120 protein-coding genes (1 of these 120 cut by a window edge) are annotated in these 110,074 nt (G+C 65.9%); 51 read left to right on the top strand and 69 right to left on the bottom strand.

What is annotated here, in order from left to right; genetic code table 11:
• Together Q8Q53_RS13330 and Q8Q53_RS13325 are read right to left on the bottom strand one after the other, a co-directional pair.
• Positions 1-235 carry the beginning of a GNAT family N-acetyltransferase gene (locus Q8Q53_RS13330; RefSeq protein ID WP_305702266.1) on the bottom strand. Its footprint begins 353 nt before the window's first position, so only the first 235 of its 588 coding nucleotides appear in the window; it begins with the start codon at positions 233-235; its stop codon lies beyond the left edge, outside the window.
• Positions 232-642 (bottom strand): ketosteroid isomerase-related protein, encoded by a 411-nt coding sequence (locus Q8Q53_RS13325; protein WP_305702265.1) that lies wholly within the window; start codon positions 640-642, stop codon positions 232-234. Before Q8Q53_RS13325 ends, Q8Q53_RS13330 begins: the two co-directional genes overlap by 4 nt.
• 132 nt (positions 643-774) lie before the next feature.
• Between Q8Q53_RS13325 and Q8Q53_RS13320 the strand changes: the two genes are divergently transcribed.
• The 5 genes from Q8Q53_RS13320 (at position 775) to Q8Q53_RS13300 (ending at position 5,834) form a co-directional block, all read left to right on the top strand.
• The gene (locus Q8Q53_RS13320; protein ID WP_305702264.1) at positions 775-2,709 is read left to right on the top strand and encodes a prolyl oligopeptidase family serine peptidase; all 1,935 of its coding nucleotides are present in this window, start codon (positions 775-777) and stop codon (positions 2,707-2,709) included.
• Between the two features lie 62 nt (positions 2,710-2,771).
• The gene (gene ybeY / locus Q8Q53_RS13315) at positions 2,772-3,260 is read left to right on the top strand and encodes an rRNA maturation RNase YbeY (RefSeq protein ID WP_305702263.1); all 489 of its coding nucleotides are present in this window, start codon (positions 2,772-2,774) and stop codon (positions 3,258-3,260) included.
• 75 nt (positions 3,261-3,335) lie between these two features.
• On the top strand, positions 3,336-4,187 hold the full coding sequence (locus Q8Q53_RS13310; RefSeq protein WP_305702262.1) for a hemolysin family protein: 852 nt from the start codon (positions 3,336-3,338) through the stop codon (positions 4,185-4,187).
• A 5-nt stretch (positions 4,188-4,192) separates the two neighbouring features.
• A complete protein-coding gene (locus Q8Q53_RS13305) occupies positions 4,193-5,077 on the top strand; it encodes a LysR substrate-binding domain-containing protein (protein WP_305702261.1) in 885 nt (294 codons plus the stop codon).
• A gap of 64 nt (positions 5,078-5,141) precedes the next feature.
• Positions 5,142-5,834, top strand: coding sequence for a peptidylprolyl isomerase (locus Q8Q53_RS13300; protein WP_305702260.1), 693 nt, complete (start codon positions 5,142-5,144; stop codon positions 5,832-5,834).
• A 43-nt stretch (positions 5,835-5,877) separates the two neighbouring features.
• Here Q8Q53_RS13300 and Q8Q53_RS13295 read toward each other — a convergent pair whose 3' ends face one another.
• The gene (locus tag Q8Q53_RS13295; protein WP_305702259.1) at positions 5,878-6,330 is read right to left on the bottom strand and encodes a peptidylprolyl isomerase; all 453 of its coding nucleotides are present in this window, start codon (positions 6,328-6,330) and stop codon (positions 5,878-5,880) included.
• A gap of 111 nt (positions 6,331-6,441) precedes the next feature.
• Between Q8Q53_RS13295 and mgtE the strand changes: the two genes are divergently transcribed.
• Together mgtE and Q8Q53_RS13285 are read left to right on the top strand one after the other, a co-directional pair.
• Positions 6,442-7,875 carry a magnesium transporter gene (mgtE, locus tag Q8Q53_RS13290; protein WP_305702258.1) on the top strand — a complete coding sequence of 478 codons (1,434 nt, stop codon included), beginning with the start codon at positions 6,442-6,444 and terminating at the stop codon, positions 7,873-7,875.
• Between the two features lie 7 nt (positions 7,876-7,882).
• Positions 7,883-8,296: a DUF1489 family protein gene (locus Q8Q53_RS13285; protein ID WP_305702257.1), complete on the top strand. Its 414-nt coding sequence runs from the start codon at positions 7,883-7,885 to the stop codon at positions 8,294-8,296.
• On the opposite strand, the gene Q8Q53_RS13280 is transcribed toward Q8Q53_RS13285, so the two are convergent.
• The 6 genes from Q8Q53_RS13280 to Q8Q53_RS13255 all read right to left on the bottom strand — a co-directional run bounded on the left by Q8Q53_RS13280 (position 8,293) and on the right by Q8Q53_RS13255 (position 13,208).
• The gene (locus Q8Q53_RS13280) at positions 8,293-8,673 is read right to left on the bottom strand and encodes a diguanylate cyclase (protein ID WP_305702256.1); all 381 of its coding nucleotides are present in this window, start codon (positions 8,671-8,673) and stop codon (positions 8,293-8,295) included. The genes Q8Q53_RS13285 and Q8Q53_RS13280 overlap by 4 nt on opposite strands.
• A gap of 123 nt (positions 8,674-8,796) precedes the next feature.
• Positions 8,797-9,174, bottom strand: a complete 378-nt coding sequence (locus tag Q8Q53_RS13275) for a hypothetical protein (RefSeq protein ID WP_305702255.1) — start codon at positions 9,172-9,174, stop codon at positions 8,797-8,799.
• 108 nt (positions 9,175-9,282) lie between these two features.
• Entirely contained in the window at positions 9,283-9,963 is a 681-nt protein-coding gene (locus tag Q8Q53_RS13270) for a DsbA family oxidoreductase (RefSeq protein WP_305702254.1), read from the bottom strand.
• Complete coding sequence (gene nudC / locus Q8Q53_RS13265; protein ID WP_305702253.1) at positions 9,960-10,838, bottom strand: NAD(+) diphosphatase; 879 nt, start codon at positions 10,836-10,838, stop codon at positions 9,960-9,962. The genes Q8Q53_RS13270 and nudC overlap by 4 nt, the downstream gene beginning before the upstream one ends.
• A complete protein-coding gene (locus Q8Q53_RS13260; RefSeq protein WP_305702252.1) occupies positions 10,838-12,145 on the bottom strand; it encodes a serine hydrolase in 1,308 nt (435 codons plus the stop codon). Before Q8Q53_RS13260 ends, nudC begins: the two co-directional genes overlap by 1 nt.
• Complete coding sequence (locus Q8Q53_RS13255) at positions 12,135-13,208, bottom strand: A/G-specific adenine glycosylase (RefSeq protein WP_305702251.1); 1,074 nt, start codon at positions 13,206-13,208, stop codon at positions 12,135-12,137. Before Q8Q53_RS13255 ends, Q8Q53_RS13260 begins: the two co-directional genes overlap by 11 nt.
• A 43-nt stretch (positions 13,209-13,251) precedes the next feature.
• Here Q8Q53_RS13255 and Q8Q53_RS13250 point away from each other — a divergent pair, with 43 nt between their 5' ends.
• The 4 genes from Q8Q53_RS13250 (at position 13,252) to smc (ending at position 18,848) form a co-directional block, all read left to right on the top strand.
• A complete protein-coding gene (locus Q8Q53_RS13250; RefSeq protein ID WP_305702250.1) occupies positions 13,252-13,794 on the top strand; it encodes a DUF721 domain-containing protein in 543 nt (180 codons plus the stop codon).
• Positions 13,794-14,504 (top strand): thioredoxin domain-containing protein, encoded by a 711-nt coding sequence (locus tag Q8Q53_RS13245; protein ID WP_305702249.1) that lies wholly within the window; start codon positions 13,794-13,796, stop codon positions 14,502-14,504. Before Q8Q53_RS13250 ends, Q8Q53_RS13245 begins: the two co-directional genes overlap by 1 nt.
• Before the next feature lie 133 nt (positions 14,505-14,637).
• The gene (locus Q8Q53_RS13240; RefSeq protein ID WP_305702248.1) at positions 14,638-15,390 is read left to right on the top strand and encodes a thioredoxin domain-containing protein; all 753 of its coding nucleotides are present in this window, start codon (positions 14,638-14,640) and stop codon (positions 15,388-15,390) included.
• Positions 15,391-15,422: 32 nt separating this feature from the next.
• Positions 15,423-18,848, top strand: coding sequence for a chromosome segregation protein SMC (gene smc / locus Q8Q53_RS13235; RefSeq protein ID WP_305702247.1), 3,426 nt, complete (start codon positions 15,423-15,425; stop codon positions 18,846-18,848).
• Between the two features lie 7 nt (positions 18,849-18,855).
• Here the strand turns inward: smc and ubiA are convergent, their stop codons facing one another.
• On the bottom strand, positions 18,856-19,758 hold the full coding sequence (ubiA, locus tag Q8Q53_RS13230) for a 4-hydroxybenzoate octaprenyltransferase (protein WP_305702246.1): 903 nt from the start codon (positions 19,756-19,758) through the stop codon (positions 18,856-18,858).
• 44 nt (positions 19,759-19,802) lie between these two features.
• Between ubiA and Q8Q53_RS13225 the strand changes: the two genes are divergently transcribed.
• The 3 genes from Q8Q53_RS13225 to Q8Q53_RS13215 are packed head-to-tail and all read left to right on the top strand — an operon-like array spanning position 19,803 to position 22,272.
• Positions 19,803-20,546: a 16S rRNA (uracil(1498)-N(3))-methyltransferase gene (locus Q8Q53_RS13225; RefSeq protein WP_305702245.1), complete on the top strand. Its 744-nt coding sequence runs from the start codon at positions 19,803-19,805 to the stop codon at positions 20,544-20,546.
• Positions 20,547-20,599: 53 nt separating this feature from the next.
• Positions 20,600-21,970: a glutamate--cysteine ligase gene (locus Q8Q53_RS13220; protein ID WP_305702244.1), complete on the top strand. Its 1,371-nt coding sequence runs from the start codon at positions 20,600-20,602 to the stop codon at positions 21,968-21,970.
• The gene (locus tag Q8Q53_RS13215; protein WP_305702243.1) at positions 21,970-22,272 is read left to right on the top strand and encodes a putative quinol monooxygenase; all 303 of its coding nucleotides are present in this window, start codon (positions 21,970-21,972) and stop codon (positions 22,270-22,272) included. The genes Q8Q53_RS13220 and Q8Q53_RS13215 overlap by 1 nt, the downstream gene beginning before the upstream one ends.
• A gap of 343 nt (positions 22,273-22,615) precedes the next feature.
• Here the strand turns inward: Q8Q53_RS13215 and Q8Q53_RS13210 are convergent, their stop codons facing one another.
• From Q8Q53_RS13210 to Q8Q53_RS13190, 5 genes are all read right to left on the bottom strand, one after another.
• Entirely contained in the window at positions 22,616-23,965 is a 1,350-nt protein-coding gene (locus Q8Q53_RS13210; RefSeq protein ID WP_305702242.1) for an isoprenylcysteine carboxylmethyltransferase family protein, read from the bottom strand.
• A gap of 200 nt (positions 23,966-24,165) precedes the next feature.
• Complete coding sequence (locus tag Q8Q53_RS13205) at positions 24,166-25,509, bottom strand: PQQ-binding-like beta-propeller repeat protein (RefSeq protein ID WP_371136560.1); 1,344 nt, start codon at positions 25,507-25,509, stop codon at positions 24,166-24,168.
• Between the two features lie 23 nt (positions 25,510-25,532).
• Positions 25,533-26,291, bottom strand: a complete 759-nt coding sequence (locus tag Q8Q53_RS13200; RefSeq protein ID WP_305702240.1) for a tetratricopeptide repeat protein — start codon at positions 26,289-26,291, stop codon at positions 25,533-25,535.
• Positions 26,292-26,413: 122 nt separating this feature from the next.
• On the bottom strand, positions 26,414-27,568 hold the full coding sequence (locus tag Q8Q53_RS13195; RefSeq protein WP_305702239.1) for a glycosyltransferase family 4 protein: 1,155 nt from the start codon (positions 27,566-27,568) through the stop codon (positions 26,414-26,416).
• The gene (locus Q8Q53_RS13190) at positions 27,565-28,425 is read right to left on the bottom strand and encodes an alpha/beta fold hydrolase (protein WP_305702238.1); all 861 of its coding nucleotides are present in this window, start codon (positions 28,423-28,425) and stop codon (positions 27,565-27,567) included. The genes Q8Q53_RS13195 and Q8Q53_RS13190 overlap by 4 nt, the downstream gene beginning before the upstream one ends.
• Positions 28,426-28,490: 65 nt before the next feature.
• On the opposite strand from Q8Q53_RS13190, the gene Q8Q53_RS13185 reads away from it, so the two are divergent.
• Together Q8Q53_RS13185 and astD are read left to right on the top strand one after the other, a co-directional pair.
• Positions 28,491-29,873 carry a protein adenylyltransferase SelO family protein gene (locus tag Q8Q53_RS13185; protein ID WP_305702237.1) on the top strand — a complete coding sequence of 461 codons (1,383 nt, stop codon included), beginning with the start codon at positions 28,491-28,493 and terminating at the stop codon, positions 29,871-29,873.
• A 149-nt stretch (positions 29,874-30,022) separates the two neighbouring features.
• The gene (gene astD, locus Q8Q53_RS13180; RefSeq protein ID WP_305702236.1) at positions 30,023-31,438 is read left to right on the top strand and encodes a succinylglutamate-semialdehyde dehydrogenase; all 1,416 of its coding nucleotides are present in this window, start codon (positions 30,023-30,025) and stop codon (positions 31,436-31,438) included.
• 167 nt (positions 31,439-31,605) lie between these two features.
• Here astD and Q8Q53_RS13175 read toward each other — a convergent pair whose 3' ends face one another.
• Together Q8Q53_RS13175 and Q8Q53_RS13170 are read right to left on the bottom strand one after the other, a co-directional pair.
• Positions 31,606-32,313, bottom strand: a complete 708-nt coding sequence (locus tag Q8Q53_RS13175) for a hypothetical protein (RefSeq protein WP_305702235.1) — start codon at positions 32,311-32,313, stop codon at positions 31,606-31,608.
• Between the two features lie 118 nt (positions 32,314-32,431).
• Positions 32,432-32,938 (bottom strand): glycine zipper 2TM domain-containing protein, encoded by a 507-nt coding sequence (locus Q8Q53_RS13170; RefSeq protein ID WP_305702234.1) that lies wholly within the window; start codon positions 32,936-32,938, stop codon positions 32,432-32,434.
• Positions 32,939-33,062: 124 nt separating this feature from the next.
• Here Q8Q53_RS13170 and rarD point away from each other — a divergent pair, with 124 nt between their 5' ends.
• The gene (gene rarD, locus Q8Q53_RS13165) at positions 33,063-33,965 is read left to right on the top strand and encodes an EamA family transporter RarD (RefSeq protein ID WP_305702233.1); all 903 of its coding nucleotides are present in this window, start codon (positions 33,063-33,065) and stop codon (positions 33,963-33,965) included.
• Here the strand turns inward: rarD and pyrC are convergent.
• A complete protein-coding gene (gene pyrC, locus Q8Q53_RS13160) occupies positions 33,962-35,008 on the bottom strand; it encodes a dihydroorotase (protein ID WP_305702232.1) in 1,047 nt (348 codons plus the stop codon). The genes rarD and pyrC overlap by 4 nt on opposite strands.
• 38 nt (positions 35,009-35,046) lie before the next feature.
• Between pyrC and Q8Q53_RS13155 the strand changes: the two genes are divergently transcribed.
• Positions 35,047-35,757 (top strand): folate-binding protein YgfZ, encoded by a 711-nt coding sequence (locus Q8Q53_RS13155; protein WP_305702231.1) that lies wholly within the window; start codon positions 35,047-35,049, stop codon positions 35,755-35,757.
• A gap of 10 nt (positions 35,758-35,767) precedes the next feature.
• Here the strand turns inward: Q8Q53_RS13155 and Q8Q53_RS13150 are convergent, their stop codons facing one another.
• Positions 35,768-36,364 (bottom strand): TetR/AcrR family transcriptional regulator, encoded by a 597-nt coding sequence (locus Q8Q53_RS13150; protein WP_305702230.1) that lies wholly within the window; start codon positions 36,362-36,364, stop codon positions 35,768-35,770.
• A gap of 28 nt (positions 36,365-36,392) precedes the next feature.
• On the opposite strand from Q8Q53_RS13150, the gene Q8Q53_RS13145 reads away from it, so the two are divergent.
• The gene (locus Q8Q53_RS13145; protein ID WP_305702229.1) at positions 36,393-37,322 is read left to right on the top strand and encodes a metal-dependent hydrolase; all 930 of its coding nucleotides are present in this window, start codon (positions 36,393-36,395) and stop codon (positions 37,320-37,322) included.
• Positions 37,323-37,383: 61 nt separating this feature from the next.
• On the opposite strand, the gene Q8Q53_RS13140 is transcribed toward Q8Q53_RS13145, so the two are convergent.
• The 3 genes from Q8Q53_RS13140 to rplU all read right to left on the bottom strand — a co-directional run bounded on the left by Q8Q53_RS13140 (position 37,384) and on the right by rplU (position 38,818).
• The gene (locus Q8Q53_RS13140) at positions 37,384-37,950 is read right to left on the bottom strand and encodes a GNAT family N-acetyltransferase (protein WP_305702228.1); all 567 of its coding nucleotides are present in this window, start codon (positions 37,948-37,950) and stop codon (positions 37,384-37,386) included.
• A 217-nt stretch (positions 37,951-38,167) separates the two neighbouring features.
• Complete coding sequence (gene rpmA, locus Q8Q53_RS13135; protein WP_305702227.1) at positions 38,168-38,434, bottom strand: 50S ribosomal protein L27; 267 nt, start codon at positions 38,432-38,434, stop codon at positions 38,168-38,170.
• An 18-nt stretch (positions 38,435-38,452) separates the two neighbouring features.
• Positions 38,453-38,818, bottom strand: a complete 366-nt coding sequence (rplU, locus tag Q8Q53_RS13130) for a 50S ribosomal protein L21 (RefSeq protein WP_305702226.1) — start codon at positions 38,816-38,818, stop codon at positions 38,453-38,455.
• A gap of 190 nt (positions 38,819-39,008) precedes the next feature.
• Here rplU and Q8Q53_RS13125 point away from each other — a divergent pair, with 190 nt between their 5' ends.
• Complete coding sequence (locus tag Q8Q53_RS13125; RefSeq protein ID WP_305702225.1) at positions 39,009-39,518, top strand: hypothetical protein; 510 nt, start codon at positions 39,009-39,011, stop codon at positions 39,516-39,518.
• Here the strand turns inward: Q8Q53_RS13125 and Q8Q53_RS13120 are convergent.
• The 16 genes from Q8Q53_RS13120 to coxB form a co-directional block, all read right to left on the bottom strand.
• Complete coding sequence (locus tag Q8Q53_RS13120; protein WP_371136559.1) at positions 39,515-40,000, bottom strand: molybdenum cofactor biosynthesis protein MoaE; 486 nt, start codon at positions 39,998-40,000, stop codon at positions 39,515-39,517. The genes Q8Q53_RS13125 and Q8Q53_RS13120 overlap by 4 nt on opposite strands.
• Entirely contained in the window at positions 39,963-40,196 is a 234-nt protein-coding gene (locus Q8Q53_RS13115) for a MoaD/ThiS family protein (protein WP_305702223.1), read from the bottom strand. The genes Q8Q53_RS13120 and Q8Q53_RS13115 overlap by 38 nt, the downstream gene beginning before the upstream one ends.
• 4 nt (positions 40,197-40,200) lie before the next feature.
• Positions 40,201-41,205: a GTP 3',8-cyclase MoaA gene (gene moaA, locus Q8Q53_RS13110; protein ID WP_305702222.1), complete on the bottom strand. Its 1,005-nt coding sequence runs from the start codon at positions 41,203-41,205 to the stop codon at positions 40,201-40,203.
• Positions 41,202-41,531 carry a Rossmann fold domain-containing protein gene (locus Q8Q53_RS13105; protein ID WP_305702221.1) on the bottom strand — a complete coding sequence of 110 codons (330 nt, stop codon included), beginning with the start codon at positions 41,529-41,531 and terminating at the stop codon, positions 41,202-41,204. Before Q8Q53_RS13105 ends, moaA begins: the two co-directional genes overlap by 4 nt.
• A complete protein-coding gene (locus Q8Q53_RS13100) occupies positions 41,531-41,902 on the bottom strand; it encodes a dihydroneopterin aldolase (protein WP_305702220.1) in 372 nt (123 codons plus the stop codon). Before Q8Q53_RS13100 ends, Q8Q53_RS13105 begins: the two co-directional genes overlap by 1 nt.
• Positions 41,903-41,937: 35 nt before the next feature.
• Positions 41,938-42,849, bottom strand: coding sequence for a class I SAM-dependent methyltransferase (locus tag Q8Q53_RS13095; RefSeq protein ID WP_305702219.1), 912 nt, complete (start codon positions 42,847-42,849; stop codon positions 41,938-41,940).
• On the bottom strand, positions 42,849-44,249 hold the full coding sequence (gene thrC / locus Q8Q53_RS13090; protein WP_305702218.1) for a threonine synthase: 1,401 nt from the start codon (positions 44,247-44,249) through the stop codon (positions 42,849-42,851). The genes Q8Q53_RS13095 and thrC overlap by 1 nt, the downstream gene beginning before the upstream one ends.
• 41 nt (positions 44,250-44,290) lie before the next feature.
• The gene (locus tag Q8Q53_RS13085) at positions 44,291-44,866 is read right to left on the bottom strand and encodes an SURF1 family cytochrome oxidase biogenesis protein (RefSeq protein ID WP_305702217.1); all 576 of its coding nucleotides are present in this window, start codon (positions 44,864-44,866) and stop codon (positions 44,291-44,293) included.
• On the bottom strand, positions 44,863-45,252 hold the full coding sequence (locus Q8Q53_RS13080; RefSeq protein WP_305702216.1) for a DUF983 domain-containing protein: 390 nt from the start codon (positions 45,250-45,252) through the stop codon (positions 44,863-44,865). The genes Q8Q53_RS13085 and Q8Q53_RS13080 overlap by 4 nt, the downstream gene beginning before the upstream one ends.
• A complete protein-coding gene (locus Q8Q53_RS13075; RefSeq protein WP_305702215.1) occupies positions 45,252-46,073 on the bottom strand; it encodes a cytochrome c oxidase subunit 3 in 822 nt (273 codons plus the stop codon). The genes Q8Q53_RS13080 and Q8Q53_RS13075 overlap by 1 nt, the downstream gene beginning before the upstream one ends.
• 104 nt (positions 46,074-46,177) lie before the next feature.
• Entirely contained in the window at positions 46,178-46,729 is a 552-nt protein-coding gene (locus Q8Q53_RS13070; RefSeq protein WP_305702214.1) for a cytochrome c oxidase assembly protein, read from the bottom strand.
• Positions 46,719-46,865 carry a hypothetical protein gene (locus Q8Q53_RS13065; RefSeq protein WP_305702213.1) on the bottom strand — a complete coding sequence of 49 codons (147 nt, stop codon included), beginning with the start codon at positions 46,863-46,865 and terminating at the stop codon, positions 46,719-46,721. The genes Q8Q53_RS13070 and Q8Q53_RS13065 overlap by 11 nt, the downstream gene beginning before the upstream one ends.
• A 4-nt stretch (positions 46,866-46,869) precedes the next feature.
• A complete protein-coding gene (locus Q8Q53_RS13060; protein WP_305702212.1) occupies positions 46,870-47,784 on the bottom strand; it encodes a heme o synthase in 915 nt (304 codons plus the stop codon).
• A gap of 48 nt (positions 47,785-47,832) precedes the next feature.
• On the bottom strand, positions 47,833-48,816 hold the full coding sequence (locus Q8Q53_RS13055; protein WP_305702211.1) for an alpha/beta fold hydrolase: 984 nt from the start codon (positions 48,814-48,816) through the stop codon (positions 47,833-47,835).
• Positions 48,817-49,055: 239 nt separating this feature from the next.
• Positions 49,056-50,744, bottom strand: a complete 1,689-nt coding sequence (gene ctaD, locus Q8Q53_RS13050; RefSeq protein ID WP_305702210.1) for a cytochrome c oxidase subunit I — start codon at positions 50,742-50,744, stop codon at positions 49,056-49,058.
• A gap of 29 nt (positions 50,745-50,773) precedes the next feature.
• On the bottom strand, positions 50,774-51,859 hold the full coding sequence (coxB, locus tag Q8Q53_RS13045; protein WP_305702209.1) for a cytochrome c oxidase subunit II: 1,086 nt from the start codon (positions 51,857-51,859) through the stop codon (positions 50,774-50,776).
• A gap of 194 nt (positions 51,860-52,053) precedes the next feature.
• Between coxB and pyrE the strand changes: the two genes are divergently transcribed.
• The 7 genes from pyrE (at position 52,054) to ruvX (ending at position 57,463) form a co-directional block, all read left to right on the top strand.
• Positions 52,054-52,638 carry an orotate phosphoribosyltransferase gene (pyrE, locus tag Q8Q53_RS13040; protein WP_305702208.1) on the top strand — a complete coding sequence of 195 codons (585 nt, stop codon included), beginning with the start codon at positions 52,054-52,056 and terminating at the stop codon, positions 52,636-52,638.
• A 15-nt stretch (positions 52,639-52,653) separates the two neighbouring features.
• Positions 52,654-53,385, top strand: coding sequence for a pyridoxine 5'-phosphate synthase (locus Q8Q53_RS13035; protein WP_305702207.1), 732 nt, complete (start codon positions 52,654-52,656; stop codon positions 53,383-53,385).
• A gap of 127 nt (positions 53,386-53,512) precedes the next feature.
• Positions 53,513-53,932 (top strand): holo-ACP synthase, encoded by a 420-nt coding sequence (gene acpS, locus Q8Q53_RS13030; protein WP_305702206.1) that lies wholly within the window; start codon positions 53,513-53,515, stop codon positions 53,930-53,932.
• A complete protein-coding gene (lepB, locus tag Q8Q53_RS13025) occupies positions 53,929-54,831 on the top strand; it encodes a signal peptidase I (RefSeq protein ID WP_305702205.1) in 903 nt (300 codons plus the stop codon). Before acpS ends, lepB begins: the two co-directional genes overlap by 4 nt.
• Positions 54,831-55,874, top strand: coding sequence for an AI-2E family transporter (locus Q8Q53_RS13020; protein WP_305702204.1), 1,044 nt, complete (start codon positions 54,831-54,833; stop codon positions 55,872-55,874). Before lepB ends, Q8Q53_RS13020 begins: the two co-directional genes overlap by 1 nt.
• A 3-nt stretch (positions 55,875-55,877) precedes the next feature.
• On the top strand, positions 55,878-56,987 hold the full coding sequence (locus tag Q8Q53_RS13015) for a DUF3089 domain-containing protein (RefSeq protein WP_305702203.1): 1,110 nt from the start codon (positions 55,878-55,880) through the stop codon (positions 56,985-56,987).
• An 8-nt stretch (positions 56,988-56,995) separates the two neighbouring features.
• Complete coding sequence (gene ruvX, locus Q8Q53_RS13010) at positions 56,996-57,463, top strand: Holliday junction resolvase RuvX (protein ID WP_305702202.1); 468 nt, start codon at positions 56,996-56,998, stop codon at positions 57,461-57,463.
• Here ruvX and Q8Q53_RS13005 read toward each other — a convergent pair.
• The 3 genes from Q8Q53_RS13005 to Q8Q53_RS12995 are packed head-to-tail and all read right to left on the bottom strand — an operon-like array spanning position 57,460 to position 59,498.
• Positions 57,460-58,365 carry a transposase gene (locus Q8Q53_RS13005; protein WP_305702201.1) on the bottom strand — a complete coding sequence of 302 codons (906 nt, stop codon included), beginning with the start codon at positions 58,363-58,365 and terminating at the stop codon, positions 57,460-57,462. The genes ruvX and Q8Q53_RS13005 overlap by 4 nt on opposite strands.
• A complete protein-coding gene (locus tag Q8Q53_RS13000; protein WP_305702200.1) occupies positions 58,353-59,330 on the bottom strand; it encodes a hypothetical protein in 978 nt (325 codons plus the stop codon). The genes Q8Q53_RS13005 and Q8Q53_RS13000 overlap by 13 nt, the downstream gene beginning before the upstream one ends.
• Positions 59,331-59,345: 15 nt before the next feature.
• The gene (locus Q8Q53_RS12995) at positions 59,346-59,498 is read right to left on the bottom strand and encodes a hypothetical protein (protein WP_305702199.1); all 153 of its coding nucleotides are present in this window, start codon (positions 59,496-59,498) and stop codon (positions 59,346-59,348) included.
• Positions 59,499-59,614: 116 nt separating this feature from the next.
• On the opposite strand from Q8Q53_RS12995, the gene Q8Q53_RS12990 reads away from it, so the two are divergent.
• Both Q8Q53_RS12990 and Q8Q53_RS12985 read left to right on the top strand, forming a co-directional pair.
• The gene (locus Q8Q53_RS12990; RefSeq protein WP_371136558.1) at positions 59,615-60,091 is read left to right on the top strand and encodes a PaaI family thioesterase; all 477 of its coding nucleotides are present in this window, start codon (positions 59,615-59,617) and stop codon (positions 60,089-60,091) included.
• Positions 60,088-60,498, top strand: coding sequence for a PaaI family thioesterase (locus Q8Q53_RS12985; protein ID WP_305702198.1), 411 nt, complete (start codon positions 60,088-60,090; stop codon positions 60,496-60,498). The genes Q8Q53_RS12990 and Q8Q53_RS12985 overlap by 4 nt, the downstream gene beginning before the upstream one ends.
• On the opposite strand, the gene Q8Q53_RS12980 is transcribed toward Q8Q53_RS12985, so the two are convergent.
• The 4 genes from Q8Q53_RS12980 to argH are packed head-to-tail and all read right to left on the bottom strand — an operon-like array spanning position 60,476 to position 64,154.
• A complete protein-coding gene (locus Q8Q53_RS12980) occupies positions 60,476-61,255 on the bottom strand; it encodes a bifunctional precorrin-2 dehydrogenase/sirohydrochlorin ferrochelatase (protein ID WP_305702197.1) in 780 nt (259 codons plus the stop codon). The two genes, Q8Q53_RS12985 and Q8Q53_RS12980, sit on opposite strands and share 23 nt — an antisense overlap.
• A gap of 5 nt (positions 61,256-61,260) precedes the next feature.
• On the bottom strand, positions 61,261-62,523 hold the full coding sequence (lysA, locus tag Q8Q53_RS12975) for a diaminopimelate decarboxylase (protein WP_305702196.1): 1,263 nt from the start codon (positions 62,521-62,523) through the stop codon (positions 61,261-61,263).
• A 9-nt stretch (positions 62,524-62,532) separates the two neighbouring features.
• A complete protein-coding gene (locus Q8Q53_RS12970; protein WP_305702195.1) occupies positions 62,533-62,775 on the bottom strand; it encodes a hypothetical protein in 243 nt (80 codons plus the stop codon).
• A 5-nt stretch (positions 62,776-62,780) separates the two neighbouring features.
• On the bottom strand, positions 62,781-64,154 hold the full coding sequence (gene argH, locus Q8Q53_RS12965) for an argininosuccinate lyase (RefSeq protein ID WP_305702281.1): 1,374 nt from the start codon (positions 64,152-64,154) through the stop codon (positions 62,781-62,783).
• 16 nt (positions 64,155-64,170) lie between these two features.
• On the opposite strand from argH, the gene Q8Q53_RS12960 reads away from it, so the two are divergent.
• The 8 genes from Q8Q53_RS12960 (at position 64,171) to Q8Q53_RS12925 (ending at position 71,066) form a co-directional block, all read left to right on the top strand.
• Positions 64,171-64,752 (top strand): TlpA disulfide reductase family protein, encoded by a 582-nt coding sequence (locus Q8Q53_RS12960; RefSeq protein WP_305702194.1) that lies wholly within the window; start codon positions 64,171-64,173, stop codon positions 64,750-64,752.
• A gap of 49 nt (positions 64,753-64,801) precedes the next feature.
• A complete protein-coding gene (locus Q8Q53_RS12955; RefSeq protein ID WP_305702193.1) occupies positions 64,802-65,347 on the top strand; it encodes a hypothetical protein in 546 nt (181 codons plus the stop codon).
• A gap of 68 nt (positions 65,348-65,415) precedes the next feature.
• Positions 65,416-65,751 (top strand): SH3 domain-containing protein, encoded by a 336-nt coding sequence (locus Q8Q53_RS12950; RefSeq protein WP_305702192.1) that lies wholly within the window; start codon positions 65,416-65,418, stop codon positions 65,749-65,751.
• On the top strand, positions 65,748-66,671 hold the full coding sequence (argC, locus tag Q8Q53_RS12945; RefSeq protein WP_305702191.1) for an N-acetyl-gamma-glutamyl-phosphate reductase: 924 nt from the start codon (positions 65,748-65,750) through the stop codon (positions 66,669-66,671). The genes Q8Q53_RS12950 and argC overlap by 4 nt, the downstream gene beginning before the upstream one ends.
• Positions 66,672-66,942: 271 nt before the next feature.
• Entirely contained in the window at positions 66,943-67,281 is a 339-nt protein-coding gene (locus tag Q8Q53_RS12940; protein WP_305702190.1) for a P-II family nitrogen regulator, read from the top strand.
• Between the two features lie 69 nt (positions 67,282-67,350).
• Positions 67,351-68,760 carry a type I glutamate--ammonia ligase gene (gene glnA / locus Q8Q53_RS12935; RefSeq protein ID WP_305702189.1) on the top strand — a complete coding sequence of 470 codons (1,410 nt, stop codon included), beginning with the start codon at positions 67,351-67,353 and terminating at the stop codon, positions 68,758-68,760.
• Positions 68,761-68,925: 165 nt separating this feature from the next.
• Positions 68,926-69,558, top strand: coding sequence for a lysozyme (locus Q8Q53_RS12930; protein WP_305702188.1), 633 nt, complete (start codon positions 68,926-68,928; stop codon positions 69,556-69,558).
• 83 nt (positions 69,559-69,641) lie between these two features.
• Positions 69,642-71,066, top strand: coding sequence for an aldehyde dehydrogenase family protein (locus tag Q8Q53_RS12925; protein WP_305702187.1), 1,425 nt, complete (start codon positions 69,642-69,644; stop codon positions 71,064-71,066).
• Positions 71,067-71,191: 125 nt separating this feature from the next.
• Here Q8Q53_RS12925 and Q8Q53_RS12920 read toward each other — a convergent pair whose 3' ends face one another.
• Complete coding sequence (locus Q8Q53_RS12920) at positions 71,192-72,046, bottom strand: arginyltransferase (RefSeq protein WP_305702186.1); 855 nt, start codon at positions 72,044-72,046, stop codon at positions 71,192-71,194.
• Between the two features lie 165 nt (positions 72,047-72,211).
• Positions 72,212-73,462 (bottom strand): threonine ammonia-lyase, encoded by a 1,251-nt coding sequence (locus tag Q8Q53_RS12915; RefSeq protein ID WP_305702185.1) that lies wholly within the window; start codon positions 73,460-73,462, stop codon positions 72,212-72,214.
• Positions 73,463-73,659: 197 nt separating this feature from the next.
• Between Q8Q53_RS12915 and Q8Q53_RS12910 the strand changes: the two genes are divergently transcribed.
• The 3 genes from Q8Q53_RS12910 to Q8Q53_RS12900 all read left to right on the top strand — a co-directional run bounded on the left by Q8Q53_RS12910 (position 73,660) and on the right by Q8Q53_RS12900 (position 76,945).
• Positions 73,660-74,175 carry a DUF4402 domain-containing protein gene (locus Q8Q53_RS12910; protein ID WP_305702184.1) on the top strand — a complete coding sequence of 172 codons (516 nt, stop codon included), beginning with the start codon at positions 73,660-73,662 and terminating at the stop codon, positions 74,173-74,175.
• Between the two features lie 74 nt (positions 74,176-74,249).
• A complete protein-coding gene (locus tag Q8Q53_RS12905) occupies positions 74,250-75,146 on the top strand; it encodes an NAD(P)-dependent oxidoreductase (protein ID WP_305702183.1) in 897 nt (298 codons plus the stop codon).
• A 122-nt stretch (positions 75,147-75,268) separates the two neighbouring features.
• Positions 75,269-76,945 carry an amidohydrolase gene (locus Q8Q53_RS12900; protein ID WP_305702280.1) on the top strand — a complete coding sequence of 559 codons (1,677 nt, stop codon included), beginning with the start codon at positions 75,269-75,271 and terminating at the stop codon, positions 76,943-76,945.
• A 105-nt stretch (positions 76,946-77,050) separates the two neighbouring features.
• On the opposite strand, the gene tatC is transcribed toward Q8Q53_RS12900, so the two are convergent.
• The 9 genes from tatC to Q8Q53_RS12855 all read right to left on the bottom strand — a co-directional run bounded on the left by tatC (position 77,051) and on the right by Q8Q53_RS12855 (position 84,296).
• On the bottom strand, positions 77,051-77,848 hold the full coding sequence (gene tatC, locus Q8Q53_RS12895) for a twin-arginine translocase subunit TatC (RefSeq protein WP_305702182.1): 798 nt from the start codon (positions 77,846-77,848) through the stop codon (positions 77,051-77,053).
• A gap of 9 nt (positions 77,849-77,857) precedes the next feature.
• On the bottom strand, positions 77,858-78,220 hold the full coding sequence (gene tatB, locus Q8Q53_RS12890; RefSeq protein WP_305702181.1) for a Sec-independent protein translocase protein TatB: 363 nt from the start codon (positions 78,218-78,220) through the stop codon (positions 77,858-77,860).
• A gap of 27 nt (positions 78,221-78,247) precedes the next feature.
• Positions 78,248-78,502, bottom strand: coding sequence for a twin-arginine translocase TatA/TatE family subunit (tatA, locus tag Q8Q53_RS12885; protein ID WP_305702180.1), 255 nt, complete (start codon positions 78,500-78,502; stop codon positions 78,248-78,250).
• Positions 78,503-78,599: 97 nt separating this feature from the next.
• Positions 78,600-79,205, bottom strand: coding sequence for an SMC-Scp complex subunit ScpB (scpB, locus tag Q8Q53_RS12880; protein WP_305702179.1), 606 nt, complete (start codon positions 79,203-79,205; stop codon positions 78,600-78,602).
• The gene (locus Q8Q53_RS12875; protein ID WP_305702279.1) at positions 79,202-79,939 is read right to left on the bottom strand and encodes a ScpA family protein; all 738 of its coding nucleotides are present in this window, start codon (positions 79,937-79,939) and stop codon (positions 79,202-79,204) included. The genes scpB and Q8Q53_RS12875 overlap by 4 nt, the downstream gene beginning before the upstream one ends.
• A 56-nt stretch (positions 79,940-79,995) precedes the next feature.
• The gene (nagZ, locus tag Q8Q53_RS12870; protein ID WP_305702178.1) at positions 79,996-81,015 is read right to left on the bottom strand and encodes a beta-N-acetylhexosaminidase; all 1,020 of its coding nucleotides are present in this window, start codon (positions 81,013-81,015) and stop codon (positions 79,996-79,998) included.
• 82 nt (positions 81,016-81,097) lie between these two features.
• On the bottom strand, positions 81,098-81,841 hold the full coding sequence (locus Q8Q53_RS12865; RefSeq protein WP_305702177.1) for an SPOR domain-containing protein: 744 nt from the start codon (positions 81,839-81,841) through the stop codon (positions 81,098-81,100).
• Positions 81,842-81,843: 2 nt separating this feature from the next.
• On the bottom strand, positions 81,844-83,589 hold the full coding sequence (gene argS / locus Q8Q53_RS12860) for an arginine--tRNA ligase (RefSeq protein ID WP_305702176.1): 1,746 nt from the start codon (positions 83,587-83,589) through the stop codon (positions 81,844-81,846).
• Positions 83,590-83,645: 56 nt separating this feature from the next.
• Positions 83,646-84,296, bottom strand: coding sequence for a hypothetical protein (locus Q8Q53_RS12855; protein WP_305702175.1), 651 nt, complete (start codon positions 84,294-84,296; stop codon positions 83,646-83,648).
• Positions 84,297-84,368: 72 nt separating this feature from the next.
• Here Q8Q53_RS12855 and ispH point away from each other — a divergent pair, with 72 nt between their 5' ends.
• The 3 genes from ispH to rnhA are packed head-to-tail and all read left to right on the top strand — an operon-like array spanning position 84,369 to position 86,774.
• On the top strand, positions 84,369-85,331 hold the full coding sequence (ispH, locus tag Q8Q53_RS12850) for a 4-hydroxy-3-methylbut-2-enyl diphosphate reductase (protein WP_305702174.1): 963 nt from the start codon (positions 84,369-84,371) through the stop codon (positions 85,329-85,331).
• 7 nt (positions 85,332-85,338) lie between these two features.
• Positions 85,339-86,322 carry a homoserine kinase gene (gene thrB, locus Q8Q53_RS12845; RefSeq protein WP_305702173.1) on the top strand — a complete coding sequence of 328 codons (984 nt, stop codon included), beginning with the start codon at positions 85,339-85,341 and terminating at the stop codon, positions 86,320-86,322.
• 14 nt (positions 86,323-86,336) lie between these two features.
• The gene (gene rnhA, locus Q8Q53_RS12840) at positions 86,337-86,774 is read left to right on the top strand and encodes a ribonuclease HI (RefSeq protein WP_305702278.1); all 438 of its coding nucleotides are present in this window, start codon (positions 86,337-86,339) and stop codon (positions 86,772-86,774) included.
• A 257-nt stretch (positions 86,775-87,031) separates the two neighbouring features.
• Here rnhA and Q8Q53_RS12835 read toward each other — a convergent pair whose 3' ends face one another.
• Genes Q8Q53_RS12835 through Q8Q53_RS12825 form a run of 3 tightly spaced genes read right to left on the bottom strand, consistent with a single transcriptional unit; the run spans position 87,032 to position 89,312 of the window.
• On the bottom strand, positions 87,032-87,214 hold the full coding sequence (locus tag Q8Q53_RS12835) for a DUF1508 domain-containing protein (RefSeq protein WP_305702172.1): 183 nt from the start codon (positions 87,212-87,214) through the stop codon (positions 87,032-87,034).
• Between the two features lie 50 nt (positions 87,215-87,264).
• Entirely contained in the window at positions 87,265-88,350 is a 1,086-nt protein-coding gene (locus Q8Q53_RS12830) for an FAD-binding oxidoreductase (RefSeq protein WP_305702171.1), read from the bottom strand.
• Between the two features lie 5 nt (positions 88,351-88,355).
• Entirely contained in the window at positions 88,356-89,312 is a 957-nt protein-coding gene (locus Q8Q53_RS12825; protein ID WP_305702170.1) for an alpha/beta fold hydrolase, read from the bottom strand.
• Positions 89,313-89,397: 85 nt separating this feature from the next.
• On the opposite strand from Q8Q53_RS12825, the gene Q8Q53_RS12820 reads away from it, so the two are divergent.
• The 7 genes from Q8Q53_RS12820 to Q8Q53_RS12790 all read left to right on the top strand — a co-directional run bounded on the left by Q8Q53_RS12820 (position 89,398) and on the right by Q8Q53_RS12790 (position 96,704).
• Positions 89,398-89,898 carry a prepilin peptidase gene (locus Q8Q53_RS12820; RefSeq protein ID WP_305702169.1) on the top strand — a complete coding sequence of 167 codons (501 nt, stop codon included), beginning with the start codon at positions 89,398-89,400 and terminating at the stop codon, positions 89,896-89,898.
• Between the two features lie 71 nt (positions 89,899-89,969).
• On the top strand, positions 89,970-91,007 hold the full coding sequence (gene cpaB / locus Q8Q53_RS12815) for a Flp pilus assembly protein CpaB (protein WP_305702168.1): 1,038 nt from the start codon (positions 89,970-89,972) through the stop codon (positions 91,005-91,007).
• Position 91,008: 1 nt separating this feature from the next.
• A complete protein-coding gene (locus Q8Q53_RS12810; protein ID WP_305702167.1) occupies positions 91,009-92,688 on the top strand; it encodes a type II and III secretion system protein family protein in 1,680 nt (559 codons plus the stop codon).
• 11 nt (positions 92,689-92,699) lie between these two features.
• Entirely contained in the window at positions 92,700-93,347 is a 648-nt protein-coding gene (locus tag Q8Q53_RS12805) for a CpaD family pilus assembly protein (protein ID WP_371136557.1), read from the top strand.
• 3 nt (positions 93,348-93,350) lie between these two features.
• The gene (locus Q8Q53_RS12800; RefSeq protein WP_305702166.1) at positions 93,351-94,640 is read left to right on the top strand and encodes a pilus assembly protein CpaE; all 1,290 of its coding nucleotides are present in this window, start codon (positions 93,351-93,353) and stop codon (positions 94,638-94,640) included.
• A gap of 74 nt (positions 94,641-94,714) precedes the next feature.
• Positions 94,715-95,686 (top strand): type II secretion system F family protein, encoded by a 972-nt coding sequence (locus Q8Q53_RS12795; RefSeq protein WP_305702165.1) that lies wholly within the window; start codon positions 94,715-94,717, stop codon positions 95,684-95,686.
• A gap of 22 nt (positions 95,687-95,708) precedes the next feature.
• Complete coding sequence (locus Q8Q53_RS12790; protein ID WP_305702164.1) at positions 95,709-96,704, top strand: type II secretion system F family protein; 996 nt, start codon at positions 95,709-95,711, stop codon at positions 96,702-96,704.
• 116 nt (positions 96,705-96,820) lie between these two features.
• Here the strand turns inward: Q8Q53_RS12790 and Q8Q53_RS12785 are convergent, their stop codons facing one another.
• From Q8Q53_RS12785 to Q8Q53_RS12750, 8 genes are all read right to left on the bottom strand, one after another.
• Complete coding sequence (locus tag Q8Q53_RS12785; protein ID WP_305702163.1) at positions 96,821-97,840, bottom strand: fumarylacetoacetate hydrolase family protein; 1,020 nt, start codon at positions 97,838-97,840, stop codon at positions 96,821-96,823.
• A 3-nt stretch (positions 97,841-97,843) separates the two neighbouring features.
• Entirely contained in the window at positions 97,844-98,326 is a 483-nt protein-coding gene (locus tag Q8Q53_RS12780) for a MarR family winged helix-turn-helix transcriptional regulator (protein ID WP_305702162.1), read from the bottom strand.
• Positions 98,327-98,398: 72 nt separating this feature from the next.
• Entirely contained in the window at positions 98,399-99,037 is a 639-nt protein-coding gene (gene maiA / locus Q8Q53_RS12775; RefSeq protein ID WP_305702161.1) for a maleylacetoacetate isomerase, read from the bottom strand.
• Positions 99,034-99,897, bottom strand: coding sequence for an S-methyl-5'-thioadenosine phosphorylase (gene mtnP, locus Q8Q53_RS12770; RefSeq protein ID WP_305702160.1), 864 nt, complete (start codon positions 99,895-99,897; stop codon positions 99,034-99,036). The genes maiA and mtnP overlap by 4 nt, the downstream gene beginning before the upstream one ends.
• Positions 99,894-100,532, bottom strand: coding sequence for a TetR family transcriptional regulator (locus Q8Q53_RS12765; RefSeq protein ID WP_305702159.1), 639 nt, complete (start codon positions 100,530-100,532; stop codon positions 99,894-99,896). Before Q8Q53_RS12765 ends, mtnP begins: the two co-directional genes overlap by 4 nt.
• Entirely contained in the window at positions 100,529-101,401 is an 873-nt protein-coding gene (locus Q8Q53_RS12760) for a crotonase/enoyl-CoA hydratase family protein (protein ID WP_305702158.1), read from the bottom strand. Before Q8Q53_RS12760 ends, Q8Q53_RS12765 begins: the two co-directional genes overlap by 4 nt.
• 138 nt (positions 101,402-101,539) lie before the next feature.
• Positions 101,540-102,322: an SDR family NAD(P)-dependent oxidoreductase gene (locus tag Q8Q53_RS12755; protein ID WP_305702157.1), complete on the bottom strand. Its 783-nt coding sequence runs from the start codon at positions 102,320-102,322 to the stop codon at positions 101,540-101,542.
• A gap of 65 nt (positions 102,323-102,387) precedes the next feature.
• A complete protein-coding gene (locus Q8Q53_RS12750) occupies positions 102,388-103,560 on the bottom strand; it encodes an acetyl-CoA C-acetyltransferase (protein ID WP_305702156.1) in 1,173 nt (390 codons plus the stop codon).
• A 307-nt stretch (positions 103,561-103,867) separates the two neighbouring features.
• Between Q8Q53_RS12750 and Q8Q53_RS12745 the strand changes: the two genes are divergently transcribed.
• A complete protein-coding gene (locus Q8Q53_RS12745; RefSeq protein WP_305702155.1) occupies positions 103,868-107,080 on the top strand; it encodes a TonB-dependent receptor domain-containing protein in 3,213 nt (1,070 codons plus the stop codon).
• Between the two features lie 97 nt (positions 107,081-107,177).
• On the opposite strand, the gene clpB is transcribed toward Q8Q53_RS12745, so the two are convergent.
• Together clpB and Q8Q53_RS12735 are read right to left on the bottom strand one after the other, a co-directional pair.
• Positions 107,178-109,757: an ATP-dependent chaperone ClpB gene (clpB, locus tag Q8Q53_RS12740; protein ID WP_305702154.1), complete on the bottom strand. Its 2,580-nt coding sequence runs from the start codon at positions 109,755-109,757 to the stop codon at positions 107,178-107,180.
• 176 nt (positions 109,758-109,933) lie between these two features.
• On the bottom strand, positions 109,934-110,068 hold the full coding sequence (locus Q8Q53_RS12735; protein ID WP_371136554.1) for a transposase: 135 nt from the start codon (positions 110,066-110,068) through the stop codon (positions 109,934-109,936).
• Positions 110,069-110,074 lie beyond the last annotated feature (6 nt).

Here is a 110,074-nt window from a genome sequence, read left to right as displayed (position 1 = left end):
CCTGCGCGCTCAGCGGTGAGGCGGTTGCCGCGCCGACGATCCGCGCGCCATCGAACGCGGCGATCAGCACCGCAGCGGGCGCGGCGGAGAATTCTGCCAGATATTCGCGCTCATACTCCGCCGACCCGTCATACAGATACGGGAACGCCGCAAAGACCGCGATCCGCAGTGCGGCCAGATCGTCCAGCGCGGCGCGCAAGTCCGCGCCCGTCAACAGCCGGACGGCAACGCTCATCCGCCGACCTGCGCGGTCCAGTCGGCCAGATTGTAATAAACCGTGACGCGGGTGATCCGCCCGCCTGCGATGCTGAAGAATGCCCCCGCCGGCAGGGTATAGGTCTGCCCCGCCGCTTCCGGCAGGCCTTCATCGGTCGCGCGGTATTCGCCGTGGACGATAAACTCCGCCGCGCCGCGCGTGCCATCGTCGCTGGCCATCAGCACAATGCCGTCCAGCCGCTCGCGATAGCAGGCCTCCATATGCGTCAGAAAGCTGCGGAACGCGTCCTTGCCGCGCTGGCGTTTGCCCTGGTTGATGTCGTGGATCACGCCGTCATCGAGGCAATCGAGCATCCCTTCCCAGTCACCCGCGTTGAACGCAGCGTAATAGCGGGTCAGCAGGGCAAGCACGGCAGTGCGATCCATCGGGTTCTCCTTGTGCCGGATGATCTAGCGCAGCGGCGGGGCGTTGTCAGCGGTTCGTCGATAAGCCGGTTGCCTGTTGCCCCTGTCCCCGCCACTCTGCGGCCAGAGACCAACAACAGGAAACACTCCGCCATGCGCTCCATCCTGCTGGGCCTGACCGCCCTCACCCTGTCGATGACGCCTGCATTCGCGCAAGACACCGCTCCGGTCGCGCCCAAGCCCGCCGGGATCGAGGCAGACGGCGTGCCTGCCGTCCCGATGGCGCTGGTCGATGCGACCCGCCCCTACATGGAATTCCGCACCGCCGCGTTCCTCGATTGGGACCCGGTGACCCGCGCGATGCTGGTGTCGACCCGGTTTGGCAACGTCGCGCAGCTCCACACCGTGGCCGGCCCCGGCATGGCCCGCCGCCAGATCAGTTTCGAAGTCGAACCGCTGGGCGGGAGCTATGTCGGCACCGATGGCACGCTGGTGGTGCGCAAGGACAAGGGCGGCGATGAATTCTGGCAGCTCTACACGCTGAAGGACGGCCGCCTGGCCCTGCTGACCGACGGCAAGAGCCGCAACGCGCTCAACGCGATCAGCGCCGATGGCAAGCTGATCGGATACAGTTCAACGCGCCGCAACGGCACCGACGGCGACCTATACGTGGCCGACCCGCGCAATCCGGGGACCACGCGGATGGTGGCGCAAGTCAAGGGCGGCGGCTGGGCGATTGCCGATTTCGCGCCGGGCAATGCCAGGGCGGTCGTGGCCAATTACGTCTCGGTTCAGAAGTCGGACCTCTATGCGCTGGACCTCGCCAGCGGCAAAATGACGCCCATCGGCGATCACAAGGTCGCGATTTCGCACGGCGACGCAAAATATGCACCCGACGGGCAGCTGTGGGTGACCAGCGACGTCGGCAGCGATTTCCAGCGGCTCGGCTCGCTCGACGTCAAGACCGGCAAGTTCACCCCCCGCTCGCCCGAACCGAAGTGGGACGTCGAAGGGTTCGATATCGCCGCCGATGGCAGCTTCATCGCTTATGTGACGAACGAGGCGGGCATTACGAAGCTGAAGCTGCTCGATCCGAAAACCGGCGCGGTGCGCGAAGTCTCCGGCCTGCCCAGGGGCGTGATCGGCGGGATGAAGATCGCGCCATGGGGCACGATTGGCGTCACCATCTCTTCGGCCAAGGTGCCGACCGACGCGTTCTCGGTCGATCCCGCAACGCTGGCGGTCACCCGCTGGACGGAAAGCGAAACCGGCGGCCTCAACCCGGCGGTCAATGTCGATCCGGAACTGGTCGAAGTGAAAAGCTTTGATGGCGAGGCCGTGTCGGGCTTCCTCTATCGTCCCGATCCGGCCAAGTTCCCCGGCAAGCGCCCGCTGATCGTCAACATCCACGGCGGGCCGGAAGGGCAAAGCACCCCCAGTTTCCGGGGCCGCGCCAATTACCTGCTGAATGAACTGGGCGTCGCGGTCTTCTATCCCAACGTGCGCGGCTCCACCGGCTTCGGCAAGCGCTTCGTCAGCCTGGATAACGGGCCGTTCAAGCGCGAGGATTCGGTCAAGGACATCGGCGCATTCCTCGATCGGTTGCAGGCCGATCCCGCCATCGACGCGGGCCGCATGGCGGTGCAGGGCGGCTCCTATGGCGGGTACATGTGCTATGCCAGCGCGATCCGGTACGGCGCGCAGTTCAAGGCGGCGGACTGCATCGTCGCGATCAGCAACTTCGTGACGTTCCTCGAAAACACCCAGAGCTATCGCCGCGATCTGCGCCGGGTCGAATACGGGGATGAACGCGATCCGAAGCAGCGCGCCAAGCTGCTGGAAATCTCGCCGCTGACCCAGATCGACAAACTCTCGATCCCGCTGCTGGTCATTACCGGCGCCAACGATCCGCGCGTGCCGAAAAGCGAGGCCGATCAGGCCGTCGCCGCCGTCCGCGCCAAGGGCCGCACGGCCTGGCATCTGGTCGGGCTGAACGAAGGCCACGGGTTCGGCAAGAAGGAGAACCAGGACTACCAGTTCTGGACCGAATTGCAGTTCTGGGAGAAGAACCTGCTGGGCGCGAAGTAACGGGCACGCCCAGCCTTCCCAGATGCTCGACTTTGGCCCGCTCAACCCGCTAAAGGACCGCGATGGACCTTGAAATCTCGCTTGAAGCGGCCTGGCCGGATCACGCCGACTGGGCTGCACTGGCTGGCCGCGCGGCCGACGCGCTGGCCGGTCAGGCACCGGAACTGGCCAACCCGCGGCTGTCGGCCAGCCTGCTGTTTGCCGATGACGCCGAAGTTCATGCGCTGAATCGCGAATGGCGGGGCAAGGACAAGCCCACCAACGTCTTGTCGTTCCCGATGCTGGAACGCGCGGATCTGCTGGCCCTGCCCCATGCCGGACCGCCGGAATTGCTGGGCGATATCGCGCTGGCGCTGGAAACCTGCGCCCGTGAAGCGGCTGACAAACAGGTGCCGCTGGACCACCACGCCGCGCACCTGATCGTGCATGGGCTGCTGCATCTGGCCGGGCACGACCACGAAGTATCGCCCGCCGATGCCCGCGCGATGGAGCAATTGGAAATAAAGGCACTTGCCCTGCTGGGCATTGCCGACCCATATGGGGACCACTGAATCAACAAGGATACCCAAGGGGCGATGCCCGAACCCTATTCTGGAGAACCGGACAGTAGACGCTCTGTCTGGCGCATGGTCCGCAAGTTCATCGGTACGCCGGAGCCTGACCAGTCGCTCCGCGCGCAGCTGGAAGAAGCCATCGACGAGCACGAGGAGGAAACCGGCAGCAAGACCGCTGCGGGCGACCTGTCCCCGCTTGAACGGCAGATGCTGCGCAACCTGCTGCATTTCAGCGAGCATGACGCGGATGACGTGGCGATTCCGCGCGGTGAGATCATCGCGCTGCCCGAAACCGCGACCTGGGAGGAAATGGTCGCCGCATTTGCCCAGCATGGTCATTCACGCATGCCGGTCTACCGCGATACGCTGGACGAGATCGTCGGGATGATGCTGATCAAGGACATCTTCCCCTACCTCGCCACCGCCAAGGCACCGCCCAGGGACTGGACGACGCTGCTGCGCCAGCCGCTGTTCGTGCCGCAGGCGCGCGGCGCGCTCGACGTGCTGGCCGATATGCGCGCCAGCCGGGTCCATCTGGCGGTCGTGATCGACGAATATTCCGGGACGGACGGGATCATCACGATCGAGGATCTGGTCGAGGAAATCGTCGGCGAGATCGAGGATGAACACGACGACGCGCCGCAGGCCTTGCTGGTTCCGCTGGATGGCGGGATGTGGGAAGCCGATGCACGGGTCGAACTGGAAGAGGTCGGCGAAACGGTCGATCCGCGGCTGGGCGAGGTTGAGGAAGACGTCGATACGCTGGGCGGCCTGGCGTTCCTGCTGGCCGAAGCGGTTCCGCCGGTCGGCGCGATTCTGGACCATGACAGCGGCTGGAAGCTGGAAGTGATTGCAGGCAACGAAAAACACGTTACGCGTTTGCGATTGCATCCTCCGACTTCCCGGGATGCTTCCGAAGAGTAACCGCCTTGGCCATCCGCCGCCTTCCTCCCTTGCGCGCGATCGAAGCGTTCGTGCGGATCGTCCGGCTGGGCAGCGCCCGCGCTGCGGCCGACGAACTGGGCCTGTCGCCCAGCGCGCTGTCACGCCGCGTGGCCGCGCTGGAAGAGTTCATCGGCAAGCGCCTGTTCACGCGCCAGCATCAGGCGATGAAGCTGACCGACGAAGGCACTGCGTTCTATGATGCGGTCAGCCCCAAGTTCGATGAACTGGCCGCCGCAGTCGAAGGGCAGATCGAGGACAGCAAGGTGCTGCGCCTGCATCTGGGCATCCTGCCGCTGTTCGGATCGCAGCGGCTGTTCCCGCGTCTGCCGGAACTGCGCAAGCAGAACCCGCGCCTGCATATCGATTTCGATACCAGCCCGCACCTGGAACAGCGCGTCGGCGATACGCTGGACGCCGCGATCATCCTGGCGAAAAAGCCTGACCCGGCGTTTCACGCGGTGCGGCTGGACCACAACCGGGTCTATGCCTTCACGTCCAAGGCACTGGCCGCAGAAATCGGGCCGAACCCCGATGCTGACACGTTGTCGCGTCAGACCTTCCTGATCCACACCGAGTTGCCCGCCAGTTTCACCGCCTGGAAAAAGGCGCTGGGGATGGAAGATCTGGAACCGGCGGCGATTGACCACTACGATTCGGGCCAGTTGATCCTTGAAGCCGCCGCCAACGGCCTGGGCATTGCGATCATGCACGACGATCACTTCAACCGCAGCGCCGATACCCGGCTGGCCAAAGTGTTCGATATCGAAGTGGAAAGCCCCTATTCCTATTGGTTCGTCTGCCGCCCGCACGCGCTGGAGTTGCGCGCCGTGCGGATTTTCCACGACTGGCTGGTGAACGCGGGGCTTTAGGTTCCCTACCTGCCCCCTCTTCCGCGCAGGTGGCGTTCAGGCGCGCGCGCGACATAATGCAGCGATGAACCACCGATTCGCCCTGCTCGCCATTCCCGCACTGTTCATGCTGGCCGCCGCCGCGCCGCCCAAGACCAAGCCGCGCACCGTTGCCGCCAAGCCGCGCCCCGTCGCGCCCGCGCCTGCCCCGGTGCCACTGGCTGATACGGTGCGGGTCGCGCTGGTGACCGAGGCGGGGACGATCGAGTTGGACCTCGATCACAAGCGCGCGCCGATCACGACGGCCAATTTCGTGCGCTATGTCGATCTGAAAAAGTTCGATGGCGCGGTGTTCTATCGCGCGATGCATCTGCCGTGGGGGACGCCGCCCAACGGCCTGATTCAGGGCGGGCTGCAATCCAACCCGCTCAAAGTGCTCAAACCGATTGCGCACGAGCCGACCAATCTCACCGGCATCCTGCACAAGCGCGGCGCGATTTCGATGGCGCGCCATGCACCGGGCACGGCAATGGCCGATTTCTCGATTCTGGTGGCCGATCTCGAAGGGCTGGACGCCGATCCGAAATCCGACAATCCCGATCTGCAGGCCGGGTTCGCCGCGTTCGGTCAGGTGGTGACCGGCATGGATGTGGTGCTGAAGATCTGGGAAGCGCCGCGTCCGCCCGAAAAAGGCGAAGGGCCGCTGAAAGGCCAGATGCTGGACAAGCCGGTGAAGATCCTCACCGCGCGCCGGGTGGCCATTCCGCCCGCGCCATAAACAAACAAAAGCCCCCTCCTCTTCAGAGGAGGGGGTAATTGGTTTACGAAACAGTCGCTTTCACGATCTTGCCCGGGTTCGCCGGCGGTTCGCCCTTGGGCAGCGCGTCGACGTGTTCCATGCCTTCTTCGACCACGCCCCAGACGGTATACTGGCGGTCGAGGAACGACGCGTCATCGAAGCAGATGAAGAACTGGCTGTTGGCCGTGTTCGGCTGGTTGGTGCGCGCCATCGAGCACACGCCGCGCACGTGCGGTTCGGCGTTGAATTCGGCCTTGAGGTCCGGCTTGCTGGAACCGCCCATACCGGTGCCGTTGGGGCAGCCGCCCTGGGCCATGAAGCCGGGGATCACGCGGTGGAACTTCACCCCGTCATAGAACCCTTCGCGCGTCAGTTCGATGATGCGCGCCACGTGGCCGGGGGCCAGATCGGGGCGCAGCTTGATCTTCACGTCGCCGCCGCTGTCGAGCGAAAGGGTCAGGTATTCGTCGGCCATTATAGTCTCCTGTGGCAATTGCAGCGGGATATAAGGTGCCCGGCCACAAAGTCACGCCTTTGACAGTGCTGCCCGGTTGCTTTTGCGCGCGACCGGCCTAGACCTCGCCCGATGACGGCCGATGATCGCGATCCCAACCTGCTGGACCAGGCCGCCCTCGCGGCTGATCCGCCGCGCGATTCGGACAGTCTGGACCACGAGAACACCCTGACCAAGCGCTTCGTCCGCCGTGTGCAGGATGCGCTGGCGCAGGCCGATCAGGAAACCGTCTACGCGCTGGTCGAACCACTCCACCCGGCCGATATCGCCGATCTGTTCGAACTGATCGAAGCGGACGAGCGCCCCGCGCTGGCCAAGGCGATCAACGACCTGATGGGCAGCGAGGTGTTCGCCGAGCTGAACGACCACGTCCGCGAACTGCTGGTCGAATCGCTCCCCGCCGAAGCCATCGCCGACATCGCCGAACAGCTCGACACCGATGACGCGGTGGCGATGCTGGAAGACCTCGACGAGGATGACCAGCAGGCCGTGCTGGCCGAGATGGAGCCGGAAGACCGCGCCGCCATCGTCAGCGCACTGGCTTATCCGGAAGAATCCGCCGGCCGCCTGATGAGCCGCGATTTCGTGGCCGTGCCCGAACACATGACCGTGGGCGACCTGATCGATTTCCTGCGCGACAGTCCGGAACTGGCCAACGAGTTCTGGGAAGTGTTCATCGTCGATGCGCGTCACCACCCGGTCGGCACCTGCGCGCTCAGCTGGATCCTGCGCACCCCGCGCTCGATCCGCCTGACCGACGTGATGCAGCGCGACCAGACGCTGATCCCGGTCAGCATGGATCAGGAAGAAGTCGCGCTGCGGTTCCAGAAGTACGCGCTGATTTCGGCCGCAGTGGTCGATGAAAGCGGGCGGCTGGTGGGGCAGATCACGGTCGATGACGTGGTCCACATCATTCAGGAAGAAGCGGGCGAGGACGTGCTGCTGCTGTCCGGTGCGGGTGACGGCGACGTCAACGAACCGATCCGCGAAAGCTATGTCAGCCGGGTGCGCTGGCTGGTTGCCAACCTGCTGACCGCGCTGCTGGGCGCGACGATCATTTCCAGCTTTGGCGGGGCAATCGAAAAGCTGGTTGCGCTGGCCGCGCTGTCGCCAATGGTCGCCTCGATCGGCGGCAATGCGGGCACGCAGACCATGGCGGTGGCGGTGCGCGCCATGGCCACCAATCAGCTGACCCGCGCCAACACCGGGCGCATCCTGTGGCGCGAACTGCGGGTGGCCATGCTCAACGGGGTAACGGTGGCAACGCTGATCGGGCTGGCCACTGCACTGGTTTTTTCCAGCCCGCTGCTGGGCGCGGTGATCGCCACCGCCGTGCTGACCAACATCATCACCGCCGGCCTTGCCGGGGTGATCGTCCCGGTCGCGCTGGACCGCATGGGGCAGGATCCGGCAGTCGCCAGTTCGGTGTTCGTGACGATGATTACCGATTCGATGGGCTTCTTCGCGTTCCTGGGGCTGGCGGTCGCATCGGGACTGGTCGGATAATCCGCCCATGCCGCTGCACCTCACCAAAGTCGCTTACGGCGCGCAGTCGCTGGAGGAATTGCACGGCTGGTTCAGCCAGCGCGGCGATGTCGCCCGGCTGACCACGCGCTATTTGCCCAAGCGTCATCCGGAAATCGTCCCCGCCGATGGGTCGCCGAACGGTTCGCTGTTCTGGATCTACAAGCATCAGCTGGTCGCCCGGTCCGAAATCCTGGGGTTCGAGGAAGCCGAGGGCGGACGCACCCACATCGTGATTTCGGGCCGCCTGATCGACATCCACCCCGCGCCCAAGCGCGCCCATCAGGGCTGGCGCTATCTGAGCGAAGCAGACGCCCCGCGCGACCTCGCCGATGGTGAAACGGCGGGCGATCTCCTGCCCGGCGAGCTCGCTGCCAATCTGGCCCGGCTGGGACTGGTTTAGGCCGCTTTCAGTTTCGAGCGGAGCTTGTCGCGGTACATCGCCTTGTCGGCGCGGCGGAGCAGTTCGGCCGGTTTGATCGCTTCGCCATGCTCGTTCGACACCGCGTGGCCCACTGCCGCCCCGACTGTCACGGTAGCATTCACGCTGGTCAGACTGCACGGCTGCGCAATCGCGCGCCGCATCGCTTTGACCAGTTCGGCCGCCCGGGCGGCGTCGATTCCGCCGGTCAGAACCACGGCGAATTCATCCCCGCCGCTGGCGCGCAGGTCCGCCGGGTCGATCTCCACGACCAGCAAGGCCGGGTCCGCCGACACGGCCTGCCGGACCAGCAAGCGGTCCGACACGCGCCGGTCGGCCGGATCGGATGGACCCAGCACCAGCATGACCGCGCACAGCAGCGTCGCCGTGACAAGCGGTCGCCACCATTCGCGCAGCCGCGCCGCCCAGAGCCGCAGCGGCCGCTGCGCCCCGAACCAATGTTGCGCGGCACGGTTGTCACTTTACGGACCGTAATACGGCATTGGCGGCTCCATCAGCACCTGCGGCGGCTGGGCGGGCTGCTGGGTATAGACCTGCCCGGCCGCCGGCGGCGGCTCGGCCGGGTTTTCCGCGCTATTCTGCGAACTGGAATCGCCGTTCAGCAAGGTATCGTTCCCCGCCATGGCAAACGGATCGGCGCGTTCGGCGCGCTTGTCCACGACGACCGCCGTGGCCGCGCCAACATCGCTTTCAACCTCTCCGCCCAGCGAAGTCAGCGCTTGCAGGGCCGCCAGCCCCACCAGCGAGATGACAATCCCCAGTTCAACCGATGAAACCCCGGCGCAATCATCGCGCAGACGGCCCAGAAAGCGGATAATCTGCGCGTACGATACTGGCATGGCGACCTCTTGTGACAATCCGGGCTGACCCGGTAACGATCACCGTAATCGCATAAACTTTTGAATTGGTTGCCAACAACTGCGGTAAAGTGGCGGTTAGCGCGGCGGTTACCCGCCCTTGGCCACCACCCGGCGCAAGGCATTGGCGTAAACTTCCGGTTCCTGCGCGCCGGGGATCATGTATTTGCCGTTGACGATCATCGCGGGCACGCCCGAAATGTTCATGTCCCACGCAGCGGCCTGCTCACGCCGGACCACCACGCCCAGCACTTCGTCCGCCAGCGCGGCTTCGGCGCCCGCCGGATCAAGCCCGACCGACGCGGCAATATCCACCAGCACGGCCGCATCGGAGACATTGCGGCGCTGCTGGAAATGCGCATCGAACAGCGCCCGTTTCAGCGCGGTCTGAACGGCAGCCCCGGCCTCGATCAGCGCCCATTTCAGCAGCTTGTGTGCCGCGAAGGTGTTCCACATCATCGCAGGCGGCGGATCGCCCGCCCCGGCATAACGCAGCGAATAGCCCGCACGGTCCCCCGCTGCGAGCAGTTGCCCCCGGTTGGCCGCCATCTGATCCGGCGTGCGGCCATACTTGCGGGCGATGTGCTCTTCCTGGCTCTCGCCCTCGGCGGGCATATCGGGGTTCAGCTCGAACGGCAGCCAGCGCACTTCGGCCTCAATCTCGCCCGCCAGTTCGTCCAGCGCCTTGCTGAGCTGATTATAGCCGATGACGCACCACGGGCACATGACATCGGAATAGATGTCGATCGTCAGTTTCGCCGGTTCAGTCATCGATCCAGCCACCATTTCAGCAAGTGATGCGCAATCGCCTGCGGCGGCGGCGCCAGGAAGCGGCCGTTCTCATCCCCGGCCATCGCGGCGGCAACTTCATCGCGCGTGAACCAGTCGGCCTCTTCCAGTTCGGTGGTATCGACGATGAGCGAGTCGTCCTCGGCCACGGCATAACACCCGATCATCAGGCTGGACGGGAACGGCCACGGCTGGCTGCCAATATAGGAGACGGACGATACCCGCACCCCGGCTTCTTCATGCACCTCGCGCGCGACCGCTTCCTCGATGTTTTCGCCCGGCTCGACGAACCCGGCCAGCGCAGAAAAGCGGCGCGGGGGAAAGCGCGGCTGGCGGCCCAGCAGCAGGCGACCCGTGTGTTCGACCAGCATGATCGTGACGGGATCGACCCGCGGAAAATGCTCGCCCTTGCAGGCGTCGTTGGTGCAGTTGCGCTGCCAGCCGCCCTTGGCCAGCCGGGTTGGCGCACCGCAGCGCGCGCAGAACCGGTGGCGGGCGTGCCAATCGACCAGCGATCGCGCCGCGCCATACGTCGCCAGTTCTTCCGGATCGAGCGCCGACATCGCCGCCCACAGCCGCGGATTGGCAGGCGCGACCGAACCGATCAGTTTGGTCGCGACTTCGGCAAAGCAGCCCTTGCCATCGCGCAGACCCAGGAACACCAGTTCGCTGCCCGGCGCGGCATCGGCCAGGGTGCCCCAGGCCAGCGTGCCTTCGGGCGTGATTTCAGGGTCCAGCCCATCCAGCTTCAGCAGCCGGGCGCGCCAGTCCATCAGGCTTTCCAGCCGGTCCGGATCGGCGCGGATGTGATCGGCGCGGTCCAGCCGCGATCCGGCAAAAGCAATCTGCATGGTCATTATCCTGCCCCCAGCGCAATCAGGTCCGCCGCGACCGCTTTTGGAAAATCGGCGTGCAGCGGATAGGCGTCGGACGGCATGTATTGCGTGTAGAAGGCTGCGCGCACCCCGCGCACGCTGTCCACCATTGCCACCGTCCCGGCCGCCCCGCCCCAGCCATACTGGCCCGCACCATTGCCCAGCCCGACCCGGCCGCCTGCGCCAAACCCGGCCCCTGCCACCATCGTGCCCGCCGTGACGACGCCTTCGGGCAGCAGGTTCGACGTGCCGAGCGCCACGGCCCGTTCGGTCATCACGCGCTTGCCGCCCAGCACGCCCTTGCCCAGCAGCATCAGCAGAAACCGGTCATAATCGCGCGGACTGGATACCAGTCCGGCACCGCCAAACGGGAACGCGGGCCGGTCCAGATAAACTGAATTGCGCGCCGGATCGAGCGGCACCAGACCGGCTTTGCCGACCCCATAGTTATCCGTCAGGCGCGCGGCCGCGCGGACGGGAACCTGAAAGAATGTGCTGGTCATGCCGCACGGGCCGAACAGCCGCTGGTGCAGAAAGCTTTCGAACGATTGCCCGCTGGCCAGTTCAATCACCCGGCCCAGCAGGTCCAGACTGACCGAATAGCTCCACTGCGTGCCGGGCTCATAGACCAGCGGCAGCTGCGCCAGCCGGTCCGCGAACTCGGCCAGGCTGGGCGCGGTCGGCACATCGGGCAGCCCGCGCACCTGGGTGCGGCTGACCTGCCCCGGCACCACGCCCGCGCGTTCATAGGCGGTCTTGATCGGACCTTGCTGGATGATCGAATAGCCCAGCCCCGCCGTATGGGTCAGCAGGTGGCGTACCGTGATCGCGCGGGTGGCGGGCACAAGCTCGGTGACCGAACCGTCGGGCGTCACCTGCACCTGCTGCTTTGCAAACTTTGGCAGCAGGTCGGCAATCGGCTGATCCAGCCCCAGCCTGCCTTCGTCGATCAGGATCATCGCGGCCATGCCGGTGATCGGCTTGGTCATCGAATAGATCCGGAACAAGCTGTCCGCGCCGATCCGCGCCGACTTGTCCAGCGCATGGCTGCCGCGCGCGATGATTCGCGCGGGCTGGTGCCAGCGGCCCATCGCCGCGACCGCCCCGGCCAGCTTGCGCTGGCTCACATAGCTGTCGATCAGTGCGGTCACATTCGTCCACGGCAGCGCCGGATACCTGGCCAGTGCCGCCCCCAGCGGTAGCCCGGCCAGCCCGGCCCCCGCGCCCAGCCATAGCCCGGACGACAACAGGCGGCGGCGCGTCAGTTCAACTTGATATTCACCGGACAAGGTATTCTCCCACCTGCTCTTTTTGTGCCAGCGCAAGCGCCGCAGCCTTGGCGAACAGGGTGGGCAGGCCAGCTTGTTCCAGCTGGTCCAGCGGCCACCATTCACCCGCTTCGGCCGGGAAACTAACCCAATCGCCGCCTGAATAAAGCATCAATTGCAAATCGAGATCGAAATGGGTGAAGCCGTGCCGCACCGTCCCGCCGCCTTCCCATGCCGCATCCGGCAGCGGCGGTTCCGACGCACCATCGCCTCGCGCGCTCCAGCCATCGTCGGGCAGCGCGCGCATCCCCGCCAGCATCCCCGTGCCGCCGCGCCGCACCAGCCAGACCGCACCGCCCTGCCCGATCCAGAACGCCCGCCCGCGCCGCTGCGGCTTGGCGGCCTTGGGCGGCTTGACCGGGAACCGCTCCGCGCCTGTCGCACGCCCGGCGCAGGCGTGGCTGAGCGGGCAGAGCAGGCAGCGGGGGCTGCGCACCGTGCAGACGGTCGCCCCCAGATCCATCATCGCCTGCGCAAAATCGCCTGCCCGCCGGTCCGGGGTGATCTCCTCGGTCCGCACCCGGATCGCCTTGCGCGCACCCGGCAATGGTTCATCAATCGCAAACAGCCGCGCCACCACCCGCTCGACATTGGCATCGACCACCACCGCGCGCTGCCCAAATGCAATCGCGGCGACGGCGGCGGCGGTATAGGCGCCCAGCCCCGGCAATTCGCGCAAGTCCGCTTCCGTTTGCGGAAACTGCCCGCCGCGCGCCGCGACGGCTTTTGCGCAAGCGATCAGGTTGCGGGCGCGGGCGTAGTAGCCCAGCCCCGCCCATGCCGCCATGACCTCGCCCTCGTCCGCCGCCGCCAGCGCCTCGACCGTGGGCCAGCGCCCGGTGAACTTCGCAAAATAGGGGCCGACCGCCGCCACGGTGGTCTGTTGCAGCATCACTTCGGACAGCCACACCCGGTAGGGATCGGGCGGCGGCGATCCCGGCGGGCTGCGCCAGGGCAGCGCGCGCGCGCTGCGGTCATACCAGTCCAGCAAGTGGGCGGCGTTGGTCTGCGTGCTGGCGTCCATGGCGGTGCTATGGCAAAGCGCTGGGCACAATGGAACGCGCACAATGACCAAGCACGGTGACAAGACCGGTGACAAAACTGGCGCCTCCCGCAAGTTTGAGCGGCCGCGCGGGTCCGGCGTGCGCGCGATCGCGGATCTGATGCCCGAAATCGGCCGCACCGCGTTTCGCCGGTTCGGGTTCGTGCAATCCAGCGTCGTCACCCGCTGGCCGGAAATCGTCGGGCCGACCCACGCGCGGATCTGCGCGCCGGAATCGATCCGCTTTCCGATGGGTGAGAAAGTCGACGGTATCCTGCAACTGGTGGTCGTGCCCGCGCACGCGCCGATCATCCAGCACGTGACCCCGGAAATCATCGAACGGGTGAACCGCTTCTTCGGCTACAAGGCAGTATCCAAAGTGAAAATCCGGCAAGGCGAGGTTAAGGCTCCGCCTGCCAGACCGACCACTGCCGCGCCGCCATCGCTCCGCCCGATTCCGCTGGAACTGGGTGAAAGCCTGCGCGATATCGGCGATCCGGAACTGCGCACGGTGCTGGAATCGCTGGCGCGCAGTCTGGGGACCAACCAAGGGGACAAGACCAACTAATGCGTGCGCTCCGCCTGCTGGCCGTGCTGGCCATCGCCTCCACCAGCCTTGCCGCCGCCCCTCCGGCGAAAAAGGCCGCACCCCGCCCGGTTGCCGCGACGGCCAACTGGAACGCGGTCGTCGCCCGCACGCCCAGCGGCACGCACGTGCTGGGCAACCCCAACGCCAAAGTGAAACTGGGCGAATACGTCAGCTATACCTGTTCGCACTGCGCGGATTTTCACATGGCGTCCGAAGCGCCGCTGCGGCTGAAATACGTCCAGTCGGGCGCTGTCTCGGTCGAGATCAACCACGTCCTGCGCGATCCGGTCGATGCCACCATCGCCCAGCTGGTCAATTGCGGCCCGCCATCGAAGTTCCTGATCAACCATTCGATGTTTCTGCGCAGCCAGTCCAAGTGGCTGCAGACCATCGCGCGGGCCACCCCGCCGCAGCGCAACCGCTGGTACAGCGGCGACCGCGCGATGCGGATGCGCGCCGTCGCCAGCGATTTCCATTTCTATGACATGATGGCAACGCGCGGCTATGACCGGATGACGCTGGACAAATGCCTGAACGACAACGCGCTGGCCGAACGTCTGGCCGCGATTTCGGCAGCTTCGGACAAAGCGGGAATCGACCACACCCCGTCATTCACGCTGAACGGGCAACTGCTGCTCGGCACCAATGGCTGGGATCTGCTGGAACCGCAGATCGCAGCACGGCTTTAGTTTCACCGCGCTTTTGCTATGGTTCGGCAATTCCCCTGTGGAGAAGGCTGTGTGCCAATCCACCCCGATCCTTCCAATCCCCCGCGCCGCCGGGTTAGCCTGCCGGCCTTCCATGTTTGAGGACGAACCCAAGATGACCGCACTCCGCCGCATCCTGCTTTCCGCCGCGCTGGCCCCGCTGGCCCTTGGCCTTGCCGCTTGCAGCAAGGAGGCCGACGTGCCTGCCGGGCCGACTGGTGAACCGATCGCCAGGATCGCCGCGCCCGCTGGCAAATCGTGGTCCGAAACCGTGGCGATCACGGTCGAAGGCGGATACCGGATGGGCAACCCCGATGCGCCGATCAAGGTGGTGGAGTTTGCCTCGCTCACCTGCTCGCACTGCGCCGAATTCGCCGAAGCGGCCAGTGCCGAACTGCGCGACAATTATGTCGCCAGCGGCCGGGTCAGCTATGAACTGCGCAATTTCGTGCGCGACGCGATCGACCTCACCGCCACCCAGCTGACCCAGTGCGGCACGCCGGAAACCTTCTTCGCGCTGACCGATCAGGTGTTTGCCTATCAGGCAGGCATCTTCGAAAAGGCGCAGTCCGCCAGCAAGGAACAGCAGCAGGCCGCATTTGCGCTGCCGCCCGCCCAGCGCGGCCCGGCTCTGGGCGAACTGACCGGCCTGACTGAATACGTCACCGCGCGCGGCATTTCCAAGGATCAGGCCAACGCCTGTCTGGCCGATGCGGGCAAGGCTGAAAAGCTGGCCGCGCAGACTCAGCAGCAGGGCGAACAATACCAGGTCGAAGGCACGCCGACCTTCATCGTCAACGGCAAGAAGACCGATTACAACACCTGGGACAAGCTGAAGGCCGACCTCGAACGGCTGGGCGCCCGCTAAGCCGGGGGTAACGGGAAAACTGGCCCGGTCCGATGCGCTTCAAACGGCTCAGGCTCTCCGGCTTCAAAAGCTTTGTCGAGCCGGCTGAACTGCGCATCGAACCGGGGCTGACCGGGGTCGTCGGTCCCAACGGTTGCGGCAAATCCAACCTGCTCGAAGCGATCCGCTGGGTCATGGGCGAAAGCTCGGCCAAGTCGATGCGCGGCGGCGGGATGGAAGACGTGATCTTCGCGGGCACCGCGCAGCGCCCGCCGCGCGACTTTGCCGAAGTGGTGCTGGTCGCCGAAACCGCCGCGCGCGAGGAACTGGAAGTCGTCCGCCGGATCGAGCGCGGCGCGGGCAGCGCCTATCGTGTCAATGGCCGCGATGTGCGGGCCAAGGACGTCGCGCTGGTGTTCGCCGACGCCGCCACCGGCGCGCATTCCCCCGCGCTGGTCTCGCAAGGGCGGATTGCCGCCGTCATCGCCGCCAAGCCCGCCGAACGCCGGATGATGCTGGAAGAGGCCGCCGGGATCGCGGGCCTGCACGTTCGGCGCAAGGACGCCGAACAGAAACTGCGCGCGACCGAGGCCAACCTCGCGCGGCTGGAAGACCTGATGGCCGGGCTGGACCAGCAGATCGCCAGCTTGCGCCGGCAAGCCCGCGCCGCCGAACGCTATACCGCGCTGTCGGACAAGGTCCGCGTGGCCGAGGCGCGGCTGGTGTTTGCCCGCTGGCGCGATGCCGCCGCCGCCGCCACTGCCGCGCGGGCCGAGGCGCAAGCGGCGGAAACGCGCGTTACCGACACGCAAGCCGCGATGAAAGCCGCGCAGGACGCCCAGCACGCCGCCGCCGAGGCGCTGGCCGCAGCGCGCGACGAACTGGCCGACCGGCGCGACGATAGCTCCGCCCACGGCCACCGCATGGCCCAGCTGACCAGCCAGCTGGAAGCTGCCGAACAGCGCCTCAAAGACCTCGACCGGCAGCACCAGCGGCTGGAGGAGGACCGGGGCGATGCCGACCGGCTGACCCGTGATGCCGCCGAAGCGCTGGGGCGGCTGGAGCGCGAACTCGCCGCCAGCGAAACGGCCCTCGCCGCCGACGAGCAGCGCCGTCCCGCCGCGCTCGCCGCGCTGGAAGAAGCGGACCGCGCGCTGCGCAGCGCCGAACTGACCCTCGCCAACGCCACCGCCCAGCAGGCCGGGGTCGAGGCGGAATGGCGCGTCGCCGACGCCGCCCTCGCCGCTGCCGACCAGCGCCTTGCCCGGCTGGACACCGATGCGCGCCGCCAGCAGGACTTGCATGACAGTCTGGGCCGCGAAGGCGATCCCGACGCCGCGCTGGCCGCAGCCGAACGCGCCCGCGCCGCCGCTGCCGAGGCACTGGCCACTGCCCGCGCCGCGCTGGATGCGCAGCAGGCCCGCAAGGGCGACTTGCAGGCGCAGCGCGACACCGCCTCCAGCGCGCTCGCCACCGCGCGCGCGGAACTGGCCGGGGTGGAACGCGAGTATTCTGCCTTGCTGCGTGATCGTGAAGCGCGGGCCAAGCAGGCCAGCGCGAAACATGGCCTGCCGGTCGCGCTCGATGCGGTGCGCGCCGCGCCGGGGTATGAACGCGCGCTCGCCGCCGTGCTGGGCCGCGATGCGAAAACCGCGCTGGGCCCGGCTCCGGCGGACGAGGACGGGCGTTACTGGACCGGGGCCGCTGCGCCCCAGCCGGTCGCGGACAGCCTTGCCGCGCACGTCCCTGAATGCCCGCCGCAGCTGACCGCACGACTGGCGCTGGTTCATGTCGCGGAAGCAGACGATGGCCGCGTGCTGGGCCCGGGCGAATGGCTCGTCACGCTGGCCGGGCGCATCCGCCGCTGGGACGGCTTCGTCGCACGCGGCGAGGGCGCGGCGGAAGCGGCGCGGCTGGAGGCCGAAAACCGGTTTGCCGCGCTGGCGGACGAGTTGCCCCCGCTGCGTGATGCCGCTGCGACGGCAGAGGCCGCGCAGGCCCGCGTGATCGCTGCACTCAGCGAATTGCAGCTTGCCATCGTCGCATCCGAACGCGCCGCCGCTGCCGCCGCCGATGCCGAACGCGCCGCGCTGCGCGGGGTCGATCAGGCCGAAGCCGCCAAGGCCCGGCTGGAGGCACGCCGCGCCGAACTCGCCGCCGCCGCGACCGATCTGGCCGAACAGCGCAAACAGGCCGAGGCAGAGCGCGACGGCGCGGAAGCCCGCCGTGCCGCCCTGCCCGACATGGCCAGTGGCCGCGCCCAGCTGGCCGCTGCGCAGGCCCGCCACGATGCCGCCCGCACCGGGCTGCAAGCCGCCACCGCCGCACTGGCCGCGCACGATTCCGCGCTCGCCGTCGCGCGCGAACGCACCGCCACCCAGCGCAGCGATATCAAGGGCTGGCAGGCCCGCGCCGGGGACGCCGCCAGCCGCCTGTCGCAGATGACCCGCCGGTTCGAGGAAATCGCCGAGGAGCGCGCCGTCATCGCCGCCAAGCCCGCCAGCCTGCTGCGCGAGATCGAGGCGGGGGACGCGATCCGCACGCGGCTTGCCGCCGAACTGACCGCTGCGGATGCGCAGGTCACCCAGACCGCCGAGGCCGCGCGCCGGTCCGAAACCACTTTTGCCGCCGCCAACGAAGCACTTTCCTCCGCCCGCGAGGCCCGCGCCGGGGCGACCGCGCGGGCCGAGAATGAGGAAACGCGGCGGCAGGAAATGGCCGGCATATCGGGCGAACGGTTCCAGTGCCCGCCCCCGCTGCTGCCCGAACGATTCGGCTTCGCGTCCGCCGAAGTCGCCTCTGCTCCGGAAGAATCCGCCGCGCATGACCGGCTGGTGGCCGACCGCGAACGGATCGGCCCGGTCAACCTCGTCGCCGCCGAAGAGCTCGCCGCCGCCGAGGCCCGGCAGGGCACCAGCGCGGCGGAACAGGCCGAACTGGCCGAAGCGGTCAACCGCCTGCGCGGTTCGATCGGCAGCCTCAACCGCGAAGGGCGCGAACGGCTGCGCGCTGCGTTCGAGGCGGTCGACGGCCATTTCCGCCGCCTGTTCACCCGCCTGTTCGAAGGCGGGCAGGCCCATCTGGCGCTGGTCGATTCGGACGATCCGCTCGAAGCGGGGCTTGAGATCTATGCCCAGCCGCCCGGCAAGCGCCTGCAATCGCTGACCCTGCTGTCGGGCGGGGAACAGGCGCTGACGGCGATCGCGCTGATCTTCGCGCTGTTCCTCACCAACCCCGCGCCGATCTGCGTGCTCGACGAAGTCGATGCGCCGCTGGACGACGCCAACATCGAACGGTTCTGCGACCTGCTCGACGCGATGGTCAAGGAAACCGACACGCGCTACCTGATCGTCACCCACAACGCCGTGACGATGAGCCGGATGCACCGCCTGTTCGGCGTGACCATGGTCGAACGCGGAATCTCGCGCCTCGTCAGCGTGGACCTTGGCGCGGCGGAACGGTTGCTGGCAGCGGAATAGACACCGGTCAGGCGTTGCCGACCACCCAGCAGCCCAGCGCCAGCAGCAGCCCGGTAAAGCGATTGGCGCGGAACCGGGTCAGGGCGTTGCCGCCGTCGTCGGGGTTCAGCGTCAGCGCCTGCCAGCCCAGATGCAGCGCGGCGGGGGCCAGCGCCAGCAGGATAAGCGGATCGGGCCGCAGCCACCAGAACGCCAGCGCCCAGCACAGCACCGCCCCTGCATAGAACGCCGCGACGCCGGTGCGCACGTGCCGCCCCAGCGTCAGCGCGCTGGAGCCGATGCCGACCATCGCGTCATCCTCGCGGTCCTGACAGGCGTAGATCGTGTCATAGCCGATGCACCACAGCACGGCCCCGGCATAGAGCGCGGCCAGCACGTCCAGCCCGTCGCCCCGGATCGCGACCCACGCAGTCGGCGCGCCCCAGGTGAACACCAGCCCCAGCCAGGCCTGCGGAAATCCGGTGATCCGCTTCATGAAGGGATAAGCCGCAACCAGCGCCAGACTGGCCAGCGCGACCAGTTGCGCGGTCAGGCGCAGTTGCAGCAGCACGATCAGGCCGACAGCGGCGAGCGCCAGCAGCCAGACCCACGCCGCCCGTTTGCTGACTGCCCCGCTGGCGATGGGCCGCGCGGCGGTGCGGGCGACCTGCTTGTCCAGATCGGCATCGACGATATCGTTATAGACGCAGCCCGCCCCGCGCATGGCGATGGAGCCCAGCAGCATCCACGCCAGCAAGTCCCACCGCGCCTGCCCGCCGGCCAGCAGCAGGCCCCAGGCGCAGGGCCAGAACAGCAGCCACCAGCCGATCGGCCGGTCGAACCGGGCGAGCAGCGCATAATTGCGCAAGGTGGCGGGCAGCGCGGCGACCAGCCCCTTGTGCTGGGAATCGGGAACGATTTCGGCGGTCATGCGCCCTCTCTAGCCTGCGGGCGAAAATGCGCTAGAGGAAGGCCATGCCCGCTACCCCCGCCTGGCCGCCCAAGAGCGCCCCTCGCCTGTTCATCCCCGCTCCGCTGGCCGAGGGCGTGGCCGTGGCCATCGACGGGCCGCAGGCGCATTACCTGTCGCGCGTGATGCGTGTGGGCGAAGGCGATGCCGTGATCCTGTGCGACGACCAGACCGGCGAATGGGCCGCGCGCGTGGCCAGCGCGGGCAAGCGCGATGTGGTGCTGGTGCCCGAAACGCTGCTGCGCCCCCGTGAGGAGGTGCCCGATTTCACGCTCTGCGCCGCGCTGCTGAAAAAGGACCGGTTCGATCTCGTGCTGGAAAAGGCCTGCGAGTTGGGCGTGCGGCACATCCAGCCGGTGCTGACCCGGCGCTGCGTGGCCGACAAGCTCAACCTCGACCGCGCCAATGCGATCCTGACCGAAGCTGCGGAACAATGCGCCCGCACCGCCCTGCCCCGGCTGGCCGCGCCGGTGAAGCTGGACGCGCTGCTGCGCGGGTGGGACGCGCCGCGCGCGCTGTTCTTTGCCGATGAGAACGGCGGCGATCCCGCTGCCACCGCCTTTGCCGCCCACACCGGCCCCGCCGCACTGCTGGTTGGCCCCGAAGGCGGGTTCGACGCGGACGAGCGCGCCGCGATCCGCGCTCTGCCAGAAGCGCGCGCGATCACGCTGGGGCCACGCATCCTGCGCGGCGAGACGGCGGCGATTGCCGCCACCGCGCTATGGATGGGGACAAGCGGGGATTGGTAGGCAACCAAACAAATTTGCTGGCATCAGGGCGGACAACGCACTAATTCCCCGCCATGAGCACCCAACAGGTTTCAGATCGCAACGATCCCGTGATCGAAAACAGCGCCCAGCTGATCGCCCCGATGATCAAGGGCGAAAAGCCGCGTGAGCGCTGGCGGATCGGCACCGAACACGAAAAGCTGGTGTTCGCGCGCGGCGATCATCACGCCCCGTCGTATGAAGAACCCGGCGGCATCCGCGACATGCTGAAATCGCTGGAAGACTTCGGCTGGGAACCGGTGCTGGAGGGCGGGAACGTGATTGCACTGGCGGGTGCGGACGGCGGCATCAGTCTGGAACCGGCGGGCCAGCTGGAACTGTCCGGTGCGCCGCTGGAAAACCTGCACCAGACCTGCGCCGAAACCGGCCGTCACCTAGATCAGGTCAAGGCCATCGGTGAACGCACCGGCACCGGCTTCCTCGGCCTCGGCATGTGGCCCGACAAGACCCGCGCCGAACTGCCGATCATGCCCAAGGGCCGTTATGACATCATGCTGCGGCATATGCCGCGCGTCGGCACGATGGGCCTCGACATGATGCTGCGGACCTGCACGATCCAGGTGAACCTCGATTATTCGAGCGAGGCCGACATGGTGCAGAAGTTCCGCACCAGTCTGGCGCTGCAACCGCTCGCGACCGCGCTGTTCGCCAATTCTCCGTTCACCGAAGGCAAGCCCAACGGCTTCCTGTCGTACCGCAGCCACATCTGGTCAGACACCGATCCGGCCCGCACGGGGATGCTGCCGTTCGTGTTCGAGGACGGGTTCGGGTACGAACGCTACGCCGAATACATGCTCGATGTGCCGATGTATTTTGTCTACCGCGACGGCAAATATATCGACGCGGCGGGGCAGAGCTTCCGCGATTTCCTCGACGGTAAGCTCCCCGCGCTGCCGGGCGAACGCCCCACGGCGAGCGACTGGATCGATCACCTGTCCACCGCTTTCCCCGAAGTGCGGCTGAAAAGCTTCCTCGAAATGCGCGGCGCCGATGGCGGGCCGTGGAGCCGGATTTGCGCGCTGCCCGCGCTGTGGGTCGGCCTGCTCTATGACCAGACCGCGCTCGATGCGGCATGGGATCTGGTCAAAGGCTGGGACATGGACGGGCGCGAGGCGCTGCGCTCCGCCGTGCCGAAGCTGGGGCTGGATGCGCCCCTGCCCGGCGGCGGCAAACTGAAGGACATCGCGGCCGAAGTGCTGGCGATCTCGCGCAGCGGCCTCGCCGCGCGCGCGCAGTTCAACAAGGCGGGCGACAACGAATGCGCGTTCCTGAACCCGCTCGACGAGATCGTCGCCAGCGGCAAGGTTCCGGCGCAGCGCCTGCTCGACAAGTTCCACGGCGAATGGAACGGCGACCTGTCGCGCGTGTACGAGGAAGCATTCTGATGACAGTTGCCGTGATTGGACAGTTCCGCCTGCCCGCCGAGCGCATGGACGAGGCCCGTGCCGCCATGCGCAAGGTGATGGACGCCACCCGCGCCGAGGATGGCTGCATCGAATACAACTACGCCGAAGATGTGCTCGACCCCGGCCTGATCCGGGTCAGCGAAGTCTGGGCCAGCCGCGCGCAGCTTGGCGCGCACCTCAAAACGCCGCACATGGCCGTCTGGGCCGAAGAACGCGCCGGACTGGGCCTGACGGGTCGGAGCATCACGGTCTATGAAGTAAGCGGTTTGGAAGAAATCTGAGGGGACATTCCCTTCCTCTCCCACATCGTCACCCAAAACCGTCATGCTGAACTTGTTTCAGCATCCATCAGGCCCGATGCGCGGTTTCATCCGGCCCGCACCAAGGTTGGCCGCGTGGTGGACCCTGAAACAAGTTGGCGCTTATCCCCTTCGGCACCGTAAAGTCTAAACCGTCATGCTGAACTTGTTTCAGCATCCATTTCTCGGCCCGCACTGTCCGTGCAGGAGGAGAGATGGACCCTGAAACGAGTTCAGGGTGACGAAGGTGGTGGGAACGTATGTAAACGGGATAAACACCAAACAAGTTCAGGGTGACGAACGGCGAGCGACGAGCGTGTGGGGCCTACTCCGCCGCCTGCAGCACCGGGCGGCGGCGGCCAGCAATCCCCTGCCACAGCCGGTGGAGCGGCGCGGTGATCAGTCCGTGGCGGTTCATCCACGCGTGGTATTCGCCGTATTTCGGGTCTTCGCCCAGCAGATGCGCTTCCTCGGTCCGGGCGCGCCAGTAATAGATCGCGCTGACGCAGCCCAGGAAGAAGGTGTTGCGCACCGCATCGACCACCGATCCGCTGGTTACCAGGAACGGCAGCACCGACACCCACCAGAACGCGTTCTTCGACAGGTAGGCCGGATGGCGCGTGTAGGCATAGGGGCCATTGGTCAGCACGCCGCGATAAGTCAGGTTGGAAAAGCGGATACCGAACGCGACTGTAGCCCAGGCGTAGATCGCGGTGAGCAGCACCAGCAGCCCGGCCCAGCCCCACATCAGCGCGGGGTATTCGCCCAGCCAGAACGTCCAGTCCGCCGTGTTCGACTGATAGAACAGCGGCCCGCCGCCCTGCATCAGCTGGAACGGCGGATAGCACGCCAGCGCCGCGACCCAGCCCGCCAGATAGGGATTGGCCGAGCGGATCTGCGCGTCGAGCGGCTTCATCGTCAGGATATAGCCGACCGTGCCGATCTGTTCGTCGAACACGAACATCAGCAGCACCAGAATGCCCGCAAACGCGATCGGGTTGGCGAACTGATCGGACCAGTCCTTGCCGACCAGTTCCGCGAATGCACCGGGGACGATGGCAATCATGAACGCGGTGAAAAAGCCCTTCACCGCCCAGGCGCGCAAGTGAATCCAGACCTGCTCAGGATCGTGCGCCTCACGCCCGACCAGCGCCGCGCCGAAATGCCACGAGGCATCGCGCGGATCGATCAGCACCCGGTCGAGCCAGATGACATAAGGGATGGAGAGCAGGAACAGCGGCAGCACCGCCAGCCCCAGCACCTGCATCGAAATGGCGTAGAAATCATCCCAGTACCACCGCCCCAGGCAATACAGTCCGGCGATCAGCGCCCATGTGGCCCACAGCCCCGCCAGTTTGGTGATCGAAATGTCGATGATGTCTGCCACGGGGCGCGGATGATCCCAGTCGATCCCGGTCGAGGGGCGGCGGTGAACCTTGTCGACCAGCACCGACCACAGCACCATCGGCAGCGCGGCGGCCACCAGCCCGAACAGCGCGGCAACCGGCCCGGTCAGCCGACCGCCCTCGGCGGACAAGCCCAGCACCGGGGCAATCTCGGGATAGAAATGGCAGAACAGGATCCACGCACACAGGCTGCCCACGCCGACGAAGCCGACGGCGGAAGAAACATCGCTGGCAGGCCGGGGATCGGCCACGGGATTGCGCGGGGTCATCCCTCCGCCTTAGCGGCGAAGGGTTAAAGGGCCGGTAACGGCGTGGCTATCGGCCAATTTCCACCGTCATGCTGGACTTGTTTCAGCATCCATCGGGCCGCCTGAGCGGCTTTATCCGGCCAAAACTGCACCAGATTACACGATGGACCCTGAAACGAGTTCAGGGTGACGGGAAACGAGCAGTCCGTCGATACGAAAGATCAGCGGAACGCGGTGATCCGGCCGCTGTCGTCCAGCACATAGAGCGTGCCGCCCGCCACGATCGGTGCCAGCGTGATCGGCGCCTTCACTTCGGCGAACAGGCGCGACTGGCCATCGGCGATCCCGGCGGAATGGATTTCGCCGCGCGAATTGGCGAACCACAGGCGTTCCCCGGCCAGCACCGGCCCGGTCCAGTAGATCGCGTTCTTCTTCTTTTCCTCGTTCTCGAACTGCGACTGCTGCGAAATCCAGCGGACCTTGCCGGTGGTGCGCGCCATGCACAGCAGCTTGGCATCGTCGGTCAGCGTGAAGATCCAGTCACCCGCGATGGCCGGGGTGGAAATCCCCGCCAGGTTGAGTTCCCAGATGCGCTGGCCGGTGACCAGTTCATAAGCGGCCATGCGCCCGCCCTGACCAAGGGCATAGACCCGGCCGCGATCAATGATCGGATCGGCGTCGATGTCGGTAAGCACGCCCACGGACGTCGACAGCGAGGTGCGGGCCAGCGCGTCGTTCCACAGTTGGCGGCCGTTTTCATAACGGAACGCGGTAAGCTCCCCGGTGGAGAAGCCCGCGATCACGGTGCCCTGCCCGGCAGCGGGGGCGCCCACGCCGAACACCCCGGTCTGCCCGGTGGAGGAGGTTTCGTTCCACAGCGGCTCACCATCTGCGGCGTTGAGCGACCACAGCTGGTTGTCCATCGTCATCACGAACACCGAATTATAGGCGAGCGTCGGCGATCCGCGCAGCGGGCCGGACGGCTTCTTCTTCCACAGCACTTTGCCGTCGGTCACATCCAGCGCGGCAACTTCGCCCATGCCGGTGGTGATATAGACCCGGCCGTTGTCATAGGCCGCGCCGCCGCCATAGACCGAGTTCGAGCCATCGCCCTGAATTTCAAAGCCCTGCTTCCAGCGGGGCGATCCGGTCTGCACGTCGAACGCGTGGACCATGCCGTTGGTGTCCATCACGAACAACTGCCCGCCGCCGACCACCGGCGATGCCGCCAGCCGCTGCTTCTTGGTCGAACCGGCGATCTGGACCGACCACGACCGCGCCGGGTTGGCCGAGATGGCCAGGTTGCCGTAATTCTTGTTGGCCGTGCCGCCAGCCTGCGCCCAATCGGCGTTGGCGGTGGCGGGAGGCACGATCACGCTGACCCCGGCCAGCGCCGGATCGAGCTTGGCCGAGGTATCGACTTTCGACAGGATCGGAATGCGATTGCCGATGGTCGGCGTCGTCGGCTTGTCCTTGCCGCCGAACACGCCGCAACCGGACAGGGCAACAGCCAGAACCACGGCCAGCGGGGCGGCCATGCGGCGGGTAAACTTGGGTGACGGCATCATCTCGTCCTTGTGACTTTGGTTCAGTTCTGCGCCGGGGCCACATCGGCGGCGGCATCGCCTGATTCGTATCCGAGCTGCCCGGCCAGCTGCCGCATCCGCGACGCCAGCGACTGCGGCACTTCCTTGTCCTTGCCGATCGCCGCGAACAGCGGACCGGCAAGTTCTGGTTTGCCCTGCTTGAGGTAGGCCATGCCGACCAGCTCGCCCGCGCTGCCAAACCACGGATTGCCCGGCACGGCGAGCGGCTTCAGCCGGTCAACCACCTGGCTCGGCGGGACGGCATCAAACCGGATCGACAGTTCGCGGATCGCGGCCAGATCGCGCAGCGGCTGCGGCGCATCGGCATTGGCAGCGATCGCGGCAAATTCCCTGGCGGCTTCGTCGGTCTTGCCGGTCTGCACCAGCGCGGCGGCGTGGAGCATCGCAGCATTGGCGCGCGCGCCCGCGCTGCCTTCGGTTTTCAGCGCGGCCAGATCCCCCAGCGCAGCCCCGGCCGACGTTGGCCCGGAAGCCAGCCGGTCCAGCACCAGCGTGGTCCTTTCGCTGACTTCCCCGGCCGACTGCTTGACCGAGTGATCCCAAAAGAGATAGCCGCCCAGCCCGACCAGCAACAGCGTGATCCCGCCGCCGATGATTATGCCATAGCGCTTGGCGATATCGACCATCTGCTGCTCACGCAGCGCCTCGTCCACTTCGCGCAGGAACACGTCCTGCTGGGCCGCGTCGCGGTCGCTCGTCGGCTTGGTCGGATTTGCAGGTGTAGCGGGAGGCAGGGCCAAGTTGGAATGCTCTCTGGTAATAGACGGTCAGTTGGGCTGTTTAGCGCAAGGGCGAGCCTTTTCAACGCCCGATCTGTGGCTTTTGCCCGCTTAAGCGCGGGTGAACGGACGCAATCCCCCAATCAGGGAAACTTTATCCGTCCCATGGCCCCGGCATAGATGCGGGCATAGGTCGCAACCATGGTCGCTTCGTCGTACTCCGCTTCGGCGCGGGCGCGGTTGGCGGTGCCGATGGCGGCGCGGGTCCGGGAGTCGGCGGCAAGGTCGGCCAGCGCGTCCGACAGGGCCGCATCATCGCCGATGGGGGTGAGGAACCGGCGGTTGGGTTCAGCCACCATCGCGGTGACATCACCCACTTGCGGGGCGACCACGGCCAGACCGGCAGCCATCGCCTCCACCACCGAAATCGGGAACTGTTCACTGTCGGATGACAGCGCGAACAGATCGAACAGGCCTACCACTTTGGCCGGATCGGGCGCAAAGCCGGGCAAGTGGACGCGGTGGCCGATGTCGAGAGCCACCGCCTGCGCGCGGATCGCATCGCGTTCCGGCCCTTCGCCGACGATCACCAGCTGCCACTCCTCTGGCAACGCGGCAAAGGCGCGGACCAGCCGGGGCAGGTTCTTGACCTTGCGCAGCCCCGCCAGCGTGCCCAGCCAGTATTCGCCGGGACGCTTGATCAGGCGCGGCAGGACGTCGGGTTCCGGGCGGTGCGCATAGGCGGCAACCGGGATGCCGTTGGGCACCCGCCAGACCTTGGCGGCGGGTTGCTGCCAGACCGTCCGGGCGATCTGTTCCAGCCGCTGCGAAGGCACGACCAGCCCCTGCGCGCGGAACAGTGCGATCCGGCGGAAAATATTGCGCGCGGGCTTCAGCCGCACAGCCTCATCCTGATTGAAGCCATCTTCGTGGTGGACCAGCGGGGGCAGCCCCAGCGCCTCGGCGAACAGGGTGTGGGCCATCACCGCGTCCATTGCGCCCCAGTTATAGGTCAGGATCAGGTCGAACCCGCGCAGCGCCTGCGCGATCCCCAGCAACCGGCGCGGCCACGGACGGCCCGCCAGCGCCGGGAAATCAGCCGGATAGCTGACGCTGATCGCCGGATCGACCGCGCTGGCCGCGCCCAGTTCGCCCGGCACAGCGGACACGACCGTATGATCGATGCCCGGGCCGAACGCGTTCATCAGCTTGGCCGCGCGCAGTTCCTTGCCGCCCGGCGAAAAGCTGGAATGCAGATGCAGCAGGCGCAGACGCGGCGCCCCGTCCGCCACGCTCATCCAGCCACTTTGGCCAGCAGCCGCTGGATCGCGGCGAACGATTCCGGCTCATCCAGCGTGGGTGCATGGCCGACGTGCGGCACGGTTACCGTTTCGCAGCCCGGCAAGCGCGCGGCCATCGCGGCCAACGTTTCCGGCTTGAACAGGTCCGACAATTCACCGCGCAGCAGCAGCACCGGCTTGCCTGCCAGCCCGTCTACCCCCGGCCACATGTCCACCCCGCCCTCTCCGCCTGGCTGCGAGAACGGCTCGGCGATTTTCATGTCGTAATCGAACACGACCCGGCCGTTGCTGCCCACCACCATGCAGCGCTTGGCCATCGCCAGCCAGTCTTCCGCCGTGAAATCGGGGAACGCGGAACCCTGCGATTCCTCCAGCGCGCGCGCCGCGTGCATCCAGGTGGGGAAATTGCGCCCCTGCCCGACATAGCCGCGAATCCGTTCCAGCCCTTCGGGATTGATTTCCGGCCCGATGTCGTTGAGCACCGCGCCCGCCAGCTTGTCCGGCGTGGTCATCGCCATGATCATCGTCAGCAGCCCGCCCAGCGATGTGCCGACCGCGACGAAGCGGTCGATGCCCGCTTCCTCGAACAGCGCCCCCAGATCCTGAACGTACTGGACGGGGTTATAAGTGGCCGAATCCTTGGCATAGGCGCTGTCGCCCCGGCCCCGGTTTTCCGGACACAGCACGCGCCATTCGCCCGCCAGCCGCTCTGCCAGCGTTTCAAAATCGCGGGCGTTGCGGGTCAGGCCGGGCAGGCAGATCACGGGCGGACGGTCATCCCGCCCCGCATAATCGCGGTAATGGAGCTTCAACCCGTCCCGGCTGGTCCAGAAACGGTCGGCGTAAGCGGTCATGGTAATGCCGGAAATCCTTGCTGGCGCGGCTTGTGCAACGCGGGGTTCGCCGCCACTATTGCGCGATGCGCGCAGAACCGCAAGCCGCCGACTATTCGCCCGACACTCCCGTTACGGCACTGGCCCCCTGGCTGGCCGATCCGGTGCGCGCGGCCGACTTCCCGCTGACCACCCTGCGCTTCCGCAATTCCCGCTGGGACCGCGCGGTCGGGCTGGACAGCCTGACCGATGCCGACTGGACCCGCCATTTCGGCCGGTTTGAGCCGCTGCCCGGCAATCTGCCCCAGCCGCTGGCGCTGCGCTATCACGGCCACCAGTTCCGCGTTTACAACCCGGACCTGGGCGACGGGCGCGGCTTTCTGTTCGCGCAGTTGCGGGACGGCGCGGGCCGCTTGCTCGACCTTGGCACCAAAGGCTCCGGGCAAACCCCGTGGAGCCGCCAGGGCGATGGCCGCCTGACGCTGAAAGGCGCGGTGCGCGAGATTCTGGCGACCGAAATGCTCGAAGCGCTGGGGGTGAACACCAGCAAGACGTTCTCGGTCATCGAAACGGGCGAGGATCTTTACCGGCAGGACGAACCCTCCCCCACGCGCTCGGCCGTGCTGGTCCGGCTCAGCCACGGGCATATCCGGATCGGCACGTTCCAGCGGCTCGCCGTGCTGGAGCAGACGGACAACATGGCGGCGCTGATCGACTATTGCCTTGCGCAGTTTCCGGGCGCGCCCCCGCCCGCCGATGCGCCGGGGCGCGATGATCCGGCGGTGATCCTGCTGCATCAGGTGGTCGAACGGCTCGCCGCGCTGGCGGCGCAATGGATGGCCGCCGGGTTCGTCCACGGCGTGCTAAACACCGACAACATGAACATTTCGGGCGAAAGTTTCGATTACGGCCCGTGGCGCTGGCTGCCCCAGTGGGACCCGGCCTTCACCGCCGCCTATTTCGATCACAACGGCCTTTACGCCTTTGGCCGCCAGCCAGAGGCGCTGCACTGGAACTGCGGGCAGCTGGCGGTTGCGCTGCGCCAGCTGGTGCCCGCTGAGCCGCTGATCGCCGCGCTGAACCGCTTCGCCCCGCTCTATCAGCAGGCGCTGGCCGGTCAGTTCCTGTGGCGGCTGGGACTGGAATCGCAAGGGTTCGAAGCCGACGCCGCGCTGATCGCCCATGCCGAACGGGCGATGCGCGACAGCGCCGGATCGCCCGACGTGTTCTTTCACCGCCATCGCCACGGCGCCAACCCGCCGGAGGGTGATTTTGGCGAGGGCTTGCGCGGCTATCGCCCGGCCGGTGAAGATCATCCGCTGTGGGCAGAGCCTGCGCCGCCGACGCTGGTGCTGGATGAGGTGGAGCGGATCTGGGCCGGAATCGACACTGCCGATGATTGGGCCCCGCTGGCCGATCAGATCACCGCGATCCGGCGGCTGGGCGAAGCGCTGGGCAGCGCGGCGTAAGGGCTGCGCAAACATGGGGAACACTTTGGTAAGCAAAAAGTCAGGGTTGGCGGTTATGGCGGTGCCAAGGCTTTTCTTGGGCAAACGGACCCGCTAAGGCCGAAGCGGACCCGGGGTCGCAACCGGATGATACAACTGGGACGGGAATATTGGGAACTTCGCAGATCATTTCCTTCGAACCGGCCACCGGCGCGGAACTGTGGCGCGGCAGGCGCGGCAACGTGGACGACATCGTCGACCGCGCGCGCCGGGCGTGGCCCGCCTGGGCTGCCCAGCCGCTGTCCAACCGGATGGAACTGATGCGCCGCTTCGCCAACGAAGTGCGCAAGGACGCTGAAAAGCTGGCCACGCTGATCGCGCGCGAAACCGGCAAGCCGCTGTGGGAATCGCGCACCGAAGTCGAAAGCGTGATCAACAAGGTCGAAATCTCGATCCGCGCCTATGCCGACCGCACATCGCAGCGCAAGCTGGACAACGCGTTGCAAGGGACCGCCGCCGTACGCCACAAGCCGCACGGGGTGATGGCGGTGCTTGGCCCCTATAACTTCCCCGCGCACTTGCCCAACGGCCACATCGTGCCCGCGCTGATCGCGGGCAACACGGTAATCTTCAAGCCCAGCGAAAAAACCCCGGCCACGGGTGAGGCGCTGCTGCAATGCTTTCACCGCGCCGGGATTTCCGCCGCGATTGTCCAGTTGCTGGTCGGCGGCCCGGAAGAAGGGCAGGCGCTGGTCGCGCATGACGGGATCGACGGCGTGCTGTTCACCGGCAGCGCGCACGTCGGAATCGCGATCAACCGCAAACTGGCCGCCCGGCCCGACAAGATCGTTGCGCTGGAAATGGGCGGCAACAACCCGATCGTGCTGTGGGATACGCCGAAGATCACCGATGCCGCCGCGCTCGTCGTGCAATCAGCCTTTACCAGCGCCGGGCAGCGCTGCACCGCCGGACGCCGCCTGATCATCAAGTCGACGATGTATGATACGGTGATGGCCGAGGTAAAGCGCCTGGCCGACCGGATCATTGTCGGCGCGCCGTTTGACGATCCCGTCCCGTTCATGGGTCCGGTGATCGACAACCAGAGCGCGGACGGCCTGACCGAAAGCTTCCTCTATCTGCTCAGCCACGGCGGCAAGGCGATCAAGCATCTGGTCCGCCCGCGCGATGACCTGCCGTTCCTCTCGCCTGCGATCATCGACGTGAGCGGGGTGAAGGACCGCCCCGACGTGGAACTGTTCGGCCCGCTGCTGCAAGTCATCCGTGTGGACGATTTCGACGAGGCCATTGCCGAGGCGAACAACAGCCGGTTCGGCCTGTCCGCCTCGCTGGTCGGCGGCACTCCGGCGGAATACAACCGGTTCTGGGCGAATATCCGGGCCGGCGTGATCAACTGGAACCGCCCGACCAACGGCGCATCGTCTTCCGCGCCGTTCGGCGGGGTCGGCCTGTCGGGCAACCATCGCCCCAGCGCCTATTACGCAGCGGATTACTGCGCCTATCCGGTCGCCTCGAACGAGATGGAACAGCCGCGCGCGATGATCGGCGTGGGCCTGCGCGAAGGCTGATCAGCGCGCGCTGCCGCGCTCCGGGCTGGATTGAGCCGAGTGGATTGTTGCGCAGTCCCGTCGACGGCGGTTTACGGACGTGCCGTCGATAACGCGGGGGCCTCCCCCACCGCCGGGACCGGTCACAGGATAACCGCTCGCGCCCCCGCAATCAAGGCAATGGCGTTTCAGCCGCCGCTGGTAACCAGGTTGACCACGGTCATGTCCGCGCTGCCCCGCACGAACAGCGCAAAGCGCGCGGTGTCGAGCGTGCCGGACAGGGTCAGGTCCGGTCCGGCCTGGCCCGCCCGCACCGCGTAACCGCCCTTGCGCGCCAGCGCGGCATAGAACTCCACCACTTCGCCGGGCGGCACCGGGGTCTGGAAATTGACCGCGCGGATTTTGCATCCGGCCGCGTCGCTGCCTGCCGCTTCCTGCACGTGCCCGCGCGGATAGACCGGCAGCGCGGGCGGCAGCCCGGCCGCCCAGCTGGCGGTATAGCCCAGCTTGTCCGCGCAAGGCTTCCCCCACGGCAACGCGCGCACCAGCGCGACAGCGGTCGGCGCATCGGCGGGCGATGTTTCCAGCATGATCGTGGCAGGCGGCGCAGCACCCGGCGCGCCTCCGACCAGATCCAGCGCGGCGGCGCGGGCCGCGTCCAGTTCGGCCTGCCCGCGTTTCAGCGGCGGAATTTCGCCAGTGGCTGGCCCGCCCCCGGTCAGCGCAGCACCGCCCCGGTTCTGGCTGGTGAGGTCCGGGTCCGCCATCAGCGGATCGGCCAGCGCGGCGGTCACCGCCGGATCGCGCTCCGCCAGCGGATCGACCGCAGGCTCACCCGATCCGCAGGCAGAAAGCAGCAGCACGGCAGGCAGGCACAGATGACGGGCGGCGATCATCCGGCGCGTTCTAGCCTATCGGCGTTAACATGGCCCTTAACAGACAAGCGCCCCCGGATCGCTGGGATCCGGAGGCGCCAGGTTCAGGGAGAGGGATTCCCCGTTGAACAGGTATCGGTCAGCGGCAGCTCGATCCACCGCGGTCGACCGCGCGGCCCAGCAGGGCACCGCCCGCCGCACCCAGGATTGCGCCCAGCGTGCGGTCACCGCGGCGACCGGCCACTTCGCGGCCGATCAGCGCCCCGGCAGCGCCGCCGATCAGCAGACCGGTGGTGCCATCGCTGCGGCGGCAATAGCTGCGGCCATCATCGCCGCGCCAGACGCGGGTGTTGGCATAGACCGGTTCGGCGTAGCGGACGCGGGTCTGATAGCCACCATAGCTGCCATAGTTGCCGTAGTTGCGGCCCTGGTCTTCCCAGCCACGGCGGCTGTCGCGCCGATCATCACGCCGATCATCGCGGCGGTAATCGCGGCGGCTTTCGTAGCGGTCGTCGTGCCGATCCCGCTGTTCCCAGCGGTCGCCGCGATCGTCCCAGTCGCGGTCGCGGGCGGCGGCGGGCAGCGCAGTCGCCAGCACGGCGGGGATGGTCATTGCAAGGGCAGCAGTCTTGAGGAACTTCGACATGGCGGTTCTCCTGATCTCTTGCATTCATCAATATGCCCCTCAACCTGAACGGTCGGCAACCGCTCTGTCAGGAACGCACATTTTTCGTGTCGCGGTGATTTTTCTTCGCTAGCGCGGCCCCCGGATGGAACACGAACAGCCCGCACCCCGCAAAAGCGGCCTGCCCTTTGCGCTGGGCGCGCATTTTATCTGGGGGCTGCTGCCGCTCTATCTGGTGCTGTTCAAGACCGTGCCGCCGTCTGAATTCGTCGGCTGGCGGATCCTGTTCACGCTGCCGGTCTGCGCGGTGTTCGTGGGGCTGGCCGGGCAGACGAAAGAGCTTTGGGCAGCGCTGACCAACCGCCGGGTGCTGGCGCTGCTGACGCTCAGCGCGCTGCTGATCGCCAGCAACTGGCTGACCTATATCGTCGCGATCCAGCAGGGCCACGTCTTCGCCGCCAGCCTGGGGTACTACATCAATCCGCTGGCCAATGTGCTGGCGGGCACGCTGTTCCTGGGTGAACGGCTGAGCCACCGCCAGTGGGCCGGTGTCGTGCTGGCGGCGGCGGGCGTATCGCTGCTGGCATGGGATGCGCTCGATATGCTGGGGATCAGCCTCGCGCTGGCGCTCTCGTTCTGCGGCTATGGGCTGGTGCGCAAGCTGACGCCGGTGGGTTCGCTATCGGGGCTGACGGTGGAAACCATCGTCCTGCTGCCGCTGGCCGCGGGCCTGATCGGCTGGGCCGCGTTCAGCCCGCAGGGCGTGTCATTCGGCAAGGAACTGCCGCTCAGCCTGCTGCTCGCCTGCGCCGGGCTGGTCACCGCCGTGCCACTGATCCTGTTCGCGGTGGCGGCGCAGCGGATGGATTATTCGGTGCTGGGCATGGTCCAGTATATCGGCCCGACGATGGTGTTCGTGCAGGCGTTCTTCCTCTCGTCCGAACCGCTCAGCACCACGCAGGTCGCGTGCTTCATCCTGATCTGGTGCGCGATCGGCCTGTTCGTTTGGGACCTGCTCGCCAAGCGGCAAGCGGCGCGCGCCGCCTAGCCTTCAACCAGCCGCCAACCCAGCGTTTCGCCCGCGTGGAACGGCACGATGGAAGTGCCGTTCGCATCAATCACCTCCGGCACCACCACGTCGCCCCGCTCCAGCGTGACCGTGCCTTCATTCAGGGGCAGCCCATAAAAGCGCGGGCCGTGTTCCGAAGCGAACCCCTCAAACTTGTCCAGCGCGCCTTCCGCATCGAACACCGTGACATAGCTTTCCAGCGCGAACGGCGCGTTGAACAACCCGGCGCAGCCGCAGGCGGCTTCTTTCAGGTGCTTGGCGTGGGGTGCGGTATCGGTGCCCAGGAAGAACTTCGGGCTGCCTGATGTGGCCACCTTGCGCAGCGCCAGCCGGTGCTGTTCGCGCTTGGCCACCGGCAGGCAATAAGCGTGCGGGCGAATGCCGCCAACCAGCATCGCGTTGCGATTGAGGTGCAAGTGCTGCGGCGTAATCGTCGCGGCAAGGGTATCGCCCGCCTCGCTCACGAACTGCACCGCTTCCTCAGTCGTGATGTGTTCGAACACCACTTTCAGCGCGGGCAGATCGCGGACCAGCGCAGTCATCGTGCGGTCGATGAACACCGCCTCGCGGTCGAAAATATCAACGTGGGCCTCGGTCACTTCGCCGTGGACCAGCAGCGGCATGCCGATCTGCTGCATCTTTTCCAGCACGGCGCGGATGTTGGCGACATCGGTCACGCCGTGGGCCGAGCCGGTGGTCGCGTGCGCAGGGTAAAGCTTCGCCGCGACGAACACCCCGCCCGCGAACCCGCGCGCGACCTCGTCCGGGTCGGTCGAATCGGTCAGATACAGGGTCATCAGCGGCGTGAAATCGCTGCCCGGCGGCAGTGCCGCCATGATCCGCTCGCGATAGGCCGAAACCCCGGCCACGTCGGTCATCGGCGGGGAGAGGTTGGGCATCACGATCGCGCGGGCGAACTGCCGCGCGGTGTGCGGCGCAACCCCGGCGAGCACCGCGCCATCGCGCAAGTGGACGTGCCAGTCATCGGGGCGGCGGATCGTCAGGCGAGTCGGCGTGGTCATCCCTTCCCCTTAGGCAAGCAGCACCCTATCTGTCACCCATGACCGCAACCCTGCTGACTGCCCGCGCCGTGATCCGCCTTTCGCCGACCGAACCGGACGAGGATGTGCGCGGCTTTCTGCAGGGTCTGGTGACGCAGGATGTAACCGGCGCGCTGCCGCTCTGGGCCGCGCTGCTTTCGCCGCAAGGCAAGGTGCTGTTCGATTTTCTGGTCCACGGTGACGGCGCGGATCTGTTGCTGGACTGCGAAGCCGCCGGTGCCGACGCGCTGGTCAGGCGCCTGTCGCTCTACCGGTTGCGCCGCAAGATCGGGATTGCCCGCGATGCTTCGCTCGGGGTGCATTGGCAGGCGGGTGATGGCCCCGCCCCCGATCCGCGCCTGCCTGCGCTTGGCCAGCGCTGGCTCGGCGTGTCCGAAGGGGCTGCGGCCGATGACGCATGGCTGGCGCACCGGCTGGCGCTGGGCGTGTGCGAAGGCGCGGCGGAACTGGCCGACCTGCTCTGGCTGGAATGCAACGCGGCGGAACTGAACGGGGTCAGCTTTACCAAGGGCTGCTATGTCGGCCAGGAAAACACCGCGCGGATGAACTGGCGGGCCAAGGTCAACCGGCGGCTGGTGGTGCTGCCGCTGGCCGCCTCCGACCCGGCCCGGCAGCGCGCGGCCTATCCCGCGCTGGGGCTGGCGGTGGATCATCGCCGGGTAGAGGACATCGCGCCCGAATGGCGGCCAGACTGGCTGGATCGGGCCTGAGAGCTCGGGCCTAGCCCGCCATCCCCGGCACCACGATCCCGGCCTTGATCGCCGCTTCGACCAGCATCTTTTCTGCGATATCACGGGCCGATGTGCGGGGCAGGCCCAGCGAATGGGTCAAGGCACCGCCCATCAGCGCATCGCCCAGCGCCAGCAGGCACAGCGCATGGGTGGTGTCGCGCATCTGGCCCGAGCCGAACTCATCCAGCCCATCGACCAGATCGTGGATCACATCGACAATCGGATCGAGCGCATCATCGTTGCCGCTGACCAGCATCCAGCTCGCCAGCGCCGCGCCGCCTTCCTTGTCGAACGCATCGAACGTCAGGTCGACCACGTCACGCGGGGTGCCATGCCCGGTCCGGCTGGCGATCACCGCGTCCTCGATCGTGGCACAGATCGTCACCGCCAGGTGTTCCGCCAGCGCCTTTTGCAGCCCCGCCGCCGATCCGAAATGGTGGAGCAGATTGGCGTGAGTCCGCCCGATTCGCGATGCCACAGCTTTCAGCGTGACGGCTTGCGGACCCATTTCGATCAGCAGTCCGCGCGCGGCTTCGAGCGCAGCCATGCGGCTCTCTTCCTGGGTGAGACGCTTCCTTATTGACATTGGTGTCAGTTACTCTAGAATTAGCGGCATGAACGCACCGACCAAGTTCCCCCTGGAACCCACCGCCGCCGTAGAACCCACCGCCCAATTGGGCAAGGCACCTGTGACCGGTCCGGCCACGCCCACCCCGGATGATCTGGTGATCACCGTGCGCGACGAACGCTTTGGCCGCACCAGGCAGCCGGGTCGCTGGTGGCTGAACAACGATCCGATCGCCACTGCCTGGCACAACGCGCTCTCCGCCACCTTCCCGCGCGGTGAGGCAATGTTCATCGAGGCCGTGAAAGCCCACCGCGACGGCGTGCCGCCGAAGCTGGAGGAAGAGATCCGCGCGTTCGTGAAGCAGGAAATCAACCACACCCGCGAACACGTGGTGTTCAACAAGGCGGCGGTCGACGCCGGTTACGACCTGTCGAAGATCGACGCGCGGCTGGAAGAGCTGATGGCGATGATCAGGGACCGCCCCGCCATCGTCAACCTGACCGCGACGATGGCGCTGGAACACTACACCGCGATGATGGCGCACGAGTTTCTGGCCAACCCGCAGCACTTTGCCGGCGGCGAGCCTGAAACCGTGGCGATGTGGCGCTGGCACGCGGTCGAGGAAATCGAGCACAAGGGCGTCGCGTTTGACACCTTCCGCTTCGCCACCCGCGACTGGAGCCGGTGGCGGCGCTGGAAGCTGAAATCGGTGATGATGCTGATCATCACCCTGAACTTCATCCGCAACCGCTGGAACGATACGCTGGAACTGCTGGCGCAGGACGGCCTCAAAGGCCCGAAGATCAAGCTGAAGCTGGCCTGGTATCTGCTGGGCACCCCCGGCGTGCTGCGCCGGATCGTGCCCGCCTGGTTCGCCTATTTCATGCCCGGTTTCCACCCCTGGAACCACGATGACCGCGCCCTGATCGGCAAGGCGGACAGCGAGTTCAAGGATGCGCGGCTGCAAACCGCCTGACCGGAAGAAACTTCAAAGAAAAGGCTCCGAACCGCACTGGTCCGGAGCCTTTTTTTGTGGTTCAGGCCGCGCGCATGGCGGGCACACCATCATCGCCGCCGTCGCAATTGCCCGGTTCGTCCAGTTCAATCGCGTGGATTGCAGTCGGAACGGTTTTACCGCGCGCGCGGCTAAAGCAGGCACGCATTTCACCGGTCGGTCGGAAGCCTGCCTTGCGCAGCACCCCGGCCGAGGCCGGGTTGTCGGTAAAGTGCCCCGCGCTTACCCGGCGATGCCCCAGCGTCCGGGCCAGCCCCAGCACCGCACGGGCCGCTTCGGTGGCATAGCCCCGGCCCCAGTGCTCCTGCGCTATCCAGTATCCCAGTTCCGGGCCGGCTTCACCGTGCAACAGGCCGACGCTGCCGATGATCTCGGCCGGCGCACTGCTGGTCGGCAGGGTCACGAAGAAGTGCGGGCAGCGCGGGTCCTGCGGCTGGCGCACAAATGCACGCGCGTCATCGGCGGTATAGGGCCACGGCACCTGCGAAAGGTTCTTCACCACCGCTTCGTCGGCGATACCCGCCAGCAGTTCTTCCCAATCCTCCGGCCAACCCGGCCGCAGGAACAACCGTTCGCTGCGAATGAACATACCATACTCCCGTCGTCCGCCCCGCAGCCCCCTTAGGCGCACTGCGTGACACTGCCATTACGGCTTGCGCTGGGCCGCCCCGGTAGCGGGACGCCGCGTCAAGCTGACTGAGGGAGACACGAAAAAAGGGAGACAGGCCTGGCCCGCTCCCTCGCATCGTCGGCAACTGGGGCCGACTGGGCCATCCCGTCAGGATGGCCCTTTATCGACCATCCGCTTATTCGGCGGCGACAGCCATGTCGACCGACACGTACTTGCGGCCAAGCTTGCCATCGTGGAAGCGCACGCGGCCTTCGGTCAGCGCGAACAGGGTGTGATCCTTGCCGATGCCAACGTTCGCGCCGGGGTACACGCGGGTGCCGCGCTGACGAATGATGATGTTGCCGCCGATCACTTCCTGACCGCCGAACTTCTTCACGCCAAGGCGGCGGCCTGCTGAGTCGCGACCGTTACGCGAAGAGCCGCCTGCTTTCTTATGTGCCATGTCGTACTACTCCGAATCTTATTCAGCAGCTTCGGCCGCATCGGCCTTCTTGGCGGCAGCCTTTTTCGGCGCAGCCTTCTTTTCCGCACCACCAACCGCAACAATGCGCAGCAGCGTCATGTACTGGCGGTGGCCGTTCTTGCGGCGATAGTTGTGGCGGCGACGCTTCTTGAAAACGATCACCTTTTCCGACTTGTCCTGGGCGATGATTTCAGCCGAGACGACAATGCCCGCAGCATCCTTCACTTCGCCGCCGTCACCGGCCAGCAGAACGTCGCTCAGCGTGATTGTCTCACCGGCTTCACCAGCGAGCTTTTCAACCGCGATCTTGTCTCCGGCGGCAACCCGGTATTGCTTGCCGCCTGTGCGCACAACTGCGAACATCGTATCGTATCCGTTCGTTTAATCCTGACCGCACCGCCCGCTTTCGAAACGGTGCGCCAGACGCCCTGCCAACGCGGTAGGGGTCCGGAAGAAGGGTGGCCGATAGTGCAAGGTCGGCTTGCTGTCAACGCCGGAAGCGCCGGAAAGTCACGCCCTATGGCGTTGGGCGGGCGGCGTGCTATGGCAAGCCATGGCCCGTATATCCACCACTCTGCTGATCGTCGCAAGCGCGCTCACGCTGGGCGCTTGCGCCAATGATCTTGCCGAATACCCATCGCTCGAACGGCGTCCCGCAGAGCGCGTGAGCGGGCAGATTCAGCCGGTTGTCCCCAGCATTCAGCCTGGCCCCGCCCCGGCAGCGGGAGTGTTGGGGCGCCTCGATTCGCTGGTTGCGCAGGCGCAGGCTGCCGATGCGAAGTTTCGCGCCCGCGAGGGGCAGGCCCGCAACCTCGCCAGCGCGGCATCCGGCGCGGCGCTGGGCAGTGAAAACTGGGCAGTGGCATCGGTTGCCCTGTCGCAACTCGAATCGGCCCGCAGCGACGCGATGGTCGCGCTGGCCGAGCTGGACCAGTACTATGCCGCAGCGCGAATCGAAGCTGATGACGCCCGCGCGATTGCCGCAGCGCGCGATACGGTGATGGCCTTGGTGGCCGAGCAGGACCGGGTGATCGGCGAACTGGGCGCACAGCTGGCGCGTTAGACCCAGCGGTCGAGGTCGGCGTAATCCTGCGCGCGCGGTTCAACCCAGCGCCACACGCCGCCTACTAGTTCCCGCTTCCAGAACCAGCTTTCGGCCTTGAGGTGATCCATCGCGAAATCAGCGGCGGCGAAAGCGTCGCGACGGTGACGCGCGGCGGCGGCCACCAGCACGATCGGATCGGTTGGCCGCAACACGCCCGAGCGGTGCAGGATCAGCAGCCCGTCCAGTTCCCAGCGCGCCCGCACGCCTTGCGCCAGCCGCTCCATCCCCGGCAGGGTCAGCGGGCCATAGTGTTGCAGTTCCAGCGCCTCAACCGCCCCGTCCTGCCGGACCTGCCCCAGAAAGCTGACCACGCCCCCGGCACCAGGATGGGCGGCGGCGAACGCGCGCAGTTCCTCTGCCGGATCGAACGGAGCGGTCAGCAGGCGAACATCGCTTACCACCTCAGCCCCCGCTAACGGGCGGCAGGAACGCCAGTTCATCGTCCGCGCCCAGCACCACGCCGCGCTCGGCAATCAGATCGCCGTTGAGCGCCACGCGCACCCGCTCATCCAGCAAGGCCAGTGCCAGCGCGGGATCGAGCGTCGCCAGCACCGCTTCGAGCGGCCCCGGCGCAACGTCCAGTTCGCTCCGGCCCGCAACATCGGCCAGCCGCCCCAGGAACACCAGCTTCGCCAAGGCCCTAGCCTCCCGTCATCGACATATGCCGCGCCAGCGCGGGCGCGGCGCCGGGGCGGTCAATTGCAAACGCATGGCGCAGCGGCTTGATCCGCATCGCCTGATCCAGCGCAGCCACCAGCGCGCCATCAGGATCGTCCGACCGCAGCGCGGCGCGCAGATCCACCTGCTCCGCCCCGCCCAGACAGGCATAGAGCTGGCCGGTCGCGGTCACCCGCACGCGGTTGCAGCCATCGCAGAAGTTGTTGGTCAGCGGGGTGATGAACCCCAGCCGCCCGCCGGTTTCCGCCACATCGAAATAGCGCGCTGGGCCACCGGTGCGGTGGCCGGTGCTGGTCAGCGTAAAGCGCCGCTCTAGTGCGGCGCGCACGTCCGACAGCGGCAGGTAATGGTCGAACCGGTCTTCCTCGACTTCGCCCAGCGGCATGACCTCGATCAGGGTCAGGTCCATCCCCTGCCCGTGCGCCCACGCGATCAGATCGGGCAGTTCGCCCTCGTTGATGCCCTTCAGCGCCACGGTGTTGAGCTTGACCTGCAAACCCGCTGCGCGCGCCGCCGCGATGCCTTCCAACACCTGCGGCAGCGAATCGCGCCGGGCGAGCCGCGCGAACGCGGCCCGGTCCAGCGTATCGAGCGAGAGGTTGATCCGCTTCACCCCCGCCGCCGCGATCGCATCGGCGAACTCGGCCAGCCGGGTGCCGTTGGTGGTGAGCGTGAGTTCCTCCAGGCCGTCCCCCAGCTTGCGCCCCAGCGCCTGCACCAGCTCGATCATGTCACGCCGCACCAGCGGTTCGCCGCCCGTCAGCCGCAGCTTGGTCACCCCGCGCGCGATGAAGCCCAGCGCCAGCCGGTGCAGTTCCTCAAGGCTGAGGACATCCTTGCGCGGCAGGAACTCCTGTCGCTCCGGCATGCAATAGGCGCAGCGCAGATCGCAGCGGTCGGTGACGGACAGGCGCAGATACGTGATTCGCCGGTGGAACTGGTCAATCAGGGGCGCAGAGTTGCTCATGCCGCAGATGGTAACACAGTCCCGGCCCCGGCGTCATCCAGCGGCAGGTATTGGCCGGTGATGCCAGCAGCCCCGGACAGATAGGCCAGCGCGGATGCAATCCCTGCGTCGCTATCGCTCGCCACCGCGTTGATCCGGCGCGGCGCATGGGCGCGGGCCAGAGCCGCAACCGCTGCTGCGCGCCATTCGCGCTGGGTGTGGTCGGCGGGCGGGAACACCAGCAGCAGGTCCGCATCGTGCGGCAGCGTGGCAACAACTTCGCCATGAAACTGCGCGGCGGCGGCCAGCGGTTCGGGCGGCAGATCGGTGATCCGCAGCACTTCCATCACTTGCGCTCGCGGGTGAGCGTCATGCCGATGCGTTCGCCGTTTTCGCTGATCGCCAGTTTGACGATCTTCACCGTCACCGCCTGAACCCGCGCGTCCTGCACGAACAGGGTTTCACAGATGTGATCGGCCACGGCCTCGATCAGCTTGAAATGGACCCCTTCGGGCAGCGCTTCAGACGCGGCGAACTTCAGGTCCATGTAGTTCTTGCTGGCTTCCAGCGGGGTGTCCGGCTCGTACCGGTCAACTGGTGTCAGCCGCACGGTAATGGTGAAGCGCAGCGGCTGCGGACGGCCGGTTTCCTCCGAATAGATGCCGGTCAGGACATCGTGCTCGAAATCGGCAACCTCAAGGATCAGACTGTCGGTCATAATTAGTATGCTTTACTTACTAAATTGCAGCCCGTCTAGCTGTTCCGCCAGCGTGCGAAAATTGCTGTGGGGAGCATCCGGCCCGGACCAAGATCGCCCTCGCCCTCTTCGCGCACCACCAGTTCGCCGTGTTCGACCACGCCGGGCAGGTGCGCGCAGGCTTCGGCCAGCAAGCCGCCAATCGCCAGCGACGACATCCGCACCGCGTAAACGGTCAGGAACAGGAACTTGCTGTCCCCGTCCAGCAGCGCGGCGCAGTCATGCACCAGCCCCGGCAAGTGATCTTCCAGCCGCCAGACTTCCCCTTCCGGCCCGCGCCCGAACTTGGGCGGATCGAGGATGATCCCGTCATAGCGCTTGGCCCGCCGCACTTCGCGCGCCGTAAACTTGGCCGCATCATCGACGATCCAGCGAATCGGGCGCTGTTCCATCCCCGACAGCGCGGCATTGGCGCGCGCCTGCGTGACCGACTTCTTGGACGCATCGACGTGCGTCACCGGCCCATACTTCGACAGCGCCAGCGATCCGACGCCAGTATAACCGAACAGGTTCAGCGTCGCCGCATCGCGCTGGTCCCCCAGTTGCTCCCCCATCCAGTCCCACACCGGGGCCATATCGGGGAAGAACCCGAGATGGCGAAACGGGGTACACTGGGCGTTGAATGTGACCGGTTCATCGCCGTTGGGCCAGCTCAGCGGCCAGCCATCACGCGGCACCGGGTTGGCGAACTGCCAGCGCCCGCCGCCGTCCTCATCCGATCCGGGGACGAACTCGCCGTCGCTCTTCCAGCGTTCCAGCCGGGGCGCCCACAGCGCCTGCGCATCGGGGCGGATAAAGCGGTGCGGGCCATAGCGTTCCAGCTTGCGCCCGTCGCCGCTGTCGATCAGGCCGTAATCGGCCCAGCCCTCACCGCAGAGCAGGCGGGCCTGGGGATCGAGCTCAGCCATCAACCCCGCGCGACCGCACGGGCCGCGATGTGATTGGCGATCGCATCATAATTGCCCGGCAATTCGATCAGGCGTTCCTCACGCTCAAACAGGTCACCGATCCGCGCGGGCAGGCTGGGCCGCTGGCCGGTCGCGCGTTCGACCGCGTCGCGGAACTTGGCCGGGTGCGCGGTTGCCAGCGTCACCACCGGCACATCGGCCGGCAAGCCAGCGGTGCGCGCGGCGTGGAGGCCGATGGCGGTATGCGGATCAAGCAGTTCGCCGCATTCTTCCCAGGCCCAGCGGATCGCGTTCGACATGTCATCCGCGTCGGCGCGGGCGCTGCTGAACAACCGCGCCGCGCCTTCGCGCTGGGCATTGGTCAGCTGCATCGCCTTGGTCGATTCGAACCCGGCCATCTGCGCATTCAGCGCCGCGCCGTCGCGCCCGCCGAGGTCAAACAGCAGCCGTTCGAAATTCGACGAGACCTGAATGTCCATCGACGGAGCCGCCGTGGGCGTGACCGTTCCGGCCGAATAATCGCCGTTGGTCAGCGCGCGGTGGAGGATGTCGTTGACGTTGGTCGCCACGATCAGCCTGGCGACCGGCAAGCCCATCTGCGCAGCCACATAACCGGCGAACACATCGCCGAAATTGCCGGTCGGCACGGCGAACGCCACTTCGCGGTGCGGTGCGCCCAGTTGCAGCGCGGCGGCAAAGTAATAGACCACTTGCGCCATCAACCGCGCCCAGTTGATCGAATTGACCGCGCCGATGCTGAACCGGCTGGTCATGGCGGTGTCATTGAACATCCGCTTCACCATCGCCTGCGCATCGTCAAACGTGCCGTCGATGGCGATGTTGTGGACGTTGGGGGCAAGCACGGTGGTCATCTGGCGGCGCTGCACATCACTGACCCGGCCCTTGGGATGGATCATGAAGATATCGACCCGCGCCCGGCCTGCGACCGCATCAATCGCGGCGGAACCGGTATCGCCGGAAGTTGCCCCGACGATGGTCAGCGGATCACCGCCACGGCCCAGGAATTCCTCGAACAACAGGCCCAGCAGCTGCAACGCGACGTCCTTGAACGCCAGCGTCGGACCGTGGAACAGTTCGAGCAGCCACTGCTGTTCGTCCAGTTGTTTGAGAGGGGTGACCGCCTTGTGCGCGAAGCGGCCATAGGCAGCCGTGGTCAGTTCCAGCAGTCGCTCCGGCGTCAGGCTGTCACCCACGAACGGTTGCATGATCCGCTGCGCCAGTTCGGCATAGGACAGCCCGGCAAACCCGGCGATCTCCTCAGCTGAGAAGCGCGGCCATTCGCGCGGCACATAGAGGCCGCCATCGCTGGCCAGACCGGCGAGCGTTGCGCCTTCGAAGTCGAGCGCCGGGGCGCTTCCACGGGTTGAGATATATTCCATCGCGCGGCGGGCGTTAGCCGGACTCCGCGCGAATTGAAACCCTAGAGCGCCATCCGCTTACGCAGCGCGATGACAAAGATCACCAGCGCGGTCAGCGCAAACAGGAACCACTGGATCGCATAGGACAAATGGTTGTTGGGGATGCTCGCCGGATCGGGCCGGGCGTTGGCGTCCAGTCCGGCGAGCGGCGGATCGGCAATCAGGCGCACCGTCTCGCCCGCGCCCAGCGTGACCGTGCCGGTGACAGCGCCGCCGGTCCAGACGCGCGGTTGCAGATCCTTTGACCAGCCGATCAGCACTTCCGCCGTGCTCCCGCCCGGCAGCGGGCAGATGAAGGCGTGCGCCCAGCCGGTGGTGCCATTGGCATTGTGCCCGGCCACCGGCGCATCCGGTCCGGTCGGCAGGCAATCGATCCGGCTGCGGCGAAACAGCAGCGGCTGCGCCGCCGCAGCGGAGGTCGGGAACGGCACTTCCGCCGTGTTGCTGCCCACCGCCGCGTAACTCGCCAGCAGGGCTTCCTTCTGCTGCGCGCGGCCAAGCTGCCACACGCCCAGCGCAATCATCACCCCCACGGCGGCCAGCACCAGCAACGTTGCGAACACGGGAACACGTTTCATGGCTGTTTCAATCGTCCTTCACCGGCATCGCGCTGGTATTCGGTCACCAGCAGCGCCGCCTTGCCAATCCGCAAGCCCCAGATCGTAGTCCCTGCCACGAACGGGATCCACACGAGCGCGTGGACCCACACCGGCGGGTGCCAGCTGAACTCCAGCCACAGCGCCAGCCCCAGCGTGACCGCACCGATCAGCAGGGTCAGGAACGCCGCCGGGCCATCGCCGACGTTGAACTGGCCCAGGTCCAGCCCGCAGCTGCGGCAGCGCGGTGCGAACTTTGCCACGCCATCGAACAACGTGCGCGAACCACACTGCGGGCAAAGACCGAAAAGGGCAGCCGGAACGAATCCCGGCTGCCCTTCGGATGCTTGGTTGCTGTGATCAGCCATCAGTGCGTGGGATAGCCCCAGCCGCCCCAGACGTAGACCGCAACATACAGGAACAGCCACACCACATCGACAAAGTGCCAGTACCAGGCAGCGGCTTCGAACCCGAAGTGCTGCCTGGGGGTGAAGTCACCGTTGTAGGCGCGCTTCAGGCAGACGATCAGCATGATCGTGCCGATGATGACGTGGAACCCGTGGAAGCCCGTCGCCATGTAGAACGCCGAGCTGTAGGTGTTGCCACCAAAGCCGAACGGCGCCGCCGCATATTCGTACGCCTGGATCGAGGTGAACAGCATGCCCAGGGCAACCGTTGCCCACAGGCCCTTCTTGAGGCCGTCGCGGTCGCCGTGGATCAGCGAGTGGTGCGCCCAGGTAACCGTGGTGCCCGAGCACAGCAGGATCAGCGTGTTGAGCAGCGGCAGGTCAAACGCGTTCATCACTTCTTCGACCGCCTTGGGCGGGAACTGCCCGCCGACCACTTCCGCAATTTCCGACGGGAACAGTGCGAAATCGAAGAAAGCCCAGAACCAGCCGACGAAGAACATCACTTCCGAAGCGATGAACAGGATCATGCCGTAACGCTGGTGCAACTGCACCACCGGGGTGTGATCGCCCGCATGCGCTTCCTGGATGATCTTGGTAAACCACTGCCACGCAGAAGCGATCAGCAGCGCCAGACCCAGCCAGGGCACAACCTTGCCGCCAGCCATGTCGTGCATGTTCAGCACCATCCCGGTCGTGAAGGTGAACGCGCCGATGGTGGTCAGCAGCGGCACCAGATCGGGCGGCAGAATATGAAAATCGTGGTTCTTGGTTCCGGCCATGATGGTTTGGTCCCCGTTTATCCCTCTGCCCGCAGCGAACGCGCGGGCCAAAATCCAGACGCCCTTATCGTGCTGGCTTCACCCGGTCCAGTGCCTTTGCGAAGCTATTGTGCAGCAACGTGGAAAGTGTAGCTCAGCGTGATCTGCTCAACGTTCTTCGCATCGGGATCGTCGAGGATCTTGGGGTCGATGTAATAGATCACCGGCATGTCGATCGACTGGCCGGGTTGCAGCGTCTGCAGCTCGAAGCAGAAGCACTGGATCTTGTTGAAATACTTGCCGACGTATTCCGGCTCGACATTGAAGCTCGCCACCCCGGTCACCGGCTTGTCCGACAGGTTTTCCGCCTTGTAGAACGCCATCTTGCGGGTGCCGATGCGCATGTCCTGCGTCACTTGCTGCGGGGCGAACTTCCACGGCATATCGCGATCGACGTTCGCATCGAACCGGACCGAAATGTGCCCGGCGGCAACCTGGACGGTCGCGGCTTCCGCCTCGGTCACCTGCATGGTCGTTCCGCCGAAGCCGGTGACCTGACAGAATATCCGGTAGAGCGGGACCGAGGCAAAGCCCAGGCCCAGCATGAGGAGCGCCCCGCCCAGCGCGATCAGGCCGGTGCGGGCGTTGCGGCTTGCGGGGAGCGCGTTAGCCAGCATTGGCCTGCGGCGCCATCTTCACGAACGTGAGGAAATAGAACAGCACGACAAAGCCCAGCAGCAGCAGGCCAAGCGCAATGTTGCGCCCTTTCTGGATTCGGCGGCGTTCTGCATTGTTATTTTCGGGAACGGTCATCGGTTTATCCCATGATCCAGCGGTCTGCCACCAGCGCGCCGAACAGCACGAACAGGTAGAGCACCGAGTAGGCGAACAGGCGCTTTTCAGGGCGCATGTCCATGTCCGTCGCGTCCCCCCGGAACACCGCGACACGAAGGCTCAGCAGCAGAAACACTGCCGACAGCACCAGTGCCGAAGCGCCATACAGCACGCCTGCACCGGCAAACCAGAACGGCGCCAGACTGAGCGGCAGCAGCAGCACCGCATAGACCAGAATCTGGCGGCGCGTCGATTGATGCCCGGCCACCACCGGCATCATCGGAATGCCCGCCTTGGCATAATCCGTTTCCACAAACAGCGCGAGCGCCCAGAAATGCGGCGGGGTCCAGAAAAAGATGATCGCAAACAGCAGCACCGGCATCAGCGTGATGTCCCCGGTCGCGGCGATCCAGCCGATCATTGGCGGGAACGCCCCGGCCCCGCCGCCAATCACGATATTCTGCGGCGTGCGGGGTTTCAGCCAGATGGTGTAGACCACCGAATAATAGACGATCGAGATCGCCAGGACCGCCGCCGCCAGCCAGCTGACCGCAACCGCCATCACGAACACCGATGCCAGCGCCAGAATCAGCCCGAAGCTGAGCGCGGAATGGCGCTCCATCCGGCCCGACGGCAAGGGCCGGTCGGCGGTGCGCTTCATCAGCGCATCAAGGTCCGCTTCCCACCACTGGTTGAGCGCGGCCGAACCGCCCGCACCCATCGCAATGCACAGAATCGCGGTGAAATCTTCCACCGGATCGATCGCCCCCGGCGCGGCCAGCAGCCCGCACAGCCCGGTGAAGATCACCAGTGTCATCACGCGCGGCTTGGTCAGCGCGAAGAAATCGCGCCAGTCGGCAGGCAGCGGATGAACGACAGGGGCGGCTTGGGCGGTCATGATTGAGCGCGCTATAGTCTGCCGTGGGCGCGGTGGGAAGGCCCGTCGCTACAGTCTTTGGAGCCAGTCGATCAACAGCGCGGTTACGGCCTCGGGCCGCTCCTGCTGGGTCCAGTGGCCGCAGCCTTCCAGCACGTGCCCTTCGACCTGGGGCACCAGCGGGCGCATCATCGCCACGGGATCGGCCACCGCGCCAAACAGCGTTGTCGCCGGATCGCGCGTGCCGCCGATGAACAGCGCCGGACATTCGATTCGCCGCCCCCGGAACTGCTGTGCCCAGGCGTAATCGGCTTCGTGATTGCGATAACGGTTGAGCGGTCCGCGAAAGCCCGATGCGGCCATTTCGCGCGCATAGAACGTCAGGTCGGCGTCCGACAGCCAGGCGGGCAGGCCGTCCGGATCGGCGACATCGGGCAGCCCTTCGAGGAACGTCGCGCCGAGCGGTTTGTCCCAGTGATTGCCAAGCGGCGCATCGCCCGAGATCGAATAGAGCATCTTCCGCAGGAAACCGCGCGGATCGGCCTCCGCCTCCGCCTCGGCCACGCCGGGTTCCTGGAAGAACTCCTGATAGAAGAACCGGCCCTGACTGGTGAAGTGTTCGCGGAACACCTCGGTGAACGGACGGTCCGGCACACCCGCGAACGGCACCGACAGCGCCGCAACCGCACGGAACACATCGGGCCGCGCCAGTGTGGAGTTCCAGACGATCGGCGCGCCCCAGTCATGCCCGATCAGCACGACCTGCTGGCCCGGCGCAAGCGCATCACGCAGCCCCACCAGATCGCCAACCAGCCGTTCCATCGCATAAGCCTCGACCGCGTGGGGCTTGTCCGACCCGCCATAGCCGCGCACATCAATCGCGCAGGCGGTGAAACCCGCGTCCGCAACCGGACCCAGCTGGTGCCGCCACGAATACCAGCTTTCGGGAAAGCCGTGGACCATGATCGCCAGCGGCGCGGTGCCGGGGACTGGCCCCGCGATGGCGCAGCGCAGCGATACTTCGCCGCAATCGATCTGGCGCAATTCAGGCATCAACATCTCCCAGCCGCAACGCAGGCTGCCTCTGATCCCCCCTCCCGCCTGCGGGAGGGGCCGGGGGAGGGCCTGTTATGAAGCCCTTACCATCAAATGCAACGGGCCGGGGAGGCGGCCCTCCCCCGACCCTTCCCGCAAGCACCAGCGGAATCTGGCGCGCACGCGAAAACGCCCCGGCTTTCTGGGCCGGGGCGCGTTCTTTTCAGCATTCAGGCAGTCTTGCCGTCAGGCCGTTCTCAGTGGTGACCCTTGTCGTCGATGACGGGCAGGGTTTCGAACTGATGGAACGGCGGCGGGCTCGACAGCGTCCATTCCAGCGTGTTCGCGCCTTCACCCCAGTAGTTGGCCGGAGCCTTCTTGCCAGCGGTGTAGGCGTAGATGATGTTGATGAACCAGATCACCAGGCTTGCGGCCATGATCTTGTAGCCCAGCGTCGAGATGTTGTTCCAGTATTCATAGGCCGGGGTGTAGTCTGGATAACGGCGCGGCATCCCCTGCAGGCCCAGGAAGTGCTGCGGGAAGAAGATCAGGTTCACGCCGACGAAGAACACCCAGAAGTGCAGGTGCGACAGGAACTCGGAATGCATCCGCCCGCTCATCTTCGGGAACCAGTAATAGAAGCCCGCGAACAGACCCGTCACCGCGCCCAGCGACAGCACGTAGTGGAAGTGCGCGACCACATAGTAGGTGTCGTGCAGCACATCGTCCACGCCGCCGTTGGCCAGAACCACGCCGGTCACGCCGCCAACGGTGAACAGGAAGATGAAGCCCAGCGCCCAGACCATCGGCGACTTGAATTCAAGGCTGCCGCCCCACATCGTCGCGATCCACGAGAAGATCTTCACGCCGGTCGGCACCGCGATCACCATGGTGGCTGCGGTGAAGTACATCTTGGTGTTAACCGACAGACCCGAGGTGTACATGTGGTGCGCCCACACGACGAACCCGACCACGCCGATGGCAACCATCGCGTAAGCCATGCCGAGGTAGCCGAACACCGGCTTCTTCGAGAAGGTCGAAACGATCTGGCTGATGATGCCGAAGGCCGGCAGGATCATGATGTACACTTCGGGGTGGCCGAAGAACCAGAACAAGTGCTGGAACAGGATCGGATCGCCGCCGCCCGACGGATCGAAGAAGGTGGTGCCGAAGTTACGATCGGTGATCAGCATGGTGATCGCAGCGGCCAGGACCGGCAGCGCGAGCAGCAGCAGGAACGCGGTAACCAGCACCGACCACACGAACAGCGGCATCTTGTGCAGGGTCATCCCCGGCGCACGCATGTTGAAGATGGTGGTGATGAAGTTGATCGCGCCCATGATCGAAGCGGCACCGGCGAGGTGCAGCGAGAAGATCGCGAAGTCCATCGCCGGGCCGGTCGAACCATAAGTCGACAGCGGGGCATAGGCTGTCCAGCCCACGCCGGCGCCGTTGCCCACGCCGCCCGGGACGAACGCCGAGCAGAGTAGCGAAGTGAAGCCCGCCACGGTCAGCCAGAACGAGATGTTGTTCATCCGCGGGAACGCCATGTCCGGCGCGCCGATCATGAGCGGCACGAACCAGTTGCCAAACCCGCCGATGATCGCGGGCATGACCATGAAGAACACCATGATCAGTCCGTGCGCCGTGATCAGCACGTTCCACAGGTGGAGCTGCTGGTCGAAGCTGGGATTGGCATTGCCAAACCATTTGGCGAACATATCCAGGTACTGGATGCCCGGCTCAGCCAGCTCGAAACGCATCATGCCCGAGAAGGCACCGCCCACGATCCCCGCGATGATCGCGAAGATCAGGTACAGCGTCCCGATGTCCTTGTGGTTGGTCGACATGAACCAGCGGGCGAAAAACGCCGGCTTGTGATCATGATCGTCGTGTGCGTGCGCCCCGTCATCGTGCGCCTGGAAGTGGTCTGCGGTAGTAGCCATGGCTAAACCCTGTCCTTGTCTTGTCTGGTTCAGGCGGCCGGAGCCGGAGCGGCTTCGGCTGCGGGCGCAGCGGCAGCAGGTGCGGCTTCAGCAGCGGCAGGTGCTTCGGGCAACCCGTCGATCTTGCCGCCGGACTGCGTCAGCACCCAGGCGTTGAACTTGTCACGCGGCAGTGCCTCGATCGCGATCGGCATGTAGCCGTGCTTCACGCCGCACAGTTCCGAGCACTGGCCGTAATAGACGCCCGGCTCGCGGATGGTCAGGGTCTTTTCGTTGATCCGGCCCGGAACGCCATCGAGCTTGTACCACAGCGAGGGAATCGCGAACGAATGGATCACGTCGGCCGCAGTCACCTGCAGGCGGATCGTTTCACCGACCGGCACGACCATGCGATAGTCAACGCCCAGCTTCAACGGTTCGCCGCGCTTGATCGCGTCCTCGTCCGGCAGCATGTTCGAAATGACTTCGAACCCGCCGTTGTCGGGATAGGTGTAGGTCCAGAACCACTGGTTGCCGGTGGCCTTGATCGTCAGCGCCTTGGCCGGGGCCGGTTCGAACTGCTTCGCGATCAAGGAGATCGACGGTACCGCAATGCCCAGCAGGATCAGGATCGGAACGCCGGTCCAGACGACTTCCAGCACCGTGTTGTGGCTGGTCTTCGACGGCACCGGGTTGGCGCGCTTGTTGAAGCGCAGCACGACATAGACCAGCAGCAGGAACACAACAATCGTGATCCCGCTGATGATGTAGAGCAGCGCGTCATGCAGTGCGTTGGCCTGATCGCCGACGTCCGAATACTGGGTCTGGGTGCCCAGCCCGCCATCAACCGGCATACCCTTGCCCGCAGTCGGCTGCATCGGCGTGTAACCGCCGGGCGCAACCTTGAAGCGCGGATCGTTGGGATCGACCGCCGGGACCGCTGCGGGCAGCGGCGCGGCAACAACCGGGGCGACTGCCTGGGCAGTTACCGCAGCAGCGTCGACCGCTTCGGTCGGCGCCGGTTCAGCGCCAGCCGCCTGGGCGTTCGCGATTTGCGGCACCGCGAGCAGCGCCAGAGAAAGTCCGATCGCCTTGATCGTGCGACCCGCTGAACGGGCAGATTGGCCGAATTTCATCGTTCCTGTGCTTTCGCTTTCCATTGTCGGCAAGAGAACAGCTTGCCCCCTCTTGCCCCGTGGGAGTCACAATTTGGGAGGGCCTATACGCGCGCTTGCGAGGGCACTCAAGCGCCTCTAGGGGATATTTTTGACAAGACGCAATGACACCCTCCGTCAGCGCAGGGCAATATCGGAAAAGGACCGTAGCTATCATGCAGGATGAAGACGTTCTGGCCGAGTTCCGCGCCAGCAAGGCGTTGCTCGAAGGCCACTTCCTGCTGTCATCGGGTCGCCACAGCGCACACTACCTGCAATGCGCCCGCGTTTTGATGGACCCGATGCGCGCTTCGCGGCTGGCCGCCGCGCTTGCCGCGACACTGCCGCGCGATTTGCGCAAGGAACTGACCAGGGTTGTCGCCCCGGCGATGGGCGGGGTGATCATCGGCCACGAAATGGGCCGCGCGCTGGGACTGGAGGCGATCTTTGTCGAACGGCCGACCGGCACGTTCGAACTGCGCCGGGGCTTTACCATCGAACCGGGCGACAAGGTCCTGATGGTCGAGGACGTGGTAACCACCGGCCTGTCCAGCCGCGAGGCGATTGCCGCCGTCGAGGCGGCGGGCGGCGAAGTGCTGGCCGAAGCCGCACTGGTTGACCGGTCCGGCGGCACAGTCGATCTGGGGGTGCCCTTTTACCCGCTTATCGCGCTCAGTTTTCCGACTTATGCCGAAGATGAACTGCCACCCGAACTGGCCGCGACTCCGGCGACCAAGCCGGGCAGCCGTGCAAATCCCTGATCACAGGACACTGCCATGATCCCCTCCCGCCTGCGCCTGGGCGTCAATATCGACCACGTCGCGACGATCCGTAACGCGCGCGGCGGCGATCATCCCGATCCGGTCCGCGCGGCGCAGATCGTCGCCGCCTGCGGGGGCGACGGCATTACCGCGCATCTGCGTGAGGACCGCCGTCATATTCGCGATGAGGATCTGGCGCGGATTCAGGCGGCGACCAACCTGCCGCTCAATCTGGAAATGGCCGCAACCGACGAGATGCTGGAAATTGCGCTGCGCCACATGCCGCACGCCGCCTGCATCGTCCCGGAACGGCGCGAGGAACGCACCACCGAAGGCGGGCTGGACGCCGCCGGGCAGCACAACCGGCTTTACCCGATTGTCCAGAAACTGGCCGATGCGGGCATTCGCGTCAGCCTGTTCATCGCGCCCGAAGTGCGCCAGCTCGACGCCGCGATCCGGCTCGGCGCGCACGTGGTCGAGTTTCACACGGGGGAATACGCCCATGCCGCCGGCGAGGACCGGGCGGTGGAACTGAAGCGCATTGCCGATATGGCCGCGCTGGCCGCGCGCAACGGGATCGAACCCCACGCCGGGCACGGACTGACGTATGACAACGTCCAGGCGATCGCTGCAATCCCGCAACTGGCGGAACTCAACATTGGCCACTATCTGATTGGCGAGGCAGTATTTGTCGGGCTGGAGAATGCCGTCGTGCAGATGCGTGAACTGATGGATGCGGCGCGGTGACAAGGATCAGATCGCTCCGCTCAGCAACCGTCACCCCGGCCACCGAGCCGGGGTCCAGCTTTCTGACGATGGCAAGAACCAGCGGGACCCAGGATCAAGTCCGGGGTGACGACGTGTGGGGGTCATCGTGATCATCGCCATCGGGTCTGACCTTTGCAATATCGAGCGGATCCAGAATTCGCTCAACCGGTTCGGAGAGCGGTTCGAAAACCGCGTCTTTACCGATGTCGAACGCGCCAAGGCGGCGCGGCGCCCGTTCACCAAGGCGGGCACGCTGGCCAAGCGCTTTGCCGCCAAGGAAGCCTTTTCCAAGGCGGTCGGCACCGGTTTCAAGGCCGGGGTGTTCATGAAGGACATCGGCGTGATCAATGCGCGCTCCGGCGCACCGACGCTGGCACTGACCGGGGGCGCTGCTGCACGGCTTGCCACGATCACGCCCCCCGGCCATGAAGCCATGGTCCACCTGACCCTGACCGACGATCACCCCTGGGCGCAGGCCTTCGTGGTGATCGAAGCCCGCAAATTGCCGGAACCGACAGACGCATGACCGATAATACTGCACCCGAACCGACCACTCCGGCCGCGCCCGATGCCAAGGCGAAGGACCGGGTCGACTGGCTGGGCGAAATCCGCAGCCTGGCGGTGATGCTGCTGGCGGTGCTGGCGTTCCACAGCTTTGTGGCCAAGCCGTTCTATATCCCGTCGATCTCGATGATGCCGAACCTGCTGGTGGGCGACCGGCTGGTCGTGTCGAAGTTCCCTTATGGCTGGAACTGGGCGTCGGTCAGCTTTCATCTGCTGCCGCGCGCAGACTGGCGGGCACTGGCGGATACGCCCGAATACGGCGATATCGTGATCACCGTGCCGCGCAATCGCAACGAGGATCTGATCAAGCGCGTCGTCGCCCTGCCGGGCGACCGGATCGCGCTGCAGGAAGGGCAGATCATCCTGAACGGCCAGCCGATCCGGCGCGAGATCGTCCCGACCGTGCAACTGCCCGCCGAAGAACAGTTGATGTGCGGCGATGCCGTCTATCAGTCGCACTGCTATGATGCATTCGCCGGCTATCGCACGCGCCTGCCCAGCGGCCGCGAGGTCTATGAACTGCCCGCCTATCGCGAAACGATGCCCAACGGGGCCAGCTTCATCGTGATCGACCATGTCCGGCAGAGCCTCGACAATATGGCCGAAGTGACCGTTCCGGCAGGCCACGTGTTCCTGATGGGCGACAACCGCGATCATTCCGCCGACAGCCGCGTGGCGCTGGAAGAAAGCGGGCTAGGCGGCGCGGTGGCGCTGTCTGATGTGGGCGGCCGCGCCGAATTCACGACCTTCAGCCTCAACGGCAGCGAAAGCTGGAACCCGCTGAGCTGGTGGGGTGCCTTGCGCGAAGGCCGCGCCTGGCGCAGCCTGCGCCCGGTGCATGTGCCTGATGGAGCGAAATGATGGCTGAGTCCGAACAAGTCGGCCCGACCGATATCAGCGATCCGGTGCTGCGCCAGGAAGCCAAACGCGCCGCCGTCTGGATCGGTCTGACGGTACTCGTCGCGCTGACCATATTTCTGGCCCAGCCGCTGCTGGTGATCTTCGGCGGCATGGTGTTCGCCGCAATGGTCGATGGCGGGGCACGCCTGCTGGGGCGAGTCGCGCCTTTGCCGCGCGGCATCCGGGTGACGATCGTGCTGCTGGCCGGCGTAGCCTTTCTGGTCTGGACGGCCATGTTCGCGGGCCGGCAGATTGCCGCAGAAGCCGCCGCACTGCCTGCGATTGTCGAAACACAGGCCCTGCGTTCGATCAGCTGGCTGCAATCGCACGGTTTTGCGATCAACGCCTCCAATATTCAGACCATTGCCGAAAAGGCGCTGGGCGGCGTGGGTGAACTGACCAGCGCGGTCGGCGGCGTGCTGGGCGGGCTGACCACGGCGTTCCTGATCCTGGTGATGGGCATCTATTTCGCCGCCGAACCGCAACTTTACCGGCGCGGGGTGGCATGGATGCTGCCCGTGCAGGAGCGAGAACACTTTGCCGAGACAACCACCGTAATGGGCAAAACGCTGCGGCGGCTGATGTTCGGGCGGCTGATCGGGATGTTCGTCGAAGGGATCGCGACCTGGGCGATGCTGGCTATCTATGGCGTGCCGATGGCGGGCCTGCTGGGCCTGCTGACCGGCCTGCTGGCGTTCCTGCCCAACATCGGCGCACCGATTTCCGGCCTGCTGATGGTCATCGTCGGATTTTCCGGCGGGGTCGAAATGGGCCTTTACTGCGTTATCGTCTATGTCGTGGTGCAGACCGTGGACGGCAACGTGATCGTGCCGATGGTGGCCAAGCGCACCGCCGATCTGGCCCCGGCACTGGTGCTGGGCGCGCAGTTGATCATGGGCGTGCTGTTCGGGATCATCGGGCTGATGCTGGCCGATCCGCTGGTCGCGATGATCAAGGTCGCGCTGGAACGCCAGTCGCTGCGCAACACTCCTGCCGAAAGTTGAACGATGGCCCGCAAGTTCCTGTATTTCATTGCGTTCTGCATCGCCATTTTCATCGCCGGACGGCTCGCGCTGAGCTTCTATCCCGACACCTTGAGCCGTCTCGCGTTCAAGCCCTCTGGCGCGTTCGAAGCGCAGAAGGCGCTGACCGCCAGCCAGTATGCCGATCCCGCGATGTGGCTGTCCCGGCCCGGCCAGCCCGGTGATCCGGCCCGCTGGTCGCCCACCGGCGCACCCGCCCCCGCCCCGGTCCGCGCGGCGGTGTTTTTCGTCCATCCCACCAGTTATCTGGCCAAGGCGCACTGGAACGCGCCGCTGGGGGATCAGGAAGCGCGCACCCGCGCCGTCACCTTCATTCGCGGCATGGCCAGCCCGTTCGCCGGGGCAGAGCAGATCTGGGCGCCACGCTACCGTCAGGCCGCATTCGGCGCGTTCCTGACCCAGGGCGATGACCGCGCCAAGGCGCTGGATCTGGCCTATGGCGACGTCTTGCAGGCGTTCGACCATTTCGTGGCGCAGCTTCCGGCAGACATGCCGATCGTGCTGGCCGGACACAGCCAGGGCTCGCTGCACTTGCGGCGGCTGATGGCGGAGCGGGTGAAGGATCAGCCGCTGTCCAGCCGGATCGCGGCGGCCTATCTGGTCGGGTGGCCGCTTTCCATGCGGCACGACTTGCCGGAAATGGGCCTGCAACCCTGCAACATCGCCGAACAGCCGAACTGCGTGATGAGCTGGATGAGTTATGGCGAACCCGCCGATCCGGCGATGACCATCGCCGCTTACGAGGCGGACACCGGGCTGGATGGCAAGCCGCTGCGCGGGCAGGCCTTCCTGTGTTCCAACCCGCTGACCGGCAGCGCGGGCGGCACGGCCCCGGCCAGTGCCAACCTTGGCACGCTGGTGCCCGACGGCAAGATCGAGAACGGCGAGATCAAGCCAGCGTTCGTGCCCGCGACCTGCCGCGCCGACGGCATGCTCTCGCTGCAATCCACCCCGGAAATGGGCGATTACGTGCTGCCTGGGAACAATTACCACGTCTATGATATCCCGCTGTTCTGGATGAACGTGCGCGCCGACTTTGCCCGCCGTGTGGCGGCCTGGCAGGCGGCACGGTAACCGCCGCGATGATCACCACCAGCGCGCTGGAACTGCGCGATGCCCTGCCCGCTGGCGGCGCGCTGCTGGGGCTGGACCTGGGCACGCAGACCATCGGCACCGCGTTCTGCGATGCGGGCTGGCGGTTTGCCTCGCCCGGCAAGACGCTGAAGCGCGGCAAGTTCGGCGCGGACAAGGCGCTGCTGGCCGCGCTGATCGCCGAGCGGGACATCAGGGGCGTGGTGATCGGCCTGCCGATCAACATGGACGGCAGCGAAGGGCCGCGCAGCCAGTCGAGCCGCGCCTATGCCCGCAACCTGTCGGTGCTGGATCTGCCGATCCTGCTGTGGGACGAACGCTGGTCCACCGCCAGCGCGACCAGCGCACTGATCGCGCAGGACTTCAGCCGCGCCAAACGGGCCGAACGAATCGATTCGGCCGCAGCAGCGGTGATCCTCCAGGCCGCGATCGATGCACTGACGGGCGGTTTCGCCTAAGCGCCGACCAGCTGCTCGCGCCGCGCCAGTGCTTCCTGCGCGACAAGCAGGCTCCCCGCCCCTTCCGCCTCGCGCCACAGCGCATCACGCGCGTCCGGCGTTTCCTCGCGTCCGGCCAGCGCATCCCACGCCGCCAGCCGCAGCCGGTCGCTGGGGTGGCGGCGGGCAAAATGCTGGGCCAGATCCAGTGCTTCGTCGCTGCCCAGCCCGACCGCCAGCTTCAGGAAGACCTCGCTCGGCCCAGGTGAGATGATGGCGCCGATCTCGCGCCGTTCAAGGTCGAAGCGGTACTGGTCAAGCCAGCCTTGTGCCCCGCTGGTATGCATCACGTTGAGCGAGACGGACAGCGCATCGGCTGGCAACTGCGCGTGGACATCGACATGCGCGCGGTACAGCATCAGCTTGCCCGGCTCCAGCCGCGCCCGTTCCACGAAGCGCAGCGACGGCACCGCCTCACCCCGCCAGCCCGCGACTTCCGCGTAATCGAACTCGTAATAATCGCTCCAGTATCCCGGCCCGAAATAGCCCAGTGTCAGGAACGAAAAGTTGTGATCGTGCGGCAGGCCATAGGCAAACGACGGCCCGCCGCTGGCCCGGACCATGTGTTCATCGGGCGACGGCCAAAGGTTCGCGCGGATGAAGAACTGCCCGCACGGCGGGGCCAGCATCACCACTTGCGGGCCATAGGCATTGTCCAGCACGTCATCGCGGTGGCGCTGCGCCAGTTCACGGATCAGGATGTCGCCCAGAAAATCGCGGTCGTTGCCCAGCCGCCGAAGCCACCGCGCGGCATGGCCCAGGCTGGCCTCGTCATGGGGATCGAATCCATGGGCGGCAATTTCATCGACCGTTTCCGCCAATGTGGCGACGCGGGAGTCTTCCAGTTCAATCACACGGGGCATCGCTCTACTCCGGCCAGTTCGGGATATTGTTCCAGCAATTGTGCAACCAGCGCTCCCGCAGGCGCGGCCAGCGGATCACCAGCGCGCTGCGCAATCCCGCGCAGCGTGGCAAAGCCCAGCGCGGTATCCAGCCCCAGGCATTCGCGCAGCGCCTGCCAGCGCATCCCCGCCCCGCCTTGCTCTTGCGCCATGGCGGCAAGCAGAGGCGCGGCATCACTGCGCCCCATCCGCCCCAGCAGCGCGGCAGTCAGCTCCAGCCGGCTTTCGCGCGGGCTGCCCGCTGCCTGATGCAGCAGGACGCCATCGGCCAGGCGATACTCGCGCGTCGGCTCGCTGGGGTCGAGCGTGCGTTGCAGCTTCAACGTGACCATGCTGCCGGGCACATGGCGCAGCAATTGTGCTTCGCCCGCGCAGAACCGGCGGGCCACCGTGCCGGGCGCCAGTTGCACGGTTTCGCGCCGCAGGACCGCCCGGTCCGGCAAGACTTCGAGCACCTGCACCTGTTCCACCGCCGCCGCTCCGGCGAGCACATGTTCCCAGGTTTCCGTGGCGGCGAACGTAACCGCCACCGGTTCCGGCTTGCGCGCCAGCGCCGCGCCGTCGATCGCCTGCACCACCAGCGCGGCCGGGCCGCAGCGCGCCAGCACCAGCGACGCCAGCATGCCGTCGCTGAAATGGCGCAGCGGCACCTGCCCCAGCCAGTCCTCCTTCAACTCTGCGACCAGCAGCTTCACCAGCGCGCCGGTGAATTGCTGAGCTGAGTGATCGCCAGCTGTGAACAGGGCTGACAGCAGCGGCAGATCATCCAGCGGCGCGCCGCCCGAAAACCGGGCCAGTTCTGCTCCGGCGGTCGCGCCTGACGGGGTCACCCGCCAGCCGTCGACCGCCGCGATCAGACGGGCCTGAGCCTGACGCTGCGGAGCATCATCGCTCCGCAGGGCCGCCAGTTCCGGTCGAATGTGCATCCGGACCAGCCCGGCTCAGGGCATCAGGATTTCATAGACGAACACCATCGCGATGATGATGGAATCGTCCGCCTGGGCCGGTGCCAGCGGGCTGGCAATGCTGCCAAACACGCCGATCAGGTTGTCCAGATCGGGCAGTGCGGAAACGTCGATTTTCGGAAGGTTCATGGTCTTTCCCCTGCAACACGAGGCAACACGCCTCGCCGTCACAGCCTTCGCCGCGTCGGCCCGCCAGCTTAAATTAAAAGATTGTAATCGGGCCTCTGGCTGCGCACAGAAGCGCGATGAGCGATGCGGCCCAACCCAGATCCCTGCATGATCTGCCCCCCGGCAGCGCGTTCAATCCGGCGGGCGCGGCCCAGCTGATGTCCCGCCACGGCCACGGCGGCTGGCTGGGGCTGACCTATCACGCGCACGGCACCGGATGGATGGAACTGGCCCTGCCCTGGCGCGAGGAACTTGTCGGCGTGCCCGAAACCGGCGTGCTCGCGTCAGGCCCGATCATCAGCCTGATGGACAACGCCACATCGATGTCGGTCTGGGCGCTGTGCGGCCGGTTCGTGCCCCATGCCACGCTGGACCTGCGGGTCGATTACATGCGCGCCGCCGTGCCCGGGCGCACGGTGATCGGACGCGGCGAATGCTACAAGCTGACCCGCACGATCGCGTTCATCCGCGGCATCGCCCACGATGGCGATCCGGAAGATCCGGTCGCGCACGTCATCGGCACTTTCATGGCAACGCACGGGACTTATCTGTGAGCAGCATCGGCTCGGCCCTGCCACCCTATGCCACCGCGCTGGGTATCCACATTGACCGTGAGGAAGACGGCATGCCCGTGCTGGCGGTGGACTTTTCCGACCGGATGATGGGCCGCCCGGGCTTTCTGCATGGCGGCGCGATGAGCGGGCTGATGGAAATGGCCGCCGTCGCCGCGCTGCGTGCCGAGATGGAACGGCGGGGCGAGAGCATGCGGCTGAAGCCAGTCAACGTGCAGGTCGAATTCATGCGCGGCGGGACCGAGCAGGTGACTTACGCGCTGGGCAACGTCACCCGCGCCGGTCGCCGCGTGGCACTGGTCAATGCCGAAGCCTGGCAGGACGACCGCAAGAAGCCGATCGCGCTGGCGCAGATGAAAATCCTGCTCAGCCCGCCTGACGGCGAATAACCACCGTCAGGCCGGCGCTGGCTGGAGCGCTGGCAGGTGCCGCCGCACCGGGGGCCAGTTCCAGCCGCACCGCATCGGCCCGCGCGCGGATCAGGATCGCCTCTGCAACGCCCGCCTCGTGCGCAACCAGATCGGCGCTGCCGAGCCAGCGCGCCTGACGCAGCGTCAGGTCATCGGGATCGTCTGAGCCGAGCGCGAACTCGCGCATCCCGCCCTCGCCCGCCTGCGCCCCGTCGAGCCAGCCACCCAGCGCAGCGGCGCTGCCTGCGTTCAACGGATCGAGCGCGCCCCCGGCGGCCAGCGCGGCATCGAGCGCGCGGCGGCGCTGCCCGGCATCAGGCCAGCGCGCGCGCAATTTCGTTCGCGCCGCCGCCAGCCCATCGGCCAGATCGCCAAGCCCGGCAGGCAACAGGGTTTCCAGCCGCAGCCGCAGCGCCTTGGCCAGCCCGGCAGAGACCCCGCCGGTGCCGACCGCAACCAGCACCGGCCCGCGTTCCAGCAGGCTGGGGACGGTGAAATCGCACAAGTCAGGCCGGTCCACCGCGTTGACCAGCAGGCCCCGCGCCTTCAGCCGCGCCACGGCGGCATCGGGATCGTCCAGCGCCACGAACGCCAGCCGCGCCGCCGCGTCATCCTCACCCACGATCCGCGCCCCCGCGCGTTCCAGCAACCGCACTTTCGCGTCTGCCGCGTCGCCCTCGCCCAGCACGATCACCGGTTGCCCGGACAGGCGGTGGAGCAGGGGCAGGCTGTGCATGGCCGTCAGTCCTTCAGGAAATCCGGCATCCGCTCTGCCGCCAGGATCGTCGCGGGCTGGATGCGGTCTGCGACCACGGCCCACTGGTCACCGTCAACCATCACTTCGGGCACCAGCGCGCGACTGTTGTAAGTGCTGGCCATCGTTGCGCCGTAAGCCCCGGCGGTGCGGAACACGGCGAGATCGCCCTGCACCACTTCGTCGATTTCGCGCCCCATCGCGAACGTGTCCGAGCTTTCGCAGATCGGGCCGACGATGTTGGCGGTCATCGTCCGGCCATTGGGCTTCACCGCCACGAAATCGTGCCAGGCGTCATACATCGCCGGGCGGGCCAGATCGTTCATCGCCGCATCGACCACCACGAACGGAGCGACCACGCCCTGCTTCACGCGGATCACTTCGGTCAGTAGCACCCCGGTATTGCCGGTGATGACCCGGCCCGGTTCGAACATCAGCGTCGCATCCCACCCGGCGGTCGCGCGGGCGACCATCGCGGCATAGTCCTGCGGATAGGGATAGATGTCCCCCGCCTTGTAGGTCACGCCCACGCCGCCGCCCAGGTCCATGTGGGTCACGCTGTGGCCCTCGGCGCGAATCGCGCGCATCAGCTCGCCCATCTTGGCAAAGGCAGCTTCGAGCGGGTCGAGGCTTTGCAACTGGCTGCCGATATGCACCGCCAGCCCGCGCAGGTTCATCCCCGCCAGGGCAGACAGCCGGGCATAGATCCCGCCCGCGCGGTCATAGGGGACGCCGAACTTGTTCTCGGCCTTGCCGGTCGAGATCTTGCCGTGGGTGCCGGCATCGACATCGGGATTTACGCGCAGCGCGCACGTTGCCACCAGTCCGCGCGCAGCCGCCAGCCCGGCGAGTTCGATGCCTTCTTCTTCGCTTTCCAGATTGAACTGGCCGATCCCGGCTTCCAGCGCGGCGATCATTTCGACCGCGCTCTTGCCCACGCCGGAAAACACCACGCCTGCTGCCGGAACGCCTGCCGCCAGCGCGCGCTCCATCTCGCCCTGCGACACCACATCCGCGCCGAACCCTTCGGCGGCGACGACCTTGATCACCGACAGGTTGGGATTGGCCTTGATCGCATAAGCGACCTCAACTTTCGGCAGGATCGACAGCGCTTCGCGGAACACGCGGGCATGGCGGCCCAGCGTGGCGCGCGAATAGACATAGACCGGGGTGCCGACAGCCTCGGCAATCGCGGTCAACGGCACGTCTTCGGCGTGGAGCACGCCGCCGCGGAGTTCGAAATGATCCATGGGTAATTCTCAGTCTTCGGAAGGGGGCAGGTCAAACGGATCGTCAGTGCGTTTTTCCGACTGTTTTCGCAGTTCGACGCTCCGCTCCGGCGCGGCCTGTGGAGTGGTCTTCAGCAAGGCTTCCGCCTTGGGCTGAACATCCCGGCCATAGGGCGCAGGCGGCAGTGTATCACCGGTCTGCGGTTTCAGGTCGGCCCGCTGGCCGCACGCGGCGAGAGCCAGAACCACGACAGGAAACAGCAGGCGGCGCATCACGATCACTCCAGACCCAGCGCCACGCGCGCTTCGGCCACGCGTGCCTTTACCTGTTCCGGCGCGGTTCCGCCATAACTTGCGCGCGCCGCAACCGACGCCTCGACCGAGAGCGCGGCAAAGACCCGCGCATCCACCCGCGCGTCGATCGCCTGCAAGTCATCGAGCGGCAACTGATCCAGCGCCACGCCCCGGCTTTCGGCCAGCTTCACCGCACTGCCGGTGATGTGGTGCGCCTCGCGGAACGGGATGTTGGCCTGCCGCACCAGCCAGTCGGCCAGGTCGGTCGCTGTGGCATAGCCGAGCTCCGCCGCACTGCGCATCCGGTCCGTGCGAAAGGTCGTGGCCTGCACCATGCCGGTCATCGCGGCGATGCACAGCGTGAGCAATCCAGCGGCTTCGAACACCGGCGGCTTATCGTCCTGCATGTCCTTGGAATAGGCCAGCGGCAGGCCCTTCATCGTGATCATCAGCGCGGTCAGGCAGCCCACAATCCGTCCGGAATGGCCGCGCACCAGTTCCGCCGCATCGGGGTTCTTCTTCTGCGGCATGATCGAACTGCCGGTCGACAGGCTGTCGGGCAGGCGCACGAACCCGAACGGCTGGCTGGCCCAGATGATGAATTCTTCCGCCAGCCGCGACAGGTGCAGCGCGGTCTGCGCCGCCGCCATCAGGTAATCGAGCGCGAAATCGCGGTCCGATACCGAATCGAGGCTGTTGCGGGTCGGGCAATCGAACCCCAGCGCCGCCGCCGTGGCGTGGCGGTCGATCGGAAAGCCCGTGCCTGCCAGCGCCGCCGCGCCCAGCGGGGACTGGTTCATGCGGCTCCGCGCATCGGCAAAGCGCGACCGGTCACGCGCGGCCATTTCGTAATAGGCCAGCAGATGATGGCCCAGCGTTACCGGCTGGGCGGTTTGCAGGTGGGTGAAGCCCGGCATGATGCTGTCAGCGTGTTCGCCCGCACGGGTCACCAGCGCGACTTGCAGTGCGTGCAGCCCGGCATCGGCCTGCTCCATCGCTTCGCGCACCCACAGCCGGAAATCGGTTGCCACCTGATCGTTGCGGCTGCGCGCGGTGTGGAGCCGCCCGGCAACCGGCCCGATCAGTTCCGCCAGTCGGCTTTCGGTGGTCATGTGGATGTCTTCAAGGTCCCAGTTTTCGGGAACCCCGCTGGCTTCATACTCAGCCGCGACCTGATCGAGCCCGGCGGCGATGGTCGCCGCATCGGCAGCCGCGACGATGCCTTGTGCGCCGAGCATGGCCACATGGGCCTTTGACGCAGCGATGTCTTGCCGCCACAGTGCCTTGTCGAACGGGATCGAGGCATTTATCTCGCGCATGATCGCGGACGGTCCTTCGGCGAACCGTCCACCCCACATCTGATTGGAGCCGCTCTTGCTGTCGTCCCGCTCGCTCAAAGCCGTAATCCTTGGCTGTGCTGTCCTGATTGGGGGGTGCGATAGGGAAAGCGCGGACAAGGCGCAACCGCAAGCATCAGAAGCAGCGACCGCGCCCACCAAGGAACTGACCGGCACCATCGACCGGTCAAAGCGCGGCAGCCATCTGCCAGACTTAACCTTCAGCGACCCGACGGGTAAGACGCTCGCTCTGGCCAGCCTGAAAGGCAAGCCGCTGCTGATCAACCTGTGGGCGACATGGTGCGCACCCTGCGTCGCCGAACTGCCAACGCTGGACAAGCTGGCGGCGGACCGCGCAGGCAATCTGAAAGTGCTGACGATCAGTCAGGATCTGGGCCAGCCGCAGCGGGTGGGTGAATTTCTGGCGCAGCGCGGGGTGAAGAACCTGGAACCCTGGCTGGACCCCGACAACGCGCTGGCGATGCAGTACGATGTGCAGACCCTGCCGACCACGATCTATTATGACGCCGAGGGGCGCGAAGTCTGGCGGTTTGTCGGCGGGCATGACTGGTCCGGGGCTGAAACCGCCAAGATGCTGGCCGAGACGGTTTCCAACTGATCAGAACTGCGGCACAGTAATTTCCCGCAATCCGGCGAAAGGACCGCCCATGCCGCTGACTTCCCCCCTGCCCGCTTCCGCTGCGAAATGGCGGCTGGCGATCTGGAGCCTGGCCGGAGTGGTCATGCTGGTCCCGGTCATCGCCCGGCTGACGCTGGCGGAAATGAACTGGGACACGTTCGATTTCGCAGTGTTCGGCGCGATGCTGCTGGCCGGATGCCTCGGCTTCGAAGTGGTGCTGAGGCTGGGCACGGCCAACACCGCCTACCGGATCGCCGCGTGCCTGGCGATCGGCGGGGCGTTCCTGATGGTCATGGCCAATCTGGCCGTCGGGATCATCGGCAACGAAAACAACCCGGTGAACCTGCTGTTCTTCGCGCTGCTGGCGCTGGGCGCGGTTGGCGCGCTGACGGTGCGGTTCGATGCGGCGGGGATGGCCCGCGTGATGGCGCTGCTCGCCGCGGCGCAAGCCCTGTTGGGCGTTGGCCTCGCCGTGACGGGGGCCGGCTTTACCCCGGTGTTCACACTGTTTTACGTCCTGCTGTGGCTGGCCGTGGCGGCGCTGTTCCGCAAGGCCGGGCGCACGGCGGGGTGATGGACGACTTGATAGCCGGGGCAAGCGGGGCTAAGCGCCCGCTTTTCCGGAACTGGGGACAGACCGAGTTGACGACCAGCGCAATTTCCGATGGGCAGCTTCATCTTGCCGGGCCGAGCGTGCCGCTCGATGCGGCGCACTGGCCGGTGCGCGGGGATCTGGCGCACATCAACCTGGCAGGCAAAGTGTTCGTGCCGCATTACGCAGTGCCGATGCCGCACCGGGTCGCCGCTGCCGGGGCTGCGCTGCGTGCCGCAAACCAACCCGATGCCGATCTCCGCGACCAGTTGAACGGCGGCACCGTGTTCAACGTCCTCGACATGGCGGGCGGCTGGGCCTGGGGTCAGGTCGGCGAGGATGGTTTTGTCGGCTATGTGCCGCTGGACGAACTGGAAGCGGCATGACCCAGACGGTGTTCATCGACGGGGCGGCCGGTACCACCGGGCTGGAAATCGTCGAACGGCTTGCCCCGCGCGCAGACTTTCAGCTGATCATTCTGGATGAGCAGCAGCGCAAAAGCGCGGATGCCCGCCGCGATGCCTATCATGCCGCCGATTTTGCCGTGCTGTGCCTGCCGGATGATGCCGCGCGCGATGCCGTGGCGATGGCGGCAGGCAGCAAGGTGCGGATCATCGATGCCTCCACCGCGCACCGCGTGGCTGCTGGCTGGACGTATGGTTTCCCCGAACTGGTCGGGCGCGATGCCGTGGCGCAAGCGCTGCGCGTGTCCAACCCCGGCTGTTATCCCACCGGCTTTCTGGCGCTGGTCGCGCCGCTGGTCCGGGCCGGGCTGCTGCCTGCGGACTGGCCTTATACGGTTAACGCGGTGTCGGGCTATTCCGGCGGCGGCAAGGCGCTGATCCAGCGGTTCGAGGATGATGGCGACATCGCCTTTCGCGCCTATGGGCTGGGCATGGGGCACAAGCACGTGGCCGAAATGCAGCGCTATGCCGGTCTGGCGCATCCCCCGTTGTTCGCCCCGGCGGTGATCGCGGCGCATCGCGGGATGGTGGTGGAAGTGCCGGTGCCGCTGGCGGTGATGCCAATGGCCGGATCGCCCGAAGTGCTGCGGCTGGCGCTTGGCGAATTCTTCGCCGACAGTACGGTGGTGACCGTGCATGACGAGCCGAAGGATGAACTGCTGCTGCGCTGTTCGATGCAGCCCAGCGACCGGCTGGACTTATGGGTATTCGGCGCGGCCGACGGATCGCAGGCACGGCTGATCGCGCGGCTCGACAACCTGGGCAAGGGTGCCAGCGGTGCCGCAGTGCAAAGCCTGAACCTGATGGCAGGCCTGCCCGAAACAGCGGGACTTTCGCTCTGACCGCAGCGCACAACGCGCCTACTGCCTATATTTTTGGCAGTGGTGCTGAAAAATAAGGCAAGCCATCACCCTGCGGCGCGCATTAATCGGTGCGCCGTCCGCGCGCCGATGCACCAGATGTTGCAATTTCCTCTCTTTTCCGCGCTTGCGAGATAGCTTACGGCCTGAACATCGCCGCTGGCACGATTCTTGATTCAGGGGTTGGAGTGGCATTCGGACAGCCGGACCGCAAACAGCGGAGCCGGCGTAGCTGCGCAGGGGAATTTGGAACGTGAAAAAGATCGAAGCGATCATCAAGCCGTTCAAGTTGGACGAGGTGAAGGAAGCGCTCCACGAAGTGGGCGTGTCCGGCATTACCGTGACCGAAGCAAAGGGCTTTGGCCGCCAGAAGGGCCATACCGAACTTTATCGCGGCGCAGAGTACGTCGTCGATTTCCTGCCCAAGGTGAAGCTTGAGGTCGTCGTCAGCGACGCCATGGCCGAACGCACGGTCGAAGCGATTGCCGCTGCTGCGCAGACCGGCCGGATCGGCGACGGCAAGATTTTCGTCAGCACGATCGAAAGTGCAGTCCGCATCCGCACCGGCGAGCGTGACGACGACGCGATCTGATACCCAAACCACTCCAATTCAATCATCCGCCCCGACTGTTGCCGGGCGGGGCATCCAGAAGGACGAAAAATGGCTAACGCGAAGGACATCCTCAAGCGCATCAAGGACGAGGAAATCGAATGGGTCGATCTCCGCTTCACCGATCCCAAGGGCAAGTGGCAGCACCTGACGATGGTCGCCTCGATCCTGGGTGAGGATGAACTGGAAGACGGCCTGATGTTCGACGGTTCGTCGATCGAAGGCTGGAAGGCCATCAACGAATCCGACATGATCCTGAAGCCGGACCTTGATGCCGTTTATGCCGATCCGTTCAGCGCGACGCCGATGCTGATCATCTGCTGCGACATCGTCGAACCGTCGACCGGTGACCTGTACAGCCGCGATCCCCGCTCGACCGCCAAGCGCGCCGAAGCGTTCGTGAAGTCCGCCGGGTTCGGCGATACCGTCTATGTCGGCCCCGAAGCCGAATTCTTCGTGTTCGACGACGTGCGCTTCTACGATAGCTACAACGGCAACGGCTTCAGCATCGACGACATCGAACTGCCGACCAATTCGAACACCAAGTATGACGGCGGCAACATGGCGCACCGTCCGCGCGCCAAGGGCGGCTATTTCCCCGTGGCGCCGGTCGACAGCCTGGTCGATGTGCGCGGCGAAATGGTCAGCACGATGATCGAAATGGGCCTGCCCTGCGACAAGCACCACCACGAAGTGGCCAGCGCGCAGCACGAACTGGGTCTGACCTTCGGCACGCTGGTGCAGACGGCCGACCGCATGCAGGTCTACAAGTATGTCGTGCAGCAGGTGGCCCACGCCTATGGCAAGACCGCCACGTTCATGCCGAAGCCGATCAAGGCTGACAACGGTTCGGGGATGCACACCCACATCTCGATCTGGGACGGCGGCAAGCCGCTGTTCGCGGGCAACGGCTATGCCGGTCTGTCCGACATGTGCATCTACTTCATCGGCGGCGTGATCAAGCACGCCAAGGCGCTGAACGCGATCACCAACCCGACCACCAACAGCTACAAGCGGCTGGTGCCGGGTTACGAAGCCCCCGTGCTGCTGGCCTATTCGGCGCGCAACCGGTCGGCATCGTGCCGCATTCCGTACGGCGCGGGCGACAAGGCCAAGCGGGTCGAATTCCGCTTCCCCGACGCGATGGCCAACCCCTATCTGTGCTATGCCGCGCTGCTGATGGCGGGCCTCGACGGGATCAAGAACAAGATCCACCCGGGCGAAGCCATGGACAAGAACCTGTATGATCTGCCCCCGGCCGAACTGGCCGAAGTGCCGACCGTGTGCGGTTCGCTGCGTGAAGCGCTGGAAGCACTGGACGCCGATCACGACTTCCTGCTGCAGGGCGGCGTGTTCACCAAGGACCAGATCGAATCCTACATCGAACTGAAGTGGCCCGAAGTGATGCGCTGGGAAACCACGCCGTCGGCCGTTGAATTCGACATGTACTACAGCCTCTGATCTGACGCGATCCGATCAAAAGCAGCATGAGGGGCGTCCGGAGCAATCCGGGCGCCCTTTGCTTTGCGCCCCACGCGCCTGATTGGGCAGAATCCATTTTCCTACAGCTGGTGATCTGGCTTACTTGGTCCGCCTCGTTTTGCTTAGCGCAGGGGCCAGTTTTTCATGAACGCACCAATCCACCACCCGCTTGGCCGCAAGCCCGTGTTCGACGCCGTCCGCCGGATGCTGCGGCGCGGGTTTACCACCAGCGAAGTCCACGCGCTCGACGCCGCGCTCGATCAGACCGCGGCTGATGCGCCCGCCCCCGCGCTTGCCAGCCCCCACGCCATCGGCCCGGCCGGGCTTGCCCTGATCAAGCAGTTCGAAGGCTGCGCGCGGGCGCGGGGCGATGGCACGTTCGCCGCCTATCCCGATCCCGGCACCGGCGGCGATCCGTGGACCATCGGCTGGGGTGCGACCGGCGCAGGGATCGGCCCCGGCACGGTCTGGACCCAGGCCGAATGCGACGCGCGGCTGGCAGCGGACCTGATCCGCTTCGCCGCCGATGTCGCCCGCGCCGTTCGCGATAGTGCGACCACGCAGGCGCAGTTCGATGCGCTCACCAGCTTTCACTACAACACCGGAGCGATTGCCCGCGCCACGCTGACGCGGCTGCACCGGGCGGGGGATCATGCCGGGGCGGCAGCGGAGTTTGGCAAATGGGTCCATGCCGACGGGCGCAAGCTGACCGGACTGGTCCGCCGCCGCGCCGCCGAAGCCGGGCTCTATTCCGGCAATTGCGATGATTGTCAGTAATGCATACAAAATCCGGCTTGCAATCCGGCGCGCGCAACCCGACATAGGGTGCAATTAATCGATCCATTAAAGGAGATTCGAGGATGCGCGAACTGCTGCAACATTACATCGACGGCAAGTGGGTAGACAGCGAAGGCGGCGCGCGCCGCGAAGTCGTCAACCCGGCCACGGAAGAACCCTGTGCGGTGATCTCGGTCGGCACGGTCGCCGACGTTGACAAGGCCGTGGCGGCCGCCAAGCGCGCCTTCAAGAGCTGGAGCCAGACCACCCGCGAAGAACGCCTGGCGGTGATGGGCCGCATTGTCGAGGAATACAAAAAGCGTGGGCCTGACCTTGCCGTTGCGATGGCCGAAGAAATGGGCGCGCCCGTATCGTTCGCTGGCACGGCCCAGGTCGGTGCCGGGATCGGCGGCTTCCTTGGCACGATCGAAGCGCTGAAGAACTTCAACTTCCTCGAAGACGGTCCGGGCTACAAGGTGGCCTATGAACCAATCGGCGTGGTCGGCATGATCACCCCGTGGAACTGGCCGCTCAACCAGATCGCGCTGAAGGTTGCGCCCGCGCTCGCTGGCGGGAACACGATGGTGCTCAAGCCGTCGGAAGAATGCCCGACCAACGCCAAGATCTTTGCCGAAATCCTTGATGCCGCAGGCGTGCCGCCGGGCGTGTTCAACCTGGTTCAGGGTGACGGGCCGACCACCGGCAACGCGATTTCCAGCCACCCCGATGTCGACATGGTCAGCTTCACCGGCTCGACCCGTGCGGGCATCGCCGTGGCCATCGCTGCCGCGCCGACCGTGAAGCGCGTCCACCAGGAACTGGGCGGCAAGTCGCCCAACCTGGTCCTGCCGGGCGCCGATTTCGCCAAGCACCTGCCGCCCACGCTGATGGGTCCGCTGGTCAACACCGGCCAGTCGTGCATTTCGCCGACCAAGGTGCTGGTCCCGCGCGAACGGATGGACGAAGCGGCCGCCTTCGCCAAGGCGATGTATTCGGCCACCCCGGTCGGCGATCCGATGGCCGAAGGGCAGCACCTTGGCCCGCTGGTCAACAAGGCCCAGTTCGACAAGGTCCGCGGCCTGATCCAGTCAGCCATCGACGAAGGCGCCAAGCTGGTCACCGGTGGTCCCGACCTGCCGGCCAACGTCAACCGCGGCTACTACATCCAGCCGACCGTGTTCACCGACGTGACGTCTGACATGCGCATCGCCAACGAAGAAATCTTCGGTCCGGTGATCACGCTGATGGCCTATGACAACCTCGACCAGGCCATCGAAATGGCGAACGACACCGAATATGGTCTGTCGGCAGCGATCTCTGGCGATCCGGCCGAAGCCGCACCGATCGCCACCCAGCTGCGTGCCGGCATGGTCGCGATCAACAACTGGGGCCCCAGCCCGGGCGCACCGTTCGGCGGTTACAAGCAGTCGGGCAACGGCCGTGAAGGCGGCCTTGCGGGGCTGAAGGACTTCATGGAAATGAAGGCGATCAGCGGCCTGCCCGCCTGATTTTCTGACGCTTTAACATAACAAAAACTCCCTTCCCGCTGATGCGGGGAGGGAGTTTTTGTTTGTCGCAACAATAAAAAGGTCTGAGATTGCGCCGCGCCCGGCAGGCGGTTGGCACAACCAGGCTACAATTCCAGCCGGTACTGCCCCTGTCCGCCGTGGGCACCATCCTTGGTTGCACCATCGAGTGGCGGCTGCCCGTCAAACCGTTTGGCGGCGGCAGCAGCGATCAGGCCTTCCTGTTCGTGTTCAGCAAACCGCACCCAGCCGTCACGGCCCAGCTTTTCCAGCGGGCGATACCGCACCTTGTATTGCATCCGCGCCGACCCATCGACCCAGTAACCCAGGTAGACATAGGGCAGCCCCAGCTCGCTGGCGCGGCGGATGTGGTCGAGGATGATATAGGTGCCAAGCCCGGTGCGGTTGGTCTGATCCGGCTCGTAAAAGCTGTAGATCATCGATAATCCGTCGCCCTGCTTGTCGGTCAGGCAGGCACCGACCAGACGGCCCGGCGCACCATCGATACCGGGTTCGCGGTATTCGATCACATAGCTGTCGACCGGCGTGTGCTCCACCATGTCGGCGAAATCGACTTCATCCATGGTCGCCATGCCGCCGCCGGGATGGCGCGCGCCCAGATAGCGCTGGAGCAGTTCGAACTGTTCCGCCGTGGACCACGGGCGGCACAGCGTGGCGACCAGATCCGAATTGCGTTTCAGGTTGCGGCGCTGGGTGGATGACGGCCCGAACTCATCCGCGACGACCCGCACCGACACGCAGGCGGTGCAATCCGCGCACGACGGGCGATAGGCCACCGTCTGACTACGGCGGAACCCGATCCGGCCCAGCGCATCGTTCAGTTCCCCGGCGTGCGGGCCTTTCAGTTCAGTGAACACCTTGCGCTCGCTCCGCCCCGGCAAATAGGGGCACGGCGCGGGGCTGGTGACAAAGAAGCGGGGGAAGCGAACGGGAGCCGTCACGGGCCTGGGCAATCCTTCTGAACGACGTTGTGCGACCGATATGGACAGCCGGACTCGGCGTTGAAAGAGTTTTAACCACAAAACACGGTTAACCGAGTCTTATTTTGCACAGCCTTACGCACTTGTGCGGGTTTGCGCGCGTAAATCGGGACAATGTGTGACGGGTTAGTTAAGTTCCACCTGCGTGACGGCATAGCCAGCCGCCTTCAGGCTGACCACGAGTTCGTCGAGCTGATCCTTGTCGCGCGCTTCGCACTCGATATCGGTAATCAGCCCCTTGGCCGGCAGCGTGGTGAAAATCCGCTGGTGGTAGATCTCGATGATGTTGACGTTGTGCGCATCGAACAGCCCCATCACCTTGAACAGTGCGCCGGGCCGGTCCTGCAAGGTCAGCCGCAACCGCGCCAGACGGCCCGACCGCGCCAGATCGCGCAGCAGCACGTTGGCGAGCAGGCGGGTATCGATGTTGCCCCCGGTCAGCACCACGCCCACCTTGCGCCCCGCGAACAGTTCGCGGTTGGCCATGACCGCTGCCAACCCGGCCGCGCCCGCACCTTCGACCACGGTCTTTTCGATCTGGAGCAGCAGCGCCAGCGCGCTTTCCAGCTGGCTTTCGCTGACCAGCACGACATCGTCCAGCAGGTTGCCCAGCACGCGTGAAGTGAACTCGCCCGGCACCTTCACCGCGATCCCTTCGGCCAGGGTATCCCCACCGCAGCGCAAGTGCTGATGCTTCAGCTTGTTGTACATCGATGGAAACAGCTTGGCCTGCACGCCGATCAACTGGATATCGGGGCGCAGCGCCCGCGCCGCCACGCCCATGCCCGTAGACAGCCCGCCGCCGCCGATGGGGATCGCCAGGGTGTCGATTTCCGGCGCGTCTTCCAGCAATTCCAGGGCCACGGTGCCCTGCCCGGCGGCGACGTTTGGATCATCGAACGGGTGGACAAACGTCAGTCCCAGTTCCGTTTCCAGCTGGCGGGCGTGGGCGTAAGCTTCGTCAAAAGTTTCGCCGTGCAGCACCACTTTGCCGCCCACCGCTTCGGTTTGCATCACCTTTACCGTGGGGGTCGGGCGCGGCATCACGATCGTGACGGGCAGCCCCAGCCGGGTGCCATGATACGACAGCCCCTGTGCGTGGTTCCCTGCCGACGCCGCGATTACCCCGCGTTGCAGATTTTCCACCCCCAGCAGCAGCATCGCGTTCAATGCCCCGCGTTCCTTGTAGGCCGCGGTGAATTGCAGGTTCTCGAACTTCAGCCAGATGTCCGCGCCCGTGATCTGGCTGAGCGTGCGCGAATAAAGCGTGGGCGTGCGCACCACCGCGCCCGCAATTCGCCCGGCCGCCGCACGCACATCGTCAATCGTCAGCAGCGGTGCCGCAGTAGTCGCGGCCAGAGGAGCGGGCTTGGTCATGGGCTAGCGCCTAACGGAAACGGGGAAGGCTTGCAAACGGCTAGAAAACGACCGGGGCACGGTGACGCCGCACGCGATCATGGTTACCGCTGCGGCCTTGGCGGATTAACCGCGTTTGTTTGCAGAATCACACGCGGCGGCGGCTATAGTGTGATCTGTTCTCATGGGTCGCTCCACCATGAGGAAGGCCCGGCGACATGCTTACCCGATTACAGCGCAGCCTGCTCACCGCCAGCCTGGTGCTGACCGCCGCGCTCCAGCCCGTCACGGCAGTCGCGGCAGTCGCGGGCGCCACGGTCACCGCACCGGCCACTGCCGAAGTGCTGGAAGATATCCAGTTTGCGGTCCTGCTCGATATGAACTTCGGCCGAATTGCGGTCAACGGCGCGGGCGGCGTGGTGGAACTCGATCCCGCCAGCAACAACCGGATGTGCGATGGCGGTCTGGTCTGCACCGGCAGCTTTGCCGTATCGCAACTGCACCTGACCGGATCGGACGCCAGCGTGCAGATCAACTTCGCTCCCAGCTTCGTCCTGACCGGACCCGGCGATCCGATGCTGGTTGAGCCGCAATTTCCCGGCGGCCCCGGCGCGTTGGTCAATCTGACCGGCGGATCGCGGACCATCCGGTTCGGCGCACGGCTGCATATCAACCCGCTCCAGGCCCCCGGCGTCTACAGCGGCGATTTTTCGATCGACCTTGAATATCACTGACCCGGTCACTGCAAGCGCCCGGTCACTGCAAGCGGTGGTGGATTTGTCGGCGCGGCCGCTTTAACACGGGCGGCATGACCGAACCGAAGCAAGTATCATTTCTGGGCCTGGGCGTGATGGGCGGCGCGATTGCGCGGCACATCGGCACTGCCGGGCACACCTTGACCATCTTCAACCGCACGCCTGCGCGCGCCGAAAAGTGGCGGGAGGCGAACCCCGGCATCGTCGTGCGCGTCGCGGCCAGCCCCGCCGAAGCGGCCGAAGGCGCGGATGTGGTGCTGACCTGCGTCGGCAACGACGATGATCTGGCCGATGTCGTGCTTGGCCCCACCGGGGTGTTCACCGCGCTGAAACCGGGCGCAACGTTCATCGATCACACCACCGTTTCGGCCCGGATCGCCCGCCAGATCGCGGTCGAAGCCCGCGATCTTGAGGTTCACTGCGTCGATGCGCCCGTCACCGGCGGGCAAGCGGGCGCGGAAAACGGCCAGCTGACCGTGATGTGCGGCGGCCGCGCCGACGCGATCGAGGCGGCGCGCCCGATCATGGAAGCCTATACCAAGCGGATCGTCCATGTCGGCAAGGCCGGTTCCGGTCAAAGCACCAAGATGGTCAACCAGATCGCCTTTTCCGGCATCCTGGCCACATTGTCCGAAGCGCTGCGCTTTGCCGAAGCCGCGCATCTCGATCTCGACAAGGTGTACGAGGCGATTTCCGGCGGCGCCTCGCAAAGCTGGCAGATGGACAACCGCTGGCACACGATGGCCCGGGATGAATTCGACTTCGGCTTCGCGATTGACTGGATGCGCAAGGATCTGGGCCTGACGCTGGAGGAAGGCCGTTCGCTGGCGGTATCGCTGCCGGTCACTGCGCTGATCGACCAGTTCTATGCCGAAGTGCAGGCGATGGGCGGCGGGCGGCAGGATACCTCCGCGCTCGTGCGCCGCTTGCCGCGCCGGGGGAAGGCATGATCGCCCGCCTTTCCTCCCCGATCCGGGGAGGGGGACCAGCGCAGCTGGTGGAGGGGCGCGTGCAGCCATCGCAACGCGGTGACGGTGCGCGCAACCGCGCCTGCCCCTCCACCATCCTGCGGATGGTCGCCCTCCCCGTGCCGGGGAGGACTCTGGCGGCACTGGCGCTTGCTTTCGCTACTTCCGCCCATGCCGATACCCTGATCGACAATGTCGATGGCATGACGCTGGACGCGACCGGCGGGGTGGACCGGTTCACCGGGCTGCTGGTCGGCGATGATGGCCGGATCGTGCAGGTGCTGCGCCGGGGCGACAAGCGGCCGGGCAAGGTCGATTACTTCCTGGATGGCAAGGGCCAGCTGCTGATGCCGGGGCTGATCGACAGCCACGGCCATGTCATGGGCGTGGGCTTTGGCGCGCTGACGCTGGACCTTTCGGAAACGAAATCGCTGGCGCAGGCGCAAGCGGCGATTGCCGCCTATGCCGCCGCGCACCCGGACCGCCCGTGGATTCTGGGGCGCGGGTGGAATCAGGAACTGTGGGGACTGGGCCGCTTTCCGACCGCCGCCGAACTCGACGCGGTGGTCGGTGACAGGCCGGTCTGGCTGACCCGCGTCGATGGCCACGCGGGCTGGGCCAACACCAAGGCGCTGAGCGCCGCTGGCGTGACCGCGCTCAGCAAGGACCCGGCAGGCGGCAAGATCGAGCGGATCGCGGCAGGCGGCAAACCGGCCGGGGTGCTGGTCGATACCGCGATGGAACTGGTCGACAGGTTCATCCCTGCCCCGCGCCCCGAAGACCGCGATCTGGCGCTGGCCAAGGCGCAGGAGCTGCTGCTGGCGCGCGGGGTGACCGCGATGGCCGACATGGGCACCAGTATCGAGGATTGGCAGGCCTATCGCCGCGCCGGTGACAATGGCACGCTGCGGCTGCGGATCATGGCCTATGCCGGCGGGACCGGGGCGATGGAGCTGATCGGCGGCCCCGGCCCGTCCCCCTGGCTGTATGACGACAAGCTGCGGCTGAACGGCGTGAAGCTCTATGTCGATGGCGCGCTGGGATCGCGCGGGGCTTCATTGAAGGCCCCTTATGCCGATGCGCCGCACACGCGGGGCCTGCGCATCACGGGCGATACGCAGCTGAAGAACCTGATGAGCCGCGCCGCGCTCGACCGGTTCCAGCTGGCGATCCACGCCATCGGCGATGAAGCCAACGCGGGCGTGCTGGCCGCGATCGAGGACATGAGCACGACCTATACCGGGGACAGGCGCTGGCGGATCGAACACGCGCAGATCGTCGATCCGGCGGATATTGCGCGGTTTGGCAAGCACGGCATCATCGCATCGATGCAGCCGGTTCACCAGACGTCGGACCGGCTGATGGCCGAGCCCCGGCTGGGGCCGCAGCGGCTGGCGGGCGGCTATGCCTGGAAATCGCTGTCGGCCACCGGGGCCAAGCTGGCGTTCGGATCGGATGCGCCGGTGGAACTGCCCGATCCCTTCGCGGGCCTCGCCGCCGCGATCACCCGGCAGGGGCCGGACGGGCAGCCGTTCGGCGGCTGGCAGGCGCAGGAACGCCTGACCCGCGAGGAAGCGCTGGCGGCCTATACCATGAACGGGGCCTATGCCGGGTTCGCGGAAGGCCGGTTCGGGCGGCTGGTGCGCGGTGAGCGGGCGGACTTCCTGCTGGTCGATCAGGACCCCCTGCTCGCCACGCCGTCAGACTTGCGGGCAACGAAAGTCCGGCAAGTCTGGATCAACGGACGGCTGGCGTGGGATGGGACGGCAGCCAAGCCCTGAGCCACTCCCCCCACTAACCCGTTTGTGTCGAGCGTAGTCGAGACACGTGGCGCCCAGTGTCTCGACAACGCTCGACACAAACGGAGTTGGGTTTTGGAGGTGGCGTTATGGTGCCGTGGTTTCTTCCGCCGCCGCCGCCGCCTCAGCCGCATCCTTGCGTTCGCCCAGCCGCATGATCAGCAGCGAGCCTTCGAACAGCAGCCACATCGGCACCAGCAGCATCAGCTGTGATACCACATCCGGCGGCGTGATAACCGCCGCCAGCGCGGTGATCGCCACAATCACATAGCGCCGCGCCGAAGTCAGTTGCTGGCGGGTGACGATCCCGGCGCGGTTGAGCAGCAGCAGCAGCACCGGCAGCAGGAAGCTCACCCCGAACGCCAGAATGAACTGCATCACCAGCGACAGGTAATCCCCCGTCCCCGGCAAGGCTTCCAGCTTGAGCCCGCCCTTGTTGCCTTCGAACGTCAGGAAGAACCGGAACGCGGTGGGCATGACCACGTAATAGGCCAGCGCCGCCCCGGCCGTGAACAGGATCGGCGTTGCCACCAGGAACGGCAGGAACGCCTTCTTTTCCTTGGCATAAAGCCCCGGCGCAACGAACGCCCAGAGCTGGTTGGCGATGATCGGGAAGCTGCAGAAGAACGCCGCGAACAGCGCCACCTTGATCTCCACAAAGAACGCTTCGTAGAGCTTGGTATAGATCAGCCGCCCCTCACCCGCCGGGAACGCGGCGGTCAGCGGGCGGACCAGAAAACTGAAGATGTCGTCGGCGAAATAGAAGCAGACGCAGAACGCCAGCCCCAGCGCCGCGAACGAGCGCACCAGCCGGGTGCGCAGCTCGATCAGGTGGTCGAGCAGCGGAGCCTGCGAATCGTCGATATCGCGAACGGAAAAGACCACGCGCTGCCCCTATTGCGGCTTGGGCGGCAGCTCTGGCGAGCTGGCGTCGGCGGGTGGAATGGTGGCAGCGGGCTGACCGGCCGCAGCAGGAGTTGTCCCGGGATCAGTCCCGAGCAGCGCGGTTTCAGCCGAGCCCGGCGGGTGCTGCGCCATGATCCTGGCGTTCTGTTCGCGCCACTGCTTTTCCATGTCTTCCAGTTCTGCTTCGCGGATCATGGTTTCGATGCCGGTCCGGAAATGACCCGACACGCGCCGGACCTTGCCAATCCAGCGGCCCGCCGTGCGCAGCGCGCGGGGCAGTTCCTTGGGGCCGATGACGATGATCGCAATGATCACCGTCAGCAGCATTTCATCCCAGCCAATATCAAACATGGTGCGTCTCCGCCGAACCGGCGGGGGTTACAGCGGGTTCGACGGCTTCGACGCGTCGATCACGGTTTCGCCATTGAGCGTCGCCTGGTTGACAGCGGGCGGCGGCGGGATTTGCTGGGCCGGGGGCGCGGGCGGCTGGGGATTGGCTTCCTCGGCAATGCCCTGCTTGAAGCTCTTGATGCCCTTGCCGAAGTCACCCATCATTTCGGATATGCGGCCACGGCCAAACAGCACCAGCACCACCAGCGCCAGAATGATCAGGTGGGGAAGCGACAGACCCATTGAAACAACTCCTGCAAATCACGGGGCACGGCGACGGATCGCCAGCCTGTTTACCCCTGCATTATTGCATTTAGGCGATGTTGCCCGGCATTGCGAGTCAGTCTGCGGAATCTTCGTCAGGCGGAGCGGCGCCATCTGCTGCGGTTTCCATGGCAGAGGCCAGCGCATCCTCCACCGGATCGAGCAATCCGGCAGCGCGGAGCTCATCGATCCCCGGCAGGTCGCGGCGCGATTCCAGCCCGAAATGGCTCAGGAATTCCGCCGTGGTGGCATAGATCACCGGCCGCCCCGGCACCTCGCGCCGCCCGGCGATCCGCACCCAGCCCGCCTCCAGCAACACATCGAGCGTGCCCTTGGCGGTCTGGACGCCGCGAATGCTTTCGATTTCGGCGCGGCTGACCGGTTCGTGATAGGCGACAATCGCGAGCACTTCCGTCGCCGCGCGCGACAGGCGGCGGACGTCTTCCTTTTCGCGCCGCAGCAGGTGCGCAAGGTCAGGCGCGGTCTGGAAATGCCAGCGCCCGCCGCGCTCCACCAGCTGGACCCCGCGTCCGTCAAAGTGCGCCGCCAGTGCCGTCAGCGCGGCCCGGACATCAGCCCCGCCCAGATGGGTGGAAACAGCCTCCGCGCTCATCGGCTCCGCAGCGGCAAACAGCGTCGCTTCCACCGCCCGGACCAGATCGTCAGGCGGCTGGCCGGTCACGCCGTGATGCCTTTCAGCATCAGCGGACCAAAGGTCTCCTCCTGCCGCAGTTCCGCCTTGCCCAGCCGCGCCAGTTCCAGCGCGGCGACGAAGCTGGACGCCAGCGCCGACCGTTTCAGGCGCGGGTCGGCGTGCGGCGGCAGAAAGTCGCGCAGTTCCATCCAGTCGAGATTGACGCCCAGCAGCGAGGACACCCGCGTCAGTGCCGATTCCAGCGTCATCACCATGCGGTCACGCACCATGTGGACCACCGGCGCGGTGCGTGCCTTCACTTGCCCGTAAGCCTGGATCAGCCCGAACATGTCGCATTGCCAGCTGTGCTTGCGGTCCACCCGCAGCCCTTCGGGCGCGCCGCGCGGGAACACGTCGCGGCCCAGCCGGTCGCGCCCCATCAGCCGCGCCGCCGCATCGCGCATCGCCGCCAGCCGCTGCAACCGCAAGTGCAGGCGCAGCGCCAGTTCTTCCGGGCTTGGATCGGGCTGTTCCTCGCGCGGGAGCAGCAGCGCGGATTTGAGGTAGGCCAACCACGCGGCCATCACCAGATAGTCCGCCGCCAGTTCCAGCCGCAGCGCAGCCGCCCGTTCGATATAAGTCAGGTATTGATCGACCAGTTCGAGGATCGAGATCGTCCTGAGATCAACTTTCTGCCGCCGCGCCAGATCGAGCAACAGGTCGAGCGGCCCCTCCCACCCGTCCAGTTCCAGATAGAGCGCAGCGTCGTGCGGTGCAGCCATGCCGACGCCCTGCCAGTCATCATCCAGCGTGATCGCGGGGCCGTCGATCAGTTCGCTCACGCCGCCGCCTCCACCAGCCCGAGCAGCGCATCGCGCTTTGCCAGCAATTCGGCCTGAATGCCCCGCGCCCCGTCAATCCGGGTGACCGCCAGCGCGCGTTCCAGCCGCTCCGCCGTCGCCGCGCTCATCGTCGGGCAGCGCGCGGCGATCCCGGTCATGTCGTCCAGCCTGGCCCAGCAATTGAGCGCGATGTCACACCCCGCCGCCAGCGCCGTTGCGGCACGTTCGGGCACGGTCCCGGCGAGCGCCTGCATATCCAGATCGTCGGTCAGCAGCAGCCCGTCAAAGCCGATCATCTTGCGGATGATTTCAGACACCACGAACGGCGATTGCGTGGCCGGATGGTCCGCATCCCACGCGGTGAAGCGGATGTGCCCGGTCATCGCCATGGGGGCATCGGCCAGCGCCTTGAACGGGGCGAGATCGCTGTCCAGTTCGGCTGCGCTGGCGGTGACGGTCGGCAGTTCCTTGTGGCTGTCGGCCAGCGCCCGGCCATGGCCGGGCATATGCTTGATCGTGCCAACCACCCCGGCGCGGGCCAGCCCGTCCAGCACCGCCCGGCCAATTGCCGCGACGCGCAGCGGCTCCGCGCCATAGGCCCGGTCACCGATCACGTCGTGCGCGCCGGGCTGGCGCACATCGAGGACGGGCGCATGGGTGCAAGTAATCCCGACTTCGGCCAGATCGTGGCCCAGCGCCTCGGCATTGGCGCGGGCTGCCTCAATCGCGGAGGCCGGGGCCAGATCATAGAGCCGGTCAAACGCCGCGCCCGCCGGATAAGGCAGCCATTCAGGCGGCTTCATCCGCGCAACCCGCCCGCCTTCCTGATCGATCGTGATCAGCAGCCGGTCGCGCCCGTGGATGTCACGCAAGGCATCGGTCAACGCGCGCAGCTGGGTGCGGCTTTCCACATTGCGACCGAACACGATATAGCCCGCCGGGTCAGCATCCCTGAAAAAGGCGCGTTCGTCAGCGGTCAGGGTCAGACCGGACAGGCCGAAGATAGCGGGCGTCATGCCGCGAAGACTCGCAGTTACGGGCAGATTCGGCAAGCGACGGGGCGCACCGGAGTGTGCAAAAACCCCGCTCCGCCGCCGGTTACTTGACCTGGCAGGAAATCCCGGCCGCCTTCAGCTTGCCGCACAGCGCCTGCGCTGCGGCGGCATCGGGTGCGATAGCCTGCAAACGATAGACCGTGCCGATGTCGGCACTGCCCGAAACCACGCGGTGGGGCACGCCTGACAGCACCGCTCCGGCCTGCGCGGCCAGCTTGGTCCAGCCTGCTTCTGCCGTGGCCTGTGACGAAAACGCCCCGACCTGCACGCCAACGCCGCCGCTGGCCGCAGCCGGAGCGGGCGCCGCTGCGGCGGGTGCCGCTGCCTGCGCCGGAGCAGCTGCGGGTGCGCCCGCTTCACCGCCCAGTTGCGGCGGGCGGTTCTGCCCTTCGGAGACGGCAAAGCTGCTGTCGCCGGTGCCGTCGAACGTCTTGCCGCCCGGATCCTGCGGCGCTTCCTTGTAGGGTTGGCCGGGCGCTTCAATCACGCTGCCGTCGGCCACCAGGGCCGGATCGGGACCGCGATTGGTGGCCCACCAGATGCCGCCGACGATTGCCGCCAGCGCCACCAGGCCCATCAGCACGAACCCGGCCAGCTTGCTGTTGTCGGAACTTTGCGAATCGTCCCATTCATCATCTTCGGGCGATTCCAGCCAGGGCAGGCGTTCCTCCTCTTCGGTCAGGTCCAGCTGCTCTGTTTCCAGCGGCTGTTCATCATGATCCTCTGCCCCGGTTTCCCACGGCTGCGGTTCATCGCCCTTGATCCGATCGTCGGTTGCGCCCGTCATGTTTACATTTCCTCCACCGCCTCAACGCCAAGCAGCGCCAGTCCATTGCGGATGATCTGCCCGATTTGAATGGCAAGATAAAGCCTTGCGCCGGTAAGGTTAATATCCTGTGCCACGATGAACCGCTTTTCCGGGCGGTCATTACCCAGGTTCCAGTAACCATGCAGCGCCCCGGCGAGTTCATAGAGGAAGAACGCCAGGCGGTGCGGTTCACGCGCGGCAGCAGCGGCTTCGATCAAACGCGGGAACTGCGCGGCCTGTTTGATCAGGCCCAGTTCCTCTTCACCCAGCAGCTCCAGATGCCCGGCCGATGGGGCCAGCCCCTCAGCCGCAGACTTGCGCAGGGTTGAGCGGATCCGGGCATGGGCATACTGCACATAGAACACCGGGTTGTCCTTGCTGGCCTCGACCACCTTGGCAAAATCGAAATCCATCTGCGCTTCGGGCTTGCGGGTCAGCATGGTGAAGCGGACCACGTCCTTGCCCACTTCACGCACCACATCGGCCAGCGTCACGAAATTGCCGGACCGTTTGGACATCTTCACCGGCTCGCCGTCGCGCAGCAACTGCACCATCTGCACCAGCTTGACCTCGAACGGGGTGGCCTTACCGGTGGCTCCGGTCAGTGCGGCGACGGCGGCCTTGATCCGCTTGACCGTGCCCGCGTGGTCCGCACCCCAGATATTGACCAGCGCGTCCGCGCTCTGGGCCTTCTGGAAGTGATAGGCCAGATCCGCACCGAAATAGGTCCAGTTGCCGTCCGACTTGCGGATCGGGCGGTCCTGATCGTCACCGAACTTGGTCGAACGGAACAGCGGCAGTTCGACCGGCTCCCAATCGTCCAGCGTCTTGCCCTTGGGCGCTTCAAGCTGGCCGTCATAGACCAGATCATGCGCACGCAGCCAGGCTTCGGCCTCAGCCGGTTTGCCCGCCGCCTGCAATTCCGCCTCGGACGAAAACAGATCGTGGTGGATGCCCAGCAGCGCCAGGTCTTCCTTGATCATGACCAGCATCGCCGCGACCGCACGGGTGCGGAACAGGACCAGCCAGTCGCTTTCCGGCGCGGCGGCATACTGGTCGGCAAACTCGGCGGCCAGAGCCTGCGCCACCGGGATCAGGTAGTCGCCCGGATAGAGCCCTTCGGGGATTTCACCGACGTCCTGCCCCAAAGCTTCACGGTATCGCAGGTGGACCGAGCGCGCGAGGACGTCGACCTGCCCGCCCGCATCGTTGACGTAATATTCGCGGATCACCTTGTGTCCGGCCGCTTCCAGCAGGCTGGCCAGCGCATCGCCGACCACCGCGCCGCGGCAGTGGCCCATGTGCATCGGCCCGGTCGGGTTGGCGGAGACATATTCGACATTGACTGTCGTGCCGCCGCCCATGTCCGAACGGCCATAGGCGTCGCCCAGTGCCGCGATCGCGCGCAGTTCATCCAGCCACGCGTCCGCATTCAGGCGCAAGTTGATGAACCCCGGCCCGGCGATGTCCGCGCCGGTGATCGATGGAATCTTGGTCAGTTCACCGACCAGCGCCTCGGCCAGCACGCGCGGGTTCATGCCCGCCGGCTTGGCCAGCACCATCGCGGCATTGGTGGCCAGATCGCCGTGCGCGGGGTCACGCGGCGGCTCGACCGCCACAGCGCCGCGATTGAGGCCAGCGGGGAGCGTGCCTGCGGCTTCCAGCGCATCGAGCGCAGCGGCGACATGGCCCGCAAAGGCCGCGTGAAGAGTGGTCTGCTGTGTCATGCGCGGCGGTTAGCGGGTTTCGGCCCGCTTGCAAATCCTCCGCGTAGGTCCGGGGCCTAGCGCGTGGCGTTGTAGCTCAGCTGATCCTGGGTCAACTGGAAGCCCACCAGCACCTCGAACGTCGCGCGGGCAACGGCGGCCTTCACATCCGGACGCGACAGCGGATCGACCGCCGCGTCGGCATCGCCGGCCTTGCGCTTGCGGGTGATCTGTTCACGGATGTCGGCAGGGATCGTCGCTTCGGCCTTGTCGATATAGGCCGCGCCTGCACCGCTGGCCGAGGCACGTTCCTGTCCGTCGGCAAAGCTGAGCGTCACTTCGCCCACGCGCTTGGAAATCACCGCCGAGCCGCCGCGCAGCACGGTGACGAAATAGGGCACGGTGACAGTGCGGGCACCGCGCGTGTCGGTGCGGCGGGCCAGCACGTTGAAGGTGGCGGTGGCGTAAACCTTGTCACCCGAATCGTTGCAGGTGCTGCGCACGTCGGTCAGCGCGGCGACCAGATCGATGTTGTCCGCCGTGGTCACGCCGGGCGTGCGGAACAGCGTGATATCACCGGTATAGTCGGGCACGCCGACCGCCGGACACGCCGTGCGGACCGCCGTGATGCCCACGCCTTCGTCGACCACGATATCACCGGTTCCCCGGCATCCGGCCAGAGCGATGGCAAGAACGGCGGCGGCAGTCAGGCGGGTGCGAAGCTTCATCTATTCGGTCCTTCACGCAGATGCGTGCGCCTGCCCTAGCGGCGCGCGCGGCAAAGCGCTAGGGGGACGAACATGAACGCGCCCTTTCCAACCACCGAAAAGCCCTCCCTGCGCCTGCTGCTGGCCGCCCCGCGTGGATTTTGCGCCGGAGTGGACCGTGCGATCGAGATCGTCGAGCGCGCGCTCGAACGGTTCGGCAAGCCGGTTTATGTCCGCCACGAAATCGTCCACAACCGCTATGTCGTCGATGGCCTGAAAGCCAAGGGCGCGGTGTTTGTCGAAGAACTGGACCAGGTGCCCGACGGCGCGCAAGTGGTGTTCAGCGCCCACGGCGTGCCCAAGGCCGTGCCCGCTGCGGCCACCGCGCGCGGGCTGGACTGGCTGGACGCCACCTGCCCGCTGGTCAGCAAGGTTCACCGTCAGGCCGAACGCCAGATCGAGGCCGGGCGGCACATCCTGTTCATCGGGCATGAAGGCCACCCCGAAGTGATCGGCACGATGGGCCAGGTCCCCCCCGGCAGCATCACGCTGGTGGAAACGGTGGACGATGTCCCCACGCTCAACTTTCCGGACGGCACGCCGCTGGCCTTCCTGACCCAGACCACGCTGTCGGTCGATGATACCGCCGAAATCGTTGTCGCGTTGCAGGCCCGGTTTCCCCAGATCGTTGCGCCCAAGGCAGAGGATATCTGCTATGCTACCTCCAATCGGCAGGCCGCGGTCAAGGCGATCGCGCCGCAGTGCCAACTGGTGCTGGTGATTGGCGCACCCAACAGTTCCAATTCGGTCCGGCTGGTCGAAGTGGCCGAACGTTGCGGTGCCCGCGCATTTCTGGTCCAGCGCGCGACCGAGATTGATCCGGCGTGGTTCGATGGGGTGGAAACCATGGGCCTGACCGCCGGGGCATCGGCCCCTGAAACGCTGGTCAACGAAGTGGTCGACCGGATTGCTGAACTGCGCGACGTGACCGTCGAGCAGGTCGTTTCGGCCGAAGAAAACATGGTGTTCAAGCTGCCGCGCCAGTTGCTGGACTGAACGCGCCGTGGCTGTTTACACCCATCTCGGCGCCGAAGCGCTGGCCAGCCTGATCGCGCAGTTCGATGTCGGGGAACTGCGCAGCGCCAAAGGAATTGCCGAGGGGATTTCCAACAGCAACTGGCTGATCGACACCACTGGTGCTGACGGCGCGGGCGCGCGGTTCATCCTGACGATGTATGAATACCGGATCGAGCTGGAGGACCTGCCGTTCTTCCTCTCGCTGCTGGATCACCTCGCCGCCAAGGGCTGCCCGGTGCCGCGCACGATCCATGACCGGTCGGGCCAGCTGTACCGCAAGCTGGGGGACAAGGCGGTCGCGCTGATCGAGTTCCTGCCCGGTGTTTCGGTCAGCCAGCCGACCCCCGGCCAGGCCCGCGCCGTGGGCCGCGCACTGGCGCAACTGCATCTGGCCGCTGCCGATTTTCCGCAAACCCGCGCCAATGCCATGGGGCCGGCTGAGTGGCTGCGGCTGGCCGCCGCCTGCGGGCCGGACGGGCTGGCCAGCATCGACGCAGGCTTTGCCGAACAGGTCGCCCGCGAATTGCCGCAACTGACCGCCCAGTGGCCCGCCGATCTGCCGCGCGGGGTGATCCACGCCGATCTGTTCCCCGACAACGTGCTGATGCTGGGCGATACGGTCAGCGGACTGATCGACTTCTATTTCGCCTGCACCGATCTGCTGGCCTACGATGTGGCAGTGACGCACGCGGCGTGGTGCTTTGACGACGCGGGGCGCAATTTCGACGCGGCGATCTCGGCTGCTCTGCTGGCCGGGTATGACAGCATCCGTCCGCTGAGCGCGGCGGAGCGGGCGGCTCTGCCGCTGCTGGCGCGCGGGGCGGCGATGCGCTTTGCGATGACCCGCGCGTGGGACTGGATGAACACGCCCGCTGACGCGCTGGTGATGCGCAAGGACCCGCTGGCCTATGCCCGGCGGCTGGCGTTCTATGGCGATCCCGCCAACGCGGACGTGTTTGCGCAAGGATGACCCAGCTCCATGACATGAAGCGGGTCGAGGTGTTCACCGACGGCGCGTGCAAGGGCAATCCCGGCCCCGGCGGCTGGGGCGCGGTGCTGCGGATGGGCGCGCATGAAAAGGAACTGGCGGGCAGCGAACCGGGCACCACCAACAACCGAATGGAACTGACCGCGGTCATCCAGGCACTCAGCGCGCTCAAACAACCGTGCGAGGTCCACCTGCACACCGACAGCCGCTATGTGATCGACGGGATCACCAGCTGGATTTTCGGCTGGCAGAAAAACGGCTGGAAAACCGCCGCGAAAAAGCCGGTGCTGAACGCCGACCTGTGGCAGGAACTGCTGGCCGCCACGCGGGCGCACAAGATCAAGTGGATCTGGGTAAAGGGCCACGCCGGACACCCGGAAAACGAACGCGCCGACAAACTCGCCAGCGACGCAGCGGAAAGCCTGCGGCGGTAAAGCCAGAAGCCTCAAGCCACAGGCCCCAAAACCAACCCCCGTTCGTGTCGAGCGAAGTCGAGACACGTGCGCGCGGTGTCTCGACTTCGCTCGACACGAACGGAACGGGGGAATGGCGCGGCGGATTATCGGCGCGTTACCATCACCCCAACCCCGCCCATTTCGAGCTTGTCGATGCATCGTCTTGCACTTTAACCAAGCGCCAGAAACAATGCTGCAACCAGCTCAGGACAAGCGGGGCTTGATGGTGAGCGGGATCAGGCCGCAGTCGTATCGACCACTTCGGCACCGGGGCCGTTCTTCCTGATCGATTCGATTGCGTTCTTCGCACTGGCCTTGCTGCTGTAGCCTTCGGTCCAGAAAATCGTTTCCGCGTTGTAACAGAAATAGGCCACGAACTCGCCAGCCTTGTTTTTGCGGATTTCGAAACGGTGGGCCATGCAATTCTCCTTTGAATGACGCCCCAGTTTACCGCAAATATCCGGAATCGCTAGCGAAACCGATCAGGCGCGTAAGGTGCGGGATCAACCGTTCCGGCAGCCTGCCCCCGCAGCAGCAGCAGCGCGACGTCGGCGGCGGCAGGGGCGGTCTGGATGCCGAAGCCGCCCTGCCCCGCAAACCAGAAGAAGCCCGCAGCGGCAGGATCGAAGCCATAGACCGGCAGCCGGTCGGGCGCGAAGCTGCGCAGCCCCGCCCACTTGTGCTCGATCCGCTGGATGCGCCAGTCCACCACGTGTTCGAACCGGTCGATCGCCAGCGCCACGTCCAGTTCCTCCGGCGCGGCATCGCACGGCGGGCTGGCGGTTTCGTCATGCGGGCTGAGCCACAGCTTGCCCGCTTCGGGCTTGAAATAGAACAGCTCGTCAATCCCCAGCACCAGCGGCAGGTCGGTGGGCGGCGGCGGGTCCAGCCGCAGCTGCGCGACCGTTCGGCGATAGGGCTGGATGCCGATGGGCGGCACCCCCGCCAGCGCCGCGACGTCATCCGCCCAGGCCCCGGCGGCGTTGACCAGCACGGCGGTTGTGAGTTCCCGCCCGTCGGCCAGCGCGATCCGCCATCCGTCAGCGCCGCGCTCTGCCCTGGAAAGCCGCGCGTTGCACAGCAGTTCTGCCCCGCCGCGCCGCGCCTGTGTCAGCCAATGCTGGTGCAGTCCGGCTACGTCGATGTCGCAGCAATCCGGCTCCAGCGCGCCAGCGGCCCAGTCGGCCTGCAACCCCGGCAGGCGCAGTTCCAGCGCGGCCCGGTCCAGCCGCTCAACCCGCACCCCCAGCGCGCGGTAGGTGGCGATAAAATCATCAAGCTCGGCCAGTTCGCGCGCCCGTGCCAGCGTCAGCGCCCCGCGCTGGGTCAGAAAGCCATGCTCGCGCAGGAACGGCCCTGACGCGGTGGTCAGCGGCTGAACCCCCGGCCCGCCATAGCTTTCGGTCCAGAACGCCGCAGACCGCCCGGTGGAATGATAGCCGGGCTGCGCCTCTGCCTCTAGCAAGGCGACAGAACCGTGCGCGGCCAGCCCGGCGGCCAGCGACGCGCCCGCGATGCCGGCCCCGATGACCGCAAAATCATGCCGCTGGGCCATCGCGGTTACTGCCCCCCGCCCCCGGCGATCCGGGCCAGAAAGGCATCGGCTGCGGCCAGCGCGGGCATGCGCACTGCATCCGCCTCGCGCAGCACTTCGTGGTGCGATGCCTTGCCATAATTGATCAGCTGCGCATGGGGCAACCGCGCGGCAGCGCGGACCGTGGCGCCATAGCCGACCAGCTTGTCATTATCGGTCGCCAGGATCAGCACCGGCTGGCGCACATTTTCCAGCAAGCGCCCGACGAACAGGCCCCGCATGGAGGCATAGGCGCGCTCCACCCAGCCCCAGCTACCCGGCCCCATCACCAGTTCGGTGCGCGCCGTGCGCCACCACAGTTCATCCGCATAGCGCTCGGGATCGTGGGTCAGCAGATGGGCGCGTGCTTCGGGCGGCTCACCGGGCTTTTCGCTCCACTTCCAGGCCGGTCGGCGTGGATCGCCCAGCGCTTTCATCAACCGCGCCGCCGCGTGCATCACGGCATCGGGCAGCACGCTGGCGGTGAACCCCAGCATCGGCGCGGACAGCAGCACGCCGGCGGGATCGACCCGCCCTTCGGCCACCGCGCGCAGCGCCACATGCCCGCCCATCGAATGCCCCGCCAGCACATGCGGTCCCGGCGTGGCGGCGCACCAATCGGTCCACAGCGCGGCAAGATCATCCACCCAGGTTGCGAAATCATCGATATGGCCGGTCACCGCATCACTGCCCAGCCGCCCGGACCCCGCCTGCCCGCGCCAGTCCGCCGCCGTCACGTGCCAGCCAAGGGTGTGCCAGTGGCTAAGGGTTTCCAGGTATTTTTCGTAAAAATCGCCCCGCCCGGGCAGAAACAGGATCGACCCCCGCACGGTGCCATCTGCGACCGGCCAGTCGATCCGCCGGATGGCATGGCCATCGGGCGCGGCCCAGCGGGTTTCACGCGCGGCAGCCGGAATGGAACGCCGGTCAAACAGGTTGGTCACGTGGCTAATTCCAGCCTCTTGGGGGTGGTTACTTTTTGGTAAGTCCTGCCTTGTAAACCCCTTGGTCAAGACCTTGGGGGGCGCAATGCCGGACTTCGATTTTCGTTACCTATTGCTGGCGGGCTTGGCAATCGCGCTGCTGGTTGCGGCCGTCACCGATATCCGCCGCCGCCAGATCGACAACTGGCTGACACTGGGCATCGCCGCCGCCGCACCGCTGTATTGGTGGGCCAGCGGCATGGCGTTCATGCCCGATATCGCCTGGCAATTGGGGCTAGCCGCCATCACCTTTGCCGTCCTGTTCGGAATGTTCGCGCTGCGCGTGATGGGCGGCGGCGACGTCAAGCTGCTGACCGCGCTGGCGCTGTGGATCACCCCGCTGTGGTTCATGCAGCTGGTGATCGTGATGTCGATCATCGGCGGATTGCTGACCCTGGCGATGTGGATCAACCACCGCGCCCGCAAGCGGCAGGGCCGTCTCGCCATTCCATACGGAGTGGCCATCGCATGCGCCGGACTGTGGGCGCTGTTCGCCCAGCACCGCGCATTATTTCACCTTCCGGCCAACGCGGCCGGGTTGGGGTGAACCGGATTTTAACCAGTTTGCCCGATGGTGCAGTTTGAACGTCGGGAAATTTCTAGGGGGCTTGCACAGCCATGGATAAAAAGAAGCTGATGCTGCTGCTTGGCGCACTGGTCATTGCGATCGGGACGGCCATGGCTGCACGGAACCTGTTGGCTGGCGGATCAACGCCAGAGGCGGAGGCCGCCCAACAAATGCCCCAGGGACCCAAAGTGCTGGTCGCCCAGCGCGGGTTGCCGGTCGGCACGATCCTGACCGCCGATTCCGTTTCGTTCCAGCAATGGCCGAAGGAAATGGTGCAGGATGCCTATTTCCTCGACGGCGAAGCAGACATCAACAAGCTGCTGGGCACCGTGGTGCGCTATCAGGTGACTGCCGGTCAGCCGCTGACCCAAGGCGCGCTGGTGGCACCGGGTGACCGCGGCTTCCTCGCCGCTGCGCTGGGCGCAGGGATGCGGGCCGTCACCATTCCGGTGTCGCAGAAGACCGGCGTGGCCGGGTTCGTGTTTCCGGGCGATCATGTCGACCTGATGCTGACCCAGACCGTCAAGGCCACCGACGGCGGAGAATCGCTGAAGACGGCCGAAACGATCCTGCGCAATGTCCGCGTGCTCGCCACCGACCAGTCGACGCAAAGCGAAACCAAGGACAACGGCAAGACCGTGGTCCGCGCGTTCCGCACCGTGACGCTGGAAGTAACGCCCAAGATCGCCGAAAAGATCACCGTCGCCCAGACGCTCGGCACGATCAGCCTGGCACTGCGGTCCATCGCCGACAATCAGGCCGAACTGGACCGCGCGATTGCCAGCGGCAGCATCAAGGTGCCCGCCGGTGCAACCAGGGAACAGGAAGAAGCCCTGCTCAAGACCGCGCTGAGCCGTCCGAATGACGGTGCCACCACGTTCGTGACCGGCGGCGATGTATCGCGCTTCCAGCGCCGCACCGTTCCGCCGACCCGGCTGGAAGCGGCCAAGCAGATGGTTGAAACCGCCGTCAATGCCTATGCCGACCGGGCCGGTGCGCCGCTCGCCGCCGCCCCCAGTGCGCCGGTTGGCCCGGTGGTCCGCGTGACCCGCGGCAAGAACACCGTCGAAGAACAGGTGGGCCGTTAACATGAAGCGCAATCCAATCCACGCCGCGTGCGGCGCCCAGAAAGGCACCCCGATGAAGCGCCTTGCCTCTACTATCCTGTCCGCCGCCTGCCTGGCTGCCCCGCTGGCCCTGCTGCCAGTCGCCGCTGCCCAGGCCCAGTCGGTCAGCCGTCCGGCCAGCGACGTCGTCCTGTCGATCGGGCGCGGCCAGCTGATCACGGTTGGCGGGGCGATGGCCGATGTGTTCGTCGCCAACGATTCCATCGCCGACGTGCAGGTAAAATCGCAGCGCCAGCTGTATGTCTTCGGCAAGGCGGGCGGGGAAACCACGGTTTACGCCAGCAACGCCGCCGGTGACATCATCTGGTCGGCGAACGTCCGGGTCGGTTCCAATATCGAAAGCGTCGACCAGATGCTGCGTCTGGCCATGCCGGATGCCAAGATTGCCGTTTCGACGATGGGCACCAACACCTTCCTGCTGACCGGCACGATCGGCGCGCCCGAAGATGCTGCCGAAGCGCAGCGGCTGGTCGAAGCGTATGTCGGCAAGGACGCGAACGTGATTTCGCGCCTCAAAATGTCGACCCCGCTGCAAGTGAACCTGCAGGTCCGCTTCGCCGAAGTCAGCCGCTCGCTGGTGAAGGAATTCAGCAGCAACCTGGCGACCCGCGATCTGACCGGCGGCTTCAGCTTTGGCATGTCGCGCGGTCGCACGCCGGGGGTGATCGGCAATGCGATCGATTCCACCATGTTCCCGCGGCTTGACGCATCGACCTTCCTGGGTCTGCCGGCCGGTTCGATCTCGCTGCCGTACAATCCGCAGTCGGGCCAGTTCATCGTCGGCGGCACCTCCTATTCGTTCGCGGGCAATCAGGCGTCGCAGACGGCACTGGGGCTGGCGGGCAAGCTGTTCGGCATGGACATCCTGGCCGGGCTGGACATGGGCGAAAAGGTTGGTCTGGTGACCACCCTGTCGAACCCGAACCTGACCGCACTGTCGGGCGAAACGGCTGAGTTTCTGGCGGGCGGGGAATACCCGATCCCGATCAGCCAGGGCCTGGGCACGACCTCGGTCGAATACAAGAAGTACGGCGTCAGCCTGGCATACACCCCGTTCGTGCTGGCCAATGGCCGGATCTCGCTGCGGGTCCGCCCGGAAGTGTCCGAACTGTCGAGCCAGGGCGCGATCACGATCAACGGCTTCCAGGTGCCCGCACTGACCGTGCGCCGCGCGGAAACGACCATCGAGCTGGGATCGGGGCAAAGCTTCATGATCGCCGGGTTGATGAGCAACAGCGCGCAGAACACGGTGGAAAAGATGCCCGGTGCCGGTGACCTGCCGATCCTGGGATCGCTGTTCCGGTCAACCAACTTCCGCCGGGGCGAGACCGAGCTGGTGATCATCGTCACCCCGTATCTGGTCAACCCAGTCGACGCGAACGACATCAAGCTGCCGACCGATGGCTATCAAAGCCCCGATGATATCCAGCGCGTGCTGGGCAACATGGGCAGCGACGGCAAGATGGGCGCGAAACGCCCCGTCCCCACGGTCGCCCCCGATGCCGTGCAGGCCCCCCGGGTCGGCGAACTGATCGAACCTGCCGCCCCGGCGGCCGTCAAATCCGGCGACAAGAAGCCCAGGCGCAGCAAGACCCGCACCGCCAGTGCGGAAGCTGCCGCCCCCGGCTTTGGCCTGAACTGAGAGAGGTGACCATGATGCGCATTCACTCAACCCGCATGGCGCTTGCCGCCGCGATCACCCTTTCGCTGGGCCTGTCCGCTTGCGGCGGCATTCCCACCAACCGCAGCCTGGAAAGCAACCGCCAGCCGGTGGTCCAGCGCACCAACTACACGCTCGATGTCAACGCCGGTCCGGGCGGACTGTCGCTGCCCGAACAGCGCCGCCTGAGCGGCTGGTTCGAAGCGATGGACCTGCGCTATGGCGATCGGATCGCGATTGACGATCCGCTGCGCAGCGGCGCCACCCGCGCGGCGGTCGAAGCCGTAGTCGGCCGGTTCGGGATGCTGCTGGGCGATGAAGCCCCGGTTACCGCCGGGTATGTCAACGCAGGGTCCGTGCGGGTGATCGTCACCCGCTCCACCGCCAGCGTGCCGAATTGCCCGGACTGGTCGGCCAATTCCGATGCCAACCCGCTGAACGCCACCAATCCGAACTATGGCTGCGCGGTCAACAGCAACCTGGCCGGAATGGTCGCCGATCCGGAGCACCTGATCAAGGGCGCCACGGCCAAGGGCCAGACCACGATCATGAGCTCGACCAAAGCCATCGAAACCTATCGCGGGGCCACGCCGACCGGTGACGGCGGCCTGAAGGCCCAGTCCAGCCAGAGCGGGAAGTAAATCATGAATGCTCCTTGGAAACCCGGCACTCCGGGCAATCGCGACGCCTTCAACGCGTTCATCTGCGACGATGCGGCGCTGGACGTGCTGCGCCCGGTCGTGATCGAAATGGGCTGGCAGCCTGAAAAGTGCCACAAAGGCGGCCTGCGCAACGCGGTCCAGTCACTGTCGATCACCGCCAGCCCGAACATCCTGATGGTCGACCTGTCGGAAAGCGGCGATCCGCTGAGCGACATCAACGCGCTGGCCGAAGTGTGCGAACCGGGCACCGTGGTGATCGCGGTCGGTCAGGTCAACGATGTGCGGCTGTATCGCGATCTGATCGCCAGCGGCATCCAGGACTACCTGCTCAAGCCGCTGTCGCCCGGCCAGGTGCGCGATGCGCTGGTCAATGCCCAGGCAATTTTTGCTGCGCCCAAGAACCAGGACGTATCCGCGGCCAAGCGCCACATCTCTACCGCGGTGATCGGCACGCGCGGCGGCGTGGGGGCCTCGACGCTCGCCACTTCGCTGGCCTGGCTGTTCAGCGCCGACGAGAAGATGCCGACCGCGCTGCTCGACCTTGATGTCCATTTCGGCACGGGCGCGCTGGTGCTCGATCTGGAGCCGGGCCGCGGCCTGACCGACGCAATCGAAAATCCGGGCCGGATCGACGGACTGTTCATCGAACGCGCGATGATCCGTGCCAACGATCATCTGGCGATCCTGTCGGCCGAAGCGCCGATGAATTCGCCGCTGATGACCGACGGCGCCGCTTTCGTGCAGCTGGAGGAAGAGTTCCGCCAGGCGTTCGAAATGACCGTGATCGATCTGCCGCGCAACATGCTGATCAACTTCCCGCACCTGCTGGCCGACGTGAATGTCGTGCTGGTGGTCGCGGAAATGACGCTGGCTTCGGCCCGTGACGCGATCCGCATCCTGTCGTGGCTGAAAGCCAACGCCGCACACGCCCAGCCGATCGTGGTGGCCAACAAGGTGCAGGCCGGGGTTGCCGAAATCAGCAAGGCCGATTTCGAAGCCTCGATCGAACGCAAGATCAGCTTCACGATTCCCTATGACATCAAGGCGGCGTCGAATGCCGCCAAGCTGGGGCAGACCTTCGCCGACGCCAACCGTTCGTCCAAGGCCGGCACGGTGATCCGCGAAATCTCCAAGGCGGTGCTGGGTGTCGGTGACGGGGCCGTGGCCGATGACGTGGTCAAGACCAAGACCTCGCTGCTGGGCAAGTTCGACCTGAAGGCGATGCTGGCGAAGAAGGACAAGACCAAGGCACCCGCCGGGGTGAATGGCTGATTGGCCAGGCTGGAATATGGATGACCGAACCGCTCCGGCGGTTCGGCACCCGCTAGGGAAAGCGTGATCCGACGATGAACATGATCCAGATCCTGCTGGTTGCCGTGGGCCTGATGGCCTTCATGGTGCTGGGCTACCTGGCGTTCGCCGGGCCATCGGCGACGAAGGAAGGCGCACGCCGGTTGCAGGCCGTGCGGTTCCGGCATTCGGACAGCGCCACCGACCGGGTGGAGGCGCAGCTGCGCAAGGCTGTCGCATCGCGCAAGCCGCAGATACACCACATCGCCGGTTCGGAATCGCGGGTCGCGGCGCTGGCGCTGCGGTTGCACCAGACCGGCAAAGGCTGGACCCTGGCGCAATATGCCTATGCCTCGATCGGGCTGGCGGTTGTACTGACGGTGCTGGTCTACCTGAAATCCGGCGCGGCGCTGCTGTCGCTGGGAGTTGGCGCGCTGGTGGGGGCAGGTTTGCCGCACATGGTGGTCGGCCACTTCATCAAGCGGCGCGGCAACAATTTCACCACCAAGTTCCCCGACGCGATCGAACTGCTGGTGCGCGGCCTGCGCTCTGGCCTGCCGGTCACCGAAACGCTGGGCGTGGTGTCAACCGAAGTCCCCGGCCCGGTGGGCGAAGAGTTCAAGCTGGTGACCGACCGCATCCGCGTCGGCAAGACCATGGAAGATGCGTTGCAGGAAACCGCCGACCGGCTCAACACGCCCGAGTTCAGCTTTTTCTGCATCACGCTGGCCATCCAGCGCGAAACCGGGGGCAACCTGGCCGAAACGCTGTCGAACCTGGCCGACGTGCTGCGCAAGCGCGCCCAGATGAAGCTCAAGATCAAGGCGATGAGCTCGGAATCAAAGGCATCCGCGATCATCGTCGGGTCGCTGCCGTTCATCGTGTTCGGCCTCGTCTACTGGATGAACCCCAATTACCTCGGCGGCTTTTTCACCGACGACCGGCTGATCGTGACCGGGCTTGGCGGCCTGACATGGATGGGCATCGGCGTGTTCATCATGGCCCAGATGGTCAACTTCGAAATCTGAGCGAGGGACAGGAACCACCATTATGAACACCCCGCCCGGACCCACACTGCTTGGCATCGACGTCATCTGGATCGGATCGATCCTGGTCGGGCTGGCCACCATGGCCGTCATGTTCGCGATCTATACCGCCATTACGATCCGCGATCCGATGCAGAAGCGCGTCAAATCGCTGAACGAACGGCGCGAACAGCTGAAGGCCGGGATCATCACGCCCGCGACCCGGAAACGCGCCAGCCTGGTGCGCAAGAACGAAACCACCGACCGGATGCGGGACACGCTGTCCGCGCTGAAGGTGCTCCAGCAAAGCCAGCTGGTCCTGATCCAGCAGAAGCTGGCGCAGGCCGGGATCCGGCGCAAGGAACTGGGCGTCGCGATCATCTTCGCGCGCATGGTGCTGCCGATCGTGCTGGGCGGAATCGCGGGCTTCGTGATCTATGGCATCAACTACTTCCCCGACTGGGGCGGGATGAAGCGCGTGATGGGCTTCGCCGCAGCGGTGGGACTGGGTTACAAAGGCCCGGAAATCTTCCTGTCGAACCTGATTTCCAAGCGCACCGACGCGATCCGCAAGGGTCTGCCAGACGCGCTGGACCTGTTGGTGATCTGCGCCGAAGCCGGTCTGACCGTCGACGCCGCGTTCAACCGCGTGGCCAAGGAACTGGGCCGCGCCTACCCAGAACTGGGCGATGAATTCGCGATGACCGCGATTGAGCTGTCGTTCCTGACCGAACGCCGCCAGGCCTTTGAAAACCTGGCCTTCCGCGTCAATCTGGAAGCGGTGAAGGGCGTGACCACCACCATGGTCCAGACCGAACGCTATGGTACGCCGCTCGCCTCCGCGTTGCGCGTGCTGTCAGCCGAATTCCGCAACGAACGCATGATGCGCGCCGAAGAAAAGGCCGCGCGCCTGCCCGCGATCATGACCGTGCCGCTGATCCTGTTCATCCTGCCGGTGCTGTTCATCGTGATCCTTGGCCCGGCCGCCTGCTCGATCGCCGACGCCTTCTCGAAGGACTAGTTCTCGAAGGACTGGGCGCGGGCCGCAGCTGCGGGCCAGACAAAAACCGCCGGGGGCATGGCCCTCGGCGGTTTTTTATTCGGTCTTGTTGACCGGGCGTCGTCGGCGGCGAAGCTTTAACCCTGCACGACCTCGTTCTCGATCGCGCCAAAGATCGTGTGCCCCCGCGCGTCCTTCATCTCGATCCGCACCACATCACCGTATTGCAGGAACGGGGTCGTCGGCGCACCGCTGGCAATGGTTTCGACCATGCGCTGTTCAGCGATGCACGAATAGCCGCGCCCGCCTGCGCTGACCGGACGACCAGGGGAACCATCGGGATCGCGGTTGGATACCGTGCCCGATCCGATGATCGAGCCTGCACCGATCCGCCGCGTCTTTGCCAGATGCGCAATCAGCGTGCCGAAATCGAACGTGCACTCCTCGCCCGCGTCGGCCCGGCCGAATGGCTGGCCGTTGAGGTCCACCGCCAGCACCCCGTTCAGCCGTCCGCCATCCCATGCCGCGTCCAGCGCGTCGGGCGTGGCGAACACCGGCGAAAAATGCGTGGCGGGCTTGGACTGGACGAAGCCGAAGCCCTTGCCCAGTTCACCGGGGATCAGGTTCCGCAGCGACACATCGTTGACCAGCCCGATCAGCCGGACATGGCCCAATGCATCGGCCGCGCTGACGCCCTGCGGCACATCGCCGGTGACAACGCAGATTTCCGCTTCCATGTCACAGCCCCAGGCCGGATCAGCCAGCGGAATTGCCGCGCGCGCGCCGCGCAGATCATCGCTGCCGCCCTGATACATCAGCGGATCGTGCCAGAAGCTGTCCGGCAATTCGCTGCCGCGCGCGCGGCGCACCAGTTCGACGTGATTGACGTAGGCCGATCCATCCGCCCACTGATACGCGCGCGGTAACGGGGCGAGCGCCTCACGTTCATGAAAGCGTTCCCGCGGGATCGCGCCGTGTTCCAGTTCCGTCGCCAGCGCGCGCAGCACCGGTTCATGCCGGTCCCAGTCATCCAGTGCGGCCTGCAACGTCGGCACCAGATGATCGGCATCGGCATACCAGGCCAGATCATCGGAAACGACCACCAGCCGTCCATCCCGGCCAACCCCATCGCGCGCAGGCAGCGTTGCAAGTTTCATCGGTCAGTTATCCCTTTCTGGTGCGTGTTGCGGTGCCAGCCGTTCCAGCTTGCGCACCTGTTCGTTGATCCGGGCCAGCACGGCCTTGAAATCGCGGCGTTCCTGCGCGGTCAGGACCGAGAACAGCTGCTGCTCCATGCTCAGCGCCAGCGGCATGATTTCGGCATGCATCGCCTTGCCCGCCGGGGTCAGTTCCAGATGGTGCGACCGGCCATCGCGGTCGTTCGGGCTGCGGGCGGCCAGGCCCCGATCCTCCAGCATCTTGCAGGCGCGGTTGACCGCCACCTTGTCCATCCGGGTCGCGCCGACAAGGTCGCGCTGGGTCAGCGCGCCGGCATCGCCCAGCACCGCCATGACCCGCCATTCGGGGATCTTCAGGCCAAACCGCGCGCGGTATTTGCCCGCCACCAGATCGGATACCGCGTTGGTGCTGACCGACATCTGGTAGGGCAGGAAATCCGACAGCCGGGATGAACGCGAAGGCATGACAAAATGGTTCCTGTTGCAACCATTTGGCTACGCCCTGCCGCTGCAAAGCGCAACGGCAAAGGACGCCGCTCAGGCTGGTTTGACCGCTTCGGGTGCGGCAGCGGCAAACGCGGGCAAGGCGCGCAGCGCCGCATCGATCCGTTCCAGCCGGGGATAGCCGCCAGTCGGCACCCCAAAGCGCCGCGCGCTGTACATTTGCGGGACCAGGCAGACGTCCGCCAGATCGGGGGTCGCCCCGCCGAACAACCCGGTTTCCGGCGCAGTCGCTTCCAGCGCCGCCAGTCCATCGCCCAGCCAGCGCTGCAACCAGCCGTCAATCGCCGCCTTGTCCTGCCCCATCTCATGCCGCAGATATTGCTGCACCCGCAGGTTCTGGAGCGGATGGATTTCTGCCGAAATGGTCAGCGCCGCCGCCAGTGAGCGCGCGCGCGCAGCCGGATCGGCCGCCAGCAACGGCGGATCGGGAAACCGCGCGTCGAGGTAGTCGATGATCGCCAGCGACTGGCTCAGCCGGTGGCCGTCGATTTCCAGCAGCGGGATCAGCCCCAGCGGGTTGAGCGCGCGGTAATCCGCCCCGCGCTGATCGCCCGCCACCAGATCGACCTGAACCGCGCGATAGGCCACCCCTTTGAGGTTGAGTGCAATCCGCACCCGATAGGCAGCCGATGAGCGCCAGTAATCGTGCAGGACCACTTCGCCGTCCGTCACAGCACGCGTCCGGCCACGGCGTTCAGCCTGGCGCGTAAGACCGGGTCGCGCGCATCGGGCGCGGTCATCACCGCGTTGTCGAGCGCGCTGTCAATCGGGCTGGCGCTGCGCTGCGCGGGCAGCGCTGCGGCGAAGCGCCGCACCACCCGGTGGGCCAGCGCGACATTGCGGTGCATCACGCCCAGCACATCCCCGGCGCTCACCGCTTCGCCCTCGCGCCAGCTGTCATAGTCGGTCACCATCGCCAGCAAGCCATAGGGTAGTTCAGCTTCGCGGGCGAGGCGCGCTTCGGGCATGGCGGTCATCCCGATCACATCCGCACCCCAAGCGCGATAGAGCCGGCTTTCCGCGCGGGTGGAAAACTGCGGCCCTTCCATCGCCAGATAGCAGCCGCCGCGATGGACGTTCGCCCCCTCCCCCGCCGCCGCATCGGCCAGACCGCCGGACAGGCGCGGGCAGACCGGATCGGCCAGGCTGACGTGCGCGACAATGCCTTCGCCAAAAAAGCTGCCCGCGCGGCTCGTGGTGCGGTCGATGAACTGGTCCACCGCCACGAAATGCCCCGGCCGCATCGCCTCGTTCAGCGAACCGATAGCGGACAGCGCGACCACATCGGTCACCCCGCAGCGTTTCAGCACATCGATGTTGGCGCGGTAGTTGATCGCTGCGGGCGCAATCCGGTGCCCCGGCCCGTGGCGCGGCAGGAATGTAAAGCGCACCCCGGCCAGCGTGCCAGTGGTGACAGCGGCGGACGGCACGCCAAACGGGCTGGAGACTTCGATTTCCTGCGCGTCGTCTAGACCGATCCCGGCTGCCAGACCCGATCCGCCGATCACCCCGATGTGCCAGCTGCCGGTCATGTGCGAGCCAGAATGCCCGCCATGATGAAGTCGATGCAATGCTCGCGATAGGCATCGCGCAATTCGGCGGTCAGCGTATCGGTATCGAAGCAGTGCTTCAGCACCAGCCGGGCGGAAAAGAACCGGTCCGCCGCGCCCGTGGCGGTGAAATAGAACAGCTGCGGGTTCACGTTGCGGAACAGGCCCTGCTTGACCCCGTCCTTGATCAGCCGGTCATAGGCGCGGTGGAGCGGCATGAGATAGGCGTTGGCGATCCGCTGCGCTTCTTCATCATCGCTTTCGCGCACCAGCCGCATCAGCAGCCGGTTGAGGTAAGGCGTTTTATAGAACGTATCGACCATCGCCCCGATATGCCGCCGCAGCCGCGCATCGGGGGCCATGTCCTTGGCCATCAGCGCATCGACCGAAGTGACGATATCGGCCATGTCCCGGTCCAGCAGCGCGCGCATCAGGCCCGCCTTGTTACCGAAATAATACTTCACCAGCGCCGAATTGAGCCCCGAACGCAGCGACAGTTCCGACAGCGAGATATCGACGATATCGCCTTCGCGCATGATGTCCGATGCGGTCTGCAACAACAGATCGCGGGCGCCTGCGCCGGCCTCGCCGTCGGTCTTGTGCGCGCTGTCGGTCATTCGTACGGCGGCTCCTCACCCCACCACGGGTAGAAGTCGGGCATATCGGCAGAAACCCGGCCAGGGAAGGCGGGCGGGCGCTTCTCAAGGAAGCTTTGCACACCTTCCTTCGCGTCGACGCCCTTCGACAGGCGATAGATCGCGCGGCTGTCGACCTTGTGCGCTTCCATCGGGTGCGCGCCGGGGGGAATGCGCCACAGCATCGCGCGGGTCATCGCCACCGACACGGCCGAGGTGTTGTCCGCGATTTCACGCGCCAGCCCGCGCGCGGCGTCCAGCAGTTCCCCCTGCGGGTGGACTGACCGGACCAGCCCGCCGCGCAACGCTTCCTGTGCGTCGAAAATCCGGCCGGTCATGCACCATTCCAGCGCCTGGCTGGTGCCGACCAGCCGCGGCAGGAACCAGCTGGAGCACGCCTCCGGCACGATCCCCCGGCGCGCGAAAACAAACCCGTACCGCGCGTTTTCGGATGCCAGCCGAATGTCCATCGGCAGCTGCATCGTAATGCCCACGCCCACAGCCACACCGTTGCACGCGCCGATCAGCGGCTTTTTCGACTGATAGAGCCGCAGCGTCAGCAGCCCGCCGCCATCGCGCACACGCGGATCGGACAGGTCCTCCACCGCCTCGCCGCTGGCAAACACCGCGCGCCCGTCATCGGGCGTCAGATCGGCCCCGGCGCAATAGGCCCGGTCGCCCGCGCCGGTAAAGATTACCGCCCGCACGCTGTCATCGGCATCGGTGCGGTCCATCGCATCGATGATTTCGCTCATCATCGTGCCGGTGAAGGCATTGAGTTTTTCCGGCCGGTTGAGCGTCAGCGTGGCGATGCCTTCGCTGATGTCGAGGCTGATCTGCGAATAACCCATTGCCTTCTCCCGTTATATTTTATCGCATCGCCCCTTTTTTGGCGCGTCCCGGCGCAGGCGGGGGCATTTACCCGGTCAGCAGTCCACTTGCGGCCTGAGGCCCCCGCCTGCGCAGGGGCGCCAGATACCGCCGTGACCTTAACGCGGGGCCATGCGGATGCCACCGTCGAGCCGCACGTCCTCGCCGTTGAAATAGCCGTTCTCGACCATGCACAGCGCCAGCGCGGCGTATTCCACCGGATTGCCAAGGCGCTTGGGATTCAGCACCGTCGCGCCCAGGGCGTCGCGCACGTTCTGCGGAGCGCCAGCCAGCAGCGGGGTGTCGAAAATGCCCGGCAGGATGGTGTTGACGCGGATGTTCTCGCTCGCCAGATCGCGCGCGATCGGCAGGGTCATGCCGACGACGCCGCCCTTCGAGGCGGAATAGGCGGCCTGGCCCATCTGGCCATCTTCAGCCGCGACCGAAGCGGTGTTGACGATCGCGCCGCGATCCCCGTCTTCCTGCGGATCAAGCGTCAGCATGCCAGCCGCCGACTTGGCGATGCAGCGGAACGTGCCGACCAGGTTGATCTGGACGATCCAGTTGAACGCATCGAGCGGGAAGTGCTTGATCGAGCCGTCTTCCTTGCTGCGGCCGGCGGTCTTGATCGCGTTGCCGGTACCGGCGCAGTTGATCAGGATGCGTTCCTGCCCGTGGGCCGCGCGGGCCTGCGCGAAGGCGGCGTCGACGCTGTCGTCGCTGGTGACGTTGCATTCGCAGAACACGCCGCCGATTTCAGCGGCAACGGCTTTGCCCTTTTCTTCCTGCAGATCGAAAATCGCGACCTTCACGCCCTTCGCGGCCAGCGCGCGGGCGGTGGCGGCGCCAAGGCCCGAAGCGCCCCCGGTGACGACGGCAGCAACAGTGTTGTCGAGCTTCATGTCAGTGTCCTCTTGAATATACGGAAATGAGCGACCCCGGCGCCGTGCCGGGGCCGCCAAAAAGTTCAGACCATTTCGACGATCGTGACGTTGGCGACACCGCCGCCTTCGCACATCGTCTGCAGGCCAACCTTGCCGCCGCGCGCCTTCAGCGCGTGCAGCAGCGTCGACATCAGCTTGGTGCCCGAAGCGCCAAGCGGATGGCCCAGCGCAATCGCGCCGCCATTGACGTTCAGCTTTTCCGGGTCCGCGCCGGTGTGCTTGAGCCACGCCATCGGCACCGAAGCGAACGCCTCGTTCACTTCATAGAGGTCGATATCGCCGATCTTCAGGCCCGCCTTGGCCAGCGCCTTGTCGGTCGCGAACAGCGGTTCTTCCAGCATGATGATCGGATCGCCAGCGGTCACGGTCAGCGTGTGGATCCGGGCCAGCGGGGTCAGATTATAGCGCTTGAGCGCGGCTTCCGACACGACCAGCGCCGCCGACGAGCCATCGCAGATCTGGCTGGAGCTGGCCGCGGTCAGCGTGCCGCCTTCGGACAACAGCTTGACGCCCGAAATGCTTTCCAGCGTCGCGTCGAACCGGATGCCTTCGTCCTGGGTGTGCATCGCCGCGCCATCGGGCGTCTCGATCGCGATCGGCACGATTTCGCCAGCAAAGGCCCCGGCGTTGGTCGCGGCAATCGCCTTCTGGTGGCTGGACAGGGCAAACCGGTCCAGATCGTCCTTGGTGAAGCCATGCTTCTGGACAATCATTTCCGCGCCCATGAACTGCGACCACATCACGCCCGGATACTTTTCCTCAAGCCCCGGCGACTTGTAATTGCCCAGCCCTTCCTTGGCATGGAACATTGCGCTGCTGCCCATCGGCACGCGGGTCATGCTTTCCACGCCTGCTGCGATCACCACGTCCATCGTGCCGGACATCACCGCCTGCGCGGCAAACTGGATCGCCTGCTGCGAAGAACCGCACTGGCGATCGATCGTGACCGCCGGGGTTGATTGCGGCAGCGTCTTGGACGCCAGCACCGCGTTGCGGCCAACCTGACCGGCCTGCTGTCCGGCCTGCGTGACGCAGCCCATGATTACATCTTCGACAGCGCCGGGATCAATCCCGGTGCGCAGCACCAGCGCGTCGAGCGCGGCGGCGGCCAGATCGACCGGATGGACCCCGGCCAGACGGCCCCCACGCCGTCCACCGGCGGTCCGCACTGCATCAACGATATAGGCTGTCGCCATGTCCCGATTCCTTTTCAATGACAATTTAATCGATCGATTAAGGTGCGCGGTGGCGAGCGTCAAGCGGCAGGTCTGCCCCAGCCTGCGATGGCGCATGCGCGTTTGTTGCAAAAAGACAACACAGCAACTGCAAATGCCGCGTTCCAGAAATCCTGATTTGCAACCCTTTTACGACTGCAACAAGGTGCGGGAATCGAGCTTTCGCCTGAAAGTTCCTGCAGACGCAAATGGGCGGACTGGCCTGGTGCGTTTGTGTTGAACCGTTCTCCGCGCCTTGCGCGGCAATAATCTAAGGGGCCTCAAACTTATGAATTTCATCCGGAAGTCGGCGCTGAACAGCGCGACCTGTCTTTCCAGCGCGGCGCTTGCTGCGGCGCTGTTCGGCCTTGGCACCGCTGGCACAGCCTATGCGCAAGATGCGGCCGCCGATGCTGCGGCATGTGAAGATGCCAACAACAACGGCGTCTGCGATTCGGATGAATCCGCCCAGATCGTGGTGACCGGCTCGCGTATTGCCCGCCCGACGCTCAGCTCGCCCGTGCCGCTGACCTCGGTCAGCGTGGCCGACCTGACCGACACCGGCGACATTTCGCTGGGTGACGCGCTGAACGACCTGCCGTCGCTGCGCTCGACCTTCAGCCAGGGCAACTCGACCCGCTTCATCGGCACCTCGGGCCTCAACATCCTTGACCTTCGCGGCCTGGGCATTTCGCGCACGCTGGTGCTGGTCAACGGCAAGCGCCACGTGACCGCACTGCCGGGTGACTACCTGGTCGACGTGAACACCATCCCGGTTGACCTGCTGGAACGCGTTGACGTGGTGACCGGCGGCAACTCGGCCGTTTACGGTTCGGACGCCGTCGCCGGCGTCGTCAACTTCGTGCTGAAGCGCAGCTACGAAGGTCTGTCGCTGCGCGGTCAGGGCGGGATTTCCTCGCGCGGGGACCGTGGCAGCTACTTCGTCGCCGGAACCTGGGGCAAGAACTTCGCCGATGGCCGCGGCAACATTGCCGTGTCGGCCGAATATGCCCGCCAGGAAGAAGTGCTGTTCCTCGCCCGCGATTACCTGACCGGGGCGTCTTCGGGCCGCTGCCAGTTCCAGACAGTGGAACCGACTGCCGGTGAACCCAACGGCACCGACGGCATCTTCGACACCAACTTTGAATGCGGCGTGAAGAACGGTTCGATCTCTGACGGCGGCACCATCGGCCGCGTCGGCGTGGGTCGCTATCTGCGCTTCAACGATTCGGGCCAGCTCTATGTCGATGTGCCCGAAGGCAACTACGAACTCGGCGGTTCGACCAACATCAAGGGCGGCAACGGCTCGACCCTGCGCAACACTGGCCAGATGCTGCCGAAGAGCGAGCGCATGGCGTTCAACCTGCTCAGCCACTTCGACGTGTCGGAAGCATTCCGTCCCTACGTCGAAGCCAAGTATGTGCGCACCCGCGCCAACCAGGAAGGCCAGCCGACCTTTATCGCCTCGGCCACCTTCAACCCGACCTGGCGCTGCGACAACGGCTTCCTGACCGCCGCAAATCGCGCCATTCTGGCCGCTAACGGCGTCTGCACCGCCGGTGCAACCGCCGCACAGACCTTCCCGCTGTCGCGCTTCAACGTTGACCTTGGCGGTCGCGGTGAAACCCACACCCGCGAAACCTATCGCATTGTCGGCGGGTTCGAAGGCACGTTCAACGACGACTGGAACTACGAACTCTCGCTGAACTACGGCGAACTGAAGACCAAGATGAACGCGATCAACGTTGCGCGCATCCGCAACGATGCCGGCACGGCAGCCGACGGCATGGCGCTGGCAGTCGATTCGGTTCTGGCACCGGTCGGCTTCTCCGGCACCAACTTCGTCGTCAACGGCGATGGCCAGAAGGTGATCTGCCGCGTCAACGCAGTCACCAACACCCGCACCGACTGTATCCCGCTGAACCTGTTCGGCTATGGTCAGTCCACCGCAGAAGCGCGCGCATTCTCGAACGGCACTGCCACCCGCAACGAAAAGGCGACCCAGTTCGTCGCTTCGGGCAGCGTCAGCGGCGATCTGTCGCAGCTGTTCGAACTGCCGGGCGGCCCGATCAGCTTCGCGCTGGGCGGCGAATACCGTGAAGAAACCGCGTTCAGCGATTACGACAGTGCATCCAAGAACGGCGCGTTCTTCTTCAACCGCTTCTCCACCTTCGCTCCGCCGAAGCTGACCGTGAAGGAAGCGTTTGGCGAAATCAGCATCCCGCTGCTGCGCGAAATGCCGCTGGCCCATGAACTGACCGTCAGCGGCGCTGGCCGCGTGTCGGATTACAACACCTCGGCCGGCACCGTCTGGGCGTGGAACGTTCAGGGCATCTATGCGCCGATCCCGGATGTCCGGTTCCGCGCTGGCTATGCCACCTCGGTCCGTGCCCCGACGCAGAGCAACCTGTTCTCGCCGCAGACCCAGAACTTCGCGCAGATCGGCGATCCCTGCGATACCATCAACATTTCGAGCAACCCCAACCGCGCCGCAAACTGCGCCGCGGGCGGTGTGCCGACCACGTTCAACGCTGCTGCAGTTGCAGCCTGCGTCACCTCGTCGGTTCCGGCTGACCAGCGTGAACTCGGCGATCCGTGGGTGAACTGCACCGCGCGCACCTCGTCGACCGGCTTTGTGTCGGGCGGCAACCCGACGCTGGTTCAGGAAACCGGCAAGAGCCTGACGCTGGGCGTAGTGGTCGAACCCCGGTTCCTGCCGGGTCTGAACCTGACGGTCGATTACTATCGCATCGAAGTGACGAACCTGATCGCCGCACTGGGCGCGCAGACCATCCTCAACTTGTGCTATGACAGCGCGACCGGCATCAACAATCCGTTCTGCTCGACCGTCAATCGCGATTCGACCACCGGCCTGTTCGTGCAGCCAGCGGTGATTTCGGGCGGGGTCAACTATGCCAAGCAGGAAACGCGCGGCATCGACATCGACCTGAGCTATCGCAAGACGTTCGACAACGGCCAGCGCCTGACCGTCCGTGCGATCGCCACCCGCGTCACCATGCTGGACAACTACACTGATCCCACCAACCCGACTGTGCCGAACCGCCAGCTGGGCGAACTGGGCGATCCGATGTGGGCCGCCAACTTCTCGGTCGCCTATGACTTCGGTCCAGTCGATGTCGGTTATTCGGTGCGCTATATCGGCAAGCAGGCCGTCGGTGCGTGGGAAGCCCAGCATCAGTATACCGGTCTGTGCCCGACTTCGGGCAGCACCGGCCTGTCGGGCGGCAGCTGCACCCCCGGCCAGCTGGCCACGCTGGACCCGCAGAACCTCGACCAGTTCCCGGAAGTCTACTATCCGGGCCGCATCTACCACAACATGCGGATCAACTACGAGCTGCCGGACAAGAAGTTCAACTTCTATGTCGGGATCGACAACCTGACCGACGTGAAGCCGCCGTTCGGCCTGCTCGGCACGGCTGCCGGCGATCCGTATGACACCTTCGGGCGTTACGTTTACGCCGGGTTCCGGGCGAACTTCTAAGTTCGCCTGCCCCGCGCGGGACACAGGAAATGGGCGGCGTGGCACCAGCCACGCCGCCCTTTCGGTTTGGCGATCGGTTCAGGAGGATCCCGCGCCGTCAGGTCACGACAATGTTCAGCGCGCCATCGCCTTCGTCGATCTTCAGCCTGCTGCCATCGGGGATTTCCCCGCCCAGCAGCTTTTCGGCCAGCGGATCCTGCAAATACCGCTGCACCGCCCGCTTCAGCGGCCGCGCGCCATAGACCGGATCGTAGCCCACCCGGCCGAGCCAGCGCTTGGCCGCATCGGTCAGGTCCAGCGTGATCTTGCGGTCCTTGAGCAGCTTGCCCACCCGGCCGACCTGGATTTCCACGATCGGAGCCATGTGCTCCATGCCCAGGCGGTGGAACAGGATGATCTCGTCCAGCCGGTTCAGGAATTCGGGGCGGAAATGCCCGCGCACGATTTCCATCACCTGCGGCTCGACCGTGGCCACATCCTGCCCTTCTTCCAGGTTCGCCAGATACTGGCTGCCGAGGTTGCTGGTCAGGATGATCAGCGTGTTGGTAAAGTCCACCACGCGGCCCTGCCCATCGGTCAGGCGGCCATCGTCCAGCACTTGCAGCAGCACGTTGAACACGTCGCTGTGGGCCTTCTCGACCTCGTCGAACAGCACGACCTGATACGGCCGCCGCCGCACCGCTTCGGTCAGCACGCCGCCCTCGTCATAGCCGACATAACCCGGAGGCGCGCCGATCAGGCGGCTGACGGAGTGCTTCTCCATGAACTCGCTCATGTCGATCCGCACCATCGCGGTGTCATCGTCAAACAGGAACCCGGCCAGCGCCTTGGTCAGCTCGGTCTTGCCGACGCCCGTGGGGCCAAGGAACAGGAAGCTGCCCAGCGGCCGGTTCGGGTCCTGCAAACCGGCACGCGCGCGGCGCACCGCCTTGGACACCGCCAGCACTGCATCGGCCTGACCGATCACGCGCTGGCCGATCACCTGCTCCATCTTGAGCAGCTTCTCGCGCTCGCCCTCCATCATCCGGTCGACCGGGATGCCGGTCCAGCGGCTGACCACGGCAGCGATATCGTCGGCGGTCACTTCCTCGCGCAGAAGCGCGTTTTCGGCCTGACCCTGCGCCTCGTTCAGCTGGCGCTCCAGTTCGGGAATACGGCCGTATGACAGCTCGCCGGCTTTCGCCAGATCGCCCGCCCGCTGGGCCTGTTCCAGTTCCAGCCGCGCGGCATCGAGCGCTTCCTTGATCTTGCCTTCGGTCGCGATCTTGTCGCGCTCGCTCTGCCAGCGGGTGGTAACCTCGGCGGATTGCTGCTCCAGATTGGCCAGTTCCTCACGCAGCGCCGCCAGCCGGTCCTTCGATGCCTGATCGGTCTCCTTGGCGAGCGCCATTTCCTCGATCTTCAGCTGGATGATCCGCCGGTCCAGCACCTCGATTTCCTCGGGCTTGCTTTCCACTTCCATCCGGATGCGGCTGGCCGCCTCGTCCATCAGGTCGATCGCCTTGTCGGGCAGGAACCGGTCCGCGATGTAGCGGTTGGACAGCGTCGCCGCCGCGACAATCGCATTGTCGGCGATCCGCACACCGTGGTGCAATTCATAGCGGTCCTTCAGACCGCGCAGGATCGAGATCGTGTCCTCGACCGTCGGTTCGCCGACGAACACCGGCTGGAACCGGCGTTGCAGCGCGGGGTCTTTCTCGACGTGCTTCTGGTATTCATCCAGCGTGGTCGCGCCGATGCAGTGCAGTTCACCGCGCGCCAGCGCCGGCTTGAGCAGGTTGGACGCATCCATCGCGCCCTCGCCCTTGCCCGCGCCAATCAGCGTGTGCATTTCATCGATGAACAGGATGATCTCGCCCTCGGCGCCCTTCACTTCGTCGAGCACGGCCTTCAGCCGCTCCTCAAACTCGCCGCGATACTTCGCGCCCGCGATCAGCGACCCCATGTCGAGGCTCATCAGGCGGCGGTCCTTCAGGCTGTCGGGCACGTCGCCATTGGCGATGCGCAGCGCCAGGCCCTCCGCAATCGCGGTCTTGCCTACGCCCGGTTCACCGATCAGCGCCGGGTTGTTCTTGGTCCGGCGGGCCAGAATCTGGATCGTCCGGCGAATTTCCTCGTCGCGGCCGATCACCGGGTCCAGCTTACCGTCGCGCGCGGCCTGGGTGAGGTCGCGGGCGTATTTCTTCATCGCTTCATAGGAATTTTCGGCGCTGGCATTGTCCGCACTGCGCCCGCCGGTCACTTCCTGAATGGCCGTTTCCAGCGCGCGCGGATCAACGTTGGCCGCTTTCAGCGCCTGTCCCGCCGGATTGGTCAGCCCCAGTGCCAGCGCCTGCAAGATGCGCTGCACGGTGACATAACTGTCGCCCGCCTTGGCCGAAAGCTGCTCACACTGATCGAGCAGCCGCACGGCATCGTTGTCCAGCCCGGGCGTCTGCTGCGCCCCGCCGCCGGTCACTGCCGCGATTCTGCCCAGCGCCTTGTCGGTTTCCGCCTGCGCGATGCCGAGATTGCCGCCCGCGCGGGTTATCAGCCCGGCGGCCATGCCCTCGTTATCTTCCAGCAGCGCCTTCAGGATATGTTCGGGGGTGATCCGCTGATGGTTCAGCCGGATCGCAACGGTCTGTGCGCTCTGGAGAAAACCCTTGGCGCGATCGGTAAATTTTTCGAGGTTCATGGTGTGTCAGCCTCCTGTCACACCAACAAGTAGTGTTGCCAAATCGCAACACAAGGGGTGCCGACAAGAATTTACACCACCGCTGGAGCGGTTTTTTGAGATTGGCACTGGGGGCAGGTCCGCAATTGGGAAACAAAGCGCCAAAAAATGGCGGATTTGCGAGAATCTAACGCTATCTAGGCGGCGTGGACAAATTTGAGCCAGTATCTGGCGGTGGCGATATGGACCATTCCGAGGAAGCTGTTGGCCAGTTGATCGTATCGGGTGGCGATGGCGCGGTTGATCTTGAGCTGCCCAAACATGCGCTCGATGCGATT

This window comes from Novosphingobium sp., from assembly GCF_030699305.1.
In the GTDB taxonomy this organism is placed as follows: Bacteria; Pseudomonadota; Alphaproteobacteria; order Sphingomonadales; family Sphingomonadaceae; genus Novosphingobium.
The sequence above is the reverse complement of the archived record's forward strand: the minus strand, read 5'-3'. Positions and strand labels throughout refer to the sequence as shown.

Bases quoted from the DNA above. Each gene is read 5' to 3' on its own strand.
- Q8Q53_RS13255 (WP_305702251.1), bottom strand. From the start codon at position 13,208: ATGGACGCCAGCACGCAGACCAACGCCGCCCACTTGCTGGACTGGTAT.
- argC (WP_305702191.1), top strand. From the start codon at position 65,748: ATGACCCAGACGGTGTTCATCGACGGGGCGGCCGGTACCACCGGGCTG.
- Q8Q53_RS12785 (WP_305702163.1), bottom strand. From the start codon at position 97,840: ATGAAACTTGCAACGCTGCCTGCGCGCGATGGGGTTGGCCGGGATGGA.
- Q8Q53_RS12760 (WP_305702158.1), bottom strand. From the start codon at position 101,401: ATGGGTTATTCGCAGATCAGCCTCGACATCAGCGAAGGCATCGCCACG.
- Q8Q53_RS13225 (WP_305702245.1), top strand. From the start codon at position 19,803: ATGCCCGCTACCCCCGCCTGGCCGCCCAAGAGCGCCCCTCGCCTGTTC.
- lepB (WP_305702205.1), top strand. From the start codon at position 53,929: ATGACCGATAATACTGCACCCGAACCGACCACTCCGGCCGCGCCCGAT.
- rplU (WP_305702226.1), bottom strand. From the start codon at position 38,818: ATGTTCGCAGTTGTGCGCACAGGCGGCAAGCAATACCGGGTTGCCGCC.
- tatA (WP_305702180.1), bottom strand. From the start codon at position 78,502: ATGGGTCTGTCGCTTCCCCACCTGATCATTCTGGCGCTGGTGGTGCTG.
- Q8Q53_RS13070 (WP_305702214.1), bottom strand. From the start codon at position 46,729: ATGCTGGCTAACGCGCTCCCCGCAAGCCGCAACGCCCGCACCGGCCTG.
- cpaB (WP_305702168.1), top strand. From the start codon at position 89,970: ATGGATAAAAAGAAGCTGATGCTGCTGCTTGGCGCACTGGTCATTGCG.
- moaA (WP_305702222.1), bottom strand. From the start codon at position 41,205: ATGAGCAACTCTGCGCCCCTGATTGACCAGTTCCACCGGCGAATCACG.
- Q8Q53_RS12970 (WP_305702195.1), bottom strand. From the start codon at position 62,775: ATGCGCCGCCTGCTGTTTCCTGTCGTGGTTCTGGCTCTCGCCGCGTGC.
- glnA (WP_305702189.1), top strand. From the start codon at position 67,351: ATGGCTAACGCGAAGGACATCCTCAAGCGCATCAAGGACGAGGAAATC.
- Q8Q53_RS13285 (WP_305702257.1), top strand. From the start codon at position 7,883: ATGCCGCTGCACCTCACCAAAGTCGCTTACGGCGCGCAGTCGCTGGAG.
- Q8Q53_RS13190 (WP_305702238.1), bottom strand. From the start codon at position 28,425: ATGACCGCTTACGCCGACCGTTTCTGGACCAGCCGGGACGGGTTGAAG.
- Q8Q53_RS13240 (WP_305702248.1), top strand. From the start codon at position 14,638: ATGACCGCACTCCGCCGCATCCTGCTTTCCGCCGCGCTGGCCCCGCTG.
- Q8Q53_RS13120 (WP_371136559.1), bottom strand. From the start codon at position 40,000: ATGAACTGGCGTTCCTGCCGCCCGTTAGCGGGGGCTGAGGTGGTAAGC.
- tatB (WP_305702181.1), bottom strand. From the start codon at position 78,220: ATGTTTGATATTGGCTGGGATGAAATGCTGCTGACGGTGATCATTGCG.
- Q8Q53_RS13245 (WP_305702249.1), top strand. From the start codon at position 13,794: ATGCGTGCGCTCCGCCTGCTGGCCGTGCTGGCCATCGCCTCCACCAGC.
- smc (WP_305702247.1), top strand. From the start codon at position 15,423: ATGCGCTTCAAACGGCTCAGGCTCTCCGGCTTCAAAAGCTTTGTCGAG.
- Q8Q53_RS13295 (WP_305702259.1), bottom strand. From the start codon at position 6,330: ATGGCCGACGAATACCTGACCCTTTCGCTCGACAGCGGCGGCGACGTG.
- Q8Q53_RS13080 (WP_305702216.1), bottom strand. From the start codon at position 45,252: ATGGCTGATCACAGCAACCAAGCATCCGAAGGGCAGCCGGGATTCGTT.
- Q8Q53_RS12900 (WP_305702280.1), top strand. From the start codon at position 75,269: ATGGTCGCCCTCCCCGTGCCGGGGAGGACTCTGGCGGCACTGGCGCTT.
- Q8Q53_RS12755 (WP_305702157.1), bottom strand. From the start codon at position 102,322: ATGAAGCTCGACAACACTGTTGCTGCCGTCGTCACCGGGGGCGCTTCG.
- Q8Q53_RS13015 (WP_305702203.1), top strand. From the start codon at position 55,878: ATGGCCCGCAAGTTCCTGTATTTCATTGCGTTCTGCATCGCCATTTTC.
- Q8Q53_RS12855 (WP_305702175.1), bottom strand. From the start codon at position 84,296: ATGAAGCTTCGCACCCGCCTGACTGCCGCCGCCGTTCTTGCCATCGCT.
- Q8Q53_RS13065 (WP_305702213.1), bottom strand. From the start codon at position 46,865: ATGACCGTTCCCGAAAATAACAATGCAGAACGCCGCCGAATCCAGAAA.
- Q8Q53_RS12750 (WP_305702156.1), bottom strand. From the start codon at position 103,560: ATGGCGACAGCCTATATCGTTGATGCAGTGCGGACCGCCGGTGGACGG.
- Q8Q53_RS12910 (WP_305702184.1), top strand. From the start codon at position 73,660: ATGCTTACCCGATTACAGCGCAGCCTGCTCACCGCCAGCCTGGTGCTG.
- Q8Q53_RS13150 (WP_305702230.1), bottom strand. From the start codon at position 36,364: ATGTCAATAAGGAAGCGTCTCACCCAGGAAGAGAGCCGCATGGCTGCG.
- Q8Q53_RS13170 (WP_305702234.1), bottom strand. From the start codon at position 32,938: ATGTCGAAGTTCCTCAAGACTGCTGCCCTTGCAATGACCATCCCCGCC.
- nudC (WP_305702253.1), bottom strand. From the start codon at position 10,838: ATGACCATGCAGATTGCTTTTGCCGGATCGCGGCTGGACCGCGCCGAT.
- lysA (WP_305702196.1), bottom strand. From the start codon at position 62,523: ATGGATCATTTCGAACTCCGCGGCGGCGTGCTCCACGCCGAAGACGTG.
- Q8Q53_RS13055 (WP_305702211.1), bottom strand. From the start codon at position 48,816: ATGCCTGAATTGCGCCAGATCGATTGCGGCGAAGTATCGCTGCGCTGC.
- rnhA (WP_305702278.1), top strand. From the start codon at position 86,337: ATGAAGCGGGTCGAGGTGTTCACCGACGGCGCGTGCAAGGGCAATCCC.
- Q8Q53_RS13035 (WP_305702207.1), top strand. From the start codon at position 52,654: ATGATCCCCTCCCGCCTGCGCCTGGGCGTCAATATCGACCACGTCGCG.
- Q8Q53_RS13275 (WP_305702255.1), bottom strand. From the start codon at position 9,174: ATGCCAGTATCGTACGCGCAGATTATCCGCTTTCTGGGCCGTCTGCGC.
- Q8Q53_RS13195 (WP_305702239.1), bottom strand. From the start codon at position 27,568: ATGAGCGTGGCGGACGGGGCGCCGCGTCTGCGCCTGCTGCATCTGCAT.
- Q8Q53_RS13020 (WP_305702204.1), top strand. From the start codon at position 54,831: ATGGCTGAGTCCGAACAAGTCGGCCCGACCGATATCAGCGATCCGGTG.
- Q8Q53_RS12980 (WP_305702197.1), bottom strand. From the start codon at position 61,255: ATGCACAGCCTGCCCCTGCTCCACCGCCTGTCCGGGCAACCGGTGATC.
- Q8Q53_RS12875 (WP_305702279.1), bottom strand. From the start codon at position 79,939: ATGGCTGCACCGCACGACGCTGCGCTCTATCTGGAACTGGACGGGTGG.
- Q8Q53_RS12905 (WP_305702183.1), top strand. From the start codon at position 74,250: ATGACCGAACCGAAGCAAGTATCATTTCTGGGCCTGGGCGTGATGGGC.
- Q8Q53_RS12780 (WP_305702162.1), bottom strand. From the start codon at position 98,326: ATGCCTTCGCGTTCATCCCGGCTGTCGGATTTCCTGCCCTACCAGATG.
- Q8Q53_RS12990 (WP_371136558.1), top strand. From the start codon at position 59,615: ATGAGCGATGCGGCCCAACCCAGATCCCTGCATGATCTGCCCCCCGGC.
- Q8Q53_RS13210 (WP_305702242.1), bottom strand. From the start codon at position 23,965: ATGACCCCGCGCAATCCCGTGGCCGATCCCCGGCCTGCCAGCGATGTT.
- Q8Q53_RS12765 (WP_305702159.1), bottom strand. From the start codon at position 100,532: ATGACCGACAGCGCGCACAAGACCGACGGCGAGGCCGGCGCAGGCGCC.
- Q8Q53_RS13205 (WP_371136560.1), bottom strand. From the start codon at position 25,509: ATGCCGTCACCCAAGTTTACCCGCCGCATGGCCGCCCCGCTGGCCGTG.
- Q8Q53_RS12915 (WP_305702185.1), bottom strand. From the start codon at position 73,462: ATGACCAAGCCCGCTCCTCTGGCCGCGACTACTGCGGCACCGCTGCTG.
- Q8Q53_RS13175 (WP_305702235.1), bottom strand. From the start codon at position 32,313: ATGATCGCCGCCCGTCATCTGTGCCTGCCTGCCGTGCTGCTGCTTTCT.
- ispH (WP_305702174.1), top strand. From the start codon at position 84,369: ATGAACGCGCCCTTTCCAACCACCGAAAAGCCCTCCCTGCGCCTGCTG.
- Q8Q53_RS13100 (WP_305702220.1), bottom strand. From the start codon at position 41,902: ATGACCGACAGTCTGATCCTTGAGGTTGCCGATTTCGAGCACGATGTC.
- Q8Q53_RS12955 (WP_305702193.1), top strand. From the start codon at position 64,802: ATGCCGCTGACTTCCCCCCTGCCCGCTTCCGCTGCGAAATGGCGGCTG.
- mgtE (WP_305702258.1), top strand. From the start codon at position 6,442: ATGACGGCCGATGATCGCGATCCCAACCTGCTGGACCAGGCCGCCCTC.
- Q8Q53_RS13250 (WP_305702250.1), top strand. From the start codon at position 13,252: ATGACCAAGCACGGTGACAAGACCGGTGACAAAACTGGCGCCTCCCGC.
- Q8Q53_RS12830 (WP_305702171.1), bottom strand. From the start codon at position 88,350: ATGGCCCAGCGGCATGATTTTGCGGTCATCGGGGCCGGCATCGCGGGC.
- Q8Q53_RS12820 (WP_305702169.1), top strand. From the start codon at position 89,398: ATGCCGGACTTCGATTTTCGTTACCTATTGCTGGCGGGCTTGGCAATC.
- nagZ (WP_305702178.1), bottom strand. From the start codon at position 81,015: ATGACGCCCGCTATCTTCGGCCTGTCCGGTCTGACCCTGACCGCTGAC.
- Q8Q53_RS13060 (WP_305702212.1), bottom strand. From the start codon at position 47,784: ATGACCGCCCAAGCCGCCCCTGTCGTTCATCCGCTGCCTGCCGACTGG.
- Q8Q53_RS12865 (WP_305702177.1), bottom strand. From the start codon at position 81,841: ATGACGGGCGCAACCGACGATCGGATCAAGGGCGATGAACCGCAGCCG.
- pyrC (WP_305702232.1), bottom strand. From the start codon at position 35,008: ATGACCACGCCGACTCGCCTGACGATCCGCCGCCCCGATGACTGGCAC.
- argH (WP_305702281.1), bottom strand. From the start codon at position 64,154: ATGTGGGGTGGACGGTTCGCCGAAGGACCGTCCGCGATCATGCGCGAG.
- Q8Q53_RS12930 (WP_305702188.1), top strand. From the start codon at position 68,926: ATGAACGCACCAATCCACCACCCGCTTGGCCGCAAGCCCGTGTTCGAC.
- Q8Q53_RS13215 (WP_305702243.1), top strand. From the start codon at position 21,970: ATGACAGTTGCCGTGATTGGACAGTTCCGCCTGCCCGCCGAGCGCATG.
- thrC (WP_305702218.1), bottom strand. From the start codon at position 44,249: ATGGAATATATCTCAACCCGTGGAAGCGCCCCGGCGCTCGACTTCGAA.
- ubiA (WP_305702246.1), bottom strand. From the start codon at position 19,758: ATGACCGCCGAAATCGTTCCCGATTCCCAGCACAAGGGGCTGGTCGCC.
- Q8Q53_RS13000 (WP_305702200.1), bottom strand. From the start codon at position 59,330: ATGCACATTCGACCGGAACTGGCGGCCCTGCGGAGCGATGATGCTCCG.
- clpB (WP_305702154.1), bottom strand. From the start codon at position 109,757: ATGAACCTCGAAAAATTTACCGATCGCGCCAAGGGTTTTCTCCAGAGC.
- Q8Q53_RS12810 (WP_305702167.1), top strand. From the start codon at position 91,009: ATGAAGCGCAATCCAATCCACGCCGCGTGCGGCGCCCAGAAAGGCACC.
- Q8Q53_RS13325 (WP_305702265.1), bottom strand. From the start codon at position 642: ATGGATCGCACTGCCGTGCTTGCCCTGCTGACCCGCTATTACGCTGCG.
- Q8Q53_RS13300 (WP_305702260.1), top strand. From the start codon at position 5,142: ATGAACCACCGATTCGCCCTGCTCGCCATTCCCGCACTGTTCATGCTG.
- rpmA (WP_305702227.1), bottom strand. From the start codon at position 38,434: ATGGCACATAAGAAAGCAGGCGGCTCTTCGCGTAACGGTCGCGACTCA.
- Q8Q53_RS12995 (WP_305702199.1), bottom strand. From the start codon at position 59,498: ATGAACCTTCCGAAAATCGACGTTTCCGCACTGCCCGATCTGGACAAC.
- Q8Q53_RS13185 (WP_305702237.1), top strand. From the start codon at position 28,491: ATGCGCGCAGAACCGCAAGCCGCCGACTATTCGCCCGACACTCCCGTT.
- Q8Q53_RS13220 (WP_305702244.1), top strand. From the start codon at position 20,600: ATGAGCACCCAACAGGTTTCAGATCGCAACGATCCCGTGATCGAAAAC.
- pyrE (WP_305702208.1), top strand. From the start codon at position 52,054: ATGCAGGATGAAGACGTTCTGGCCGAGTTCCGCGCCAGCAAGGCGTTG.
- mtnP (WP_305702160.1), bottom strand. From the start codon at position 99,897: ATGACCGGCAGCTGGCACATCGGGGTGATCGGCGGATCGGGTCTGGCA.
- ctaD (WP_305702210.1), bottom strand. From the start codon at position 50,744: ATGGCTACTACCGCAGACCACTTCCAGGCGCACGATGACGGGGCGCAC.
- Q8Q53_RS13105 (WP_305702221.1), bottom strand. From the start codon at position 41,531: ATGGAAGTGCTGCGGATCACCGATCTGCCGCCCGAACCGCTGGCCGCC.
- Q8Q53_RS12745 (WP_305702155.1), top strand. From the start codon at position 103,868: ATGAATTTCATCCGGAAGTCGGCGCTGAACAGCGCGACCTGTCTTTCC.
- Q8Q53_RS13155 (WP_305702231.1), top strand. From the start codon at position 35,047: ATGACCGCAACCCTGCTGACTGCCCGCGCCGTGATCCGCCTTTCGCCG.
- Q8Q53_RS13125 (WP_305702225.1), top strand. From the start codon at position 39,009: ATGGCCCGTATATCCACCACTCTGCTGATCGTCGCAAGCGCGCTCACG.
- Q8Q53_RS12835 (WP_305702172.1), bottom strand. From the start codon at position 87,214: ATGGCCCACCGTTTCGAAATCCGCAAAAACAAGGCTGGCGAGTTCGTG.
- ruvX (WP_305702202.1), top strand. From the start codon at position 56,996: ATGATCACCACCAGCGCGCTGGAACTGCGCGATGCCCTGCCCGCTGGC.
- Q8Q53_RS13095 (WP_305702219.1), bottom strand. From the start codon at position 42,849: ATGGCTGAGCTCGATCCCCAGGCCCGCCTGCTCTGCGGTGAGGGCTGG.
- Q8Q53_RS13075 (WP_305702215.1), bottom strand. From the start codon at position 46,073: ATGGCCGGAACCAAGAACCACGATTTTCATATTCTGCCGCCCGATCTG.
- argS (WP_305702176.1), bottom strand. From the start codon at position 83,589: ATGACACAGCAGACCACTCTTCACGCGGCCTTTGCGGGCCATGTCGCC.
- Q8Q53_RS12795 (WP_305702165.1), top strand. From the start codon at position 94,715: ATGAACATGATCCAGATCCTGCTGGTTGCCGTGGGCCTGATGGCCTTC.
- Q8Q53_RS13320 (WP_305702264.1), top strand. From the start codon at position 775: ATGCGCTCCATCCTGCTGGGCCTGACCGCCCTCACCCTGTCGATGACG.
- Q8Q53_RS13145 (WP_305702229.1), top strand. From the start codon at position 36,393: ATGAACGCACCGACCAAGTTCCCCCTGGAACCCACCGCCGCCGTAGAA.
- Q8Q53_RS12805 (WP_371136557.1), top strand. From the start codon at position 92,700: ATGATGCGCATTCACTCAACCCGCATGGCGCTTGCCGCCGCGATCACC.
- rarD (WP_305702233.1), top strand. From the start codon at position 33,063: ATGGAACACGAACAGCCCGCACCCCGCAAAAGCGGCCTGCCCTTTGCG.
- Q8Q53_RS13085 (WP_305702217.1), bottom strand. From the start codon at position 44,866: ATGAAACGTGTTCCCGTGTTCGCAACGTTGCTGGTGCTGGCCGCCGTG.
- Q8Q53_RS12790 (WP_305702164.1), top strand. From the start codon at position 95,709: ATGAACACCCCGCCCGGACCCACACTGCTTGGCATCGACGTCATCTGG.
- coxB (WP_305702209.1), bottom strand. From the start codon at position 51,859: ATGAAATTCGGCCAATCTGCCCGTTCAGCGGGTCGCACGATCAAGGCG.
- Q8Q53_RS13310 (WP_305702262.1), top strand. From the start codon at position 3,336: ATGGTCCGCAAGTTCATCGGTACGCCGGAGCCTGACCAGTCGCTCCGC.
- Q8Q53_RS12800 (WP_305702166.1), top strand. From the start codon at position 93,351: ATGAATGCTCCTTGGAAACCCGGCACTCCGGGCAATCGCGACGCCTTC.
- Q8Q53_RS12925 (WP_305702187.1), top strand. From the start codon at position 69,642: ATGCGCGAACTGCTGCAACATTACATCGACGGCAAGTGGGTAGACAGC.
- Q8Q53_RS13140 (WP_305702228.1), bottom strand. From the start codon at position 37,950: ATGTTCATTCGCAGCGAACGGTTGTTCCTGCGGCCGGGTTGGCCGGAG.
- Q8Q53_RS13005 (WP_305702201.1), bottom strand. From the start codon at position 58,365: ATGCCCCGTGTGATTGAACTGGAAGACTCCCGCGTCGCCACATTGGCG.
- ybeY (WP_305702263.1), top strand. From the start codon at position 2,772: ATGGACCTTGAAATCTCGCTTGAAGCGGCCTGGCCGGATCACGCCGAC.
- Q8Q53_RS13270 (WP_305702254.1), bottom strand. From the start codon at position 9,963: ATGACTGAACCGGCGAAACTGACGATCGACATCTATTCCGATGTCATG.